This window comes from Nocardiopsis sp. LDBS1602 (genome assembly GCF_035818715.1).
Classification (GTDB): domain Bacteria; phylum Actinomycetota; class Actinomycetes; order Streptosporangiales; family Streptosporangiaceae; genus Nocardiopsis; species Nocardiopsis alba.
In genome coordinates this window covers 1-115,069 of record NZ_JAYLVW010000001.1, presented here as the reverse complement: position 1 = coordinate 115,069, position 115,069 = coordinate 1, and the positions used below count along the sequence as shown (strand labels likewise).

General features: G+C 70.9%; 101 protein-coding genes, 2 pseudogenes and 1 riboswitch (1 of these 104 cut by a window edge). Of the genes and pseudogenes, 42 read left to right on the top strand and 61 right to left on the bottom strand.

Annotated elements, in window-relative coordinates:
* Together U9J66_RS00515 and U9J66_RS00510 are read right to left on the bottom strand one after the other, a co-directional pair.
* Positions 1-596: the 5' portion of an aminopeptidase P family protein gene (locus U9J66_RS00515; protein WP_326336632.1), read on the bottom strand. It extends 895 nt beyond the left edge of the window; the window shows 596 of its 1,491 coding nt (coding positions 1-596); it begins with the start codon at positions 594-596; its stop codon lies beyond the left edge, outside the window.
* A 166-nt stretch (positions 597-762) separates the two neighbouring features.
* Positions 763-1,299 carry a GNAT family N-acetyltransferase gene (locus U9J66_RS00510; RefSeq protein WP_326336631.1) on the bottom strand — a complete coding sequence of 179 codons (537 nt, stop codon included), beginning with the start codon at positions 1,297-1,299 and terminating at the stop codon, positions 763-765.
* 150 nt (positions 1,300-1,449) lie between these two features.
* Here U9J66_RS00510 and U9J66_RS00505 point away from each other — a divergent pair, with 150 nt between their 5' ends.
* A complete protein-coding gene (locus tag U9J66_RS00505; RefSeq protein WP_017535239.1) occupies positions 1,450-2,547 on the top strand; it encodes a pyridoxal-phosphate-dependent aminotransferase family protein in 1,098 nt (365 codons plus the stop codon).
* A gap of 21 nt (positions 2,548-2,568) precedes the next feature.
* Here U9J66_RS00505 and U9J66_RS00500 read toward each other — a convergent pair whose 3' ends face one another.
* Both U9J66_RS00500 and U9J66_RS00495 read right to left on the bottom strand, forming a co-directional pair.
* Positions 2,569-2,790, bottom strand: coding sequence for a DUF3099 domain-containing protein (locus U9J66_RS00500; protein ID WP_014910199.1), 222 nt, complete (start codon positions 2,788-2,790; stop codon positions 2,569-2,571).
* A gap of 44 nt (positions 2,791-2,834) precedes the next feature.
* A complete protein-coding gene (locus U9J66_RS00495; RefSeq protein ID WP_014908204.1) occupies positions 2,835-3,788 on the bottom strand; it encodes an oxygenase MpaB family protein in 954 nt (317 codons plus the stop codon).
* Positions 3,789-4,105: 317 nt separating this feature from the next.
* Between U9J66_RS00495 and U9J66_RS00490 the strand changes: the two genes are divergently transcribed.
* The gene (locus U9J66_RS00490) at positions 4,106-4,819 is read left to right on the top strand and encodes a nuclear transport factor 2 family protein (RefSeq protein WP_326336630.1); all 714 of its coding nucleotides are present in this window, start codon (positions 4,106-4,108) and stop codon (positions 4,817-4,819) included.
* A gap of 16 nt (positions 4,820-4,835) precedes the next feature.
* On the opposite strand, the gene U9J66_RS00485 is transcribed toward U9J66_RS00490, so the two are convergent.
* Together U9J66_RS00485 and U9J66_RS00480 are read right to left on the bottom strand one after the other, a co-directional pair.
* Positions 4,836-5,495 carry a response regulator gene (locus U9J66_RS00485; protein WP_017535236.1) on the bottom strand — a complete coding sequence of 220 codons (660 nt, stop codon included), beginning with the start codon at positions 5,493-5,495 and terminating at the stop codon, positions 4,836-4,838.
* Positions 5,492-6,865: a sensor histidine kinase gene (locus U9J66_RS00480; RefSeq protein WP_326336629.1), complete on the bottom strand. Its 1,374-nt coding sequence runs from the start codon at positions 6,863-6,865 to the stop codon at positions 5,492-5,494. Before U9J66_RS00480 ends, U9J66_RS00485 begins: the two co-directional genes overlap by 4 nt.
* A 133-nt stretch (positions 6,866-6,998) precedes the next feature.
* On the opposite strand from U9J66_RS00480, the gene purB reads away from it, so the two are divergent.
* The 5 genes from purB to U9J66_RS00455 all read left to right on the top strand — a co-directional run bounded on the left by purB (position 6,999) and on the right by U9J66_RS00455 (position 11,206).
* A complete protein-coding gene (purB, locus tag U9J66_RS00475) occupies positions 6,999-8,429 on the top strand; it encodes an adenylosuccinate lyase (RefSeq protein WP_014912533.1) in 1,431 nt (476 codons plus the stop codon).
* A 161-nt stretch (positions 8,430-8,590) separates the two neighbouring features.
* Positions 8,591-8,761 (top strand): hypothetical protein, encoded by a 171-nt coding sequence (locus U9J66_RS00470; RefSeq protein WP_014910766.1) that lies wholly within the window; start codon positions 8,591-8,593, stop codon positions 8,759-8,761.
* Positions 8,762-8,974: 213 nt separating this feature from the next.
* The gene (locus U9J66_RS00465) at positions 8,975-9,238 is read left to right on the top strand and encodes a hypothetical protein (protein ID WP_161112261.1); all 264 of its coding nucleotides are present in this window, start codon (positions 8,975-8,977) and stop codon (positions 9,236-9,238) included.
* A 66-nt stretch (positions 9,239-9,304) separates the two neighbouring features.
* Positions 9,305-10,120, top strand: coding sequence for an ABC transporter ATP-binding protein (locus tag U9J66_RS00460; RefSeq protein WP_017535231.1), 816 nt, complete (start codon positions 9,305-9,307; stop codon positions 10,118-10,120).
* A 162-nt stretch (positions 10,121-10,282) separates the two neighbouring features.
* Complete coding sequence (locus tag U9J66_RS00455) at positions 10,283-11,206, top strand: serine/threonine kinase (protein ID WP_326336628.1); 924 nt, start codon at positions 10,283-10,285, stop codon at positions 11,204-11,206.
* A gap of 33 nt (positions 11,207-11,239) precedes the next feature.
* On the opposite strand, the gene U9J66_RS00450 is transcribed toward U9J66_RS00455, so the two are convergent.
* Complete coding sequence (locus U9J66_RS00450; RefSeq protein ID WP_014908409.1) at positions 11,240-11,641, bottom strand: four-helix bundle copper-binding protein; 402 nt, start codon at positions 11,639-11,641, stop codon at positions 11,240-11,242.
* Positions 11,638-12,981, bottom strand: a complete 1,344-nt coding sequence (locus U9J66_RS00445; protein WP_326336627.1) for an ATP-grasp domain-containing protein — start codon at positions 12,979-12,981, stop codon at positions 11,638-11,640. Before U9J66_RS00445 ends, U9J66_RS00450 begins: the two co-directional genes overlap by 4 nt.
* Before the next feature lie 262 nt (positions 12,982-13,243).
* Here U9J66_RS00445 and U9J66_RS00440 point away from each other — a divergent pair, with 262 nt between their 5' ends.
* The 6 genes from U9J66_RS00440 to nrfD all read left to right on the top strand — a co-directional run bounded on the left by U9J66_RS00440 (position 13,244) and on the right by nrfD (position 21,267).
* On the top strand, positions 13,244-14,209 hold the full coding sequence (locus U9J66_RS00440) for a TIGR03557 family F420-dependent LLM class oxidoreductase (RefSeq protein ID WP_161112262.1): 966 nt from the start codon (positions 13,244-13,246) through the stop codon (positions 14,207-14,209).
* A gap of 252 nt (positions 14,210-14,461) precedes the next feature.
* Positions 14,462-15,331 (top strand): sigma-70 family RNA polymerase sigma factor, encoded by an 870-nt coding sequence (locus U9J66_RS00435; RefSeq protein WP_202421906.1) that lies wholly within the window; start codon positions 14,462-14,464, stop codon positions 15,329-15,331.
* A 278-nt stretch (positions 15,332-15,609) separates the two neighbouring features.
* Positions 15,610-15,873, top strand: a complete 264-nt coding sequence (locus tag U9J66_RS00430) for a PLDc N-terminal domain-containing protein (RefSeq protein ID WP_014911446.1) — start codon at positions 15,610-15,612, stop codon at positions 15,871-15,873.
* A gap of 193 nt (positions 15,874-16,066) precedes the next feature.
* The gene (gene fdh / locus U9J66_RS00425; protein WP_161112264.1) at positions 16,067-19,315 is read left to right on the top strand and encodes a formate dehydrogenase; all 3,249 of its coding nucleotides are present in this window, start codon (positions 16,067-16,069) and stop codon (positions 19,313-19,315) included.
* 3 nt (positions 19,316-19,318) lie between these two features.
* Positions 19,319-20,203 carry a 4Fe-4S dicluster domain-containing protein gene (locus tag U9J66_RS00420; RefSeq protein ID WP_326336626.1) on the top strand — a complete coding sequence of 295 codons (885 nt, stop codon included), beginning with the start codon at positions 19,319-19,321 and terminating at the stop codon, positions 20,201-20,203.
* On the top strand, positions 20,200-21,267 hold the full coding sequence (gene nrfD, locus U9J66_RS00415; RefSeq protein ID WP_161112265.1) for an NrfD/PsrC family molybdoenzyme membrane anchor subunit: 1,068 nt from the start codon (positions 20,200-20,202) through the stop codon (positions 21,265-21,267). The genes U9J66_RS00420 and nrfD overlap by 4 nt, the downstream gene beginning before the upstream one ends.
* Positions 21,268-21,322: 55 nt before the next feature.
* On the opposite strand, the pseudogene U9J66_RS00410 reads toward nrfD, so the two are convergent.
* The 3 genes and pseudogenes from U9J66_RS00410 to U9J66_RS00400 form a co-directional block, all read right to left on the bottom strand.
* Positions 21,323-23,132 (bottom strand): annotated as a pseudogene (locus U9J66_RS00410) (thiamine pyrophosphate-requiring protein).
* A gap of 39 nt (positions 23,133-23,171) precedes the next feature.
* Complete coding sequence (locus U9J66_RS00405; RefSeq protein ID WP_161112267.1) at positions 23,172-24,356, bottom strand: alcohol dehydrogenase catalytic domain-containing protein; 1,185 nt, start codon at positions 24,354-24,356, stop codon at positions 23,172-23,174.
* Between the two features lie 137 nt (positions 24,357-24,493).
* The gene (locus U9J66_RS00400) at positions 24,494-26,584 is read right to left on the bottom strand and encodes a catalase (protein WP_161112268.1); all 2,091 of its coding nucleotides are present in this window, start codon (positions 26,582-26,584) and stop codon (positions 24,494-24,496) included.
* A gap of 366 nt (positions 26,585-26,950) precedes the next feature.
* Here U9J66_RS00400 and U9J66_RS00395 point away from each other — a divergent pair, with 366 nt between their 5' ends.
* Positions 26,951-27,781 (top strand): sigma-70 family RNA polymerase sigma factor, encoded by an 831-nt coding sequence (locus tag U9J66_RS00395; RefSeq protein WP_042285707.1) that lies wholly within the window; start codon positions 26,951-26,953, stop codon positions 27,779-27,781.
* A 56-nt stretch (positions 27,782-27,837) separates the two neighbouring features.
* On the opposite strand, the gene U9J66_RS00390 is transcribed toward U9J66_RS00395, so the two are convergent.
* On the bottom strand, positions 27,838-28,800 hold the full coding sequence (locus U9J66_RS00390; RefSeq protein WP_326336625.1) for a threonine ammonia-lyase: 963 nt from the start codon (positions 28,798-28,800) through the stop codon (positions 27,838-27,840).
* A 50-nt stretch (positions 28,801-28,850) separates the two neighbouring features.
* Between U9J66_RS00390 and U9J66_RS00385 the strand changes: the two genes are divergently transcribed.
* The 4 genes from U9J66_RS00385 to U9J66_RS00370 all read left to right on the top strand — a co-directional run bounded on the left by U9J66_RS00385 (position 28,851) and on the right by U9J66_RS00370 (position 32,957).
* The gene (locus U9J66_RS00385) at positions 28,851-29,444 is read left to right on the top strand and encodes a flavin reductase family protein (RefSeq protein WP_017535217.1); all 594 of its coding nucleotides are present in this window, start codon (positions 28,851-28,853) and stop codon (positions 29,442-29,444) included.
* A gap of 98 nt (positions 29,445-29,542) precedes the next feature.
* A riboswitch (cobalamin riboswitch) is annotated at positions 29,543-29,723 on the top strand.
* A 25-nt stretch (positions 29,724-29,748) separates the two neighbouring features.
* On the top strand, positions 29,749-30,795 hold the full coding sequence (locus tag U9J66_RS00380; protein WP_326336624.1) for an ABC transporter substrate-binding protein: 1,047 nt from the start codon (positions 29,749-29,751) through the stop codon (positions 30,793-30,795).
* Positions 30,796-30,801: 6 nt separating this feature from the next.
* Complete coding sequence (locus U9J66_RS00375; protein WP_014911660.1) at positions 30,802-31,899, top strand: FecCD family ABC transporter permease; 1,098 nt, start codon at positions 30,802-30,804, stop codon at positions 31,897-31,899.
* Positions 31,896-32,957, top strand: a complete 1,062-nt coding sequence (locus U9J66_RS00370; protein ID WP_326336623.1) for a FecCD family ABC transporter permease — start codon at positions 31,896-31,898, stop codon at positions 32,955-32,957. The genes U9J66_RS00375 and U9J66_RS00370 overlap by 4 nt, the downstream gene beginning before the upstream one ends.
* Before the next feature lie 55 nt (positions 32,958-33,012).
* On the opposite strand, the gene U9J66_RS00365 is transcribed toward U9J66_RS00370, so the two are convergent.
* From U9J66_RS00365 to U9J66_RS00320, 10 genes and pseudogenes are all read right to left on the bottom strand, one after another.
* Positions 33,013-33,681, bottom strand: a complete 669-nt coding sequence (locus tag U9J66_RS00365; RefSeq protein ID WP_041562037.1) for a maleylpyruvate isomerase family mycothiol-dependent enzyme — start codon at positions 33,679-33,681, stop codon at positions 33,013-33,015.
* Positions 33,682-33,757: 76 nt separating this feature from the next.
* Positions 33,758-34,417 (bottom strand): annotated as a pseudogene (locus U9J66_RS00360) (lytic polysaccharide monooxygenase auxiliary activity family 9 protein); the annotation flags it as partial.
* 87 nt (positions 34,418-34,504) lie between these two features.
* Positions 34,505-35,506 carry a glycoside hydrolase family 5 protein gene (locus tag U9J66_RS00355; protein WP_326336622.1) on the bottom strand — a complete coding sequence of 334 codons (1,002 nt, stop codon included), beginning with the start codon at positions 35,504-35,506 and terminating at the stop codon, positions 34,505-34,507.
* A 79-nt stretch (positions 35,507-35,585) separates the two neighbouring features.
* Positions 35,586-36,968, bottom strand: a complete 1,383-nt coding sequence (locus U9J66_RS00350) for a glycoside hydrolase family 6 protein (protein ID WP_161112272.1) — start codon at positions 36,966-36,968, stop codon at positions 35,586-35,588.
* A 340-nt stretch (positions 36,969-37,308) separates the two neighbouring features.
* The gene (locus U9J66_RS00345) at positions 37,309-38,121 is read right to left on the bottom strand and encodes an IclR family transcriptional regulator (protein ID WP_017535210.1); all 813 of its coding nucleotides are present in this window, start codon (positions 38,119-38,121) and stop codon (positions 37,309-37,311) included.
* Between the two features lie 5 nt (positions 38,122-38,126).
* Positions 38,127-38,966: a carbohydrate ABC transporter permease gene (locus U9J66_RS00340; protein WP_017535209.1), complete on the bottom strand. Its 840-nt coding sequence runs from the start codon at positions 38,964-38,966 to the stop codon at positions 38,127-38,129.
* Positions 38,963-39,832 carry a carbohydrate ABC transporter permease gene (locus U9J66_RS00335; protein ID WP_014910452.1) on the bottom strand — a complete coding sequence of 290 codons (870 nt, stop codon included), beginning with the start codon at positions 39,830-39,832 and terminating at the stop codon, positions 38,963-38,965. Before U9J66_RS00335 ends, U9J66_RS00340 begins: the two co-directional genes overlap by 4 nt.
* A gap of 104 nt (positions 39,833-39,936) precedes the next feature.
* Positions 39,937-41,235, bottom strand: a complete 1,299-nt coding sequence (locus U9J66_RS00330) for an extracellular solute-binding protein (protein WP_161112274.1) — start codon at positions 41,233-41,235, stop codon at positions 39,937-39,939.
* Positions 41,236-41,397: 162 nt separating this feature from the next.
* Positions 41,398-42,015 carry an FMN reductase gene (locus U9J66_RS00325; RefSeq protein ID WP_014911478.1) on the bottom strand — a complete coding sequence of 206 codons (618 nt, stop codon included), beginning with the start codon at positions 42,013-42,015 and terminating at the stop codon, positions 41,398-41,400.
* Entirely contained in the window at positions 42,012-43,115 is a 1,104-nt protein-coding gene (locus tag U9J66_RS00320; protein WP_014911891.1) for an LLM class flavin-dependent oxidoreductase, read from the bottom strand. Before U9J66_RS00320 ends, U9J66_RS00325 begins: the two co-directional genes overlap by 4 nt.
* Positions 43,116-43,376: 261 nt before the next feature.
* On the opposite strand from U9J66_RS00320, the gene U9J66_RS00315 reads away from it, so the two are divergent.
* Positions 43,377-43,592 (top strand): hypothetical protein, encoded by a 216-nt coding sequence (locus tag U9J66_RS00315; protein ID WP_014909645.1) that lies wholly within the window; start codon positions 43,377-43,379, stop codon positions 43,590-43,592.
* Between the two features lie 99 nt (positions 43,593-43,691).
* On the opposite strand, the gene U9J66_RS00310 is transcribed toward U9J66_RS00315, so the two are convergent.
* Together U9J66_RS00310 and U9J66_RS00305 are read right to left on the bottom strand one after the other, a co-directional pair.
* Positions 43,692-44,123 carry an ADP-ribosylation/crystallin J1 gene (locus U9J66_RS00310; protein ID WP_326336621.1) on the bottom strand — a complete coding sequence of 144 codons (432 nt, stop codon included), beginning with the start codon at positions 44,121-44,123 and terminating at the stop codon, positions 43,692-43,694.
* A gap of 730 nt (positions 44,124-44,853) precedes the next feature.
* Complete coding sequence (locus tag U9J66_RS00305; RefSeq protein ID WP_326336620.1) at positions 44,854-47,199, bottom strand: serine/threonine protein kinase; 2,346 nt, start codon at positions 47,197-47,199, stop codon at positions 44,854-44,856.
* Between the two features lie 147 nt (positions 47,200-47,346).
* Between U9J66_RS00305 and U9J66_RS00300 the strand changes: the two genes are divergently transcribed.
* Both U9J66_RS00300 and U9J66_RS00295 read left to right on the top strand, forming a co-directional pair.
* Positions 47,347-48,378, top strand: a complete 1,032-nt coding sequence (locus U9J66_RS00300; RefSeq protein WP_042285637.1) for a LacI family DNA-binding transcriptional regulator — start codon at positions 47,347-47,349, stop codon at positions 48,376-48,378.
* Positions 48,379-48,645: 267 nt separating this feature from the next.
* On the top strand, positions 48,646-49,833 hold the full coding sequence (locus U9J66_RS00295; protein ID WP_017535202.1) for an MFS transporter: 1,188 nt from the start codon (positions 48,646-48,648) through the stop codon (positions 49,831-49,833).
* A 69-nt stretch (positions 49,834-49,902) separates the two neighbouring features.
* Here U9J66_RS00295 and paaI read toward each other — a convergent pair whose 3' ends face one another.
* The 10 genes from paaI to U9J66_RS00245 form a co-directional block, all read right to left on the bottom strand.
* Positions 49,903-50,322 carry a hydroxyphenylacetyl-CoA thioesterase PaaI gene (paaI, locus tag U9J66_RS00290; RefSeq protein ID WP_042285643.1) on the bottom strand — a complete coding sequence of 140 codons (420 nt, stop codon included), beginning with the start codon at positions 50,320-50,322 and terminating at the stop codon, positions 49,903-49,905.
* Positions 50,319-51,422, bottom strand: a complete 1,104-nt coding sequence (gene paaE, locus U9J66_RS00285; RefSeq protein WP_017535200.1) for a 1,2-phenylacetyl-CoA epoxidase subunit PaaE — start codon at positions 51,420-51,422, stop codon at positions 50,319-50,321. Before paaE ends, paaI begins: the two co-directional genes overlap by 4 nt.
* Before the next feature lie 2 nt (positions 51,423-51,424).
* Positions 51,425-51,946: a 1,2-phenylacetyl-CoA epoxidase subunit PaaD gene (gene paaD / locus U9J66_RS00280; RefSeq protein ID WP_161112276.1), complete on the bottom strand. Its 522-nt coding sequence runs from the start codon at positions 51,944-51,946 to the stop codon at positions 51,425-51,427.
* Positions 51,940-52,818, bottom strand: a complete 879-nt coding sequence (paaC, locus tag U9J66_RS00275) for a 1,2-phenylacetyl-CoA epoxidase subunit PaaC (RefSeq protein WP_042285649.1) — start codon at positions 52,816-52,818, stop codon at positions 51,940-51,942. The genes paaD and paaC overlap by 7 nt, the downstream gene beginning before the upstream one ends.
* 23 nt (positions 52,819-52,841) lie before the next feature.
* A complete protein-coding gene (paaB, locus tag U9J66_RS00270) occupies positions 52,842-53,150 on the bottom strand; it encodes a 1,2-phenylacetyl-CoA epoxidase subunit PaaB (RefSeq protein ID WP_014909376.1) in 309 nt (102 codons plus the stop codon).
* On the bottom strand, positions 53,147-54,121 hold the full coding sequence (gene paaA / locus U9J66_RS00265) for a 1,2-phenylacetyl-CoA epoxidase subunit PaaA (RefSeq protein ID WP_014913347.1): 975 nt from the start codon (positions 54,119-54,121) through the stop codon (positions 53,147-53,149). The genes paaB and paaA overlap by 4 nt, the downstream gene beginning before the upstream one ends.
* A 165-nt stretch (positions 54,122-54,286) precedes the next feature.
* Positions 54,287-55,075, bottom strand: a complete 789-nt coding sequence (locus U9J66_RS00260; protein WP_017535196.1) for an enoyl-CoA hydratase/isomerase family protein — start codon at positions 55,073-55,075, stop codon at positions 54,287-54,289.
* On the bottom strand, positions 55,072-55,959 hold the full coding sequence (locus U9J66_RS00255; RefSeq protein ID WP_017535195.1) for a 3-hydroxyacyl-CoA dehydrogenase family protein: 888 nt from the start codon (positions 55,957-55,959) through the stop codon (positions 55,072-55,074). The genes U9J66_RS00260 and U9J66_RS00255 overlap by 4 nt, the downstream gene beginning before the upstream one ends.
* Positions 55,956-56,699 carry an enoyl-CoA hydratase/isomerase family protein gene (locus tag U9J66_RS00250; RefSeq protein WP_014912975.1) on the bottom strand — a complete coding sequence of 248 codons (744 nt, stop codon included), beginning with the start codon at positions 56,697-56,699 and terminating at the stop codon, positions 55,956-55,958. Before U9J66_RS00250 ends, U9J66_RS00255 begins: the two co-directional genes overlap by 4 nt.
* 26 nt (positions 56,700-56,725) lie before the next feature.
* Positions 56,726-57,961, bottom strand: coding sequence for a thiolase family protein (locus tag U9J66_RS00245; protein ID WP_326336619.1), 1,236 nt, complete (start codon positions 57,959-57,961; stop codon positions 56,726-56,728).
* Positions 57,962-58,204: 243 nt separating this feature from the next.
* Here U9J66_RS00245 and paaK point away from each other — a divergent pair, with 243 nt between their 5' ends.
* A complete protein-coding gene (gene paaK / locus U9J66_RS00240) occupies positions 58,205-59,563 on the top strand; it encodes a phenylacetate--CoA ligase PaaK (protein WP_161112278.1) in 1,359 nt (452 codons plus the stop codon).
* A 57-nt stretch (positions 59,564-59,620) separates the two neighbouring features.
* Here the strand turns inward: paaK and U9J66_RS00235 are convergent, their stop codons facing one another.
* Positions 59,621-60,400, bottom strand: a complete 780-nt coding sequence (locus U9J66_RS00235; RefSeq protein ID WP_042285652.1) for an AraC family transcriptional regulator — start codon at positions 60,398-60,400, stop codon at positions 59,621-59,623.
* 92 nt (positions 60,401-60,492) lie between these two features.
* On the opposite strand from U9J66_RS00235, the gene U9J66_RS00230 reads away from it, so the two are divergent.
* Complete coding sequence (locus U9J66_RS00230) at positions 60,493-61,299, top strand: sulfite exporter TauE/SafE family protein (RefSeq protein WP_326336618.1); 807 nt, start codon at positions 60,493-60,495, stop codon at positions 61,297-61,299.
* Here U9J66_RS00230 and U9J66_RS00225 read toward each other — a convergent pair.
* On the bottom strand, positions 61,251-62,723 hold the full coding sequence (locus tag U9J66_RS00225; RefSeq protein ID WP_326336617.1) for a serine hydrolase domain-containing protein: 1,473 nt from the start codon (positions 62,721-62,723) through the stop codon (positions 61,251-61,253). The genes U9J66_RS00230 and U9J66_RS00225 overlap by 49 nt on opposite strands.
* A gap of 238 nt (positions 62,724-62,961) precedes the next feature.
* Between U9J66_RS00225 and U9J66_RS00220 the strand changes: the two genes are divergently transcribed.
* Positions 62,962-64,614 (top strand): amidohydrolase, encoded by a 1,653-nt coding sequence (locus U9J66_RS00220; protein WP_017535190.1) that lies wholly within the window; start codon positions 62,962-62,964, stop codon positions 64,612-64,614.
* Between the two features lie 68 nt (positions 64,615-64,682).
* On the top strand, positions 64,683-66,014 hold the full coding sequence (locus U9J66_RS00215; protein ID WP_161109975.1) for an MFS transporter: 1,332 nt from the start codon (positions 64,683-64,685) through the stop codon (positions 66,012-66,014).
* Positions 66,015-66,089: 75 nt separating this feature from the next.
* Here the strand turns inward: U9J66_RS00215 and U9J66_RS00210 are convergent, their stop codons facing one another.
* Positions 66,090-67,397 (bottom strand): M20 family metallo-hydrolase, encoded by a 1,308-nt coding sequence (locus tag U9J66_RS00210; protein WP_161109976.1) that lies wholly within the window; start codon positions 67,395-67,397, stop codon positions 66,090-66,092.
* A 233-nt stretch (positions 67,398-67,630) separates the two neighbouring features.
* Between U9J66_RS00210 and U9J66_RS00205 the strand changes: the two genes are divergently transcribed.
* The 3 genes from U9J66_RS00205 to U9J66_RS00195 all read left to right on the top strand — a co-directional run bounded on the left by U9J66_RS00205 (position 67,631) and on the right by U9J66_RS00195 (position 70,875).
* Complete coding sequence (locus U9J66_RS00205) at positions 67,631-68,782, top strand: helix-turn-helix domain-containing protein (RefSeq protein WP_014909578.1); 1,152 nt, start codon at positions 67,631-67,633, stop codon at positions 68,780-68,782.
* 95 nt (positions 68,783-68,877) lie between these two features.
* Positions 68,878-69,651: a nucleotidyltransferase domain-containing protein gene (locus U9J66_RS00200; RefSeq protein ID WP_014911295.1), complete on the top strand. Its 774-nt coding sequence runs from the start codon at positions 68,878-68,880 to the stop codon at positions 69,649-69,651.
* A gap of 996 nt (positions 69,652-70,647) precedes the next feature.
* A complete protein-coding gene (locus U9J66_RS00195; RefSeq protein ID WP_014910801.1) occupies positions 70,648-70,875 on the top strand; it encodes a hypothetical protein in 228 nt (75 codons plus the stop codon).
* A 7-nt stretch (positions 70,876-70,882) separates the two neighbouring features.
* Here the strand turns inward: U9J66_RS00195 and U9J66_RS00190 are convergent, their stop codons facing one another.
* Positions 70,883-71,449 (bottom strand): TetR/AcrR family transcriptional regulator, encoded by a 567-nt coding sequence (locus U9J66_RS00190; protein ID WP_042285660.1) that lies wholly within the window; start codon positions 71,447-71,449, stop codon positions 70,883-70,885.
* Positions 71,450-71,811: 362 nt separating this feature from the next.
* On the opposite strand from U9J66_RS00190, the gene U9J66_RS00185 reads away from it, so the two are divergent.
* The gene (locus U9J66_RS00185; RefSeq protein WP_326336616.1) at positions 71,812-73,362 is read left to right on the top strand and encodes a hypothetical protein; all 1,551 of its coding nucleotides are present in this window, start codon (positions 71,812-71,814) and stop codon (positions 73,360-73,362) included.
* Between the two features lie 6 nt (positions 73,363-73,368).
* On the opposite strand, the gene U9J66_RS00180 is transcribed toward U9J66_RS00185, so the two are convergent.
* The 4 genes from U9J66_RS00180 to U9J66_RS00165 form a co-directional block, all read right to left on the bottom strand.
* Complete coding sequence (locus U9J66_RS00180) at positions 73,369-74,454, bottom strand: magnesium and cobalt transport protein CorA (protein WP_326336615.1); 1,086 nt, start codon at positions 74,452-74,454, stop codon at positions 73,369-73,371.
* Positions 74,455-74,525: 71 nt separating this feature from the next.
* Complete coding sequence (locus U9J66_RS00175) at positions 74,526-75,173, bottom strand: alpha-ketoglutarate-dependent dioxygenase AlkB family protein (protein ID WP_326336614.1); 648 nt, start codon at positions 75,171-75,173, stop codon at positions 74,526-74,528.
* Positions 75,174-75,221: 48 nt separating this feature from the next.
* A complete protein-coding gene (locus U9J66_RS00170) occupies positions 75,222-77,018 on the bottom strand; it encodes a hypothetical protein (protein ID WP_326336613.1) in 1,797 nt (598 codons plus the stop codon).
* Between the two features lie 135 nt (positions 77,019-77,153).
* Positions 77,154-78,164, bottom strand: coding sequence for an EamA family transporter (locus tag U9J66_RS00165; RefSeq protein ID WP_017535182.1), 1,011 nt, complete (start codon positions 78,162-78,164; stop codon positions 77,154-77,156).
* 71 nt (positions 78,165-78,235) lie between these two features.
* On the opposite strand from U9J66_RS00165, the gene U9J66_RS00160 reads away from it, so the two are divergent.
* Positions 78,236-79,156, top strand: coding sequence for a LysR family transcriptional regulator (locus U9J66_RS00160; protein WP_017535181.1), 921 nt, complete (start codon positions 78,236-78,238; stop codon positions 79,154-79,156).
* A gap of 7 nt (positions 79,157-79,163) precedes the next feature.
* Here the strand turns inward: U9J66_RS00160 and U9J66_RS00155 are convergent, their stop codons facing one another.
* On the bottom strand, positions 79,164-80,093 hold the full coding sequence (locus U9J66_RS00155; protein ID WP_014911988.1) for a LysR family transcriptional regulator: 930 nt from the start codon (positions 80,091-80,093) through the stop codon (positions 79,164-79,166).
* Positions 80,094-80,408: 315 nt separating this feature from the next.
* Here U9J66_RS00155 and U9J66_RS00150 point away from each other — a divergent pair, with 315 nt between their 5' ends.
* The 3 genes from U9J66_RS00150 (at position 80,409) to U9J66_RS00140 (ending at position 84,468) form a co-directional block, all read left to right on the top strand.
* Positions 80,409-80,951, top strand: a complete 543-nt coding sequence (locus U9J66_RS00150) for a GNAT family N-acetyltransferase (RefSeq protein WP_161109985.1) — start codon at positions 80,409-80,411, stop codon at positions 80,949-80,951.
* A gap of 134 nt (positions 80,952-81,085) precedes the next feature.
* A complete protein-coding gene (locus tag U9J66_RS00145; protein WP_017535180.1) occupies positions 81,086-82,294 on the top strand; it encodes a hypothetical protein in 1,209 nt (402 codons plus the stop codon).
* Between the two features lie 95 nt (positions 82,295-82,389).
* Positions 82,390-84,468, top strand: a complete 2,079-nt coding sequence (locus U9J66_RS00140; protein WP_081536584.1) for an FUSC family protein — start codon at positions 82,390-82,392, stop codon at positions 84,466-84,468.
* Between the two features lie 519 nt (positions 84,469-84,987).
* Here the strand turns inward: U9J66_RS00140 and U9J66_RS00135 are convergent.
* Complete coding sequence (locus tag U9J66_RS00135; RefSeq protein WP_014909514.1) at positions 84,988-85,641, bottom strand: cyclase family protein; 654 nt, start codon at positions 85,639-85,641, stop codon at positions 84,988-84,990.
* A 234-nt stretch (positions 85,642-85,875) separates the two neighbouring features.
* Here U9J66_RS00135 and U9J66_RS00130 point away from each other — a divergent pair, with 234 nt between their 5' ends.
* From U9J66_RS00130 to U9J66_RS00120, 3 genes are all read left to right on the top strand, one after another.
* A complete protein-coding gene (locus U9J66_RS00130) occupies positions 85,876-86,559 on the top strand; it encodes a lysophospholipid acyltransferase family protein (protein WP_014911110.1) in 684 nt (227 codons plus the stop codon).
* A 282-nt stretch (positions 86,560-86,841) separates the two neighbouring features.
* Positions 86,842-88,188, top strand: a complete 1,347-nt coding sequence (locus U9J66_RS00125) for an FAD-dependent oxidoreductase (RefSeq protein ID WP_017535178.1) — start codon at positions 86,842-86,844, stop codon at positions 88,186-88,188.
* A gap of 385 nt (positions 88,189-88,573) precedes the next feature.
* Positions 88,574-91,633: a penicillin-binding transpeptidase domain-containing protein gene (locus U9J66_RS00120; RefSeq protein ID WP_326336612.1), complete on the top strand. Its 3,060-nt coding sequence runs from the start codon at positions 88,574-88,576 to the stop codon at positions 91,631-91,633.
* Between the two features lie 128 nt (positions 91,634-91,761).
* Here U9J66_RS00120 and U9J66_RS00115 read toward each other — a convergent pair whose 3' ends face one another.
* From U9J66_RS00115 to U9J66_RS00090, 6 genes are all read right to left on the bottom strand, one after another.
* Positions 91,762-92,106, bottom strand: coding sequence for a DUF3040 domain-containing protein (locus tag U9J66_RS00115; RefSeq protein WP_326337396.1), 345 nt, complete (start codon positions 92,104-92,106; stop codon positions 91,762-91,764).
* 185 nt (positions 92,107-92,291) lie between these two features.
* Positions 92,292-93,392 (bottom strand): ABC transporter ATP-binding protein, encoded by a 1,101-nt coding sequence (locus tag U9J66_RS00110; protein WP_326336611.1) that lies wholly within the window; start codon positions 93,390-93,392, stop codon positions 92,292-92,294.
* A complete protein-coding gene (locus U9J66_RS00105; RefSeq protein WP_326336610.1) occupies positions 93,392-94,216 on the bottom strand; it encodes an ABC transporter permease in 825 nt (274 codons plus the stop codon). The genes U9J66_RS00110 and U9J66_RS00105 overlap by 1 nt, the downstream gene beginning before the upstream one ends.
* Positions 94,213-95,034 (bottom strand): molybdate ABC transporter substrate-binding protein, encoded by an 822-nt coding sequence (gene modA, locus U9J66_RS00100; RefSeq protein WP_161109994.1) that lies wholly within the window; start codon positions 95,032-95,034, stop codon positions 94,213-94,215. Before modA ends, U9J66_RS00105 begins: the two co-directional genes overlap by 4 nt.
* Complete coding sequence (locus U9J66_RS00095) at positions 95,027-95,428, bottom strand: TOBE domain-containing protein (protein ID WP_014908847.1); 402 nt, start codon at positions 95,426-95,428, stop codon at positions 95,027-95,029. The genes modA and U9J66_RS00095 overlap by 8 nt, the downstream gene beginning before the upstream one ends.
* Positions 95,429-95,587: 159 nt before the next feature.
* Complete coding sequence (locus tag U9J66_RS00090) at positions 95,588-97,219, bottom strand: glycoside hydrolase family 10 protein (RefSeq protein ID WP_026125115.1); 1,632 nt, start codon at positions 97,217-97,219, stop codon at positions 95,588-95,590.
* Between the two features lie 292 nt (positions 97,220-97,511).
* Here U9J66_RS00090 and U9J66_RS00085 point away from each other — a divergent pair, with 292 nt between their 5' ends.
* Positions 97,512-98,795 carry an isochorismate synthase gene (locus tag U9J66_RS00085; RefSeq protein WP_326336609.1) on the top strand — a complete coding sequence of 428 codons (1,284 nt, stop codon included), beginning with the start codon at positions 97,512-97,514 and terminating at the stop codon, positions 98,793-98,795.
* A 59-nt stretch (positions 98,796-98,854) separates the two neighbouring features.
* Positions 98,855-99,304, top strand: a complete 450-nt coding sequence (locus tag U9J66_RS00080; protein WP_161109998.1) for a GNAT family N-acetyltransferase — start codon at positions 98,855-98,857, stop codon at positions 99,302-99,304.
* 83 nt (positions 99,305-99,387) lie between these two features.
* Here U9J66_RS00080 and U9J66_RS00075 read toward each other — a convergent pair whose 3' ends face one another.
* The 6 genes from U9J66_RS00075 to menB form a co-directional block, all read right to left on the bottom strand.
* Positions 99,388-101,412: a PhoX family protein gene (locus U9J66_RS00075; RefSeq protein ID WP_326336608.1), complete on the bottom strand. Its 2,025-nt coding sequence runs from the start codon at positions 101,410-101,412 to the stop codon at positions 99,388-99,390.
* 364 nt (positions 101,413-101,776) lie between these two features.
* Complete coding sequence (locus U9J66_RS00070; protein ID WP_161110001.1) at positions 101,777-102,250, bottom strand: NUDIX hydrolase; 474 nt, start codon at positions 102,248-102,250, stop codon at positions 101,777-101,779.
* A complete protein-coding gene (locus tag U9J66_RS00065; protein WP_237449896.1) occupies positions 102,247-103,026 on the bottom strand; it encodes a CPBP family intramembrane glutamic endopeptidase in 780 nt (259 codons plus the stop codon). Before U9J66_RS00065 ends, U9J66_RS00070 begins: the two co-directional genes overlap by 4 nt.
* A 149-nt stretch (positions 103,027-103,175) precedes the next feature.
* Complete coding sequence (gene menD / locus U9J66_RS00060; protein WP_326336607.1) at positions 103,176-104,897, bottom strand: 2-succinyl-5-enolpyruvyl-6-hydroxy-3-cyclohexene-1-carboxylic-acid synthase; 1,722 nt, start codon at positions 104,895-104,897, stop codon at positions 103,176-103,178.
* 248 nt (positions 104,898-105,145) lie between these two features.
* Positions 105,146-106,117, bottom strand: coding sequence for an o-succinylbenzoate synthase (locus tag U9J66_RS00055; protein WP_326336606.1), 972 nt, complete (start codon positions 106,115-106,117; stop codon positions 105,146-105,148).
* Positions 106,114-106,953 (bottom strand): 1,4-dihydroxy-2-naphthoyl-CoA synthase, encoded by an 840-nt coding sequence (gene menB / locus U9J66_RS00050; protein WP_017535168.1) that lies wholly within the window; start codon positions 106,951-106,953, stop codon positions 106,114-106,116. The genes U9J66_RS00055 and menB overlap by 4 nt, the downstream gene beginning before the upstream one ends.
* A gap of 231 nt (positions 106,954-107,184) precedes the next feature.
* Here menB and U9J66_RS00045 point away from each other — a divergent pair, with 231 nt between their 5' ends.
* The 3 genes from U9J66_RS00045 (at position 107,185) to U9J66_RS00035 (ending at position 110,965) form a co-directional block, all read left to right on the top strand.
* On the top strand, positions 107,185-108,438 hold the full coding sequence (locus U9J66_RS00045) for an AMP-binding protein (protein WP_017535167.1): 1,254 nt from the start codon (positions 107,185-107,187) through the stop codon (positions 108,436-108,438).
* A gap of 603 nt (positions 108,439-109,041) precedes the next feature.
* Positions 109,042-110,454 (top strand): RNA polymerase sigma factor, encoded by a 1,413-nt coding sequence (locus tag U9J66_RS00040; RefSeq protein WP_014908454.1) that lies wholly within the window; start codon positions 109,042-109,044, stop codon positions 110,452-110,454.
* Positions 110,455-110,614: 160 nt separating this feature from the next.
* Positions 110,615-110,965 carry a hypothetical protein gene (locus tag U9J66_RS00035; protein ID WP_161110007.1) on the top strand — a complete coding sequence of 117 codons (351 nt, stop codon included), beginning with the start codon at positions 110,615-110,617 and terminating at the stop codon, positions 110,963-110,965.
* 74 nt (positions 110,966-111,039) lie between these two features.
* On the opposite strand, the gene U9J66_RS00030 is transcribed toward U9J66_RS00035, so the two are convergent.
* From U9J66_RS00030 to U9J66_RS00015, 4 genes are all read right to left on the bottom strand, one after another.
* Positions 111,040-111,456: a hypothetical protein gene (locus U9J66_RS00030; protein WP_017535165.1), complete on the bottom strand. Its 417-nt coding sequence runs from the start codon at positions 111,454-111,456 to the stop codon at positions 111,040-111,042.
* An 87-nt stretch (positions 111,457-111,543) separates the two neighbouring features.
* The gene (locus tag U9J66_RS00025) at positions 111,544-111,987 is read right to left on the bottom strand and encodes a hypothetical protein (RefSeq protein ID WP_081616091.1); all 444 of its coding nucleotides are present in this window, start codon (positions 111,985-111,987) and stop codon (positions 111,544-111,546) included.
* Positions 111,988-112,179: 192 nt separating this feature from the next.
* Entirely contained in the window at positions 112,180-112,542 is a 363-nt protein-coding gene (locus U9J66_RS00020; RefSeq protein WP_014913277.1) for a GntR family transcriptional regulator, read from the bottom strand.
* Positions 112,543-112,693: 151 nt separating this feature from the next.
* Complete coding sequence (locus U9J66_RS00015; protein ID WP_014912269.1) at positions 112,694-113,080, bottom strand: hypothetical protein; 387 nt, start codon at positions 113,078-113,080, stop codon at positions 112,694-112,696.
* Between the two features lie 191 nt (positions 113,081-113,271).
* Between U9J66_RS00015 and U9J66_RS00010 the strand changes: the two genes are divergently transcribed.
* Positions 113,272-113,901, top strand: a complete 630-nt coding sequence (locus U9J66_RS00010) for a TetR/AcrR family transcriptional regulator (RefSeq protein ID WP_326336605.1) — start codon at positions 113,272-113,274, stop codon at positions 113,899-113,901.
* 9 nt (positions 113,902-113,910) lie between these two features.
* Here U9J66_RS00010 and U9J66_RS00005 read toward each other — a convergent pair.
* Positions 113,911-115,069: ABC transporter ATP-binding protein (locus tag U9J66_RS00005; protein WP_326336604.1), on the bottom strand; the 1,159-nt coding region annotated here is incomplete at its 5' end.

The following is a 115,069-nucleotide window of genomic DNA, read 5'->3' as shown; positions in this document are numbered from 1 at the left end:
GCGCGCAGCTCGTCGACGATGGCGTCGACCTCGGCGTCGTGGCCGCGCACGACGCGGGTGGTGACGCCGTCGGCGCGCAGGGCGCCGGGCAGGGTGCGCACGTCGGCGGTGGCCACGCCCAAGAGGGCGGAGGCCTCTTCGAGGCTGTTGCGGCGCCCCGTCCACAGCTCGCCGTAGCCACCGAGCCAGAACTCGCCATTGTCACGGTCGGAACGGCCCTTGAGGTAGAGGACCGCGTCGTGGCCGCCGCCGTCCCGAGGGGTGAGCACCAGGCAGTTGCCGTCGGTGGTGTCACCGGTCAGGTAGGCGTAGTTCGTGGCGGCGCGGAAGGGGTACTCGGTGTCGTTGGACCGGGTCAGGAGCTGCCCGGAGGGGATCACCAGGCGCTCGCCCGGGAAGGCCTCGCTGAGGGCGGCACGCCGGCGGGCGGTGTGCTCGGCCTGCTCGATCGGCTCCAGGTCGCGCATCTCGGTGTCGGCCCAGCCGGTCCGCATCCACGCGGCGAGCTCGTCGGAGACCGACTGCGCCTGGCCGTTCTTGCGTGGACTGAACACGAAGGCGTCCGTCTCGGCCTCCGGGCGCTGCTGCTCGCTCACTCGTGCACTCTCCTCGTCGAGTTCGTCGAAAGGGTGGAAGCGGGTACGGGCCGCTGGTGGCGGCCCATGATCCATCGTAGGGGGCGGTACACCCGCCTCACCGCCCCCGGGACATAGCGTTGCCCATAACAACGCCCGGTGAGGGCCGGGCATGCCCGAGGGCTGGTCAGGCGCGCAGGTCGTGCGCGAAGGGGATCGCCTTGGGGTAGGGCAGGTCCTCGATGGTGGTCGGGTCGACCCACCGGTAGCCGATCCGTTCGTAGAGGGCCACCGCCTCCGGCTGGGAGGGGCCGGTGAAGAGCACGACCGCCTCGTAGCCCAGGTCGCGCGCGGTCTCCTCCAGCGCCGACATGATGAGCCGGCCCAGGCCTCGACGGCGGTGACGGGCCGAGGTCCAGATCCGTTTGAACTCGACCGTCCTCGGTCCGTCCTCCGTCGCGCCGGGGTAGGGGCGCAGCGCGCCGCCCGCGACGATCTCGCCGTCCAGTTCGGCCAGGACCAGGCGCCCGTGAGGGGCGGCGAACTCGGTGATCGGGTAGCGGCCGAGTTCGGCGGCGGCCCCCTCGGCGCCATAGCGTTCGCTGTACTCCTCCAGGAGCCCGTCCAACAGCCCCTGGACCCTCGGGTCGTCGTGCTCCACCCGCAGGATCCGCGCCGTCTCGGCGTCGGTCCCGGGTCCGTCGCTCCGGACCGCTCCGGTCATGAGATTCTCCCCTCGCCTACCGTTCCCACCGCCCGGTTCTCCACCCCGGACACACGGGTGTCCGTTTCGTCCGCCGAAATCCTACGGCTCCGGAGGCCGCGACCGGACCCCGATTTCTCCCTGGTCGGAGAGGTCTCCTAGGGTGTGCCCATGTCAGTCACCGAACGCATCCTTCTGGGACCGGGGCCGAGCAATCCCTACCCCGAGGCGACCCTGGGCCTGGCCGCCCCGTTGCTGGGCCACCTGGACCCGGAGTTCCTCGCTCTGCTGGAACGCACCTGCGATCGCCTCCGTTCCCTGTGGGGGACCGAGAACCCGCTCACACTGCCCCTGTCGGGAACCGGTTCCCTGGGGATGGAGACCGCCTTCGCCAACACCGTGCGCGACGGCGACGTGGTGGTCGTCGCGGTCAACGGCCTGTTCGGTGAGCGCATGTGCGAGGTCGCCGGTCGCTATGGGGCCCACGTGATCCGGGTGGACCACGAATGGGGTCGCCCCGTCGACGTGGAGCGCGTACTGGCCGCCCACCCCTCCCCCGCGATCGTGGCCGCGGTGCACGCCGAGACCTCCACCGGCGTGGTCAGCGACATCGGCGCGCTGGGCCGGGCCCTGCGCGAGCGTTCCGACGACACCCTGCTGCTCGTGGACTGCGTGACCTCCCTGGGCGGCATGCCCATGGAGCTGGACGCCTGGCGGGTCGACATCGCCTACTCGGGCACCCAGAAGTGCCTGGGCGTGGCCCCGGGTCTGGCCCCCTTCACCTTCTCCGAGCGCGCCTGGGAGCGCCGGGTGCAGTCCCCGCCGGTCTGGTACGTGGACCTGGGGCTGCTGGGCGCCTACGTGCGCGGCGGTCCCGGTGGTCGCGCCTACCACCACACCGCCCCGACCGCGATGGTCGCCTCCCTCGACGCGGCCCTGGGCCGGATCGAGGAGGAGGGCCCCGAGGCGGTGGCGGCCCGTCACGAGGAGGCCGGCGCGCGGCTGCGCGAGGGGCTGACGGAGATGGGCCTGGAGCTGTTCGCGGAGGAGGGCCACCGTCTCTCCCAGTTGACGTCGGTGCGCGTCCCCGAGGACGTCGACTCGGCCAAGGTCCGTGAGCGGCTGCTGCGCGAGTTCGGTCTGGAGATCGGCGCGGGCGTGGGCCCCTACGCGGCGTCGATCTGGCGGATCGGTCTGATGGGGCACAACGCGCGCCTGGACCGGGCCGAGCTGGTGCTGGCCGCCCTGCGCCGCGTCCTGGAGCGCTGAACCGGCTACGGGCCCGACCGCCTACTCGGCGTTGGGCCCGTACCTGTTGTCGTGGTCGCGCGGATCGTCCGGGTCGGAGATGTTGCCCAGGGTCACCGCGATCGGCGGCAGGAACATCGCGATCACGCACATCGCCACCGCCCACCCCGTGCCGAACAGGTAGTACACGGGGGCGGATCCGGCGAACAGCACCAGGCACAGCCCCATGACGAGGGCGTACTGGACCTTCCTGCGTTTGACCATGTCACCTCCGGTCTCCCGTTGGTGTGGTCGTCCCTTCTCCCAGGCTATCCCGCCGGTTCGGGGACGGTCGAGCGCGTTCGGGGCGCCGCGGCGACGGTCGGAGGGCGTGTCCTCGAGCGGGCGAACGAACGCAGAGCCCTGGCCGTGTCCCTCTTCCGGTAGCCGGCCTCCAGCAGACGGCGCTCGGCGTCCTTGGCGCTGCGCACGGTGGCCTCGTCCAAGAGCAGGTTGTAGTAGCGCTCGGGCACCCGGTCCAGCCCCGAACGCAGCATCCGCAGCCCCGCCGTGGCCGCCGCGCGGGCCCCGGGGGTCTCGGGCAGCACCCCGTAGGCACGGCGCGCCCAGTCCGGCAGGGTCGTGTACGCCATCGCGCCCACCGGGAACCACAGCGGTTTGAGCGGGGCCGCCCAGGCCAGCCGTTCGGGAAGATCGGGCCACAGCAGGAAACGGACCACCTTCCGGGCCTCGGGGGTGACCCTCAGGGTGGGACGCACCATGGCCAGATAACGGCGCATCCCGGCCAGGTCGCGGGGCACGTCGTCACGGGACAGACCCACGTAGCCGGCGGTCCGGGACTGCTCGTCCAGGTAGCGGTCCATGTCCTCCTCGCTCAACCGCAGCCCGGCCCGCCGGGTGGTCTCCAGATAGGAACAGACCTCCGCGCAGTGCACCCACACCAGGAGATCGCGCTGATCGGCCCGGTGACGACGCCCGGTCCCGGGATCGGTGAAGGTCAGGGCCCGGTGGACGCGACGGATACGCGCGCCCAACGCGTCGGCCTCGTCGGGGCTCCCATAGGTGGTGACCGCGACGAAGTGCGCGGTGCGCAGGAGACGACCGGTGGGATCGGAACGAAAGTCCGAACGCTGCCACACCCCCTGCATCGCGATCGGGTGCAGGGCCTGGAGCATGAGCGCCCGCACCCCCGCCACCCACATGGAGCGATCGAGGTGGATACGCCAGGTGACGCTTTCGGGGGGTGCGACCGTCGGCTGCATCCTGCTCTCTCCTCCGGGTTCAGGCGGGGGGTGCTCCGGAGTCGGGCCGACGGTCGGGGCGCGCCCGGCACGGCGGCGCCTTCCGAAGGCGTCCGACGGAAGGGGATTTTTCCCATGACGGGGACACTTCGAACGTCACGACCGAGTCCGGTTCGATCTTCGGCCTCGTAGGCCCCGCCGCTCCCCCTTCACCGGCCGGGCAAACCCTGACATGACCGGAGATTGATCGAAACGGGGGCAGGGTCGGGAGGACGCTGGAAGGAGAGGCACCCACAAGTGGAGCGTGCCTACCGTTCCTCCGGAAGGGGGTCTTCCCCATGGCGGACACGACCAGCGGCACCCGATTCGACATCGAGGCGTTCCGTCGGGCCGTGGAGGAGGGCGACGTACGAGCCCTCGTCAGCAGGTTCGCCGACGACGCGGACATGGAGACCGTGGACCGCCGCACCCCGCCCAGCGCCCCCACCGTCATCCAGGGGCGCGACTCCATCGAGGACTTCATCCGCGAGGTCTACTCGATGGACCTGGACCACGAGGTCCTGGACTACGTGACGGACGGCGACCACGCCGCCTACACCGAGCGCTGCACCTACCCGGACGGCCTCACCGTCAAGAGCATCTCCATGCTGGACCTGTCCGACGGCGAGATCGTCCACCAGTCCATGGTGCAGGCCTGGGACGAGGAGTCCCCCGAATCCGTGCGCATCGGCGACTTCGACGCCTCCGACGAGCGCATGGAGTTCGATCACGGGCACTCCGAGGTGGTGCACCTGGGCGGCCAGAACATCAACCGTCTCACCCTGGAACCGGGGTGGCGCTGGAGCGAGCACCTGCGTCCCGACATCGGGACCGACCTGTGCATGCTCACCCACTCGCTCACGCTCATGCGGGGCACCATGAGGTTCCGTACCTCCGACGGTGTCGAGCGTGAGCTGAAGGCCGGCCAGGTGGCGTTCGTCCCGCCCGGGCACGACGCCTGGGTCGTGGGCGACGAGACCGTGGTCGTCCTGGACCGCTCCATGGACGGCTGAGCGTCCACGTCCGGGTTCAGCCGGCCTGGCCCCGCAGATAGGCCAGGACCGCCTGGACCCGGCGGTGCACACCGTCGTCGGGCGGCAGGTCGAGCTTGGCCAGGATGTTGCCGACGTGCTTGCCCACGGCCGCGTCCCCGACCACCAGCCTGCGGGCGATGGCGCTGTTGGAATGTCCCTCGGCCATGAGTTCGAGCACCTGCCGCTCCCGGGCGGTGAGCCTCTGGAGCGGGTCCGCGCTGCGGCGCAGCAGCTGACGGACCACCTCGGGGTCGACGAAGGTCGCCCCCTCGACGACGTTGCGCAGCACCGAGGCGAACTCCCGTACGTCCCCCACCCGCTGCTTGAGCAGATAGCCCACGCCCTTGCCGTCCCCGGAGTCCAGCAGGTCGGTGGCGTAGCTCAGCTCCACGTACTGGCTGAGGGCCACCACCGCCAGATCCGGATGTTCACGGCGCAGCCGCACGGCAGCCCGCAACCCCTCGTCGCTGAAGTCCGGCGGCATCCTGATGTCGGTCACCACGAGCCCCGGCCGGTGCTCGGCCACCGCCTCGACCAGCTCCTCGGCGTCGCCGACCGCGGCCACCACCGGGAAGCCGAAGCGCTCCAGCACCCCTACCAGCCCCTCGCGGAGCAGCACCCCGTCCTCGGCGAGCACGGTCGGAACGGGGGTCACTTCGCCGCCTCGGGGCGATCGTTCGTACACGGCAGCTCCACTCGGATCCGGGTCGGCCCACCCACGGGACTCGACAGATCCATTGTGCCGCCCATGACCGCGACCCGGTCCGCCATCCCCGTGAGGCCGCTGCCCCGCGCGGGGTCGGCGCCCCCGGGCCCCTGATCGGTCACCTCCACCACGAGCGTCTCCCCTCGGGGGTCCCCGCGCAGTTCGGCGTGGACGGTGACGGCCTCTCCCCCGGCGTGCTTGTAGACGTTGGTGAGCGCCTCGGCGACGACGAAGTAGGCGGTGCCCTCCACGTGTGCGGGCGGACGTCGGGGCAGGTCGGTCGCGAGGGAGACCGGGACCGGGGTGTGATCGGCCAACTCGGCCAAGGCGGCGGGAAGACCCCGGTCGGACAGGACCCGCGGATGGATCCCGCGTACCAGCTCGCGCAGCTCGTCGATGAGGTCGTCCACCTTGACCTGGGCCGCCACCACGCGCAGATCGGCGGGCGAACCCTCCTCCAGATCGACCCGGGCCATGCCCAGGTCCATGCTCAGCGCCACCAGACGCTGCTGGGCCCCGTCGTGCAGATCGCGTTCGATCCGGCGACGCTCGTACTCGAAGGCGTTGGCCAGACGCGCCCGCGACTCGGTGACCTGGTCCAGTTCGGCGTAGAGCTCCTCCTTGGGCGGGCCCACCAGGAGTGCGCGGGCCACCACGCCGTGCCCGTAGGAGAGCGCTCCACAGCAGTACACGAGCAGGATCAGCACCACGGGAGAGAGCAGGGCGTAGGGGACGGCCTCGGCCGGACTGGTCAGCACCGTCCATCCCATGCTGACGTACTCCTCCCCGTCGGAGGCGAGGATGAGCGGGCTCGCCGCCAGGACCAGGGTCAGGGTGGTCAGGGAGCCGACCAGGACCAGGGCCAGACCGAACCCGACCGCCATCACCCCCGCGTAGGCGACCTCCCGCCACGTGGACGCCTCGGTGTAGCGGGTACGGACCCACCCCCACAGGCCGGGCGGCGGGGTCCGATGGCCGCTGCCGGCGGGGCCGGGCAGGACCAGCCGGAGGCGGCGCCGTTCCAGGGCCCCCAACGGGATCGCGACCAGCGGGGCGAAGAAGAGGACCATCGCCACCCCCGCCACGAAGGTGAAGACCATGTAGCCGGCGACGGAGGTGTCGCGGCCGATCATCGAGACGAAGATCGCCCACGGCGCGTAGATCGGCGCGGCGACCAGCAACAGGACACCGCCCACCATCAGGGTGGTGAAGGTGTAGGCCAGGGCCCGCCAGGCCCATCCCGTGACCAGGTAGCGCGGGCCGGTCATCGCCCGCAGCAGGGTGTCCGGCCGGGCGCCGGAGCCGATACGCGTGTTCATGACCTCCAAGCTAGGGCTCGGGCCCCGCCCGGGGACATCCGTCGGTCCCACCGATCCGGGGTGGGGAGCGCCCTACCCCGAGTGGACGGGTGGGGCACCGGACCCGCAGTTCAGAACGGTAGGGTGAGCTGACGTGAGCGCGAAACCCGTCATCCCCGATGTCCTGGCCGCCCGCTACGCTTCCGCGGAGCTGACCCGGCTGTGGTCCCCCGAGTACAAGGTGGTCGCCGAACGGCGCCTGTGGCTGGCCGTACTGCGCGCCCAGGCGCGTCTGGGCGTGGAGGTCCCGGCCGGTGTGGTCGAGGACTACGAGAAGGTCCTGGAGCAGGTCGACCCGGCCTCCATCGCCGAACGTGAGCGGATCACCCGCCACGACGTCAAGGCGCGCATCGAGGAGTTCAACGCCCTCGCCGGGCACGAGCACGTGCACAAGGGCATGACCTCGCGCGACCTGACCGAGAACGTCGAACAGCTCCAGGTCCGCGACAGCCTCCTTCTGGCGCGCGACCGCGTCGTGGCGCTGCTGGCCCGACTGGGCCGGCTGTCCGCCGAGTACGGCGAGACCGTGATGGCGGGCCGCTCCCACAACGTGGCCGCGCAGGCCACCACGCTGGGCAAGCGGTTCGCGTCGATCGCCGACGAGGTGCTGGTCGCCTACGGACGGCTGGAGGAGCTGATCGCCCGCTACCCGCTGCGCGGAATCAAGGGTCCGGTCGGCACCGCCCAGGACATGCTGGACCTGCTCGGCGGCGACCGCGAGGCGCTGACCACCCTGGAGAACGAGGTCGCCGCCCACCTGGGCTTCGAGCGGCGGTTCACCAGCGTGGGCCAGGTCTACCCGCGCTCGCTGGACTTCGAGGTGCTCACGACGCTGGTGCAGCTCGCCGCAGGCCCCTCCTCGCTGGCCAAGACGATCCGCCTGATGGCCGGACACGAGCTGGTCACCGAGGGCTTCGCCGAGGGCCAGGTGGGCTCCTCGGCCATGCCGCACAAGATGAACACGCGCTCCTGTGAGCGGGTCAACGGTCTCACCGTGATCCTGCGCGGCTACGCCTCCATGGCCGGCGAGCTGGCGGGCGACCAGTGGAACGAGGGCGACGTGTCGTGCTCGGTGGTGCGCCGGGTCGCGCTGCCGGACGCCTTCTTCGCCTTCGACGGTCTGATCGAGACCATGCTGACCGTCCTGGACGAGTTCGGCGCCTTCCCCGCGGTGATCTCCGCCGAGCTGGACCGCTACCTGCCGTTCCTGGCCACCACCAAGATGCTGATGGCGGCCGTGCGCGCCGGCGTGGGCCGCGAGACCGCGCACGAGCTCATCAAGGAGCACGCCGTGGCCTCCGCCCTGGCCATGCGACAGGAGGGCGCGGACAACCTCCTGCTGGACCGGCTGGCCGCCGACGAGCGCTTCCCCTTGGACCGCGCCGCCCTGGACGCCCTGCTCGCCGACCGGATCACCTTCACCGGTGCCGCCGCCGACCAGGTCGCCGAGGTCGTGGCCCGCGTGGACGCCGTCGTGGCCGCCCACCCCGAGGCCGCCGCCTACAAGCCGGGCTCCATCCTGTAGCACCGCGTTTCACGAGGGGCCCGTGGTCGAACACGACCACGGGCCCCTTCGTATGTACGGCCCCGTCCGTGTATGAGCCGGCTCACGGGGGTTAACACTAGGTTTGAAAGTTAACACCTATTACGATCGGGGTGCCGGACCGTCTTCCGACAGGAGCCCCCATGATCGACCCCTCCTCCTTCGACACCGCCCTCACCGCCCTCGGCGTGATCACGGCGATGGTCTTCGCCTTCGGAGTGGCCGCCCTGTCCGACATGGCCATGCGCCGCCGCGAGGACCGCGCCGCCCGCTCGGACCGGACCCCTTCCCCCGACGGCTCGCGCCCCTCCTGACCCCCTCCGACGAACAGCCCTCATAGGGCGGGCTCGGGAAGGTGGCGGGGGCGGGGGGTCGGTTGTAGGCTGGTCGGGACCGCCGTCGGGCGGTCGGAAAGGCGGGCACGAGGATCACGGCAACGACGCTCATCGCCATGAACCCTCTTACCGGGGTCTCCATCCGCGACCGAGCCTGCCCGGAACCTCCTCGCCTCGATCGACCCACCGCTCGTGTTCGGGTTCCTCGCGGCCATCGCCGCGGGGCTGTTCCTGTGCCGGGTCGCGCTGGGGATCGCTGACCTCCTCGTCCGGATCCTGGCCCACAAGGCCGACCGACGATGGCCGGGGCTCCACGCCCGGAACGTCTCGCCACGGGCGCCCATGAGCGTCGTGAACGAGATCCACGGAGACGGGCGCGGCACCATCGTCCAGGTCGGACGGATCGACCGGCTCCACCTCCACACCGCCTCCCCGGCGGACCCCGACCCGCCCTGAGCGCCGGGGTCCGCCGGCCGTGACCGGTCGCCCGACATCGCCGACCCACAGCCGAAGGAGAGCCGTATGCCCACCCCCGTCCTCGAACTCCGGGGCGTGACGTTCCGCCGGGAGGGTCGAGAGATCCTCCACGGCGTCGACATGACCGTCCACGCCGGTGAGCGCTGGGCGCTCCTGGGCCCCAACGGCGCGGGCAAGAGCACGATCCTCGGGTTCTGCGGGGCGCGGACCCACCCCACCTCCGGCACCGTCCACGTGCTGGGGCACCGTCTGGGCCGTGTCGACGTCCAGGAGTTGCGGCGCGAGATCGGCCATGTGAACCCGAGGCATCCGCTCGAATCGGCGCTCACGGTGCTGGAGCTGGTGCTCACCGGGATCACCGGCACCATCGAGACGCCGCCCCGGTGGAGCCCCGCCCCCGAACAACGGGAGAGGGCGGAGGAGCTGATCCGCGAGGTGGGTCTGTCCGAGCGTCTCCTCGCGCGGTGGCCGACGCTGTCCCAGGGTGAGCGGGGCCGGGCCCTGATCGCGCGCGCCCTCATCGCCGAGCCGCGTCTGCTGCTCCTCGATGAACCGACGACCGGTCTGGACCTGGCCGCCCGCGAGCGGCTCCTGGAGACCCTCGACGATCTTTCGGTCGGTCCCGCGGAGACGACGTCGGTCCTGGTCACCCACCATCTGGAGGAGCTTCCCGAGACGACGACCCACGCTCTGCTCGTCTCCGGCGGCGCGGTGGTGGCCTCCGGTCCTGTCGAGGAGTCGGTGACGACCGAGACGATCACGCGGGCCTTCGGGTATCCGATCGGCGTCGAGCGCGTGGGAGGCCGGTGGAACGCCCGTTCGCTGCGCGGTCGCCGTCTGGAGGGTGCGGGCGCGGCCTGAGCCGAGGGGCACCGCGTCTCGGGCCGGTTCAGGTGGACTTTTTCCGTTCCGGCCCGTTATGCCCTTTGTGTCGGCTAGCCTCGAGGAGATCGCCCTGTTCAGGGCGGTCTCTTACCCCTGGCGCCCGCTCCGCCTCCGTACGCTCGTGAAAGACGGAGCCCCATGTCCATCCCCCGACACCCCCCGCATACGCCCGGAGCGCCCGCACGGAAGATGTCCACGGCCGCCAAGGTCGGCGTGGGCTGCGGCGGCTGCGCCGTCCTGGCCCTGATCGGCCTCGTCGGGCTGATCCTGCTCGGCATGCTCGTCTCCACCCCGGAGGGATCGGCGGCCGAACCCTCCCCCGTGGAGGAGGTCGTGCCCGAGCTGGTCGGGCTGTCCCTGCCGGAGGCCGAGGAGCTTCTGGAGGAGGCCGACCTCGACCTGGGCGAGCCGGAGCTCGTCGCCTCCGCTGACGAGGTCGAGTGGACCCGTTCCGCCATGGTCGTCTGCGCGCAAGACGTCGCCGACGACACCGCCGTCCTGGGTCTGGCCCCGGAGGGGGTCGACTGCCCCGAGGAGGACACCGACCCTCAGGAGTGGCCCGCCCTCCCCTCCTCCGAGGGGCAGGATCTCTCCGATGCCCGTGAACGGTTCGAGTCCCTGGGCCTGACCGTCGTGGTCGAGAGCGCCTTCGGCGACGTCGACGCACCGGCGACCGACGCCGCCGATCTCTCCGTGTGCGCGCAACGTCCGGACGAGGGCGAGGAGAACGCCCCGTTCGACGACGGGCTCGAAGTGGAACTGTTCGTGGTCTCCTCCGGGCAGGAGTGCCCGGCGCGGGTCGGCGACCCGAGTCCCGAGCCGGAACCGGAGCCCGAGCCCACCCCCGAGTCCGTGCCCGAGCCCGCGCCGGCCCCCGAGAGCGCCCCCGCTCCGGCGCCCGCGCCGGATCCGGAACCCGCGCCCGAGCCCGCCCCGGTGGAGGGCGTCCACCCCGGGTCCTTCTGCTCGCAGCACTGGCAGTTCGGCCGGACGAACAACGGGACGCTCATGCAGTGCACCACCACCGCCGAGGACTCCCGGTTCCGCTGGCGTTCCGCCTGACCCGAGAGCCCTCGGGGCCGGCCCGGAGCAGCCTCACAGGACGGCGAGCAGTTCCCGGCAGGCCGTGGCGCACCGGCGGCACGCCTCCGCGCAGAGACGACAGTGCTCGTGCGCGGCGGCGTGCCGTTCGCATTCGTCGGCGCACCGGTCACAGGCCTGGGCGCAGGCCTCCAGGACCGCCGAGACGAAGCCGTCCTCCTCCGCGGTACGCCGGACCAGGATCCGTGTGGTGGCCTCGCACAGGTCGGCGCAGTCCAGATCGGATCGGGCGCAGGAGATCAGGTCGGCCGCGTCCTCCTCGCGCATGCAGGCGTCGGCGCACACCACGCAGACATGGGCGCAGTCGTCGGCGGCCTCCACCGCGGCGCTCACCTTCCCTCCCACGCCCTCGGGGTCGTCCGGGTGGGCGTACAGCATCCTTCCGATGACGCTCATGGGGCGATACCTCCTGTACGACGTCTCGTGAACGCGTGCGGTCGTGAGAAGCGCAGGGGGAGTGGTCGCGGGAGACGGTTCCCTCGGGCCGTCTCGTCCTCGAACTCGAAGCGGAGGGCCTTGACGCAGTGTTCGTACTTGGCCTGCATGTCCAGTTCGTCCTCGCCGCCGGTGACGATCCTGGCCAGTTCGTAGCCGGGGGCGTCCTGGGCGAACATCTCGGAGAGGCGTCGGCCCGTCTCCGGCACGATCCGGATCCGTACACCGGGCAGGGTCCTCTCCAACGCCCGCACCTCCCCCGTGGTGGGGACCCGGGCGACCACCCCGTCCCGGAACCGGCGGTGGTACCACTCGGCGGCCACCGGGTACCCCTTCTCCCCGACTTCGGAGAGGTCGGGGTCCTCCCCCAGCGCCAGGCGGAGCACGCGTTCGTGGTCGGCCACCCCGTCCACGAGTTCGAACAGGGCGGTGTGGCTCTGGAAGGGTCGAGGGTCGATCTCCACGATGTCGATCCGGTCCTCGATCGGGTCGTAGGAGAACTCGACGACGAACGTCGTGGAGTCCAGGCCGTGATGTTCGACGACCCGTTCGGCGATGTCGGCGAGGCGCCGTCGTATCTCCCCCGGCATCGCCGAGGGGTACTGATGCCGGAGGAATACGGGGGTTCCGGGGAAGTCGACGGAGTCCAGCACCGCGTACACGGTGGCCCTTCCCCGGTACACGTATCCCTCAACGGCGATCCGGACCCCGTGCGGCGCGCCCTCGGCCAGACAGTGGTGTCGATCGGCCTCGGCGACCTTCTCGGGTGGATCCATCCGCTCCATGACGCTCTCGAAGGGGCGGGAGCGCCGGTCGGCCCCCTCCCTCAGGAGTTCGACCGCTCGGGCCAGGCCCCGATCGTCCTCCACGCGGAAGGCCGGTTCGTGGGAGACCGAATCGATGGGTCTCATCCACAACGGATACTCCACGTCCGGTCGGGGGTCGTCGAGATCCAGGTCGACCAGGGCGAAGGGCGGGTGGGCGTCGGTCACCTCCGCCTGGAGGAGCCTGCTCCAGTATCTGTGCCCGCAACGGACGACCGCCTCCGGTCCCGGTCCGGGCAGACCGCGTTCCGCGCACAGGATCGCCACGAGCAGAGTGCCGCTGAGGTCGCGATGGCCGATGACGGCGTCCACCGACCCGTCGAAGTCGTCGAGCACCCTTCGAGCGGCGTCGAGGGACCGTTCGACGTCGATCTCGCCGCTCGGCAGACGATGGAATCGACAGTCCCGCCCGGTCGGGGTCCTTCTCCACAGGTCGTGGTCGCGTTCGTCCATGCCCATGACGAACACGTTCCTCATGGCCTCGCACCACCCTTCGCACGTGGTCGTGAACGTTCGGAAGGGGTCTGTCAACGCGACTACCCGGGTCACACGCGTCTCATACGTACCGACCACACCAATTCCGTCGGACCTCGTCACCTCTCCGACCGGCCGTTTCCACGACGTGGACGTCGGGTAGCCGTACTCCCACATCCACCGTCCGCCCACCCGACCGAACGGAGACGGCGATGCGCGGTCCGGCGACCTTGAACATCGACCACCCCTGAACCGGGAGGACGACATGACACGTTTCGGATACTTCCTCGCGAGCGAGGAGCACGGCCCGAAGGAGCTGGTCCGGCAGGCGCGGGCCGCCGAGGAGGCCGGGTTCGACGCGCTGTGGATCTCCGATCACTATCATCCCTGGCTGGACTCGCAGGGGCAGAGTTCGTTCGTGTGGTCGGTGGTCGGCGCGATCGGACAGGTCACCTCACTGCCGGTGACCACCGCCGTCACCTGCCCGACGACCCGGATCCACCCGGCCGTCGTGGCCCAGGCCGCGGCCACGGCCGCCGCCATGACGGACGCCGGCTTCGTTCTGGGCGTCGGTACGGGCGAGGCGCTCAACGAGCACATCCTCGGCGATCCCTGGCCGCACGCGGCCCGGCGGCTCGCCATGTTGGAGGAGTCCATCGAGGTGATGCGCCGTCTCTGGGAGGGCGGCACGGTCAGCCATCGGGGCGAGTTCTACACCGTGGACACCGCGCGCCTGTACACGCTCCCCGAGGAGCCGCCGAAGGTGTACATGTCCGCGTTCGGTCCCAAGGCCACCGCTCTGGCGGCCCGGGTCGCGGACGGCCTGGTGCAGGTGTCCCCGGCCCCGGACACGATCGCGGACTTTCGAGAGCGGGGCGGCAGGGGCCCGGTCCAGGGCGGGCTCAAGGTGTGCTGGGCCGCGGACGAGGGGGAGGCGGTGCGCACCGCGTACGAGCGCTGGCCCACCGAGGCCCTGGTCGGGGAGGCCTCACAACTGCTGCCCTCGCCCCGCCACTTCGAACAGCTCACCTCGGGCCTGGTCACCCCGGAGATGGTGGCCGAACAGGTTCCCTGCGGTCCCGATCCGGAAGAGCACGTCGCCGCGTTCGAGCCCTACCTGGAGGCGGGCGCGGACGAGGTCTACGTCTGCCAGGTGGGCGACGACCAGGACGGTTTCTTCGACTTCTACGCGAGGGAGGTCCTGCCCCGACTCCGCGCCTCCGGTTCCTAGAGAGCCGCGCCCCCTTACCGACGGGTGCCCACGTGCGACCCGCGACGGGGCCAATGTCGCAGCAAGAGTCACTCAAAACCGGACATCGGTGTTTTCCCGCCCCTGGAACCCGGGCATCGTCGCTCTCGACGCCTCCGTGCCGTCCTCATCCCCCGCCATCACCGGACGGCGGCGGGGGCGTACGGCCGGCGACGTCACGTCGCCCGACCCGTCGAGAGTCGACTCGTACACCGATGGACCGGGAGGCTCCAGATGCACTCGTCCGTGAGCACCACCGCACCCACGAGGGAAGAGCACGCCTCCGGTGGCGAAGCGCCCCGCGAACCCTCCTCGGAGGCCTCCGCCGAGGAACTCCTCTCGGTGTTGACGGAGCTGGATCAGGAGGATCCGCTGGCCGTGCGCCTGCGTGAACGCGTCATGGCGCACTACGGGCCGCTACTGAATCGCATCGCCCACCGTTATCGGGGCCGCGGCGAAGACGTCGAGGACCTGCGACAGACCGCCCATCTGGGGCTGGCCAAGGCCATTCGCGGCTACGTTCCCGGGCGGGGCGGGGCCTTCATCTCCTACCTTCTGCCCACGGTCACCGGGGAGATCAAACGCCACTTCCGCGACCACACGTGGGCGGTCCACACCCCCCGGGACCCCCAATCCCGCCGACCCCGTATGAGACGTGCGCGCGGAGAACTGGAACAGCGGCTGGCCCGCACCCCGTCCAACGCCGAGATCGCCCGGGAGATGGGGCTGGAGGTCGAGGACGTCGAAGAGATCCTCCTGGTCTCGGAGGCCTACAACACGCTCTCTCTGGACGGCCCCGAACCCCACGGGCAGGACACCTCCATCTCCTGGCACCGGTATCTGGGTGTAGAGGACCACGAACTCGGCCTCGTGGTCGATCGTGTGTCGGCGTGCTCCGCCCTCCGGAGACTCCCCTCTCGAGAACGGCACATCCTGAAGCGCCGTTTCTTCGACGAGTGGAAACAGGACCGTATCGCCGAGGAGGTGGGCTGTTCCCAGATGCACGTCTCCCGGCTCCTCTCGGGCGCGCTGAGCAGACTCCGTCGAGAGTTGACCGAGGAGGGCCCTCCGCCCGCCGGCCGTCCCGGGCGACCCCGCGTATGACCCCCTCCTCCATTCGGCCCAGGGGGTCGTCCATTCGGACGACCCGGCCCCACCTCCCGCGACCTGGAGCGTTCTCCCAGCTCAGCCGGAGGGCATCGACGAAAGTCGGCCCCTCCCCTCGACCATGGAGACGCACCCGGCCGTCCGGCCGCCTTCGAAGGAGTGCGCGCATGGGGTCCCGCAGGCGGATGTGGCGAAGGGTGACGCGAACCTAACGTGGTCCACGTACCCGGCGGCCGAGATACGGACCGCCGATCGAACGGAGAAGGACCCCGAACATGACGACGGTCGTGAACATGCTGAGCGGCGCCACCGACGAGACCCTGATCGCCATCGTGCTGGGCGCTCTGGTGGTCCTGGGCTTCCTCGCGGTGGTCGGACTGGTCGTCGCCGCGGTCTTCAGCATCCTCTTCTCTCAGCTGGACGGGGGCATGAAGATCGTCTGGCTGATCCTGGTCATCCTCGCACCGGTGATCGGCGCGCTCCTGTGGTTCCTCATCGGCCGCAGTCGGAGCCGCAGCCGCCCCGCCTACTACCGCTGACCTCCCCCTCCCCTGAGCGGGGGCACGGCACGCCGAACGAGCGGCGGTCGGGACGATCCACGAGGATCGGCCGACCGCCGCTCGGCGTTTTCCCGTGCAAACCTCCCCTTTCTGACGCACGGTGGAGATCCGTGCCCTGATCCGATCGGGGCGCGAACACATCGAGGGCCCGCGCGGGTCCGGGGGGTGTTCCATGAGCGTGTGGACGTGGCTCGCTTCGTGGCCGGTGTTGCGTCAGGCCACCGGTGAGGACAGAACGGGCCGGGGCGCGGCCGTCAGGTCGGAGGAGACCGAACGAAAACGCCCTCGTATCGCGGACGCCGACCGGGTGGTGAAGTCGGTCTGTCCCTACTGCGCGGTGGGCTGCGGGCAGAACGTCTACGTCCGCGACGAGAAGGTGATCCAGATCGAGGGGGACCCCGACTCCCCCATCAGTCGGGGTCGGCTGTGCCCCAAGGGGTCGGCGAGCCTCCAGCTGACCACGGGCCCGGCCCGCCGGGACCGGGTCCTGTACCGCCCGCCCCACGGCACCGACTGGGAGGAACTGGACCTGGAGACCGCCATGGACATGGTGGCCGACCGGGTCCTGCGCACCCGCGAGGAGACCTGGGAGGAGGAGTACGCCGGTCGGCGTGTGGCCCGCACCCTCGGGCTGGCCTCCCTGGGCGGCGCGACCCTCGACAACGAGGAGAACTACCTCATCAAGAAGCTCCTCACCGCTCTGGGCGTGGTCCAGGTGGAGAACCAGGCGCGGGTGTGCCACAGCTCCACGGTGGCGGGCCTGGGGACCTCCTTCGGTCGGGGCGGGGCGACCATGTTCCTCCAGGACCTCCAGAACTCCGACTGCATCGTAATCGAGGGCTCCAACTTCGCCGAGGCGCACCCGGTGGGGTTCCAGTGGGTGATGGAGGCCAAGGCGCGCGGGGCGGTGGTCATCCACGTCGACCCGCGCTTCAGCCGTACCAGCGCCCTGGCCGACCTGCACGTGCCCATCCGGGCCGGTACCGACATCGCCTTCCTCGGCGCGATCATCAACCACGTCCTCACCGAGGAGAGGTACTTCCACGACTACGTGCTGGAGTACACCAACGCGGCGACCATCATCGAGGAGGACTTCCGGGACACCGAGGACCTGGACGGGGTCTTCTCCGGATTCTCCGAGAAGGACCGCTCCTACGACGTCTCCTCCTGGGGGTACGAGAACGTGCGGGTGGCGGCCGCGGCCGGCGACCGCTCCCATCACGTCTGGGAGGGGGACGAGCCCGCCGTCGGTCACGCGGGCCGTCCCGAACAGCACGGATCCGGCGGGGCCGTCCTGCACGAGGGGGCCCGTCAGGACCGCACCCTCACCGACCCGCGCTGCGTCTTCCAGATCCTCAAACGCCACTACTCCCGCTACACCCCGGAGATGGTGGAGGAGGTGTGCGGCATCCCCCGGGAGGTGTTCCTGCGGGTGTGCGAGCACCTCACGGAGAACTCCGGCCCCGACCGCACCAGCGCCTTCTGCTACGCGGTGGGCTGGACCCAGCACACCGTCGGCTCCCAGTACATCCGCACCGCCTCCATCCTCCAACTGCTGCTGGGCAACATCGGCAGGCCCGGAGGCGGGATCCAGGCCCTGCGCGGCCACGCCAGCATCCAGGGCTCCAGCGACGTGCCGACCCTGTTCGACCTGCTGCCCGGCTATCTGCCCATGCCGCACGCCTACGAGGAGGAGACCCTCGACGACTACATCCGCGCGGCCGGCTACCCGCACAAGGGTTTCTGGGCGGGCATGAAGTCCTACACCGTCAGTCTGCTCAAGGCCTGGTGGGGCGAGCACGCCACCGCCGAGAACGACTTCTGTTTCGGCCATCTGCCCCGGCTGACCGGTTCCCACAGCACCTACGACACCGTCATGGCGCAGATCGAGGGCGCCTGCAAGGGGTACTTCCTCATGGGGGAGAACCCCGCCGTGGGTTCGGCCAACAGTCGGGCCCAGCGCTTCGGGATGGCCAACCTGGACTGGCTGGTGGTGCGCGACTTCTCCCTCATCGAGAGCGCCACCTGGTGGAAGGACGGCCCGGAGATCGAGTCCGGGGAGATGCGCACCGAGGACATCGGCACGGAGGTGTTCTTCTTCCCGGCCGCCGCGCACACCGAGAAGTCCGGCACCTTCACCAACACCAACCGCACGCTCCAGTGGCACGACCGCGCGGTGCTCCCCTCCGGGGACCGGCGCAGCGATCTGTGGTTCATGTACCACCTGGGGCTGCTGATCCGTGGCCGGCTGGCCGACTCCGAGGACCCCAAGGACCGGCCTGTCCTCGATCTGACCTGGGACTATCCCTTGGAGGAGGGCGACGAGCCCAGCGCCGAGGCGATCCTGCGCGAGATCAACGGCCACGACGCCGACGGGCGCCCGCTGAGCGGCTACACCCGGCTGAAGGACGACGGCTCCACGAGCTGCGGCTGCTGGATCTACTGCGGGGTCTTCCGGGACGGGGTCAACCAGGCCGCGCGCAAGAGACCCGGGAACGAACAGGACTGGATCGCCGCCGAGTGGGCCTGGTCCTGGCCGGACAACCGCCGGATCCTGTACAACCGGGCCTCCGCCGATCCCGAGGGACGACCCTGGAGCGACCGCAAGGCCCTGATCTGGTGGGACGAGGACAGCGGACGCTGGACCGGCTACGACGTGGCCGACTTCGAACCGGACAAGGCGCCCGGCCACCGGCCCTCCGAGGAGGCCCGGGGCGTGGAGGCGCTCAGCGGGGTGGACCCGTTCATCATGCAGGCCGACGGCAAGGGGTGGCTGTTCGCCCCGGCCGGGCTCAACGACGGTCCGATGCCCACGCACTACGAGCCGCAGGACACCCCGTTCGACAACCCGCTGTACGGGCGCAGGAGCAACCCCACCCGGCTGCTCTACCCGCACGAACTCAACCGCTACCACCCTGCGCCGAACACGCCCGGGGCGCTGGTGTACCCGTACGTGGTGACCACCTACCGGTTGACCGAGCACTTCACCGCGGGCGGTATGAGCCGTTGGACCCCGTACCTGGCCGAGCTCCAACCGGAGTTCTTCTGCGAGGTCGGCCCGGAGCTGGCGAAGGAGCGGGAGTTGGAGCACGGAGGGTGGGCCACCATCGTCACGGCGCGCAACGCCATCGAGGCCCGGGTCCTGGTGACCGACCGCATGCGGCCGCTGCGCGTCCAGGGCAGGACCGTGCACCAGATCGGCATGCCCTACCACTGGGGGCCCAACGGCTACTCGACCGGTGACGCCGCCAACGAGCTGATGTCCATCGCGCTGGACCCGAACGTGCACATCCAGGAGGTCAAGGCGCTGACCGCCGACATCCGGCCCGGACGACGGCCGAGGGGCCCGGATCGGGTCGCTCTGGTCGAGGAGTACCGGCGCAGGGCCGGGGTCACCGAGCGGACCGGAACGGAGGGCTGAGCGATGACGACGGACGAACGGCCGCCGCGCAAGGGGTTCTTCACCGACACCAGCGTGTGCATCGGCTGCAAGGCCTGCGAGGTGGCCTGCAAGGAGTGGAACTCCGTGCCCGAGGACGGGCTCGACTTCCTGGCCTCCTCCTTCGACAACAGTGGACGCCTGAGCGCCGACACCTGGCGCCACGTGGCCTTCATCGAGCAGCGCGCCCCGTTGGGACACCAGGACTCCGGGGTGGGGCGGCCCGAGGGCACGGCCGGCCCGGTGGACCTGGGCATGCCGGCCTTCGAGCCGCCGGGGGCGGGCGAGGGCGGCGGGCAGGGCGACTTCCGCTGGTTGATGTCCTCGGACGTGTGCAAGCACTGCACGCACGCCGCCTGTCTGGACGTGTGCCCCACCGGCGCGCTCTTTCGGACCGAGTTCGACACCGTGGTGGTGCAGGACGACATCTGCAACGGATGCGGCTACTGCGTTCCGGCCTGCCCCTACGGGGTGATCGACCGCCGCGAGGTCGACGGGCGGGCCTGGAAGTGCACCCTGTGCTACGACCGGATCGGCGACGGCCTCGAACCGGCCTGCGCCAAGGCCTGCCCCACCGACTCCATCCAGTTCGGCGACGTGGACGAGTTGCGCGAGCGGGCGAAGCGCCGTGTGGAGGACCTCCACGAGGCGGGAGTGTCCTCGGCCCGGCTGTACGGGGAGGATCCCGAGGACGGCGTGGGCGGCGCGGGGGCGTTCTTCCTGCTCCTGGACGAGCCCGAGGCGTACGGTCTGCCGCCGGACCCGGTGGTGACCACGAGGGACCTGCCGTCGATGTGGCGGCACGCCGGCGCGGCCGCGGCGGTGCTGTTGGCGGGCGCGGCCGTCGCGTTCGCGGGGAGGCGTTCATGAGCAATCCGGACCGTACCGGCGAGGGCCCGGGCGAGGCGGGACACGAGGCGATCACCGGATCCATCGACGCGCTCCCCGAAGGACGGCGCGGCGGCCGTCGGGGGCGACGGCGTCGGGGCGAGGAGACCCGCGTACCCGACGCGGAGTTCCGCTCCTATCACGGCCGTCCGGTGCTCAACCAGATCGTGTGGGAGGCCCGCGACATCGGCGGCTACCTGTTCCTGGGCGGTCTGGCCGGGGCCTCGTCCGTGCTGGCGGCGGGGGCGCAGCTCACGGGCCGTCCGGCCCTGGCGCGGCCGCTCAAGTACACCGCGCTGGTCGCGATCTCCGGGTCGACGGCGGCGCTCATCCACGACCTGGGGCGTCCCGAACGGTTCCTCAACATGCTGCGGGTGTTCAAACCGACCTCGCCGATGAGCATGGGCACGTGGATCCTGATGTGCTACGGCCCCCTGGCCGGGGCGGCGGCGGTGACCGAGGCCACCGGGTGGTTCCCCCGGCTGGGGCGGGCCGCCACGATCGGCGCCGGTCTGACCGGACCTCTGGTGGCCACCTACACGGCGCCGCTCATCTGCGACACCGCGGTGCCCGCCTGGCACGAGGGGTACCGGCAGATGCCCTTCGTGTTCGCCTCCTCGGCGGCGGCCGCCGCCGGCGGTATGGGGCTGGTGGCCGCCCCGATCGAACAGAGCGGCCCCGCCCGTCGGGCCGCGGTCTGCGGAGCCTTGGGCGAGGTCGCGACGTCCACGTACATGGAGCGCCGTATGGGGCTGGTGGGCGAACCCTACGAGCGCGGCCGCGCCGGGGCGCTGACCCGGGCCGCCAAGGCGCTCTCCCTGGCGGGGGCGGTCGGCGCGGTCCTGGGGCGTCGGAGCCGCGCGGTGTCGGCCCTGAGCGGTGCCGCGCTGGTGGCGGGCTCGGCCCTGACCAGGGCGGGGATCTTCCAGGCGGGGGTGCAGTCGGCGGCCGATCCCAAGTACACCGTGGTCCCGCAGCGGCTCCGGTCGGAGGAGCGAGCGGCCGAGGAGGCCCGCGAACCGGCCGGAGCGGGCGCCTCCGGATGAGGCCCGCCCCCGCGCCCCTTCGAGAAGGGCGCGGGGGCGGTGTCCGTTCGAGCCCCTAACGACCGTGGGGGAGGAACTCCTGGAGCTTGGTGGCCAGCCCGCGGGCGGCCACTCCCCTGGCCTCGGGGTCGCCCGACAGGAGCGCCCTCACGGTGTCGGAGACCTGTTCCCATTCGGCCTGGGGCGGGATCGGCGGCACGTTCCCGTCACAGTGCACGTCGATGACCACCGGCCCCTGTGCCTCCAACGCCCGATCCCAGGCGGGGCCGACCTCGTCGGGCCGCTCCACCGTGATCCCCACCAGCCCCACGGACTCGGCGAAGGCCGCGTACGACATGTCGGGCAGGTCCTGCGAGTAGGGCGTCTTGGGAGAGCCGCCCATCGCGCGCAACTCCCAGGTGACCTGGTTGAGGTCGTTGTTGTGCAGCACGCACACCACCAGCCTCGGGTCGTCCCACAGCTCCTGGTAGCGGCGGGCGGTCAACAGTTCCATGAGCCCGTTCATCTGCATCGCGCCGTCGCCCACGAGCGCGATCACCGGGCGGGTGGGCGCCGCGAACTTGGCGCCGATCGCGTACGGCACCGCGCACCCCATCGTGGCCAGGGTGCCCGAGAGCGAGCCCCGGTTGTCCTCCCCCATGTCCAGGAAGCGGGCGTACCAGTTGGTGACCGAACCCGAGTCCGCGGTGACCACGGCGTCCTCGGGCAACCGCCGTGAGAGCTCGCGGACGGCGAGCATCGGGTTGACGGGGTCGGCCGAGACCTCCGCCTGGGCGTCCAGGACCGATCTCCATCGCCGCACGTTCCGTTCGATCGTGGAACGCCACCGCTCCCGACGGCCGTGCCGGTCATCGGGCGGGTCCAGCCGTTCCAGGAGCGCGCGCAACGTGCTCTTGGCGTCTCCCACCAGGTTGACCTCGGTGGGATAGCGCATGCCGATGAGACGCGGATCGATGTCGATCTCCACCGCCCGACGCCCGAACGGAGGCAGGAACTGGGTGTAGGGCATGTTGGAGCCCACGATGAGGAGCGTGTCGCAGTCGCGCATGAGCTCCCACGAGGGCCGGGTCCCCAACAGGCCGACCGCGCCGGTCACCTGGGGCAGGGTGTCGGGGAGCACGTCCTTGCCCAGGAGCGCCTTGGCGATACCGGCCCCGGTGGCGTCCGCCAGGGCCAGCACCTCGGGGGCCGCGCCTCGGGCCCCCTGCCCCACCAGGATCGCCACCCGCTCCCCCGCGTCGATCACCACGGCCGCGCGGTCGAGCTCGCTCTCGGGCGGCAGCACGCTTCCGGGGCCGACCACCCGGTCCGGGGCGCTGGAGGGCACGTGCTTGAAGGCGTGCTCGGGCGGCTCGTAATCGAGTTCCTGCACGTCGGCGGGGATGATCACGGTGGCCGGCGCCCGTTCGGACAGGGCCGCGCGCATGGCTCGGTCCAGCACGTTGGGCAGCTGCTGCGGCACGTTGACCGTCTCCAGGAACGCCGACGAGACGTCCTTGAAGAGACTGTGCAGGTCGATCTCCTGCTGGTAGGCGCCGCCGACGGCGCTTCGGGAGGCCTGGCCGATGATCGCCACCACCGGCACGTGGTCGAGCTTGGCGTCGTAGAGGCCGTTGAGCAGATGGACCGCGCCCGGACCTCCGGTGGCCATGCACACCCCGGGCCGGTCGCCGAACACGGCCCTGCCGACCGCTTCGAAGGCGGCCATCTCCTCGTGCCTGCTCTGGACGAACCTCGGCCCGTCCTCGATCTCGGCCAGTTGAGCGACCAGCCCGTTGACGCTGTCCCCGGGGGTAGCCGAAGATCTCGGTGACGCCCCATCGGGACAGTCGGCGCAGTAGATGGTCGGCGACGTTCCGCGTCATGTTCCGTTCCTTCCGTATCGGCTCCTCCCGCCCGGTCGCTCAGGGCCGGAAGAGCACCTTGAAGGTCCCGTCCCGCTTCTCCTGGAAGTTCCGGTAGGCCTCCGGGGCCTCCTCCAGGGACAGGTGGTGGGTGGCGAAGTCCTCCACCCCCAGCACGTCCTGTTCGTCCAGTAGCGGAAGGATGTCCGGGGCCCAGTGCCGAACGTTGGCCTGCCCCATCCGCAACCGGATCTGTTTGTCGAAGAGCGTGAGCATGGGGAGCGGATCGGTCATGCCCCCGTAGACGCCGGACAGGGAGATGGTCCCGCCCCGACGGACCAGGTCGATGGCGATCTGGAAGGCCGCCAGACGGTCCACGCCGGCCGTCTCCATCAGCTTGGCCGCCGCTCCCTTGGGCATCCAGGAGACCGCGCGCTGGGCCAGCCGCGCCGTTCCGTGCCCCTGGGCCTCCATACCGACGGCGTCGATGACCGAGTCCGGACCCCGGCCGTCGGTGCGCTCCCGGATCTGCTCGACGAGCTCGTCGGTATCGCTCGGCAGGTCGAACACCTCGACGCCGCGCGCCGCCGCGCGCGCACGCCGTTCCGGGACCGGATCGACCCCGAAGACGCGATCCGCCCCACGGTGCAGCGCCACCCGGCACGCCATCTCCCCGATCGGCCCCAGCCCCAGGACCGCCACGGTGCCCCCGTCGGGGATCTCCGCGTACTCGACCCCCTGCCAGGCTGTGGGAAGTACATCCGACAGGTACACATAGCGGTCGTCCGGCCCCTGTGAGGGGACCGGGATCACGTTGTCCTTCGCTCGCGGCACCCGCAGGTACTCCGCCTGCGCCCCGGGCACCGAGCCGTAGAGGGCGCTGTAGCCGTAGATGCTCGCCCCCATGCCCCGGCTCTCCACCCGCGTGTTGTCGCACTGGGTCTGGAACCCGGTCTCGCACATCGGACAGTGGCCGCAGGAGATCTGGAAGGGGACGACGACCCGCTGTCCGGGCGCCAGGCCCGTGGCGTCGGGCCCCACCTCCTCGACCACGCCCATGGGCTCGTGTCCGAGGACGTCCCCGGCGTTCATGAACGGCCCGAGCACCTCGTACAGGTGCAGGTCGGAGCCGCACAGCCCGGAGGAGGTGACCCGGATGACGGCGTCGTCGGGCCGCTCGATCCGAGGGTCGGGGACCGTCTCGGTCCTGACGTCGCGTGTACCGTTCCACACCACCGCGCGCATGCTTCCCCCTGGTCTCGAAGGTCCCTGAACGAGGGGCGCCCCGCCCGGCCCCCGAACCGGGCGGAGCCCTCTCTCCCTCTTCCTCGATGGTCCGTGGGCGACGGCCCCCTCGCGTGAGAGACCGTCGCCGTGACGTGTCAGGCCGAGACGGCGCCCGTGGGCCGCTCCCAGTGACGGTGCAGCCCGATGAGTCGCGCGAACTCCTCGATGAACTCCGTGTCCACCGCGGGCGAGCGCACCACCCCTTCGTGGGTCACCGTCTCCAGCGGCGGGGTGGCCAGCTGACCGGACACCCCCGTGCCCGTGAGCAGCGCCGTCCCCTGGCCGAGGGCCGCGATCGTCTTGTTGTGCTTATAGGCCTCCAGGACGAAGTGCCGGGCCTCCCCGTCCTCCTCCAAGGCGTCGACCGAGTCCGCGCCGCCGGGGATCGCCACCGCGTCGTACAGGACCGAGGAGACGGTCGTGTAGGAACGGTCCAGCGCCAGGTCTCCTCCGTCCCGGGTCCGCACGGATCCGTCGGCGCGCGCGAGGAGTTCGACCACCGCGCCCTTCGCCACGAGGGCGTCCCTGATCGCCTCGACGGCGTCGCCGTCCACCCCGTCGCTCAAGAGCACCGCCACCTGGCGGCCGGTCAGGTCGCCGAAGGCCGTGTTCGCCTGGCTGAGCGCGGGCGAGGAGCTCTCGTGCCCTCGCGTCCCTGGGTCCTCGGGCGGTTCCACCCCGATCCCCTCGGCGACGGCGACGGCGAGCCCGTGGTCCACCTCCACCAGGTTGGCCACCACCCGCTGCCGGATCGAGAGCTCCTCGCACTTGCCCAGTTCGAAGCGGAAGGCCGCCACCAGGTGCTCCCTCTCCCAGTCGGCGAGGCTGTTGAGGAACAGCCGGGCCTGGGAGTAGTGGTCCTTGAAGCTCTCCGCCCGGCGGCGGATCTTGTTCCCCTCGACCTTCTCCGTGTAGTGGCGGTACACGTTCTCGTCGGCCAGGGCCGGGCAGCCGCCGCCCAGCGAGTTCGGGTAGTAGGAGGTCCCGCCCCGGTGCACGCGGTGCTGGGCGAAGCCGTCGCGCTGATTGTTGTCGACCCGGGCCACCGGTCGGTTGACGGGGATCTGCTGGAAGTTGGAGCCGCCCAGCCGCAGCAGCTGCGTGTCCAGGTAGGAGAAGTTGCGGGCCTGGAGCAGGGGATCGTTGGTGAAGTCGATCCCCGGGACCACGTTGGCGGTGTGGAAGGCGATCTGCTCGGTCTCGGCGAAGAAGTTGTCCGGGTTGCGGTTCAGGACCATCCGGCCGATGGGCCGTACGGGCACCTGCTCCTCGGGGATGATCTTCGTGGCGTCCAGCAGGTCGAACGAGAAGTCGTGCTCGTTCTCCTCGGGCACCAGCTGCACCCCCAGTTCCCATTCGGGGTACTGGCCGCGTTCGATGGCCTCCCACAGGTCGCGGCGGTTGTAGTCGGGGTCCTTGCCCTGGATGCGCTGGGCCTCGTCCCACACCAGAGAGTGGGTCCCCAGGATCGGCCTCCAGTGGAACTTGACGAAGGTGCCCCGCCCCCGCTCGTCGACGAATCGGAAGGTGTGCACGCCGAAGCCCTGCATGGTGCGGTAGCTGCGCGGGATCGCCCGGTCCGACATCAGCCACATGATCATGTGGGTGGTCTCCGGTTGCAGCCCCACGAAGTCCCACAGGGTGTCGTGGGCCGATTGCGCCTGGGGGATCTCGTTGTGCGGTTCGGGTTTGACCGCGTGCACGAAGTCGGGGAACTTGATCCCGTCCTGGATGAAGAAGACCGGCATGTTGTTGCCGACCAGGTCGTAGTTGCCCTCTTCGGTGTAGAACTTGACCGCGAAACCGCGTACGTCGCGCACCGTGTCGGCCGAGCCGCGTGAACCGGCCACCGTGGAGAAGCGGACGAAGACCGGGGTGGTGACGTCGGGGCCGCTCAGGAAGTGCGCGGCGGTGAGGTCGGACAGGTCCTCGTAGGGCGTGAAGTGTCCGTAGGCGCCCGCTCCCCTGGCGTGGACCACCCTCTCGGGGATGCGTTCGTGGTCGAAGTGGGTGATCTTCTCCCGGGCGTGGAAGTCCTCCAGCAGCGTCGGTCCGCGCTCGCCGACGCTCAGGGAGTTGTCGGTGTCCTCGACCCTGACCCCGGTCTCGGTGGTCAGCGGTCCTCGCGACTCCGTGCGCTCCGCGTCGAGCTGCCGGTCCTTGGCGTCACGTTCGGCGTCTGCCATGGTCGAACCCTCCTGTCGGACGATGCTCGGGACGATGGGGGCCTCATGGTCCGCCCTGACCGGAGGGAGCGATCCGCAAACGTCCCGGGCGGCGACTCCTCGCCCTCCGTCCACTTCTCCCCCATGGGGCGCCAATACCTGACAGACCGGGGTCAAGGTCGTGTTCCCGTGTTTTCCCAGCGTGCGGCCCTGGGCATCCCCAGGGGGATACCCGCGGGCGCGGAACCGCTCGACGCCCGCCGTTCCCGCCCCGTCCGGGGGCCACCTTCCGTCCGGGCCCACCCGGCCTCGGACCTCTCCACATCGAAGAACGCCCGTGTTCGCGGCGCTCCGACGTGACCGCGTCCCATGGACAGGAGGTTCACCATGCCGACTTCCCCCGCGACCACCACCCCCGTCGGGCGGGTGCCCGGCCCCCGTCGCGAGCCTCCGGAGGACACCTCCACCGAGGACCTGATCTCACTACTGAAGTCGCTGGAGCCGGAGGACCCTCTGGTCGGACGGCTGCGCGAGCGCATCACACGGCACTACCTGCCGCTCCTGAATCGCATCGCCCACCGTTACCGGGGGCGCGGCGAGCGGGTGGAGGACCTGCGACAGACCGCCCACGTCGGGCTGGCCAAGGCGATCCGCGGCTACTCGCCCGAACGCGGCCGGGAATTCGTCCGCTATCTCACGCCGACCGTGATCGGGGAGATCAAACGCCACTTCCGAGACCACACCTGGGCGGTGCACACCCCCAGGGACCCCCGCACCCGGCGGACCGAGATGAACCGGGTCCGTCGCGAGATGGAGCAGCGTCTGTCCCGTACCCCCACCCTCACCGAGGTCGCCCGCGAGATGGGGCTGACCGAGCGGGAGTTGGAAGAGGCCAGGCTGGTGTCGGAGGCCTACAACACCGTCTCGTTGAACGCCTCCGACCCCAGGGAGGAGGGGCCGACCACCGCGTTCGATCGGTACCTCGGGGTGGAGGATCCCGAACTCGACCTGGTCGTGGACCGCGCCGCCGTCCGTCCGGCGCTGCGGAGCCTGCCCCACCGGGAGCGGCTGATCCTCAAACGTCGGTACTTCGACGAGTGGACCCAGGCGCAGATCGCCGAGGAGATCGGCTGCTCCCAGATGCAGGTCTCCCGCCTGCTCGCGGGCGCCCTGCGCACACTTCGCGCGAGGCTGGGCGTGGGCCGCCGACCCGACTAGCGCCCGTGCCGGTGGGGGATCGCCCCCACCGGCACGACCGTTGACCGGGCTCCGGGTCAGTCCGGTTCCACCAGGCGGACGAACAGGTCCGGGTCGATGTTGCCGCCGGAGAGCACCGCGACCGTCGCCTCGGGCCGTCCCGGTATCGTCTCGACCTTCCCCGACAGCAGGGCGGCCGTCGACAGCGCGCCGCTGGGTTCGGCCACCAGCCGGGATCCGTGCGCCAGGGCCCGCACCCCCTCGGCGATCTCCTCCTCGGTCACGGTGACGATCGCGTCCAGCCGGTCCCGCAGATGGGCGAAGGTCAGGTCGGACAGGCACACGCGCACGCCGTCGGCCATGGTCCGGTAGGTGCGTTCGGGCTCCCAGGGGATCCGGCGCCCCTCCCGCAGGCTCTCGGCCGCGTCGGCGGCCAGCTCCGGTTCCACCCCCACGACACGGACCCGGCGCGGATGCACCGTCCACGCGGCCGTGACGACCCCCGAGGCCAGCCCGCCACCGCCGACCGGGACCACGATCGTGGTGACGTCGGGGGACTGTTCCAGGATCTCCAGTCCCACGGTCCCCTGCCCGGCGATCACCTGACGGTCGTCGAAGGGCGAGACGAAGGTCGCCCCCTCCTTCGCGACCAGATCCTCCACCGCCGATTCCCGCTCTGCCGGAGGCACCACGACCACGCGGGCGCCCAGGGCACGGATCCGGTACACCTTGGTCTCGGGCGCCCCCTCCGGGACCACCACGGTGCAGGCCACCCCCTCGCGTACCGCCGCCAGGGTGAGCGCCAGCCCATGATTGCCCGAAGAGTGGGTGACGACCCCGCGTTCACGTCGATCCCCGTCGAGCAGGGCCAACGCGTTGGTGGCGCCGCGCAGTTTGAACGCCCCGGTCGGTTGCAGACTCTCGGGTTTGACCAGGAAGGGGCGGTCGGTGTCGGGGCCGACCGTCAGGGGGGTGCGCACCACGTGCCCTTGGATCCTGGTGGCGGCGTCGTGTACATCCTGTGCTGTGACCGGTTCCATCCGGCGAGTATGCCCATGGCGGACCTCGGCACACGGGATAATCGGACCCGATGCGTACCGAATGGACACCCGCCGACCTCCCCGGCCGGGAATTCTACAAACTGCTGACGTCCGTGGTGGTCCCGCGCCCGATCGCGTGGGTCTCCACCACCTCCGAGGAGGGTGTGGACAACCTGGCTCCGCACTCCTTCTTCACGATCTCCTGTATCGAACCGCCGATCGTGCAGTTCACCTCGGTGGGCCGCAAGGACTCCCTGACCAACGTCGAGGCGACCCGCGAGTTCGTGGTCAACCTCGCCCCCGAACCCCTCCAGGACCGGGTGAACGCCACCGGCACCCGCTACCCGGCGGACGTGAGCGAGTTCGACGCGCTGGACATCGCCCGCGAACCGAGCGTCGAGGTCCGGCCTCCCCGGGTGGCCTCCTCCCCCGTGGCCCTGGAGTGCGCGCTGCACTCGACCCTGACCCTGGGCGACTCCACCGTGGTGTTCGGCCGTATCGTGCGGGCCGCCGTGGACAAGGGGTACCTCGACGGCGACCACCCCGACGTCGAACTGCTCCGGCCGCTGGCCCGACTGGGACGCAACGAATGGTCCACCCTGGGCGAGGTGCGTCGGATCGACCGCATCCCCTACACGCCCTGAGGGACCGAGGACATCGAACGCCCCCTCCTTCGCGACGGATCCGGAGGGAGTGGGGCGAACGGCATGTACTACGGTGTTCGCTGAATATCGACACAAGTTCATGTCGTCGACGTCGTAGTGCACGGGAAGCCGGTGAGATTCCGGCGCGGTCCTCGCCACTGTGACCGGAGGGCGCCTCCCATACGCCACTGGGCCGAACACGGCCCGGGAAGGGCGGAGAGCGCTGGACGAGAGTCCGACTCCGGGAGCCAGGAGACCGGCTGCGACCGTCCGCGTCATCAAACCACGAAGGATGGTTTGTTCGATGAAGCCCAGTGACGCGCGGGCTCTCCGCCGCCGTGTCCGTTCCGGTCTCGCCCTCGTTCTGGTGGCCACGCTCACCGCCTGCGGTGGGGCGATCTCCCCCGACGCCGAGGAGGCCGCCGGGGAGACCCTCCGCAACTGCGACGTCGACGTCCCCGCCGACGCTCCGCCGGAGCGGGTCTTCGCCGCCTACCAACCCGCCATCGAGATGGCGCACGCGCTCGGTATCGGCGACCGCCTGGTGGGCACGGCCTTCCTGGACGCCGTGGTCCTGGACGACTACGTCGAGGCCCAGGCCGAGCAGAAGTACTATCCGAACCTGCCGAGCCGTGAGGAGCTGCTCGACGCCAGGCCCGACTTCGTGCTGTCCGGCTTCACCGACGTGTTCACCGACGAGAGTCTGGGCACCCGGGCCTCCCTGCGCGAACTGGGCGTGGAGAGCTGGATCTTCTCGCCCCTGTGTCCCAGCGAGGACGGGCGCAGCGACGAGAGCATCGACCCGGCCGACGTGACCATGGACAACGTCTACGCCGACCTGCGGGACCTGGGGACGCTGTTCGACGTGAGCGAGCGCGCCGACGAGGTCATCGCCGAGATGCGGGCCACCGTCGACGGGGTCACCGAGACCCTGGAGGGTCGGGTCGACGAGGACGAGCGCCCCACGGTGATGATCGGCCGCCCCGGCGACCAGGGGTTCCACGTGGCGGGCGGCCCCGACTTCTCCACCGAGCTCATCGACCTGGCGGGAGGGGTCAACGCCTTCGCCGACCTCGACGGACGCCGTAACCACCAGGTCTCCGTCGAGGACGTCATCGAACGCGATCCGGACCACATCCTGATCGACGTGTGCTGCGACGCCGAGATGACCGCCGCCGACTCCGCCCCCGACATCGAGCGGATCATGGGCAACCCGGCCCTGGCCAACCTGACCGCGGTCACCGAGGACCAGGTGTGGGAGTTCACCTTCGCCGACCGTTCCGCCGGGGTGCGCAGCGCGCCCGCCGTGGCGACGATCGCGGAGATCCTCCACCCCGACCTGTTCGGGTAGGGCCCGGTGGCCGAACGTACGGCCGACGCGTCCCCCTCCCCCACCCGGGTCCTCCCGGTCCGGGGCCCTCGGAGCGACCCCGGCGGCCCCGGCCTGCTCCGGAGTCCCCGGGCCCGGGCCGTCGGGCTGGTGGTGGCCGTGGGGGCGCTCGCCGTGACCCTGCTGGCGTCGGTGCTGGTCGGTTACCGGTACCTGTCGCCGACCGAGGTGTACTCCGCCTACTGGAACTTCACCGGCAGCGACACCGACCTGGTCGTACTGCATCTCCGGGTGCCGCGCGCTCTCGCCGGGGTGGCCGTGGGCGCCGCCCTGGGCGTGTCCGGGGTACTGGTCCAGGGGATCACCCGCAACCCTCTGGGCGACCCGGGCATCCTCGGCATCAACTCGGGCGCCTCCCTGGCCACGGTCGTCGCCATCGGGGTGCTCGGGATCTCCGCCCTGCCGGTGTACGTCCTCTTCGCCTTCGGCGGCGCCGCCCTGGCCGCCGTCATGGTCCACCTGGTGGGTTCCCTGGGCTCCGGCGGGGCCGACCCGATCAAGCTGACCCTCGCCGGGGCGGCGCTCTCGGCGCTCCTGGGCTCGGTCACCTCGGCCCTGGTGCTGAGCGACCGGGCGAGCCTGGAGGAGTACCGCTTCTGGGTGGTGGGCTCGCTCTCCGGTTCGGAGGGCATGGGCGCCGTCCTGGGGCAGGCCGCTCCGTTCCTGCTCCTGGGGATGCTCCTGGCCTTCGGTTCGACCCGCGCCCTGAACGCGGTGGCGCTCGGCGACGACCTGGCCCGTTCCCTGGGCACCCGGGTGTGGGCGGTGCGCGCGGTGAGCGCCCTGGCTGTGGTGCTCCTCGCCGGGACGGCGACGGCGGTGGCCGGACCGATCGGGTTCGTCGGGATCGCGGTGCCGCACATCGCGCGTCTGCTCGTGGGCCCCGACCACCGGTGGGTCCTGCCCTGGTCGGCGGTGCTGGCGCCGATCCTGCTGTTGACCGCGGACATGGTCGGTCGGGTGGTGGCCCGACCGGAGGAGCTCCAGGTCGGCATCGTCACCGCGCTCATCGGCGCCCCCTTCTTCATCGTTCTGGTGCGTCGGCGAAGGGTGGCGGGCCTGTGAACGGATCACTCCTCTCGCGCGGCCCCTCCTCGGGGGTACTGCGCCGCGGTTCCCTGTCGGTACGTGTGTCCTGGCCGTCGATCCTGCTCGGCGGGGCCCTGACCGGCCTCGCCGCGGCGGTCACGGTGCTCTCGCTGACCGTCGGAGACTTCACCGTGGGCGCCGGGGAGGTCGTCGAGGCGCTCACCGGCCGGGCCGGGACGATGGTGACGCACGTGGTGGTGGAGATGCGCCTGCCCCGGGTGCTCACGGCCACGGGTGTGGGAGCGGCGTTGGCGCTCTCGGGTTCGCTACTGCAACGGCTCGCCCGCAACCCCTTGGTCAGCCCGGACATCATCGGGGTCAGCGCCGGGGCCACGACCGCGGCGGTCCTGGCCATCGTGGTCTTCGGCGGCACCACCCTGACGGTGACCGTCGGCTCCCTGGTCGGCGCGGTCTGCGCCGTGTCGCTGCTGTACCTGCTCTCCTACCGACGCGGGGTCGTCGGCAACCGGATGATCCTGGTGGGGATCGCGCTCTCGGCGATGGCGGGCTCGGTGACGTCGTACCTGTTGACCAGGACCGAGCTCTCCTCGGCCCAGCGCGCCATGGTCTGGATCACCGGCAGTCTGGCCAACCGGGAATGGCCGCACGCGATCACGATCTGGGCGGCCCTGGCTCTACTGGCCCCCGTCGCCTTCATGCTGTCCCGGTCGCTGGCCCTGCTCCAGCTCGGCGACGACATGGCGACCGCGTTGGGCTCCCGTGTCCAGGTCGCCCGCGCCGCCCTGGTGTTCACCTCCGCCGCGCTCGCGGCGATGGCCGCGTCCGTGGCCGGTCCGGTCTCGTTCGTCGCCCTGGTGGCGCCGCAGATCGTCCGTCGCCTGCTCGGCGCGGGTCCGGCGGGGCTCTTCCCCACCATGGTCTGCGGGGCCGTGCTGGTGGCCTGCTCGGACCTGATCGCGCGGACCGCCTTCGGCGGGGCCGAACTGCCCGTGGGGGTGATCACCGGGATCCTGGGCGCGCCCTACCTGCTGTACCTGCTGACCCGGAGGAACCGGGCCGGGCGGGGCGGGTGAACGTCGCCGGAGAGGGGCACGGTCCCCTCTCCGGCACGTCGTCCCCGGGTACCGGTCAGACCTCCAGGTCGATCTCGGGGGCGGGCAGGGAGGGCAGACGGCCCACCACGGCGGAGGGGTCGCCGCTCCAGTCCATCGCCCCGATCTGGGCGAGCGAACGTCGGCCGGTCACCGCGCGGGCCAGTTCGAAGACGGTCGCCTCCAGAGTGAGGTCGGCGCCCTCCCCCAGCGACCACGTGCGGTCCGTGTCGGTGGCCCGGACCCGCACCGAGGGCAGATCGGACGACCAGGCCAGGGCGAGGCCGCCCAGGACGAAGTCGGCGAGCTGATCGGCGTCCTCGGTCCGGGGCCCCATCCCCAGGGCGCCCCGGATGTCGTTCTCGTGGTGCCACACGTCCAGGGCCGGCAGGGCGTAGCGCCTCCGGCTCTGGGAACCGACCAGTTCGAGCAGGGCCGGGGTGTTCTCGGTCCACTCGGCGGCGATCTCGTCGAGACTCATGCCCGCTCGATCGGCGACCTGGCGGGCGGTCTCCTCGTCCCGGGTCGGAGGGGTCACGAGCCCCTGGACCACCTCGACGCAGAGCCCCGCCATGTGGGCGTAGGTCTGACGCACGTCCCAGGCCGGGCAGGCCGGGACGAGGGTGGTCCGCGCGCTCTCGTCGAGGGTTGCGGCCAGGGCGGCGAGGCGCTCCTGCCCGTTCCGATAGATGCGAAGGGTGTCCATCACATCAATTTACCTAACAGCGTTAGGGGAGGGGAGGCCGCCCCGTGGCTCGGATCGGCCTCCCCGGTCGTCACTCGAAGACGACGTCGGAGCAGTTGTAGAAGGCCTCGGGGCTGTCGGAGCGTTCCCAGACCGAGTAGACGACGTGGCGTCCCTCCCGGTCGGGGAGGTCCACGTCCCAGTAGTACTCGGCGCCCGCCACTCCCCCGCTGCGCAGCGGGGGGTCGACGACCTCGTCGATCAGCTCCAGGTCGTCCCAGTTCAACGGGGCGTTCGGGTCCCAGTCGTCCACCGTGACGTAGGTGTAGAAGGTCCCCGGGTGGGGCGCCCACGCGTTGTGGTGGAACTCCACCGTCGTGTTCGGCCGCAACGGGGTGGAGGGCCAGTCGGTACGGGCCGCGTTGAAGGCCGAGAACTGTTCGGTGGGACCGCACAGCTCTCCGTCGGCCACGAACTCCCGGTGCCGTCCGTCGGAATCGCCGATCAGGTTGCCGAACCAGTTCCAGAAGGCGTACTCGCCGCCCTCGTCGAGGGCGTCGGCGCAGGCGTCGTTGATGGGCTGGAGGGCGCCCCCGGACCCGCCCGCGATGGCGTCCTCATAGCAGGCGTAGGTCCGGGAGGCGGGGTAGGTGAAGGCCCCGTGGGCCTCGGCGGGGCTGGGCGCGGCGACGACGGCGTAGCCGACGACCAGGCCTCCGAGCGCCATGGTGGCGGTAAGGGTCTGACGTGATCGCACAGGTCTCTCCTCCTGTGTTCGTGGGGGGTGTGCCCGGCAGCGCACGGTACGCGGCCGGGGTTCTTACGTACGCGCGCGTGATCCGGGTCACCGCTCCGCGCCGTACACGGGGGCCCGCACCGAGGTCTCCACGATGCCGTCGGGCCCGTGGATGATCCGGTCGCCCCAGGGGGTCGGAGAGTCGACGTCGAAGTTCTCGACCATGTCCAGGTAGGCGACCTCGGCGCCGTTCCCGCTCCAGGACCAGCCGATGTACCCGAGACCGAGTCGTTCGGCGTGGCGCATGATGGCGTCCTCGTCCGGATCGCCGTCACTGTGGTCGAACCCGAACTCACCGATGACGAGGGGCAGACCGCGGTCGGTGAAGGACTCCAGGTAGTCGACGATCACCGACTCCTGTTCGTAGACGCCGTACATATGGATGGAGAACACGGTGTTGGCATGGGGGTCGGAGTCGAAGACCTCCTGGGCACCGTCGCGCATGGTGTGCGTCCAGTCCTGGCCCCAGTTCGGGGCGTCGACGACCAGGGTGTGGTCGAAACCGGCCGCGCGCAGGCGCCGGATCGCCTCCGAGGTCTCGGAGGCCCAGGAGGCGTTGGTCGCCTCGTCGTTGCCGAAGGGCTCGTTGGCGATGTTGACCAGGACGTGCTCCTCCTCTCCCTCGATCGCGTCCTGGATCCGCAGCCAGTGGTCGACGGCCTGCTCCAGCGTCGCGGCCTCGGGATCCTCCCCATAGCCGGTGGTGTCGTGCACCTCCAACATGCAGATGAGCAGGTTCTCCCTGCAGTCGGCGACGATCGCGGCGACCTCTTCGGCGCCGTTCTCCTGCCAGCGGTCGCCGCTGCTGAGGACCACTCGGACGGTGTTGGCTCCCAGAGAACCGATGTCGGCCAGGGCCCCGGTCTCGTGGGGGAACCAGGTGTGCGGGTGGCTGACCCCGCGGATGACGAAATCGTTCCCCGCCGCGTCGACGAGGCGCCCGTCGTCGACCCGGAACCCGCTGTCGGCGTGGGCGGGGACCGCGTGTGCGAACGGAGCGGTCGCGAGTGCGAGGGCCATGGCGAGGGCGGGTATCGGGCGTTGCTTCACGAGGGCTCCCTTCGGAAGGGGCGGCCCTGCCGGGCGCCCGCCGCCGGGGGACGGCGGGCGCCCGATCCGGGAGGGCCTCCTACTGGACGGGCGGGTGCGCGTTGGCCAGCAGCTCCTGGAACTGTGCGGAGAACCAGTGGCCGGAGACGGGCGCGTCGGGCAGGGCGCCGCTCATGTTGTGGTTGTTGCGGGGGTTCCCCTCATAGGTGGGGTCGCACATACGGTCGAACCCCTTGCCCTCGTCGTTGGGGATCTCGGTGCTGGAGCCGTCGGACTCGCCCGGGGGCTTCATCCACACGTAGGCGTCGATCCCCGGTTCGGGTGCGGTGGTCGGCCGCTCGCCGAGTCCGGCGCCGGCCTGGTTGCACCAGTTCCCGTACTGGATGCGGCGGTCGAAGCGGCCACCGTCGACGTAGGCGTCGACATCGGTGGTCGGTCCGGCCGAGACGGGCCTGTCGGGGCCGCCCCAACCGTTGCGGGAGGTGTCGATGAGCATTCCGATCCCCGGGTCGAACCCCTGGGAGACCAGCTCGACGCGCAGGGCCTGGGCGAAGGAGAGCTCGTCGACGTAGTTGTTCCAGTCCACCCAGGAGGACTGGCGCACCGGCGTTCCGTTGATGGTCTCGCCGATCGCGAAGTGCTCCTCCTTCAGGGCCGAGTAGTTGGCGGTGTTGGAGATGAACCCGTGCACGTCGTCGGGGGTGGCCCCGTTGGCGTTGGCGGCCTCGTGGAACAGCGCCGCGGAGGCGGCGAAGTTGTCCTCCCAGCCGATCCAGCCGTGGTGGCCGGCGTCCACGTAGTTGTAGACGTTGTCGATCGCGCCGAGCCGGGACAGCGCGTAGCCGACGCCGTTGACGTAGTTGCCGTTGGCCAGCATGACGTCGCACTCGGGGGTGGCGGTGTTGCGGGGGGACACATTGGTAATCAGATTGGGCAGCGAGTCGAGCTCGATCGTGGTGACGATCCGCAGGGAGGTGTCCTCGTAGTCGCTCAGGATGTCCGCGATCGGGTCGATGTACTCCGACTCGTAGCGGTCGATCTCCTCGGGGCCGAGCTCGCCGTTGGAGGCCAGAGCGGCGCAGTCGCGCCCCGGCAGGTTGTAGACGACCAGCTGGAAGACCAGCGGCTCTCCGGCGGCCTGGACGACCGCCTCGTCGAGGTGGTCGCGCAGACCCATGTCACCGGTGGTGGGGCTGTCGTTGCCCTCGATGGCGCTGATCCGGTCCAGCCAGACGCCGGTGGGCTGGTCCGCGACGGCCTCGCCACCGGGTTCGGCCGCGGCGTTGGCGGACCAGATCGGGTTCACGTAGACGTCGGCGCCCACGTACGGGTTGTCCACCCGCTCGTCGGCGGCGGTCGCCGGGGCGGAGGCGGTGAGTGCGGTGGTCACGCCCAGCAGGAGGGCGGAGGCCACGGCGAGCGCGCGCCGCGGCCGGGTCGGGTGTGCGTTGGTTCTGCTCATCTTCGTTTCCTCGCGTAGGGGGGTGCCAAGGAGGGTGAGCTTGCGAAGGGCGTCGCACGGGTCCTCGAGGGACCGGAAGGGGCGACGCGGTGTGCGGACTCGGCGGGGTGGGGACTCTCGCCGGTCCGTCGTGCACCGGTCGGTCGAGGTGCGGTCCGGTCTGCGAACCGGAGGGCGACCCACATTCGGGAGCGCTCCCATATTCGCTTCCCAGAAAGTTAACACCATTGAAATCCCGCTGCAACGGGTGATGAGAGGAAAACTCCACGAAGTCTCCGCCCGGCCCGGGGAGGCCCCTGCCCCCGTCACGTGACCGGGTACGATCGCCGCGCCGGACGGCCTACCGGGCCCCGCGTCCTCCGTCCGTGGGACCCGGTGCCCGCCCGCCCAACTCGGCCGACACCCGCGCCGCCACGGCCGCGACCTCCGGCCCGAGACGGCGCACCCTGGCCACCGGCAACCTGCCGGCCAGGGAGGAGACGCTGATCGCCGCCACGGGGTCACGGTTGTGGTCGAAGATCGGGGCGGCCACGCACCGTACCTCGGGCTCGTTCTCCCGGTCGTCGATGGCGTAGCCCCGCTCCCGCACCCGCCGCAGCTCCTCGGCGAGGACCCGGGGGTCGGTCACCGTCCTGGAGGTGACGGCCGGCAGACCGGCCGCCACCACGTCGGCCACCAGGTCCTCCGGACCGAACGCGAGGATCGCCCTCCCCACCGCCGTACGGTAGGCGGGCATCCGGGCCCCGATCCGCGAGGACATGCGCACGGTGGCGGTGTTCTCCACCTTGTCGATGTAGACGACGTCGTGACCGTCCAGCAGCACCAGATGGCAGGTGTGGCCGGTCGCGCGCATCAGACCCCGCAGATGCTCAGAGGCCACCGAACGCAGATCCAGATGGTCCAGGTAGGACTGCCACAACAACAGGGCCGCCGTCCCCACCCGGAACCGCCCGGTGCGCGGATCACGGGTGAGCAGGCCGTACTCCACCAGCGGCACGGAAAGACGCAGAACGGTGCTCTTGTGCACCCCCAGTTCCTCCGCCAGCTCGGTCAGACCGACACCGCCGCGTTCGGGCGGCGCGGAGCGGACCCGCTCCACCACGGCCAGCGCCCGGCGCAGCGACGCCGAGGAGTTGCGTCGGGGTTCGGGCACCGGGCTCACCCCTTGACCGCCCCGCCCAGGCCGTTGGCGAGCCTGCGCTGCACGAACAGGAAGAACACCAGGACGGGAAGGGTCATCAGGACCGAGCCCGCCATGATCCCGCCCCAGTCGTTCTCGTCCGGCTTGAACAGGGAGAGCAGGGCGATGGGCAGGGTCTGGTTCTCCTGCGCGGAGATGATGAAGGTGCGGGCGAACAGGAAGTCGTTCCACGTCATGATGAACGAGAAGATACTGCACGCCACCACGCCGGGGGCGACCAGTGGGAACAGCACCCTGGTGACGAAGGTGAGACTGCCGGCGCCGTCCAGCCAGGCCGCCTCCTCCAGCTCCTTGGGCACCGCCGCGACGAAGCTGCGCAGCATCCAGACCGCCAGGGGGATGGCGAACGCCGTGTGCACGAGCATGAGCGAGCCCAGCTGGTTGAGGCCGATCCCCGGAAGTCCGTACCCCAGGGTGCGCATGAGGAAGAACAGCGGGATGGTCAGCGCCTCGACCGGCACCATCTGCGCGGTCAGGATCATGATCAGCAGGGTCGTCCGCAGCCGGAACCGGTAGCGCGTGAGCGCCACCGCCGCCAGGAAGGCGCACAGGGTGGAGACGGTGACGACCACGACCGCCACCAGCAGACTGTTGAACAGGTACTGCCCGAATCCGTCGAGGAGCAGCACCCGACGGAACGACTCCAGGGTCGGTTCCAGGGTGTAGGGGGTGGGGTCTCCGGCCTCCAGGGCCGCGCGCGGTTTGAGCGCCGAGAGCACCATCCAGTAGAGCGGCAGGGCGACGACCAGGGCCACCAGCAGCCCGGCGGCGTCGCTCCCGAGCCTGCGGAGCGTCACAGTTCCTCCCCTTGACGGCGCAGAGCGCGCAGGTAGACGAGAGTGATCAGCAACAGGAGCAGGGTGGTGATCACTCCGATCGCCGAGCCCAGGCCGTACTGCCCGGAGGCGAACGCCTTCTGATACGCGTACACGTTGAGGACCAGGTTCTGGCCGGCGATACCGCCGCCCCCGGTCATGATGTAGATCTGGGTGAAGATCTTGAAGTCCCAGATGATGGACTGGATGGTGACGATGGCGACCGCCGGACGCAGCATCGGCAGCATCACCGACCAGGCGATCCGGGACGTGGAGGCGCCGTCCAGCCGGGCGGCCTCCAGCACCTCTTCGGGGATGGCCTTGATCCCCGCGTAGAGCGTGACCATCACGAACGGGAACGAGCACCACACCACCTGGGCCCCGACCAGCGCGAACGCCGACCACTTGTCGTAGGTCCAGGAATGTCCGGAGAAGTCGCCGAGGCCCAGCCAGGTCAGGGCCTGGTTCACCGGCCCCAGGGTGGGGTCGAACAGGTGCAGCCACACGGCGCTGCCGGTGACGGCGGGGGTCGCCCAGGCCCCCAGCGCGGCCAGGAAGAGCAGGGTGCGCACCCAGGGGGTGAGCCGGGTGGCCAGGACCGCCAGCGTGCCGCCCACGGCCAGGGTGCCGAGCACACAGGCCGCGGCGAAGCCGATCGTGTTGAGCAGCACCTCCCAGAACTGCGCGTCGGCCATCAGGGCGCGGTAGTTCGCCCAACCGACGAACTCCAGCGGCTCGGCGCCGGTGACCTGGGGCTGCCGGTAGTCGAAGAACGAGACCAGGATCAGCTGGTAGAGCGGATAGACCAGCATGACGCCCAGGACCAGCGCGGCCGGTACCAGGTACATCCAGGGTTCGATCCGGCGGCCGCGAGAACCCGGGGGCCGGCCGGTGGGGCGTCGTGTCGCTGGGGACGTGGGGGCGGGGGCGGGGGGTCTGACGTCCACGGGCCTCACCCTCTCCCGAACGCGTCGTCGAGGGCCCGGGCGGCCTCCTCGGCGGCCTGGTCGACCGTCGCGTTCCCGGCCGCCACCCGCTGCACCATGGTGGGCAGGACGCCCTCGGCGTCCACCGTCGCCCAGGCGCCGGTGACCGGCACGAAGCGGGTCCCGGCGTCGATGGTCTCGACGAACGGGGCGATCTCCTCGTCGGAGGCGGCCAGCTCCTCACGGACGTCGGTGTAGGCGGGGAGGTTCCCCATGGCCTCGTACATCTTCAGCTGGTACTCCTTGCCCGCCAGCAGTTTCACGAACTCCACCGCGAGGGTGCGGCGTTCGGTCCCGGCCAGGACACCGAGGTTGTTGCCTCCGGCGAAGGCCGGGGCGACGGTGCCGGGCTCGGTCCCTGGAAGGGGGACGACGGCGGCGTCCTCGGCGACGTCGCTGTCGTGCAGCGCGTTGAGGTTGAAGTTGCCGCCGATGGTCATGGCCGCGTTGCCCGCGAGGAAGTTCTGCACGGAGGCGTCCCCGGTCATCTGCGAACAGGTCTGTGGCGGACAGACGTCGTCGGAGAGGATGCTCCCGTACAGTTCCAGCCCCCGACGGGACTCGGCGGAGTCGATGGTGGCGGTGTAGGAGCCCTCGTGGAGCTCGGCGATGTCGCCGCCGTGCGCCCATACGAACGGCATCATCGCGTAGGTGTAGGCGCCGCCGGTGGAGATCCCGAGCATGGCCGGGTCGTGCTCGCGCACCGCGCGCGCGGTCTCCACGACCTCCTCCAGGGTCCCGGGCACCTCCAGGTCGAGCTCCTCCAGAACGTCGGTGCGGTAGAAGAGGGCGCGGGCCCCGAGGAACCAGGGCACCCCGTAGTCGACCCCTTCGACCCGGGCCGTTGCCGCGACGTCCTCGGAGACGTCCTCGTAGGGCTCCCAGCCGGCCAGGTCGTCGGTGATGTCCGCGAACCCCGCGGACTCGACGTAGCCGGCCAGGTCGGTGTTGCCGTACTCGGCGACGTCGGGGGCGGAGGCGGGGTCGAGGAAGGCGCCTTGGAAGCGCTCGGCCCGTGTCTCCACCGGGATGTACTGGACCTGGACGTCGACACCGTCGTGCGCGGCCTCGAACTCCGCGACGGCCTCGTCGACGACCCGTTCCTTCGGGGCCTGGTCGACCTCGGAGAACAACCAGACGCGGAGCGTTCCCTCCTTCTCGTCCACGCCGGAGGCGGCGCCGGGGGTCTGTAGTGGTGCGCAGGCGGTGATCAGGGCCGCGAGTCCGAGGAGCGCGCAGGCGCGCGCGGGGGCTGTGAGTCGCATCGGGACTCCCCAGGTCGGAGGCGGGCAGAGCGGTAACCGACTCATCGGTGGGATGACTCTAGGGAGACGCCCGAACGGGACATAAGGGAGTGCGCGCAAAGTTGTGCCCCGCACAACGCGGGGTGCGCAGTGCAGGGCACGGGGATACGGATCGGGGCCGGGTCAGGTCCCCAGACCGGACATCAGATCGGCGAAGGGCGTGGGCTCCTCGTAGGGGTCCTCGGTCTTCGCGGAGTGCTCGGTGGCCAGCAGCGCCAGCTGGCGGGCCGCCCGGGCGATGCGCTCGGACAGCTCACGACCGCCGCTCTCTCCCGCGCCCCAGTCCTCCGACGCGGCGTAGACGCCCGTGGGCACCACGACCGCGCGGCTGTAGGAGAACATGGGCCGCAGGGCGTGCTCCAGCACCAGGGAGTGGCGCGGGCTGCCGCCGGTGGCGGCGGCCAGGACCGGGGTGCCGTCCAAGGTCCCCGGCTCGACCACGTCGAAGAACGACTTGAACAGACCGCTGTAGGAGGCGTTGAAGACCGGGGTCACCGCGATGACCGCGTCGGCCTCGTCCATGTCCTTCAGGATCCCGGACAGGTCGCCGGTGGGCACCCGCGTGGTCATGGCGTTCATGATGTCGTGGGCGACCTCGCGCAGTTCCACGACACGGACGTCCACCGTCTCGCCCCGTTCGGCCAGGGCCTCCTCGGTGGCGTTGGTCAGTCGGTCGGCGAGCAGCCGGGTCGAGGAAGGGTTGCTCAGGCCGGCGGTGACGGTCACCAGCTTCCGGGTCATCGGTCGTCCTCCGTGTTCGTGGCGGCCCGCTCCTTGGCGGCCAGGAGCGAGGCGTGGGTGGGCGCGTCGGGAACGTGGTCGGGCTTCTTGGCGGCGAACTCCCGACGCAGGACCGGAACGACCTCCTCGCCCAGGATGTCGAGCTGCTCCAGCACGGTCTTGAGCGGCAGGCCCGCGTGGTCCATCAGGAAGAGCTGACGCTGGTAGTCGCCGAACGTCTCCCGGAAGCCCAGGGTACGGTCGATGACCTCCTGGGGGCTGCCCACGGTCAGCGGGGTCTCGCGGGTGAACTCCTCCAGGGAGGGGCCGCCGCCGTAGACCGGCGCGTTGTCGAAGTAGGGACGGAACTCCTTCACCGCGTCCTGGGAGTTCTTGCGCATGAACACCTGACCGCCCAGACCCACGATGGCCTGGTCCGCCCGACCGTGGCCGTAGTGCTCGAAACGGCGACGGTACAGGGAGATGAGCTTCCTGGTGTGGGTGGAGGGCCAGAAGATGTTGTTGTGGAAGAAGCCGTCACCGTAGTAGGCGGCCTGCTCCGCGATCTCCGGGCTGCGGATCGAACCGTGCCACACGAACGGGGGCACGTCGTCCATCGGGCGAGGCGTGGAGGTGAAGCCCTGCAACGGGGTACGGAACTTGCCCTCCCAGTCGACCACGTCCTCGCGCCAGAGCCGGTGCAGGAGGTTGTAGTTCTCCAGCGCCAGAGGGATGCCCTGACGGATGTCCTGACCGAACCAGGGGTAGACCGGGCCGGTGTTGCCGCGGCCCATCATCAGGTCCACCCGGCCGTCGGCCAGGTGCTGGAGCATCGCGTATTCCTCAGCCAAACGAACAGGGTCGTTGGTGGTGATCAGCGTGGTGGACGTGGACAGGATCAGCTTCTCGGTCCGGGCGGCGATGTAACCGAGCATGGTCGTGGGCGAGGAGGCCACGAACGGCGGGTTGTGGTGCTCGCCGGTGGCGAAGACGTCCAGGCCCACCTCCTCGGCCTTCAGCGCGATGGCGACCATCGCCTTGATGCGCTCACGCTCGGTGGGCGTACGCCCCGTGGTGGGGTCGGTCGTGACGTCACTGACCGTGAAGATTCCGAACTGCATGGCCGTTCCCCGATCGAAGTAGCTTCCCAGGAAAATGTTTTCTCCGAAACTATCATGCGGAACCCAGGACGCAAGCCGGTTATTCCTCCGCGCCCCGGAGAGCCCGTGTTCATCCACAGGCACGCTCCGTATCCACCGAATGTCACTCTGACGTGTTATCTCTGGTAGGGCAGGCACCGACACCGTCACGTGGGCCGGCAGAGGCCGAACGAGCGAGGAAAAGGAGGAGGGCGCGGCGTCCAGAGCCCGCCCGACACCCCCATGGCCACAACCCTCGAACCCCGACGGAAGCCCCACCACCCCACCCCTCACCCGCGCGAGGCCGAGCCGAGGCCGCTGATCCCGGCCCCGCGTCCCCCGACGAGCGCCGACCGCGCCCGCGAGGCCGCACGGCGCGAACCGGTCGTGCTCGCCGACGCGCTGGGAGAGGTCCTGGACACCCTTCTGGAACGTTCCCCGGAACCCGACAGACCATGACCCGCCGGTAGTCGAAGAGAGCACGGAAAGGGGCCGGTGTGCCTCGCGCACGCCGACCCCTCGACCGACCATGTCCCTCACGAGCGCGGACCGAGGCGGTCAGACCGATCGACGTCCCTTGTTCACCCCTTCACCCCGCGCGTACGCGCGCGAGGGCGGAGACGAACGACCCTCCGATCGGTCCCCGGGCAGGAAGGAGCGCACCGACTCGATCGGACCGCGCAGATGGGCGTTGAACTCCGGTGGTTCCTCCGCGGGCACCCACAACTCCAGGATGGTCCTTCCGCCCGCCCGCCTGACCGGATAACGGGAGACGAAGGAGGAGTCCACGTGGAAGCGGGTGACATGCCCCTCCCCGTCACGTGGCAGGTTCCACTCCCGCGCGATCCGAACGGCGCGGTCCCCGTTCAGGACGGGATAGAAGATCGGCTGCTCCGGAAGACGCGGCGGCCAGGCCCGCCGACCGGAATCCCCGACCAGCGCGAGTTCCTCGGGCCCGGTGGGGCGCCAGAGGGTGGTCGTGTCGGACATGGTCTCCTCCCGTCCTCATGGGTCGACCCATGAGCATGGGCGGCGCATGCCCCGTTCCACACCCGGTTTTTACCGGTGGACACGTGAATTCGTTCCAACGCGCGGGAACACCTGTCCCATACGAAGCGTTCTCACAGGTGAAGCACCCCGGACCGACCCCGACCCCGACCCACCCACCAAGGTCTGTGAGAGGCTTCGAACATCATCTTCGAGACCATGCGCGGGCGCGAGCGTTCGTGTCGGCAATGGGGGTTTCCGACACGATATCTTCGCCGCGCCCGCCTTCCCAGCGGCCAGACCGCACTCAGTGCGCAGGCCGCGCGGTCGGGTCCTACGTTGGGGGACGTGGGACCCGGCCAGACCTGGCGAATACGAGTGTCCGTGTCGTAAATGGGGGTTTCCGACACGGAGCCATCACCGTATTCGCTTCCCAGCGGCCCCACCGCACTCGGTGCGCGGGCCGCGTGGCCGGTTCCACGTTGGGGGACGTGGAATCCGGCCGGACCCGGCGGGGGTGCGCCTCAGGGCGCGCCCCCGCTTCGTCTTTCCCCGTCCCGAACCCTCTCCGCCCGGCGGTCCGAGGCCGCACGAGGTAGGCCGAAGAGCCCCCGATCGACCGCGCCCCGCCCGGACCGTTCACCGGCCGTGCGCGCACCGCTCCGATACCGGCCCTTCTCCGACCGTCACCACGGCGGAGAGAGGGACCTTCCCGGCCTTCGTACCGTCACGGTCAGGCCCGTTGGTGGAAGTCGATCAGGGTCACCGGACCGAACTCGACCTCGGACACCGTGTAGAACTCGCTCAGGTCCTCCCGGGACAGCACCTCGGACTCCTGGCAGGGGCCGTACGCGTAGGAGGGGATGGAGAAGCCGTCGTCATCGATCACCGATTCCCAGAAAAGGCCGCATGCCACCCTGCCGTCGTACTGCGTGATGCCGCCCATACCGCCTCTGGCCCCGTGCAGTCCTTCGAATCGTTCCGGGTCCCGGCTCGAGTCCTCCCTCAACGCCGCCACCTCCATCGCGTAATCGCAGTCCACGTCCCAACCGCTGGCCTGGACCTCCCACACCTTCTCCGCGTCCCGGTCCGCCGCCCAGCCCGGCAGACGCACGGTTCCACAGATCGGAGCCCGCACCACGGCCCAACCGAACCCGTCGTTCTCGGCCGCCCACACTTGAGGGTCCTCCAGCACCACCCCGCCACCGATCTCTTCGAAGTCGACCCGTGTCTCCCATCCGTCGCTCATGTACTCGGCCCAGATCGGTGCGCCTTCCTCGTCGAGCCCGACACGTCCGGTCGCCTCCCGCTCCACGAGTTCACCCGCCTCCAGAAGCTCCAGCACCGTGGAGCCCTCGTAGACCCTCTCCCGCCCTTCCACGGCCTCGACCTCCCCCGATCCGGCGAGAGTCCGCAGCGGCCCGGTGACCAGGGCGGGAGAAAGGATCTCCGCGCTCATCTCGACGTCGGATCCCAGGGGCCGGGACGAATTCCGCCACAGTCCGTGGTCCCCCTCCTCACCGAAGTCGAGGGAGATGGACTCACCATCCGTCCACAACTCCTGAGGCGAGTCCTGCCACAGTCCGAGGTCCTCCTCGTGTGACGCGTACACGTACAGTTCGCCCTGATGGGAGGCCACGGCCGTGGTGCCCGGGCCCATGGCCGCCCCCCGGATCAGGAAACTCTCCCCGTCCGCCGAGTACAGGTACTCCTCGGTCACCGTCTCGCCACCGTCCACCGGGGTGCGCTCCACCGTGGCGGTGAATCCGGCGCTCTCCTCCACCATCGTGGCGGCCGAGGCCACCAGGTCCGCGGGAGAGTCGCTCACCAGGTCGTAGACCACGAAACCGCCCGCCGCCACACCGGCCGCGGCGAGCGCGCCGGCACCGATCATCGCCGCCTTGGAGCCGGCCAGGCCGCCCAGGACACCGCCGGAGGAGGATCCCCCACCGAAAGCCCCGGCAGCGGCCCCCGACGACGCACCGGAGGCGACCGTGCCCCCGCTCCCGGCGGCCGTCGCGCCGGCGGCGGAGCCCGCGGCCCCTCCAGCCGTCGCGCCACCGGCCCCCACGACACCGCCCAGCGTTCCCACGGCCCCCAACCCGACGGCGGAGGCCCCGCCGAGCCAGGCCGCCCAGCGGGCCGGGTCGTGTCCGGCCGCGTCCACCCCGCGCCAGTAGTCGCGGAGCATGCGACGCAGGGTGTCGGCGGTCGACACCGGGCCCATGCCCCCCTCGTCGGATTCGGGCAGCAGAGCCTCGACCAGCTCCGCCGACGTCGGCCTCGACCCCGGATCCACCGACAACGAGGCCTCGACCAGTGCCCTCAGCTCTTCGGGCACCCCGGTGACGTCGTACTCCCCCGTGCTCACGCGGCGCGCCAGTTCATCGGCGTCGCCGGTGCCGAACGGAGCCCTCCGCGTGGCGGCCAACGTGACCAGCCCGCCCCAGGCGAACACGTCGGCGGCCGGATCGGCGGCGGCACCGGTGTAGCGTTCGGGCGCGGTCCACCCCGGCGTTCCATAGGAGGCCGAGGCATCCTCGGAACGTTCGGTGCCGATCTCGACCGCGATACCGAAGTCCACGAGTTTCGGCCCGTCCGGCGCCAGGATCACGTTGCCCGGTTTGACGTCGCGGTGGGCCACCCCCGCCGTGTGCAGGGCCGAGAGCCCCTCCGCCATACCCAGGGCGAACACGCGCAGCATCTCGCCCTCCAACGGACCGAACTCGCGCACATGGGCACGCAGGTCCCGACCGGGCACGTGGTCGAAGGCCAACCACGGCACCTCCGCCTCGGTGTCATGGGCGTGCAAACGAGCGGTACCGACCCCGTCGACCCGGGCCAACATCGCGACCTCGTGCGCGAAGGCCTCACGGAACTCGGGCCGTCGGGCGAAGCGGGCGTGCACGGTCTTGACCGCCACGCACCGGCCATAGGTGTCCAGGGCGCCGTAGACGGCGCCCATACCTCCGGCGCCGATCCTCCCCACCAATCGGTAGGGACCGATGTCGGTCGGGTCGTCCTCCTTCAACGGTGACAGCCCGACGGGCGGTTGGGCGAGCATAGGGGATGTGGACATCGGGGCCCTTCGAGGAGATGGGATGCGCGCGGTGAACGTCCGCTCGGAGCTTCTGACGCCCCGAGGGATCCGAAGGTTCTCGGGTCGGTCCACCGGCGGGGCGGGCGTCCGCGACGATACGATGCGCCTGCGTGAGAGGGGGCCACGATGACGAGCGACGGCGGGGACGGTGGGGCGTCCGGGGGGCGGCCGACGATGGCCGACGTGGCGGCGCGCCTGGGGGTCTCCCGCCAGTTGGTCTCCCTGGTCCTGGGCGACCGGCCCGGTCCGAGCGCGGCCACCCGCGAACGTGTACTGCGCGCCGCCGAGGAGCTCGGCTACCGCGCCGACACCGCCGCCCAGTTGCTGCGCCGTGCCCGTAGTCGTCAGGTGGGGGTGCTCTTCACCATGGAGCATCCGATGGACGCCGATCTGGTCGAGGCCCTGTATCCGGCGGCGGCGCGGCTCGGCTACGGCCTGGCCCTGAGCGCGATGCTCGCCAACCGCACCGAACGTCAGGCGATCGACGAGCTCGTGGGGTTGCGCTGCGAGGCGCTGGTGCTGATCGGGATGTCGGCCCAGGCCCCGGAGGATCTGGCCGAGGTGGCGCGTCGGGTGCCGGTGGTGGAGATCGGTCAGCGCACCGACTCGGCCGGAACCGACAGCGTCCGCACCGACGCCGTGTCCGGGGTCCGGCTGGCCGTCGACCACCTGGTCTCCTTGGGCCACCGGAGCATCGCCCACGTGGACGGTGGCGGGCTGCCCAGCGCGCCCGAGCGCCGGGCCGGATATCTGGAGGGCATGCGCGAGCACGGGCTGGACGCGTACGTGGACCTGGTCCCGGGCGCCTACACCGAGGAGGCCGGGGCCCGGGCCGCGCGCGTGTTCCTGGATCGGGACGTCCTGCCCACGGCCGTGGTGTGCTGCAACGACCAGTCCGCGCGGGGTCTTCTGGAGACGCTGGTCCGCGCGGGCCGTTCCGTGCCCGGCGAGGTCTCCGTGGTGGGGTACGACGACAGTCGCGCCGCCCGGCTCTCGTTTCTGAGTCTGACCTCGGTCCGTCAGGACGTGGAGCGGATCGCCGAGGCGACCCTCGAAGCGGTCGCGGAGCGTCTGGAGCGGGGAAGGATCGAGAGCACTCACGTGTTGCTACCGACCACGCTCACCGTGCGGGAGAGCACCGCTCCCCCGCGCACCTGAGTCGAGCGGGGCCTTCCGTGCCGCCGGCGCGGGGTGGTGGGGGCGACGCGAGCCAGATCACGCGGCCGATCGTTGGAAAACCTCGGGCACGGGTGTCATCCTTGATTTAGCACGTGCTAAATCACCCTGCCCGGATCCCGTACACGACGGCCGGCACGGTCCTCTCGGCACCACCGGACCTCCGGTGCCGCTCACACCTCCCCACCACCTCGAAGCACACCTCGCCTTCTCCTGCCGCCGTCCACCTCCTGGAAAGGGGCAATCGCCATGCCCTTGGCCCTCCTCGCCCTGGCCCTCGGGGCCTTCGCCATCGGGACCACGGAATTCGTGATCATGGGGCTGCTCCCCGAGGTCGCCGCCGACCTCGGGATCCCCATCCCCACCGCGGGGCATCTGATCTCCGCCTACGCCCTGGGCGTGGTGGTGGGCGCTCCCCTGCTCACCGCGCTGAGCACACGGCTGCCCCGCAAGACCGCCCTGCTGTTGTTCATGGGCGTCTTCCTGCTGGGCAACCTGCTCACCGTGATCGCCCCCTCGCACACCCTCGTCCTGGCCTCCCGCTTCCTGGCCGGGTTGCCGCACGGCGCCTACCTCGGGGTGGCCGCCCTGGTCGCCGCCCATCTGGCCGGCCCCGCCCGCCGGGCCACCGCCGTGGCGCGGGTGATGTTGGGCCTGACCATCGCCAACATCGTGGGGGTGCCCGCCGGAACCCTGCTGGGCCAGCTCACCGGTTGGCGCACCGCGTTCCTGGTGGTGGCCGGGATCGCGGCGCTGACCCTGCTCGGCGTGGCCCGTTGGGTACCGCACGTATCGATCGCCACCAGCGGCGGGCTGCGCGGGGAGTTCTCCGCCCTGGCCCGCTCCCAGGTCGTGCTGGGCCTGCTCACCGCGGTGTTCGGGTTCGCGGGGGTCTTCGCCGTCTACAGCTACATCTCGCCGATGATGACCGAACTGGCGGGCATGCCCACCACCGCCGTACCCGTGGTGCTGGCGCTGTTCGGGGTGGGGATGACCCTGGGGTCGCTCGTGGTGGGCCCGTTGGCCGACCGGTGGCTGCGACCCACCATCTACGGTTCGTTGGCGGCCCTGGCCGCCGTGCTGGCCCTGTTCACCCTCGCCGTGCACAACCCCTGGACGGCGGCGATCGGCGTGGTGGTGCTGGGCGCCGTCGGGTTCGGCGTGACGGCCCCGCTCCAGGTGCTGGTGATGAGCCGTGCGGGCGCGGCGCCGAGTCTGGCCTCGGCCTCCAACCACTCGGCCTTCAACCTGGCCAACGCCGGAGGCGCCTGGGTGGGCGGCGTGGGCATCGCGATGGGGCTGGGCTACGCCTCCCCCGCCGCGATCGGCGCGGTCCTGGCCGTGGTCGGTCTGGGGATCGCGGTGACGGCCGGTCTCATCGACCGCTCCCCCACGTCGGACGGCGCCCCGGCCGAGGAGCCCACCCGCGTGGGCTGAGTACGGCGACGCCGCGTTCGACGGAACGAGGGGCCGGGGCATGCCGCCCCGGCCCCTCTCACCTCCGCCTCATCGGGAGAGGGTACGGCTGCGTCCCCGGAACTCGGCGACGACCTCCTCGCCCCTCCTGACGGTGACGTCGTAGACGCCGCTGCGGCCGTACACGACCCGTTCCACGGCGGTGGCCACCAGGACGTCGCCCTCGCGGGCGGAGGTCACGAAGGTGATGTCGCCCCCCGCCGCGACGGTCACCCCGCCGCCCTCCACGTTGCAGGCGCAGGCGAAGGCGGTGTCGGCGAGGGTGAACACGAACCCTCCGTGGGCGATGGCGTGGCCGTTGACCATGAGCGGCCCCACGGTCATCTCCACGACGGCGGTGCCCTCTCCGGCCTCGAGCAGCCGCATGCCCAGGTTCCGGGAGGCCTTGTCGGCCTCGAACATCCGCCAGGCGGTCTCGTTGCGCGCCTCGGGCGCCCGTTCGTCGCTCATGAGTCGAAGTCCACGGTCAGGGTGTCGGTCTCGGGCAGGGACTGGCAGGCCAACGCGTACCCGGCCTCGACCTCGGCGGGGGTGAGCGCGTAGTTGCGGCGCATCGCGACCTCGCCGTCGCACACCTTCACCCGACAGGTACCGCAGACGCCGCCCTTGCAGGCGAAGGGCAGGTCGGGGCGGTAACGCTGGGCGGCGTCCAGGACCGGCACCCCCCGGGGCAGGGTCAGGGTGGTGGTGCGGCCGTCCAGGACGACGGTGACCTCGCTGGAGGGGCCCTCGACCTCGGGGTCCTCGTGCCGGGCCTGGGGCGGCGGCTCGGCGCCCTCCACGAAGAACAGCTCCTGGTGGACCCGTGCGCCGTCCACCCCGTGTTCGGCCAGGACCCTCCGCGCGTCGGTGACCATTCCATAGGGGCCGCACAGCCACCAGTGGTCGACCGCGTCGGGGGCCACGATGGTGGACAGCAGAGCCGCCAGCTTCTCGGCGTCCAACCGTCCGGTGAGCAGTTCGGACTCGCGCGGCTCCCGGGACAGGACGTGGACCAGCTCCAGGCGCGGCCCGAAGACGTCCTTGAGATCGGCCAGCTCGTCGGCGAACATCACGGTGTCGCTGCGGCGGTTGCCGTAGAGCAGGGTGACGTGGGATTCGGTTCGGCGCAGCAGCGAGGCGGCCATGGACAGCATCGGAGTGATGCCGGAGCCGGCGGCCACCAGCACGTGGCGCGCGGCCACGGTCAGGTCGGGGCTGAAGCGGCCGGTGGGCACGCCCACCTCGATCTCGTCGCCGGGGCGGACCTCGCGGACCAGCCAGGTGGAGAAGAGGCCGTCGGCGACCAGGCGGACCCCGACGCGGGGCGCCTCTCCGACCGGGGCGCAGATGGAGTAGCTGCGGCGCTCCTCCACCCCGTCGACCTCGCGGCGCAGGGTCAGGGACTGTCCCGGCGCGAAGTCGAACACCTCGGCCAGGTGATCGGGGACGTCGAAGGCGACCGCGACGGCGTCCTCGCACAGGCGCTCGACGGAGGCCACGCGCAGCCGGTGGAACGCGGCCCGGCCGCGCGCGGCGGCGGGGGCGGTCTCGGTGACGGGTGTGGTCACGGTCAGATCTCCTTGACGTGCTCGAACGGTTCGAGGCAGGACCGGCAGCGGTGCAGCGACTTGCAGGAGGTCGAACCGAAGCGGGACAGTTCCTCGGTGTCGGCCGTTCCGCAGCGCGGGCAGCGCGGCACGGTCCGGGTGGGCAGCAGGGTCAGGGGCACCGGCCCGGAAGGGCGGGCGGGGGCGCGGCCGGGCGCCGAGATCCCGTGTTCGGTGAGCTTGCGCCGACCCTCCTCGGTGATCCAGTCGGTGGTCCAGGCGGGCGAGAGGGCGGTGCGCACCTCGACGTCGTCGAACCCGGCCGCGCGCAGGGCGCGGTCCACGTCCACGCGCATCTCGGCCAACGCGGGACAGCCCGAGTAGGTGGGGGTGATCCACACCGCCACGGTGCCCTCCTCCGAGACCTCGACCTCGCGCAGGATGCCCAGGTCGGCGAGGGTGAGCATGGGCAGTTCGGGGTCGGTGACCGCGGCGGCCGCCTCCCAGGCCCGTCGCCGCGTCTCGTTCGGCGTGGTGGTCACCATGTCGCCTCCGGGTGTTCGCGCGCCACCCGCTGGAGTTCCTCCACCAGGGGCGCCAGCTCGTCGGTGTGCCGCCCCTCGCGTCCGGAGACCTCCCCGTCGGGGAAGGCTCCGGGGGCGTCCAGGGTGGCGGCGGTCAGGACCTGGTCGAGCACCTCGCGGACCTCCTCACGGACCGAGGCCGGGTCCACGCCCGCCCCGAGTCCGGCCAGGGAGGTCTCCACCGGGTGAGCGGCGAAGAGCTCGCCGGTCAGCGGCCACACGTCGGCGACCGCCGCGCGCATGCGCTCGTGGGAGTAGGGGGTGCCGTCGCCCAGGCGCAGCGCCCAGGAGACGGCGTACTCGCGGTGGTAGGCCAGTTCGTTGACGCCCTTGGCGGCGATGGCGGCCAGAACCGGGTCCACGCTGTGCGCCAGTCGGGTGAACAGGGCCAGACGCCAGGAGGAGAGCACGAGAAGCGTGACGATACAGCGGGCGAAGTCGCCGCGCGGGGCCTCGGTCAGGCGCACGTTGCGGAACTCCGAGGCGTCCCGACGGTAGGCGAAGGCGTCCTCGTCCCGTCCGGTGCCGTCGGCCTGACCGGCGCGGGCCAGCAGCAGGCGGGCCTGGCCCAACAGGTCGAGGGCGATGTTGGCCAGGGCCACCTCCTCCTCCAGTTCGGGGGCGTCGGTCACCCAGTGGACGAGCCGTTGCGCCTGGACGAGGGCGTCGTCGCCGAGCATCTGGCAGTACTCCGCCAGGGCCGGGCCGTCCACGCCCTCGGGCAGGGTGGTGTCCACACCCGCGAGCGCCTCGGTGAAGCCGGTGCCGAAGGCCCAGCGGGCGTCGCCGTCGTGCTCCTCGACCAGGCCGGTGAAGATGTTGTCGCCGCTCATGTGCTTCCTTTGCAGCCTTACCGCTAGATGTGCGGGACGTCCTCGGGGATGGGATAGAAGGTCGGGTGCCGGTAGACCTTGTCGCCGCTGGGCTCGAAGTAGGGGTCCTTCTCGTCCGGGCTGGAGGCGGTGACGGCGTCGGCCGGCACGACCCAGATGCTCACGCCCTCGTTGCGACGGGTGTAGAGGTTGCGGGCGTTGTGCAGGGCCATCTCGTCGTCCGGGGCGTGCAGGGAGCCCACGTGCACGTGGTTCAGGCCGCGCTTGCCGCGCACGAAGACCTCGTAGAGGGGCCATTCGGGGCGGGCCGGGCCCGTGGTCCGATCGCTCATACCGTGACCTCCTCGGTGTTACGTCGTTTGGCCGCGTAGGCGGTGGCGGCCTCGCGTACCCAGGCGCCCTTCTCGTGGGCGGCCCGGCGGCGCGCGACGCGTTCGGCGTTCTTGGGACCGTCTCCGGAGATGACCCGCTTGAGCTCGTCCCAGTCGGGGGTGCCGAAGTCGTAGTGTCCGCGTTCGTCGTTCCAGGACAGTTCGGGGTCGGGCAGGGTGACGCCCAGCTTCTCCGCCTGGGGGACGGTCATGTCGACGAACTTCTGCCGGAGCTCGTCGTTGGTGTCGATCTTGATGCCCCAGTCCATGGAGCGTCGGGTGTTGGGCGAGTCGGCGTCGGGCGGGCCGAACATCATCAGGGACGGCCACCACCAGCGGTCGACGGCGTCCTGGACCATGGCCCGCTGCCCCTCGGTGCCCTCCATCATGCGCATGAGCAGCTCGTAGCCCTGCCGCTGGTGGAAGGACTCCTCCTTGCAGATGCGCACCATGGCGCGGGCGTAGGGGCCGTAGGAGGTGCGGCAGAGCGGGACCTGGTTGCAGATCGCGGCGCCGTCGACCAGCCAGCCGATCACGCCGACGTCGGCGTAGCCGAGCGAGGGGTAGTTGAAGATCGAGGAGTACTTCTGGCGTCCCTCGATCAGCCTCTCGGTGAGGTCGGCGCGGTCCACGCCGAGGGTCTCGGCCGCCGCGTACAGGTACAGGCCGTGTCCGGCCTCGTCCTGCACCTTGGCCAGCAGGATCGCCTTGCGCCGCAGGCTGGGCGCGGACGCGATCCAGTCCCCTTCGGGCTGCATGCCGATGATCTCGGAGTGGGCGTGCTGGGAGACCTGGCGAACGAGGGTCCTGCGGTAGGCCTCGGGCATCCAGTCACGCGGTTCGATCCGCTGGTTGGCCGCGATCCTGGCGTCGAAGTGCGCTTGGAGAGCCTCGTCGGCGCCGGGTGGCGCCTCCTGGGCCGTGGTCGACATTGATCATTCCCCATTCATAACCGAACGTTCGGTCAGTAATTAGTATCTCCGGATCCGCCCGCCCGACGCAAGCCCCTTCCCCGGCGGTTTCACCCGTCACCCCCGGTGAGGACCTCCTCGGGCGGAGGCGGTGCGCGCCGTCCGTGCGGCGCGCACCGCGTGTTCCTACCGGCCGGTGAAGGTCGGCTTCTCCTTGTTCAGGAAGGAGCGCACCGCGCCGACGTGGTCCTCGGTGACGCCGAGCCGGTTCTGGAGGTCGGCCTCCTCCTCCAGGAGCTCGGGCAGGTCGCTCTGGCCCTCGGCCGCCGCCCGCACCTCGTGCTTGGCCGCGACGAACGCCGCCGTGGGGCCCGAGGCCAGACCGACCGCGACCTCACGGGCGCGTGTCTCCCAGTCCGCGTCGTCCACCACCTCGGTGACCAGACCCAGCTCCAAGGCGCGGTCCGCCGTGAGCATGGTGCCCAGCAGCATCAGCTCCATGGCGCGCGCCTGACCGAGCGCGCGCACCAGACGCAGCGCCAGCCCCGAGTCCGAGGCCAGGCCGATCCCGGTGAAGGCGGTCCCCAGCTTGGCCCTGCGCGCGGCCACCCGGACGTCACCGGCCAGGGCCAGCCCCAGCCCGGCGCCCACGCAGGCCCCGCCGATCCCGACCACGACCGGGACCTGGACGCTCTCCAGACCCAGCACGACCGGGTTGTAGTGCTCGCGCACCGTGGACAGCGCCTGTTCGGGGGTCTCCTCCAGGATCCGGGCGTGCTCGACCAGGTCCTGGCCCACGCAGAACGCCTTGTCCGACCCCAGGAACAGCACCGCCCGCGCGGTGGTGGACTCCGCGGCGCTTCGCACCGCGACCAGCAACTCCTCCTTGACCCGCCGGGTCAGAGCCGGCCGGTTCAGCCGGATCGTGGCCACCCCGTCGGCCTCGGTGAACTCCACCGCCTGCGCGTCACTCACGCCTTGTCTCCCTTGTCCCAGGTATGAAAGCCCTCGCCGCTCTTGCGGCCGAGCCTGCCCTCGGCGACCTTACGACGCAGGAGGTCCGGCGGCGAGAACCGGTCCCCCAGTTCGGCGGCCAGATGCTCGGCGATGGCCAGGCGTACGTCGAGTCCGACCAGGTCGGTGAGCTTGAGCGGCCCCATCGGGTGGCGGTAGCCCAACTCCATGGCGGTGTCGATGTCGGCGGGGGAGGCGACCCCCTCCTCCACCATGCGGATGGCCTCCAGGCCCAGCATGACGCCCAGCCGGCTGGTGGCGAAGCCCGGGGAGTCGCGCACCACGATCTCGGTCTTGCCCAGGGCCGTCACCCAACCGCGCACCGTCTCCAGGACCTCCGGATCGGTCTCGGGCGCGGTGACCAGCTCCACCAGCCGGGAGGCCGGGACCGGGTTGAAGAAGTGGGTGCCCAGGAAGCGGCCGGGTCGGCTCAGCGCGGCGGCCAGGTCGGTGACCGACAGCGAGCTGGTGTTGGAGGCCAGGACGGTGTCCGGCCCCACGGCCGCCTCGGCCGCGACCAGCACCGCGATCTTGAGGTCGGGCCGCTCGGGAACGGCCTCGACGACGAGTCCGACGTCGGAGGGCAGGTCGGCCACATCGGTGACGGTGTCCAGCCGGGCCAGGTAGGAGGCGGGTTCGGCGTCGATCCTGCCGCGCTCACGCGCCCGTTCCAACCCGGCCACGACACGTCCGCGTCCGGCCTCGGCCGCCTCGGCGGTGACCTCGGCCAACACCACCCGGGAACCGGTGGTGAGGAACTGCTGGACGATACCGGCGCCCATCGTGCCGCCGCCGACGACGGCCACGACCTCGGGCACGCCCTGAGGGGAGATCTCGGAGGTCAACGCTTCTTCCTCTCCAGGAAACGGGTCATCCGCTCGTGCTTGTCGGCGCTCTCGAAGAGCACCGCCTGTGTCAGGTCGTCGGCCAACGGGTGGGGACCGTCGGCGTCCAGGACCATCTTGGTCATCCGCAGGGCCGTCGCGGAGGAGGCGGCCATCCGGTCCAACAGGGCGTGGGCGCTCTCGCGCAGTTCCTCCGAGGGCACGATCCGGGCGACCAGGCCATGACGCAGCGCGGCCTCGGCGTCCAAACGCATGCCGCCCAACAGCACCTGTTTGGCCACCGAGACGCCCACCAACTCCTTGAGCCGCCAGCAGGCGCCGGCCCCCGCGATGATCCCCAGCCCCGGCTCGGGCTGGGCGAAGACCGCCTCGGGGGTGGCGATCCGGATGTCGCAGGCGTAGGAGAGCTCGGCCCCGCCGCCCAGCGCCCACCCGTCGATCGCGGCCACCGTGGGCGCGCGCAGACGGTGCAGGCGTTCGAACAGGCGGCTGTTGATCCCGGCCAGGGCCTCGTCACGGCCGCGTTCGCGCAGTTCCGCGATGTCGGCTCCCCCTGCGAAGACCGTTCCGTGCCCGGTCAGCAACAGCGGCCGGGGGGCCTCCTCCAGTTCGGCGCACACCCGGTGCAGCTCGGCGATCATCCGCGCGTTGATGGCGTTGCGGGCCTCGGGGCGGTACAGCTCGACCACCGTCCGGTCCTCGCGCCGCTCGACCCGGAGGGTCTCGAAGTCCTCGTCCACGCCGGCTCCGTTCTCCCTAGCGCCGTTCACACGCGCTCCACCGTCAGCGCCACGCCCTGGCCCACGCCCACGCACAGGGTGGCCAGACCACGACGGGCGTCCTCGCGCTCCATGCGGTTGATCAGGGTGACCAGGACACGGGAGCCCGAGGACCCCAGCGGGTGGCCCAGGGCGATGGCGCCGCCGTCGGCGTTGACCCGCTCCTCCTTCAGCCCCAGGCGACGCATCACCCCCAGGGACTGGGCGGCGAAGGCCTCGTTGAGCTCCACCGCGCCGATCTCGTCCAACGTCCAACCGGAGCGGTCCAGGACCTTCTCGACGGCGGGGACCGGGCCCAGCCCCATGATCTGGGGGGCGACCCCGGCCGAGGCCGAGGCGACCACCCGTGCCCGAGGGGTGAGACCGTACCGGCGTACGGCCTCGGCGCCGGCCAACAGCAGGGCCGAGGCTCCGTCGGAGAGCGAGGAGGAGTTGCCCGCGGTGACGATCCCGCCCTGGCGGAAGACCGGCCGCAGGCGGGCCAGCCCCTCCATGGTGGAGCCGGCTCGCGGCCCCTCGTCGGCGGTGACCTCGTGGGTGGCGCCCTTGCGTCCGTGCACGGTGACCGGGACGATCTCGCCGTCGAAGCGACCGGCCGCGGCGGCGGCCAGGGCCCTTTCGTGGCTGCGCAGGGCGAAGGCGTCGCACTCCTCGCGGGTCAGCCCCTCAAGGGTCGCGACCTCCTCCGCCGTCTCCCCCATCGACAGGGTGTAGCGCAGGTCCTCGGGGGAGGCGTCGTCCGGAATGCGGGCGTCGGCCTCGGCGAAGCGGGGGTTGGTGAAACGCCAGCCCAGGGAGGTGTCGGCGACCTCGCCGGGCTTGGCCCAGGGGGTTCCGGGCTTAGCCATGACCCAGGGGGCCCGGGTCATCGACTCCACACCGCCGGCGACCACGATGTCGGCGTCACCGGCGCGGACGGCCTGGGCGGCGGAGGCGACGGCGGTCAGGCCGCTGGCGCACAGACGGTTGACGGTGTAGCCGGGCACCGAGGGGTCGAGTCCACCGAGCAGGGCCGCCATGCGCGCCACGTTGCGGTTGTCCTCCCCCGCCTGGTTGGCGGCGCCGAGGATCACCTCGTCGACGGCCTCGCCCGGCACGCCGGTCCGGCGGACCACCTCGGAGACGACCCGGGCGGCGAGATCGTCGGGGCGGACGGACGCCAGGGCGCCCCCGTAACGGCCCTGAGGGGTGCGGACCCCGTCGACCACGTAGACGTCGCTCACGTACGGCCTCCTGTTTCGAGGGCGGTGGCGTGGGCCACCGCGGGGTGTGAACTCATCGACACTTCTCCTTGACACCGCGGGTCGGAGACTGAGTAAATGCATTAGTAACCGAACGTTCGGTCAGTAAGCAAGTCGACCCTCCCTCTCGAAGGCCGACCACGATCCGCCATCGCGCGACGACGCCGAAGACCCGCCCCCGCGCCCGGCCCGGCGACACACCGCGCACCGTACCCGGAGAGGCCCATGGCAAGCCAGGACACCACCACTCATTCGGCCGGTACCGAACTCCGGAGGCGTCTGGGGCCGACGCCCGAGCCCGGGACCCTGGACCCGGCCGAACGCATGAGCGTCGACGAACTCCGCGCCCTCCAGTTCGACCGTCTGCGTCGGACGTTGGAGCACGCCTACACCAACGTGCCCCTGTACCGGCGCAGGTTCGACGAGGCGGGTGTCCGCCCCGAGGACCTCCGGACGCTGGAGGACCTGGCCCTCTTCCCCCACACCACCAAGGACGATCTGCGGGACAACTACCCCTTCGGGATGTTCGCCGTCCCCCAGGAACGGGTCAGCCGGATCCACGCCTCCAGCGGCACCACCGGCAAGCCCACCGTGGTCGGCTACACCAAGGAGGACATCGACGTCTGGGCCGACGTCGTCGCCCGTTCCATCCGCGCCGCGGGCGGCCGGCCCGGGGACAAGGTCCACGTCTCCTACGGTTACGGCCTGTTCACCGGAGGCCTGGGCGCCCACTACGGCGCGGAGCGGCTCGGCTGCACGGTCATCCCCGCCTCCGGCGGCCAGACCGCCAAGCAGGTGCAGCTCATCCAGGACTTCCGTCCCGAGATCATCATGGTCACGCCCAGCTACATGCTGACGCTGCTGGACGAGTTCGAACGCCAGGGCATCGACCCGCGGAGCACCTCCCTGAGAATCGGGATCTTCGGCGCCGAACCGTGGACCGAGCGGATGCGTCTGGAGATCGAGGAGCGCTTCGACATCAACGCCGTGGACATCTACGGGTTGTCCGAGGTCATGGGCCCCGGCGTGGCCAACGAGTGCGTGGAGACCAAGGACGGACTGCACATCTGGGAGGACCACTTCTATCCCGAGGTGCTGGACCCGATCACCCGGGAGACGCTGCCGGACGGCGAGAACGGCGAGCTGGTCTTCACCTCCCTGACCAAGCAGGCCATGCCGGTCATCCGCTACCGCACCCGTGATCTGACCACCCTGCGTCCGGGCACCGCCCGCCCCATGCGCCGCATGGACAAGGTCACCGGCCGCAGCGACGACATGATCATCCTGCGCGGCGTGAACGTCTTCCCCACCCAGATCGAGGAGATCGTGCTCGGCCTGGACGGGCTCGCCCCCCACTTCCAACTGGTCCTGACCAAGGAGGGCCGTCTGGACCGGATGGAGGTACGCGTGGAGGCCGCCCCGGACTGCACGGCCGACCGGCGCGTGGCCCTGTGCCGGGAGATCACCGCGACCGTCAAGGACCGGGTCGGGGTCAGCGTGACCGTGGAGGTCGTCGACCCCGAACGGATCGAACGCTCCGTCGGCAAGTTCCGCCGCGTCATCGACCGACGCCCCCGCGACTGACCGGCCCCGTCGTCCGTTCCCGCGCCGCCCCGGCCATGGGCGCGGGAACGGACGGCCTCACCCCGCTCCCGAGGCCGCGGCGCGATACCCCCTGGGCGAGGTGCCCATCATCCGGGAGAAGGCCGCCGAGAAGGCGGCGGGACTGTCGTACCCCAGATCGGCCGCCACGCGGGTGACCCTCTCCCCTCGGGCCAGGGGCGGCAGGGAACGCAGAACGCAGGCCCGACGCCGCCACTGCGCGAACCCCATCCCGACCTCGGCCCGGAAGAGACGGTTCACCGTGCGCTCGCCGACGTGGAGCGCCCGCGCCCACCGCGCGAGCGGATCGTGCACGTCGGGCGCCTCCAGGAACTCCTCGCACAGCGCGCGCAACCCCTCGTGGCGCGGCAACGGCAGATCCAGCGGCAGGGGCACCAACCCCCTCAGCTCGTGCAGGACCAGCTCCATGAGGGTCGCGTCCCTGCCGTGCCGTTCGTGGCGCGGATCGACGTCGACCGCGGCCGAGACCAGGGCCCGCAGCAGCGGCGAGACCTCCACCACCCGGCAGTGTTCGGGGAACCAGGGGACCGCGGCCGGTTCGAGGTACAGGCTGCGGGTGCTCACACCCTCCATCGTGACCTGGTGGTCCACCCCCGCCGGGATCAGCACCGCGCGCTGCGGAGGGACCGTCCACGCGCCGTCCTCGGCGACCACCCGCATCACGCCGGTGACCCCGTACAGGAACTGGGCCCGCCGGTGTCGGTGGCGGGCCAGCACGAAACCGGGCGGGTAGTCGGTGCCGATCGCCAGGACCGGCCGGTCGATGTCGTCCACCTCGTCGACGTGGATGTTGCGCACGGGCAACGACGCTACCCGAGATGTCCGCTGCGCGATCGTTCCTGTCGTCCACCCGAATGCGCGCCGGCCCTGGCGCTCCTAGCGTGGTGCGGGTGCTCTCCTCGACCCTGACGCTCCTGGCCCTGGGCTGTCTGACCGGCGTCACCACGATCTTGTTCGGTTTCGGCGGCGGTTTCGTGACCGTGCCGGTCGTCTACGCCTTCACCCTGGCCCGCGCCGAACCCGGTGTGGACGCCATGGCCGTGGCCGTGGCCACCTCCACCGCCGTGATGGTGGTCAACTCCCTGAGCGCCACCCTGGCCCAGTACCGGGCCGGTCGGCTGCGCCGCGACCTCCTGTGGCCCTTGGGCGCCTACATCGGTCTGGGCACGGCCGGGGGCGCCCTGATCGCCACCGTGGTCGGCGGCGCCGTCCAGCACGTACTGTTCGTCGTCTACCTGGCCGCCACCATCGTCGACAGCCTGCTCCGCAAGGGGTTCCTCACCCGTTCCGCGGACGTGGACCCCACCCCCTTGAGACGGGGACCGACCCGGGTGATCGGGGTCGGGATCGGCGCGGTCACCGGTTTCCTGGGCGTGGGCGGCAGCGTCATGACCGTCCCCCTGCTCCGACGCCGCGGCCTGTCCATGGCCGAGGCCACGGCGGCCGCCAACCCGCTCACCGTGCCGGTGGCCCTGGTGGGGACCCTGGTCTACGCCCTGTGGGGCACCGCCGGGGCCGGGGCCGGTCAGGGCCATCTGGGCTCGGTCGACCTGGTGACCGGGGCGCTGCTGTTGGCCGGTTCCCTGCCCACCATCGCCCTGACCCGACGCCACCTGAGGCGTATCCCCGACCGGGCCCATGCGGTGGCCTACGTGGCTCTGCTGGGCGTCGTTCTGGTCGCGGTGCTGCTGATCTGATCCGTGCCCTCCCCGTCGACCTCGGGCACCGCGCGCCCGCCGAGGTGGAGGTGGCGCTCCCCCGTGGCCAGGGTGTGGAAGGTGACCGGGGTCCAGGTCCGCCGGTCCTTCGCCCGGAACACGTAGAGCCCGTCGTCGATCGGGGCCAGCGGGTGTTCCTCGACCGGGTCGGGGTCCACCCCGCCCAACGCTCCCAGGTCGATCACGCGCAGTCCCCGTCGAGCGCCGTCGCGCCCCAGGACCTCCAGACGCTGGGAGGTGTTCTCGTACACCTCGGAGACGGAGGCGCGATCCTCTTCGCTCAGGTCCTCGGGATCGTGGTCGGGGGCGGGCGGCGCCGGAACCCGCGTCCCGGCCACCCTCTCGAACACCTCTCCGTACAGCTCCTGGTACAGGTCCCTGGCCCGACCGCCGTTGGTCAGCAGGGCCACCGCGATCCCGGCGTCGGGCAACAGCCGCAGGAAGGCCGACTGGCCGATGGTGTTGCCGTCGTGCCCCACCAGACGCCGCCCGTCCCACCCGTAGCGGATCCAGCCCAGCCCCCAGGAGTCCCCCAGGGTGTAGGGGTCGGGCAGCGTCACCCGCGACCGGGTCATCATCTCGACCGTCTCCTCCGACAGGATCCGCTCCCCGGAGTCGGTACGGCCCCCGCGCAGGTGCGCCTCGGCGAAACGCAGGAGGTCTCCGGCGTTGGCGGTGACGCCGCCCGCCGGCCCCATGGACCGGGGCAGCCCCCACACCGGAGCGCGCTCCGGGTCGGGGTACCCGCGCACGTGCCCCATGGCCGCCCCGTGCGGGATCGCCTCCTCGGGAAGGGTGCCCGCGCGAGTCAGCCCCAGAGGGGCGAACAGCCGCTCCCGCATCGCCTCGTCCCAGGTCAGCCCGGTCGCCTTCTCGATGATCCGTCCCAGCAGGACGAACCCCGAGTTGCAGTAGGAGAACCCGACCCCCGGCGGGTGGATCGTGGCCGCCTCGGCCAGCGTGCCCACGTACCGTTCCAGGGCGTCGTCGCCCCTTCCCGTGTCGGTGAACAGGTCGCCGTCGATCCCGCTCGTGTGGTCGAGCAGTCTTCCCACGGTGATCGGGGCGGCGCGCCCGGGGTCTTCGGGGAAGGCCTCGGGGACCGCCTCGGCGACGGAGGTGTCGAGCGACAGCAGCCCCTCCTCCACCAGACCCATGACCACCGTGGCGGTCCAGACCTTGGTGATCGAACCGATCTGGAACACCGATCCGGTGTCGACCGCGTGACCGGTCGCGACGTCGAGCACCCCATGGGCCGCCTCCGCCCTCGCGGCCGGCCGATCCGGACCGGGGGTCCGCACGATCCCCAGCTGGGCCCCGGGAACCCCGTGCCGTCCCGCGAGAACGGCCAACCGCTCGCGCCAGTGCTCGATGTCGATGGGTGTGCTCGAACCGTCGGACAAGACGTCTCCCCTCGTTCGGACCCGGTCAGGGGCTCTCCTCGACCCCCTGACACGGGTTCCCACGATCCCACCCCGGCCCGGGTTCCGCACCCCCGTCCCCTTCGCCCTGTGGACACCGGTTGTGCATCTGCCCACCTCAAAGGCGTCAACTCGCGTTAAATCGTCATTGAGTCGGGGCTCACACCGGCTGCAACCTGGAAAGGTACGGAAAGACACACCCGCCCAGGAGCCCTGCCGCATGCTCGACCTCAAACTGACCCGTGCGCGCGTACGCACCCTCGACGACGACCGCCCCCACGCCACCACCGTGGGCATCGTCGGAGGCCGGATCCTCGGCTTCGACGACGACGTCGCCGACCTGCCCGCGCGCACCGTGGTCGACTGCCAGGGCGCCGCGGTCGTCCCCGGCTTCGGGGACGCGCACAACCACATGGCCTGGTTCGGTCAGTCCCTCTCCGAGCTGCCCTTGGAGGACGTCACCACCCTGGAGGGGATCTACGACGCGGTCGCCGCCAAGGCCCGCACCCTTCCCGAGGACGCCTGGATCGTCGGCTCCGGCTACGACGACACGGTCATGGGGGCCCACCCCGACCGGAACGGCCTCGACCGGGCGGGCGGCGGCCGCCCCGTCTGGCTCAAGCACCGTTCCGGACACATGTGCGCCGTCAGCGGCGCCGTCCTCCGTCTCTCCGGCGCAGAGAACGCCCCCGACCCCGAGGGCGGGGTCATCGTCCGCGACAGCCACGGGGACGCCACCGGCCTGCTCCAGGAACGCGCCCAAGAGCTGGTCACCGCCCTGGTCATGCCCTACCCCGTCGCCGAGCTCGCCGACGCCCTGGGCCGCGCCTCGCGCGTCTACGCCTCCGAGGGGCTCACCCATGTGGTCGAGGCCGGCATCGGTCACGGCCTGGTCGGCCGCTCCCCCGTGGAGGTCGCCGCCTACCAGCTCGCCCGCGACCGGGGAGAGCTCCTGCCCCGTGTGGAGCTCATGGTGGCCGCCGACAACATGCACCCCCTGGACGCCCACGCCGACGACGGCATCACCACCGGCATCGACCTGGGGCTGCGGTCCGGCTTCGGCGACGACCGCCTGCGTCTGGGCCCGATGAAGATCTGGCTGGACGGCTCCCTCATCGGCCGGACCGCCGCCGTCACCGAACCCCTCTGCGGACACGGGCACGGCGTCTACCAGAACCCGCCCGAGCAGATGCGCGCCCTGGTCGTGGCCGCCCACCGCGCCGGGTGGCGCGTGGCGGCCCACGCCATCGGCGACGACGCGATCGACCTGGCCCTGGACGCCATCGAAGAGGCCCAGCGCGCCCACCCCCGGCCCGACATGCGCCACCGCATCGAACACGCCGGGGTCGTGCGGCCCGATCAGCTTCCCCGCATCGCCGCGCTCGGGGCCGTCCCGGTCCCCCAGCCCCGTTTCCTGTACACCGTCGGCGACGCCATGGCCGCCTCCCTGGGCCCGGACCGGGTCCCGTGGCTCTACCGACACCGTTCCTTCCTCGACCACGGCATCCGCGTCCCGGGCAGTTCCGACCGCCCGGTCGCGCCCGGGGCACCGCTCCAGGGCATGGAGTCGATGGTCGAGCGCACCAGCTCCGGGGGCGCCGTCCTCGCCCCCGGCGAACGCGTCACAGCCGAACAGGCCCTGCGGGCCTACACCATCGACACCGCATGGGTCGGCCATGACGAACACCGGCGCGGCAGCCTCACACCGGGCAAGCTCGCCGACATCGTGGTCCTGGACCGCGACCCGGTGGACACCGCGGAGCAGGGCATCGGCTCGATCCGGGTCCTGGCGACCCTGGTCGGCGGTGTCCCCGTGCACGGCGCCGACACCCTCGGCATCGCGGACACGAGCACCGCGCTTCACCACACCTGACGGGCGCCCCCGTCAGCATCCCCACCCGCGCCCCAGGGCGCGGATCCCGGATTGGAGAAACCCGACCCATGCGTGACCTCGATTCAGGGGACGCCCAGGAGCAGCCGAACACGTCTGCGGTGGTCAAGGAACGTGAGGCCGGCAAGATCGCCTTCGCCGCCTTCGTCGGCACCGCGCTGGAGTGGTACGACTACTTCCTCTTCGGCACCGCCGCGGCCCTGGTGTTCAACCGGCTCTACTTCACGACGCTGAGCGCGACCGCCGCCACCCTGGCCGCCTTCGCGACCTTCGGTGTCGGCTTCGTCGCCCGCCCGGTGGGCGCCGTCCTGTTCGGCTGGATGGGCGACAGGATGGGCAGACGACCCGCTCTGCTGCTCACCGTCGTCTGTATCGGCGTGGCCACCGGCCTCATCGGTCTGCTGCCCGACTACGCCGCCATCGGGGTGGCCGCTCCGCTGCTGTTGGCGCTGCTGCGACTGCTCCAGGGCGTCGCCGTCGGCGGCGAGTGGGGCGGCGCGGTGACCATCGCCGTCGAGCACGCCCCGCCCGAGAAGCGCGGTCGTTACGCGGCGCTGCCGCAGATCGGTTCCCCGGTGGGCACCCTGCTCTCCTCCGGAGCCTTCTCCCTGGTCCTTCTTCTGCCTCCGGACCAGTTCGACTCCTGGGGATGGCGCCTGCCGTTCCTGGCCGCGTTCCCGCTGCTGCTGGTGGCGGTCTACATCCGCCGCAAGGTGGAGGAGTCCCCCGTCTTCGAGGAGATGGAGAAGCAGGAGAAGCGTTCCAAGGTCCCGGCCCTGGACGTGTTCCGCAAGGCCTGGGGACGTCTGCTCGTGGCCATCGCCTCGGCCCTGCTCGGCGTGGGCGGCTTCTACGTCATGACCACCTTCGCCATCAGCTACGGCACCGGAACCCTGGGGCTGTCGCGTGGGCTCATGGTCAACTCGACCCTGGTCGCGGCCGTGGCGCAGATCGCCGTCATCATCGTCTTCGGCCGGCTGGCCGAGCGTCTGGGCCCGGGCCGGGTCACCATGTGGGGCGGTCTGGCCACCGCGGTGATCGCCTTCCCGGTGTTCTGGCTGATCGACACCCGTTCGCCGATCCTGGTGGTCCTGGCCATCACCGCCGGTGTGGCCGTCCTGTCCACCGCCTACGCGGTCTCCGGAGCGCTGCTCGCCGAGCTGTTCCCGGCCGACCTCCGCTACAGCGGTGTGGCGCTGGCCTACAACCTCGCCGGCGCGCTCAGCGGCTTCCTGCCCTTCGTGGCGACCGCTCTGCTGGACAGCACGGGCGGCGGTTCGTGGGTGGCCTCGCTGCTGTTCATGGGCATCGCCCTGATCACCGCCGTCGGTGGTCTGTACGGTGAACGGCTGCGCGTGCGCGACGAGGTCGTCGTGCGCTGACCCGGCCCCGTCACACGAGCGGGCCCCGTAGGGAGACGTTCCCTACGGGGCCCGCACTCGTACGTGCCCTCGGGCTCAGCCCTGAGCGGCCGGGTCGTAGACGCCGGTGGAGGGGAGCTCCCCCGCGCCCAACCGGCGGACCACCTCGGTGAGCATCGCCAGTCCGGCCAGCATGTCGCCGTCCTCGGTGTACTCGCCCTCGTTGTGGGAGATCCCCTCCACCGAGGGGACGAAGAGCATCACCGTGGGCACGTGGCCCTTCATGTTGACCGAGTCGTGTCCGGCCACGGTCCTGATCCTCTGATGGCTCAGGCCCAGACGCTCGGCCCCGGACCTGGCCAGGCTCACCCCCTCGGGCTGATAGGGGTCGATCCCCCAGGCGTGGGAGAGGTGCAGGTCCACCGACACCTTCGCGGTCTCCTCGACCCGGATGACCTGTTCCCGCAGGATCCGGTCGGCCTCGGCCAGCACCTCCTCGTCGTCGGCCCGCAGGTCCAGCAGGAGCTCGACCTTGGAGGCCACCACGACGGGGGAGTTGGGGTAGACGTCCATGCTGCCCACGGCGGTGTGCAGCACGCCGGGGAAACGGTCGGCCAGCTCGCGCGCGGCGACCACGAGGAGGGAGGCTCCCAGCAGGGCGTCACGCCGGTCCTCCATCACCGTCGCCCCCGAGTGCGCCTGTTCGCCGTTGACGACGACCCGGTACTTGCGGGCCGCCCAGCAGGCCTCGACCAGACCGATCGTGGTACCGGAGCGCTCCAGGACGCGTCCCTGCTCGATGTGGATCTCCGCGCAGAAGGCGGCCTCGGGTCCGTCGGTCTCGCCCAGGAAGCCGGTGGGGGCCAACGCCTCGCCCACCGACACCCCGGCCCGGTCCCGTACGGCCAGGGCCGTCTCCAGCGGGAGCTTTCCGGTGTAGACGGCGCTGCCCATCATGGACGGGGCGAAGCGCGACCCCTCCTCGTTGAACCAGTTGACGACCGCGAGGTTGTACGCGGAGGAGGCCCCCTCGGCCTCGTCGCTCCGGGCGGCGCGATCCACCGCGTGGGCCGCGGCCAGCACACCGTAGGCACCGTCGAAGCGACCCGCCGTGGGCTGGGAGTCCATGTGGGAGCCGACCACCACGTACGGGGCGCCGGGGACCCGCTCCACCAGCCCGAACTGGTTGCCGATGCGGTCGTAGACCACCCGCATCCCCTTCTCCTCCAGCAGCTCCGCCAACCAGCGGCGCTGGGCGATGTCGGGTTCGGTGGCCGCCTGGCGGTCGACCCCTCCCGAAGGGGTGGCGCCGAAGGCGCTCATGGACCGGAAGTCCTCCAGGAAACGGGTGTCGGCGTCCGAACCTTCGGTCGACGACGGCACTTCCCGCGCGGACGAGGTCATGGGTATTCCTCTCAGAAGGGAACGGTGGTGTCCGGTGGTCGGCGACCGCCGGACGGGCCCGGGGCCTCTTTCCATGGTCTGCTCGTCCACCCGTACCGCTCAATCGACATCCACACACGTTTTCCAGCGGCCGCTGTGCACATGACCAGGTCCGGGGCCCGGGCCTTCCGGAACATGACACCATCGGAGGTGAAGGCCGGTCCGGCCCGCGTGGAAGACCGAGGAGGTGCGTCGTGACCGACCCCGGACAGGAGGGGCCGCGTTCCTGGCCCGGCATGCTCGAACTGCTGGCCCGTGACCGCGACGGACTGGTGGAGGACTTCCTGGAGCGGCTCCGCTCCATGGGCCGTTACGACGACGGCGTCATCCCCGCCGACGACCTGCGCCAGACCGCCGTCGACACGTTCGACCTGCTCACCCACCGGATCGCCGGTCTGCCCGTGCCCGAACGGCTGCGCGATCTGTCGACCCGGCTCGGGGTACGTCGGGCCCGCCAGGGCGTGGCCCGCGAGGATCTGCTGGAGGCGGTGCGGCTGGACTTCCGGGTCCTGTGGGCCGGCCTGGTACGCGCCGGCGGCGCCGACTCGGCCCCCACCCTCGTCCTGCACGTGGAGGAGGTCCTGGAGACGGTCGAGCAGTACATCAGCGACGTCCAGGCCGCCTTCCTCGAAGAACGCGCCTCCTTGGAGCACGACTCCCGGGCCGCGGCCACCCGGGCCTTCGCCCGTCTGCTCAGCGCCGGGGAGCGCGCGCCGCAGGTCGCGGTCGAGGTCGCCCCGGTGCTGGGGCTGCCCCTGGACGGGGTCTTCGAGGTGTCCTTCGTCCGGTTGCCGCCGGAGCGCGTCCATCGCACCGACGCCCTCGACCTCTCCCGCAACGGGTGCCTGGCCTGGGAGTTCGACGACGGGGTGGCCCTGGTCCTGGAACCGGGCCGTGTACGCCGTCCCGTCCTGCCGGCCGACACCACCGGAGCGACGATCACCGGTACGCGGGGGCTCGCCGAGGTTCCGGCGGCGGTCGAGGCGACGCGGATCATGGCCCGCTACGCCCGTCGGAACGAGGGGATGGTCCGGCAGGAGGACGTGTGGACCGCCCTGGCCCGCGATCAGGTGGGCGCCCTGCTGCCCGGGTTCGGGCGGGAGCCGGTCGAACGGATGGCGGCCCTCGAACCCGACGCGCGCGCACGGTTGTTGGAGACCCTCGCCCACTACACGGCCACGGGGTCGGTCAAGGCCGCCGCGGCCTCCCTGTACTGCCACCGCAACACCGTGGTCAACCGGCTCCAGACCTTCCGCGAGGTCACCGGGCTGGATCTGACCGTTCCGTCGCAGGCCGCGCGGGCCCTGGTCCTGTTCGCCGACCGCCGGGCCGCCCCGGAACGGTGACCCCGGGCGGGCGCCCCACGACCGAAAACCGGTCGTCTCCGGCGTCCCGACCCCGGTAGGTTGCGAGCACCGTGACACGCCCGTGGAGGAGGCCCATGAGACATTCGAGCGAGGAGTTCGCCCGTATCGCCGCCCAGGGGACCGTCCTGCGCTGTCAGGTCGGTTCGGCCGCCCACGGCCTGAACCTCGACGGGGTCTCGGACCGTGACGAGATGGGCATCTGCGTGGAACCGCCCGAGTACGTCATCGGTCTGCGCTCCTTCGAGCAGTACATCCACCACAGCCGTCCCGAGCACACCCGGTCCGGCGAGGGCGACCTGGACCTGACCGTCTACTCGCTGCGCAAGTGGACCCGTCTGGCGTTGGAGGGCAACCCGACCGTCCTGCTGCCGCTGTTCGTTCCCGAGGACGAGATCGTCACCATCACCTCCGTGGGGCGCGAACTGCGGGCCGAGGGCCACCGGCTGCTGTCCCGCAGGGCCGGGGAACGGTTCCTGGGCTACCTGCGGGCCCAGAGGGAACGCATGGAGGGGGTGCGGGGCGGCAGGCACACCAACCGTCCCGAACTCGTCGAGGTCCACGGGTTCGACACCAAGTACGCGTACCACATGGTGCGTCTCGGGCTCCAGGGCGTCGAGTTGATGGAGACCGGCTCCATCACCCTGCCCATGCCCGAGCCCGAGCGTTCCTGGTTGTTGGAGCTGCGACGCGGTGAGCGCACCCGTACCGAGGCCTTGGAGCGCACACGAGAGCTGGAGGAGCGTCTGGTCGACCTGTGCCGCACCTCCGACCTGCCCGCCTCGCCCGACACCGACCGTGTCGATCGTTGGCTCTGCGACACCTACCGGCGGTTCTGGGACGAGACCTGAACCACGCTGGTCAGGGCGGTACCCGACATGGTGTCCCGGTGACGGCGAGATAGGGTGAACCACCGAAGAGGTAACGCCGCGCCCGAGACCCCGGGTGGCCCGGTGTGCCGGGCGCCGTGGAACGGCCCACGGCGCGCGGGGACGACAAGTGAAGGAAACACCATGATCGGAACCATCGGGTTCGTGCTCATGATCATCAGCCTTTCGATGATGATCATCTCCGGCCTCATCGCGACCGTCGTCAAGACCCGCTAGACGACGCCGAGGGCCGTCGGCGGGTGCCGGCCCAGAACGCGCCCGCCGACGTCCCGCCCCGTTCCTCCGGGCGGTGCCGCGCGCCGCCCCGCCGTCCCCCACGGCCTCTCCCCGGTCCGACCACGTCGTGTCCCTCCGACGGTCCTCACCGGGCCCTCCCCCGCTCACGCGGATCCCCGCTCCCCCGTTCCGTACGCCCTCGCCCGTCTTCGGGCCGGGCTCTCCCATGCCCGGGCGTCGGGCCGGTGCGGGGCACCCGTCCACCGCGTCCCGCACCGGCGTTCGCGCGGATCCGCGCGGGGACCACCCTACGGAACTCCACGCCCTCGAAGCGTCGACTCCGGGGAATCCCAGACGTTTTCACCCCTCCTGCATGGTCTTTTCAAAGAAAGGGCGACCATGCGAAGTTACGCGTCTTTTGTGGTGTAGATTCCCTTCTTGTGACGTCCCGGTCGCCCCGTTCCCCGGGCCGAGCCGTCCACCCGGGAAGCCGGGCCGAATCGGGCCTGTATGGCCGGATCCGGCCATACACACATGAACATGCACGTGCAACTGCACCGCCGGTGATATCACTGGAAAACGCGGTCGCCACCTCGAATCCGGGTACGACGGACGAAGACGAAGCGGGAATTCCAGGTCGGGTTCGCTTTGTCATGGAACCGCCGACCGTTCACACCTCGTCCGGCCTCCCGACAAGGTCGGCTCCGCCTTCGGCCCCCACACCGTAGTTAGGGTGAACGTATGTCGATATGGGCGCGGGGAGACCGTACCGGGCGGGTCGGTGAGGCCCTCCTCATGCTGGAGGGCCAGGGCATCATCGACGGCCTGGAGATCCTTCCCCAGGAGGACAAGCCCTACCGGGTCCGGGTGCCCGCCGGCATCGTCCACATGGACGAGGAGGAGGCCTCCATGTTCGCCCTCGGCGCGGTGGTCGGCGCCTTCGGAGAGGTGGCCCGCACCCGCGGCTGAGCGACCCTCACCTACGACCCATGGTCCGCAGGATCGCGTCCAGGAGAAGGTCCCGGACCATCACTCGGCGCTCGTCGGTGTGCTCCACGGCCAGCTCGTTGTTGAAGGTCGACAGGCACAGGCCCACCGTCATCTCCGCCAGAGGCTCGGCCGGACGCCCGTCCTTGGGCAGCTCCTCCACGAAACGGGCGACCTCGATCGCCTCCCGGACCGCTTCGATCCACGGCCCGATCCGTTCACGCCACCAGTCGCGCTGGGGTCCGGGCTCGACCCCGAGCCCGGAGGCCGCGGCCAGCAGACCCCCCGAGTCCTCCCACAACGCGATCCAGGAGTCCACCAGACGCCCCATGTAGCCGTCGATCGATTCCATCCGCCCGAAGGTCAGGTCCACCTGGGAGGCGAAGGCCGTCAGACGTACGTCCACCGCGGCCCGCAACACCTGGTTCTTGTGGTTGTAGTAGCGGTAGACGGTGGAACGGTCGATGTCGACGCCCTCGGTGATCTCCTTGTAGGTGATCTGACCGAAGGGCTTGGTCCGCAGTAGCTCCACCAGACTGTTCTGCAACTGGAGCATCCTCTGCGTGGCACGCAGACTCCCGCTGGTTCCCGCGTTCGAACCGCCAGGCGCCGCCATACCCGTTCCGTCCGTCATGAGCCCTCACAGCCCTTGTGTGTCCGACTCCCCCAGCTTGCCGCAGAACGGCATGTATGCCAACACGACGTTGGCGTCGGAAGCAGACCTGTGGAGGCCGAAAGACCCTTTCGGCCCGCCCTCGAGGGCGCAAGGGCCCCGCCACCGGCCCGTTCTCCCCCACCACCGCCATGATCACGACTGGACGACGACCACGCCACCGGAGAACCTTCCCGACCCTCCCGTACGTCACAGTCACCGGCGCGCCCCCTCCCTCAGGCGCGCGAAGAAAGGCGATACCGGGCATGAGTTGGATCGATTACTCGCAGAACGTGCGGATCAGGGACCTGGAGGAGAGTCTGGGTTCCGCGTATTCGCAGATGACCCAGGACCGCAAACGCATGCGGTCGGAACTGAGTCATCTCAAGGGCGATCTGGGACAACGGCTGGACCGGGTCTCGGCCACCCTGGACGCCTTCATCGAACTCAGCGACCTGCGCGTCACCCTCTCCCTGTTCGACGGTATGGCCATCACCCGCCATCGCACCCTCCAGATGCTCGACGGCGCCTTCCTCGGAGAACTGCGTCTGGACGACGTCCCGGGCTACTGGCTGGTCCCGGCCGCCCGCGGGCTGCACCACCTGCTCAACGGCGACCTGCCCCGGGCACGGGCGCGTTTCGCCGAGGCCGCCGAGATCGACCGGGAACGGGCCCTGGGTTTCACCGCCCTGGCCACCGCGCTCACCAGTTCGGAGAACGCCCACCTGCTCGGTTCGGGCGCCGCGACCGAACTCCTGCCCCACCTGCCCCTCCCCGAGGTGCGCCCCACCCGGGTTCAGCGGGCCCTGTGGCTGTTGAGCGCGGACGGCTCCTTCGGTGACGACGCCCGCGAACACCTCCTGTTGTCGACCCTGCGCCACTGGTCCGCCGAGGACGCGCGGGTCGCGACCGTCGAGGCCTGGTCCGCCACCGCACCCTCCACCTCCGGGGGCCGGGGACGCACCCCCTCCAAGGACCCCTTCGCCGTACGTTCCCGTACGGCGAAGGCCCTGGGCCGGCTACGGGAACAGGTCTCCCACGTCACCGGACCGAACGGCGAGGACGAACCCGATCGGGTGCTCGCCCCCGATCAGGCCAGCGTCGACTTCCTCAAGGAGACCCTGCGGCTGCTGGTGGAGGAGGGCGGACCGGAGGAGGCCCCTCTGCTGGCCGAGGCACGCGCGCTCCGGGCCACCATCGAGAACGGCGGCGAGAAGGTGGAACCGCCCCATTGGAACGAGGGGACCCACGACGTCGCCACCCTGATCCAGCGCGACCTCACCTCGACGGACACGCCGCTGCGCCGCCGCACCTTCGCCCTGGTCGTCCAGCGGACCACGGTGTTGGAGGACGCCGAACGTCTGGCGGCCGACCTGAACGCCCCTCTCCCCGAGACGACGACGGTGTCCACGCAGGGCGTCGACGTCACCATCGACGCCGCCGGAGCCGACCAGGGGCAGATCGAGCGGGTGCGCGGGCTCATCTCCGAACGCCACACCGCGGGAGGCGACGCGCGGAGCATGGTGTGGGTGACCCTGGGCATCGCCGCCGTGCTGGGACTCCTGGCGCTGTTCACGATGAACGGGTTCCTGTGGTTCCTGACCCTGGTCTCGCTCGGCGGATCCGTCCTGGCCCACCACTCCTCGACCAAGGGACGGGGCGAGGGAGAGGCCGCGATCGCGGAGGCGCGCCGCAGGACGGACGAGCGGATCGCCGGCGCCGTCGAGGAGTGGCGGCGCCGACGTCTCCAGGCCGAGGAGGAGACCGACGCCGCCCGACGGGACCTTCGAGAGATCCGGCGGATGCTCTCCGTCTGATCCGGCTCAGAGCCAGTCGTTGCGCTTGAAGACCAGATACAGCGTGAGACTGGCCAACGCCATGCCCGCCAGGGTGAGCGGCCAACTGAACATCCAGTGGAAGCCGCTCTGGGGGGCGATGTTCATGCCGTAGATCGAGGAGATGAGGGTCGGTACCACCAGGATGCCTCCCCAGGAGGAGACCTTCTTCATCGCCTCGTTCTGCGCCCTGTCGACGAGGCTGCTCTCCACCGACATGATGTTCTGCAACAACTGGCGGAAGCCGTCCACGTGCTCACGGGCGACCGTCACGTGGTCGGCCACGTCGCGCAGGTGCTCGCGCAGCTCGTCGCGCATCCCGGCGTGCGGCCCCCGGATCACGGGAGCACCGTGTCCGGTCCGGTCCAGAGGGACCATGAGCTCGTCCAGGACCCGGCCGAGCGGATCGACCGCGCGTTGCAGGAGGATGAGCTCGCGGGCCAACCGGTACGTGCGCCGGGAGGCCCCCTTCTCCCCCGCGAAGACCTGGCTCTCCACCTCGTCGACGTCGTCCTGAAGCCCCGCGATGGTGGGGGCGTAGTCGTCCACCACCCGGTCCAGGACCGCGTAGACCACCCCGAGGACCCCGTGTCCGGCCATCCGGGGGTCGTCGCGCAGGCGGGTCCGGATCCCCTCGAAGTCGGTCCGGGTGTCGTGTCGGATGGTGATGACGAGGTCGTGGGTGGCGAAGACGTGGATCTCGCCGATCCGCACCGATTCCCGGTCCTCGTCGTACTCGGCCGGACGCAGGACCAGGAACAGCACCTCCCCGTAGGTCTCCGCCTTGGGCCGCTGGTGGGCGACGATCGCGTCCTCCACCGCCAGGAGCGGCAGGTCGAACAGCCGGGAGGCCTCCAACAGCTGGGACCGGTCGGGCTCGGTCATCTCGATCCAGACCATCGGACGGTCGTCGCCGTCCAGCGCCGCGCGGGCCTCGGCGAGGGTGGAGGCGCTCCGCACCGTCTCGCCCTCCCGGTAGAGCCCGATCCGGCACTCTCCGGGCGGAGCGTCCACGGGCAGGGCCGCCCCGTCACGGCCCAGGGCCATGGTGCGCTCGGGCGCGGACTCGTCCACGGTCGTCCTCCCTGCTCTCCCCTGCCCACGATCCTGGCCCGGACCGTGCCCGGGGGCGAGCGGACACGCCCTCAGCGGGAGAGTCCGGAGGCCCGGATCGTGATGTTGAGCCGCCCCTTGAGCCCCAGGGCGGGGTCGGCCGTGCCCGGACGGACACGGGGGACCCCGTGGTAGGCCGGCCGCGAGGGGCCGCCGAAGACGAACACGTCGCCGTCGCGCAGTTCGACGTCGGTGTAGGGACGACCCCGGTGCTCGGTGCCTCCGAAACGGAAGACGCAGGTGTCACCGAGACTGATGGAGACCACCGGGGCCGGGGAGCGTTCGTCCCGGTCCTGGTGCATGCCCATACGGGCGTCGGCGTCGTAGAAGTTGACCAGGGCGACGTCATGGGCGTCGCCCTCGTAGGGCTCACCGTAGGCGGCCTCCACGGAACGAACCGCCAACGCGCCGAGCAGGTCGGGGAAGGGCCGGACCGGGGTGCCGTCGGGCAGGGTCCGGCTATAGGCGTAGGGGCGCCAATGCCATCCGAGGGCGACCATGTCGACGCTCATGACCCCGCCGCTCGGCATGGTGTGCCTGCGCATCCCGGCGGGCCCGCGTGCCCATTCACGGCAGCGTCGCACCAGGTCGATCCGGGTCTCCAACGGCAGCCTGCCGGGCAGGTGGACCGCTCCCGGGGCCACGGTGACCGGTGGCGCGTCGAACAGGGCGTCGTCCATGTCCCCATTGTGCCCCGGAGCGACGACGCTCCGGGGCGAGAGGGAACCTCAGCGGCGCATCAGGTCGCGGATGTTGACCACCAGCAGCACCACGACGATGAGCACGATCGGCACCGTGACGGCGATACGCCAGTCCGCGATGAAGGCGACCACCACCCCCACGATCAACCCGATGGCCACCGCGGCGATCGCCAGTCCCGTGAGGTACTGGAGGAAACGGCGACGGGCCACGGAGTCGATCGCGGCGAACAGCAGGACCACACCGAGCATCGCCCACAGCGTCATCTGACCGCTGAGCAGGAACAGGGTGAGCGCGAGGGAGAGCAGGAGCAGGGGCGTGCTCAGCGCCACCCACAGGTGCAGGAACCGGGTGCTGCGCTGCTCGCCCGAGGCGTAGGGCATGTGCGGCGCCTTGAGGTGCCCGGTCGGCGAGGGCACCAGCGGAACGTCGCTGTCGAGGGCCCGCAGGTGGGCGTCGCGCTCATCGGCGGTCAACGCCCGCCTCTCGTAGATCTCGGCGAGCTCCCCCTCCAGGTTCTCGATCTCCTCGGAGTACTCGCGGGCGCGGGGCCGGGAGGAGGCCTCACGGGCCAGCACCAGGCGCGCGGACTCCAGCCTTCGGATCCGGTCCCGTCGCTCGACGATCTCGGATTCGTACTCGCCGATCCGTTCGTCGAGGGCCCCCACGTGGGAGCGCAGCTCGGCCCGCGCCGCGGCCTCGGTCGGCGCGACCTTCTGGAGACCGACCCAGGCCAGCGGGTCGGCCCAGGAACGACGGATGGTGCCGTCCCGCTCGTAGCGGGGGCCGCTGGGCGCGCGTTCGCCGTCGAAGAAGTCACGGGTGTCGCGCCCCCACAGTCCGCGGAAACCGTGGACCCAGGGGGTGTCGTCGTCGATGAGGACGGCGTTCCACTCCCGGTCGCCGCCCGGCCCCAGCCGTTCCCCGTCACCGCGCGCGTAGTCCACGAAGGGGACGCCGATACCGTGCATGGCGCTGTCCGCGCGGAAGAGCCGCCGGCCGAGGTTGCGCCAGGCGCTGACCAGGCCCCGCAGGAAGGAGGGGTCGACCTGGATGAGGTAGTCGCCGGGGAGCATCTGGTGGGAGTGCGAGCCCGCGCCGACGTAGATCATCGGGTGCTCGCCGTCCCGGTGCAGGTCCGGGTCCTCCCAGGAGCGGCGCAGGTCGTCGCCGTGGTATTCGTGCGAGGAGGCCCCCACCCAGACCGGCCGGGTGGTGCCGTCGGGGTTCTCCACCACGTAGACGGTGACGCGTTCCCAGTCGGCCTCGTGGTCGTTGACCCCGCCGTAGATGGTGCGCCAGTCGTTCATCGCGTAGAAGAACCAGTACTGGAGGACGATGTAGCCGCCCTCGCGGGTGACCCGCCCGTAGTAGGTGGCCCCGCCGTTGTCGACCCGCTCGCGGTAGCGGGTGACCGCCGCGAAGGTGACCCCGCCCGGAACCGCCCCTCGGACGAGCAGCGAGATCTTCATCAGGATGTCGAGGACACGGCCGAGGACGCCGACGGCGGCCAGACGGCCGCTCTTGGGGATGACCGAACGCGCCATGCCCTTGAAGCGACGGGCCTCCTCGCGCAGGGTCTCCTCCTGCACGAACCTCAGGTGCTTGTGACGGTGGGGCCACTCCTCCTCGGCCCGCGCCAGACGGTCCAGGGTGAGCTCCCCCGCGGGGACGATGACACTCTCACCTCCGCCGGGCTCCTCGATCCAGAGACTGCAATTGCGTACGTAGGCGTCCACGTCGGTGGGGAAGAAGAGCTCTCCCTTGGTGCACATGAGCACCGGCTCGTGGGCGCGCAGAAGTTCGAGGTTGGTTTTCGCCGCCATGATTGGCACCAAGCTAGTACATACACGGGCCCGAACGCGTTGCGCGGGGGTGTGTCCGGGGCGTGGGCCGGCTCATGTCCACGTGTTCTCCGCCCCTCGTCCCTTCCGCTCCACGGACCCTTCACGAGGGACGGGTCAGGCCGCCTCCACGGTCGGTTCCCGGAGCGTCCCCGGAGGGGGAACGGGGTCGGAGGCGCCGTCCTTCGCCCCCGAACCCGTTCCGGTGCGGTATTCGCGCACCACCTTCCTCTCTGGGACGGCGGGGCCGCGGGCCTGGTCCCCTCGGGCCGCGCCGATCCCGGCGACCACCACCAGCCCCATGCCCACGAGCTGGACCGCGACCGGGGCCTGGCCGATCACGATCATGCCCATCACCAGGGCGACCGCCGGTTCCAGACTGGAGAAGGTGCTGTAGGCGGTACGGCTCATCCGCTGGAGGGCGATCATCTCCAGCAGGAACGGCACCATCGGGAAGAGCAGCGCGATGAGCAGTGTGAAACCGATCAGACCGAGGTCGGGGTCGACCAGCGCCCCCGGAGCCCCCAGCGGCGCGGTCACCACCGCGCCCACGGTCATGGCCAGGGCCAGCCCGTGCACGGCGCCGAACCCGGCCCCCACCCGCTGGGTGAGGACGATGTAGCCGATCACGCAGACCGCTCCGGCCAGCGCGAACCCCAGACCCACCAGGTCCAGGTCGCCCTGCCAGGGACGGGTCAGGCAGATCACGCCCACGACGGCGGCGACGATCCACACCAGTTCCCTACGGCGGCGCATCGCGGCCACGGCGACCACGAGGGTGCCGAGGAATTCGATGGAGGTGGCGGTGCCGAGTTCGATCCGCGCCGTCGCCTCGGAGTAGAACAGCATCATCCCCGCGCTCGCTGTGCCCAGGATCACCACGGCGCCCAGCTCACGGCGGCTCGCGGCGCGTACGGCACGCCACAGGGAGCGGCCTCCGAAGGCCGTCAGGAGCAGCGCGGCCCACGTCAGACGCAGCCAGGTGACGGTGGCGGGGCTCGCGTGTTCGAAGGCGGTGACCGCCAGAGAGCTGCCCGTGTGCAGCGTGAACATGCCGATGAGCAGCATCATCGGCGCCGGGATCTGGAATCGGGCACGGCCGAGGGAGGGGAGGTATGAGCGGATCACCCGACCATTGGATTGCAGTCCTCCGTTTCTGTCCACGAACCGATGGTGGATGAACCGTGTAGTTTCGGTTGATGGACTTCACTCGGCTGCGTCTACTCGTGGAACTGGAACGACTCGGCACCATGGCGGCCGTGTCCGAGGTCACAGGCATGAGCACCTCGGCGGTCTCCAAACACTTCTCCGTCCTGGAGAAGGAGGCCGGGGTGCCCCTCCTGGCGCCCGACGGCCGCCGCGTCCGGCTCACCCCGGCGGGGCGGAGGCTGGCCGAGCACGCCGTGGACATCCTGGCCCGGGTGGAGGCGGCCCAGGCCGAGTTCGAGGGGGAGGGAGCCCCTGTCGGCCGCGTCGACCTGGTCATGTACACCTCGGCCGCGCCGATCGTTCTGCCCGCCCTGCGCCGTTTGAGGAACGACCACCCCGGGATCGACATCCATCTGACCGAGTACGAATCGGAACAGGCGCTGGATCTGTTGCAGGACGGGGAGGCCGATCTGGGGGTGGTGTACCAGTACAGTCTTCTCCCCCGACGTTTCCCGGGAATACTGACGGTATATCCGATGGGCACGGAGAGTCTCCTGCTCTCCCAGCCCTCACGAGGGGCGGACAGCCGCATCCTCACCCGGCGCCGCCTGCGCGAACTGTCCGACGCGGCGTGGATCGCCAGCCCCTTCCGAGGGGACGAGGAGGCATTGGTGCACCGGATGTGCGCCGACGCCGGCTTCACCCCGCGCATCGTGCACCGGATCGACACCCTGGAGCTGTTCGAGGAACTGGTGGCCACCGGCATGGGGGTGGGGGTGGTACCGAGGCTTTCCACCACCACCCGGCGCGGGATCGCCCACGCCCCGGTGGGGGAACTGGGCGGGGTCCGACAGGTGTACCTGGCCGGGCGCACCGGCGGCTGGGCCTGGCGTCCGATCCGGGTGGTGGCCTCCTACCTTCGAAGGGCGGCCGAGGACGTGCTCGACGACGTGCCTCCGCTGCCGTTCTGAGGCGCGGTCAGCCCGCTATCGCGAAGGGTCCCACCGAGGGGACCGGCACCTTGCTGGCGGCCTCTCGGACCGCGGTGAGCAGGGGTTCGGGCGTGGCGCCCGCGCGGGAGAGCACGAGGATGTGGCGTCGGGCGGTCTCGCGTACCCCGCGCACCACGATCTGGGGAAGGTTGAGCCCGGTCCAGGCCAACCGGGGCATCAGGGCCACGCCCAGCCCCGATTGGACCATCGCGAAGACGGCGCTGAAGTCGTCGACGGTGTGCACGACGCGCGGCTGGAAGCCGGCCTGGTTGGCCGCGGCGGTCACACAGGCGTTCCACGCGGTGCCCGGAGCGGACATGATCCAGTCCTCGTCCGCGAGGTCGTCGGCCAGGTGCAGGCTGGTCCGGGTCGCCAGGGGGTGCTGGTAGGGCAGGATCGCGTCGAAGAGCTCGACCATGACCGGGTCGCTGCGAAAATCCGGATCCCCGGCCGGGGGCAGGTGGCTGGTGGACATGGTGACGGCCACGTCCAGACGGCCCGAGCGCACCATCTCGGCGCTCTCCTCGGGCTCGGCCTGGACGACCTCGAAGCTCCAACCCGGGTGGCTGTCGCGCAGTCGGGCCAGGGCGGGTGCCACCAGGTCGCTGATGCCGGTGGAGAAGGAGCCCACCCGCACCACGCCCCGGTCGCCGTCGGCGTACTCGGCCAGGTCGGCGGTGGCGCGTTCCATCTCCGCGAAGATCACGTGGGCGCGTTTGAGCAGCACGCGCGCGGCACCGGTCAGCAGGAAGCGGCGTCCCTGGCGCTCGACGAGGGGGACGCCGGCCTCCTTGGCCAGGGCGGCGAGCTGTTGGGAGACCGCCGACGGCGTGACATTGAGCGCCTCCGCGGTGGCGGCCACCGTGCGATGGTGGTCGAGGGCCTGAAGAAGCTGCAAGCGCCGAACGTCGATCATGTGTCCCAATTTATGACAGAACGCCTGAATATCGACGTGGTTTCGGTCCGATGACGACTTCTTTGCGGGTGATTCCCTGCACATCGTCCGACCACCCCCGCCACCACGGGCCTTGGGGACACCAGGAAGAAAGATTGCACTTTCTTCTCCTTTAGTGATCACATGCCGGGTTTTCTCCGTGTCATGGCCCCCAGCGCCTTCCCCGACACGTACAGTCGGACGCACAGCTCAACCACGGATCCGCTTCGAGCGGCATCCTGGGAGACCAGTGCCCAAGTCGGTGGAACGGGTGAGAAGAACATGCAAAATTCGCTGATGACCAAACCTCGACCTGGCAGCGTCGACGTTCTCGGTTTCCGCTACCTCGGTGCTCACGAGGTGGAGGAGCTCGCCGACCTGTGGGGTGCCCTCCACCAGCAGCACACGATGACCAACCCCCACCTCGAGGACATCATCAGCTCCGTCGGCCTGGACGAGTCCTGGCGACGACGCCGCGCCCAGTACAAGGCGTGGCTGGCCGACCCCGAGACCATGGCGATCCTCGCCGAGCACGACGGCGACCTCGCCGGCTACGCGATGGTCACCATTCGAGAGAGCTCCCAGGGCAGCTGGGACCGGGGCGAACGCATCGCGGTGGTGCAGACCTTCGCGATCGACCCCGAGTACACCGGCACCGGGGTGGGCTCCAAGCTCCTGGAGGAGATCCGTAGGCAGCTCGCCTCCATGGGCGTCCGGGACATCGAGTTCTCCGCCCTGGCCACCGCCTCCGAGGACATCGACTTCCTGGAGCGGGAGGGCTTCCGTCCCTTCGTCACCACCATGGTCTGCCGCGTGGACGGTTTCGGCGCCCACGACTGACCCTCTCGGCACAGGCCCACAGAACCGGCCCCCGCGCGGTCTCACCCACGTCCCGCGCGGGGGCTTTCCCATGCCCCGGCGGCGCCCCGCGACACACCCCGGCACGTCGAGGCCGAAAACGCTACGCTCGCCCCGTGGCCTCCTCCGACTCCAGCACCTGTGTCTTTCCCGGCTGTACCCGACCGGTCCCCCGCGGTTCCTCCCCCGGGCGCCCGCCGCAATACTGCGACCTGCCAGAACACACGCGTTGGCGGGCCTGGAAGGAACGCCAGCGGCTCGCCCAAGAGGCCGAGAGCGCCGAGAACGACGCCCGCGCCGAACGCGAGGAGCGCTCCCCGGTCGCCGCGCCCCGCGACGCCGAACCGGTCACCACGGCACGTCTGCGCGCCGACGACCTGCTCACCCGCTTCGCCGTCCAGACCGAACAGCTGGAGACGACCCTGAAGGCCGCCACCGAGGCCTTCGCCACGATGTCCGACCCGGCCGCCGCCGAGGCACAGGTGGAGGCGGCCCGTCTGGAGGCCTCCCGCCGGATCTCGGAGGCCGACTCGGCCCGTCTGGAGGCGGAGAACCGCCGCCGCGAGGCCGAATCGGCCCGCAGATCGGCGGAGGAGGCCACCGAAGCGGCCGTCGCCGCCACCCAGGACGCCGAACGCATGACCGAGGAGGCCCTGCTCCGCCGGGACGCCGCCGAGGCCGAACGCGACCGTCACGAGGAGGCCGCCCGAACCGCGCTCCTGGAACGGGACGCCGCGACGGCCGAGGCCAACGCCGGTCTGGCCGCCGCCGAACGCCGGATCTCCGAGACCGTCGAACGGGCAAGGGCCGAGGCCGAACGCGAACGCGCCGAGGCCGCGCGGACCCTGGACCGGGCCCGGAAGGAGGCCGAGGTCCTGCGCGAGGAGCTCGCCGAACGGTCCCGCCTGCTCGACCGGGCCGAACGGTCCGCCCGTGACGCCCTGGCCCGCGCCGAACGGGCCGAGGATCTGGCCCACCGGGCCGCCCGGGAGCTGGAGACCGAACGCGAACGTCTGGGCGCCGAACTGGACCGGGCCCGACGGAGTCTCGAATCGGACCGCGCCGCCGCCGAGGCCGAACGCGAACGCCTCACCGCCGAACTGGACCGCTCCGCCGCGGACCGGGAACGGCTGTCCTCCGAACTGGAGGGGCAACGCCGCCAGGCCGAGATCACCCTGGCCGAGGCCCGAGAGGCGGGGGCCGCGCGGCTCTCCACCGCCGAGGAGGCCCGTGACCTGGCCTTGGAGCGGGCGGAACGGGCCGAGGCCGAACTCCGGGCCCTACGTGAGAAGGAGCACGAAGAGGCCGCTCCCCGGTCCGGCTGACCCGGCCTCCCACCCGAGAAGTCCCGTTCGTACCGATATCTCGGCTTAGGATGGGGGCCGTGCGAGATCTGGGAACCACTGGTGAGACCGGCCCGATGCCTCTGGGCGAGGGCGGGTCCGACCGGGGACCCGAACGCGCGACCGTGGGGGAACGCCCCCGCCCGCGCGTGGACCTCAAGGCGCTCTTCGGGCTGGAGACCGGCCACTGGGCCTGGACCACCGCCGTCCAGGCCGCCATCGCGATGACCGTCTCCTTCGCCCTGGCCTCGCTCCTCTTCGGAGCCCAGGTCGGCACCCTGGCCGCGCTGGGCTCCATGACCGTCCTGTACGAGAAGAAGACGCCCTACGCCTACCGCGCCGCCGCCCTGGCCCTGGTCGGGCTCGGCTTCGTCGCCGCGGTGGCCGTCAACTCCCTGGCCGCCTCGCTGTCGCCCTGGGCCGCCGTGGCCTCCATCGGCCTGACCGCCGGACTCGCCACCTGGGTGTGCGCCGCCTGGCGGGTCGACAAGCCCGGCCCGATGTTCTTCGTCCTGGTCGCCACCATCTCCACCATCGCGCCCAGCGGCGTCGCCGACGTGCCCCTGCACGCGCTGATCGCCGCCCTGGGCGCCGCGGTCGGCTGGACGGTGTCGATGTCCGGCGCCCCCTTCCGCGCCCGCCACCCCGAGTACCAGGCGGTCGCCGGGGCCTACCGGGCGCTGGCCACCCTGCTCCGCGCCGTGGGCACCCCCGAACTCGACCACGCCCAACACCAGGCGTCGGTGGCCGTGGCCGACTCCTGGCGGATCGTGCTGCTGGGCCAGACCCGCGGCTACCGCACCACCGCCGAGGCGGCCCGACTCCGCGCCCTGCTGCGCTGGGTCTCCGACATCCACCTGTCCGCCACCCAGGTGTGCATGGCCCGCCCCACGCCCCTTCCCGACCAGGCCGCCGAGTTCGCCGACCGGATGGCCGTCGCCGTCGCCGACCCCTCCCGCGCCCCCGACCCGGAGTCCCTGGACGAACTGCGCCGCGGCATGCGCCCCCGATCCCTGGAGGCGCGTCTGTACAACCTGCTCTCCCGCGCCGCCCAAGCGGCCCGGCGCAGCGCCCAGGAGGAGGACGAACGCCGCACCGCCACCCTGCACGACGAGCGCTACCCGGCCCTGTGGTCGGCACTGCGCTCCAGCCTGAGCCGCGACTCCCTCATCCGCCCCACCGCCATGCGCATGTGGCTGACCGTCACCGCCGCGGGGGCGTTCGGCCTGTGGCTCGGCCTGGACCACTACTACTGGGTCGCGCTGACCACCACGTCGGTGCTCCAGGCCGGAAACGTGGTCCTCACCCTGAACCGGTCCGTGCAACGCTCGCTCGGCACCCTGCTGGGGGTCCTCGCCGGAGCCGCGCTGATCATGTCGCACCCGCCGCTGTTCGTGGTGATCGTGCTGGCCGGACTGTTGCAGGGAGCCACCCAGCTGGTGGTCGCCCGCAACTTCTTCTACGCCTCCGTGCTGCTGACCCCGATGGCGCTGATGCTGTCCTACACCGCCAACCCCTACCCGGTGAGCGACCTCGTGGTGTCCAGGATCATCGACACCCTCGTCGGGTCCGCCTTCGGTCTGGCCGGGTCACTGCTCCTGTGGCGCAAGGCCTCCGCGACCCGGCTCCCCCAGGCCATCGCGAACGTCCTGGAGAAGACCCGCCAGTGCATGCAGGCGGTACTGGACCCGGACGTGGAGATCACCGAGGAGCGTCGCTACCGGCTGCGCCGCGACATGCGGGCCGCCGCCGTCAGCCTCCGCGGAGTGTACGAGAGCGCCATCGGCGACGCCCCCAAGGCCGCCTCCACCCGCCCCCTGTGGCCCGTGGTGGTGGCCACCCAGCGCATCGGCTACCTGGCACTGGCCGCGCTCTCCCAGGACCGCAACCCCGAACCTGCGGGCGCCATCACCCTCCAACGGGTGGACCTGGCCTTCCAGGAACTCATCGTGGCCATGGAGGAACGCCGGACCCCGCGTCTGGGCGCCCTCCCCCGCCTGCCCGCCTACCCCAGGATCAACATGGAGCTGCGGGCGCTGGCCAACTCGATGACCAGCGCCGTCGCCCAGGACGAGCGCGCCGCCCAACAAGAGGCCGAACGTCGCGCCCGCCGCGAACGCCGCCGCGCCCAGGACGACACCGACGCCGACCTGTAGACGGGGTGTGACGGGCCGCCCGGTCTTCTACCCCGCCACGGGGGGGTGGGACCGGTAGCCGGTCTCTCACACCAACCCCCAGGGGTGCGACCGGTACGTGCCCTCCTATATCAACCCCGGGGGGTTGCCCGTTCGGGCGCCGGCGGGGTTCTGGAGGTGCCGCAGGTGGGGTCGCGAGGAACGAGTGACCACACCGGAGGTGCCGAAGGTTCCCGCCTCCCCTGGCGCCCGAACACGGCCCGAAGCGCCAGCGGAGGGCCAAAGCAAACACTTTCGGGCCTCAACCCCGGCAGGGTGTAACCGGTACGCGATCTCCTACCTCAGACACGGGGGGTGCGAGCGGTACGTGTCCTCCTACACCAACTCCAGGGAGTGCCCGAAGCGCCGGCGGAGGCGCAAAGCAAACACTCTCGGACCCCAACCCCAGCAGGGTGTAAGGGTCACACGACCTCCCACCTCACCCCCTGGGGTGAAGGCAGGAGACCGCGTGCACCGGCCCCGGGTGGTGAGCCCCCTCCCCTACTCCACGAGGGCGAAGGCCCGGACGGGGAAGGCGGCCATGCCGCGGACCTTGGCGGGGACCGCGTAGAAGGTGAACCCTTCGGCGGGCAGCCGGTCGAGGAGGCACAGGTGGGTGACCACGGGGATCCCGCCCGCGAGGAGGACCGCCTGGACGGGGCGTGAGCCCTCGGTGATCGGCGAGGTGTCGTCGACGCTGGTGGAGTCGATGCCGACCAGGGTGACACCGGCCTCGACGAGGGCCTTGGCGGCGGTCTCGGTCAGGTGGGGGTGCTCGTAGGTCCCGTAGGTCTCGGTGCGCCAGTGTCGGTCCCAGCCGGTGCGGAACAGGACGGCGCGGCCTTCGAGGTCGCGTCCGGCGAAGGCCTCCGGGCCGATCTGTCGACCGTCGGTGGCGTCGACCACGATGCCGGGCAGGTCGGCGACGCGTTCCAGGTCCAGGTCGGCCGGGTCGGCGGCGTCCCGGTAGGGGTGGGCGGGGATCTGGATGTGGGTGCCGGTGGCTCCGGGCAGGGTGACGTGGCCGCCACCGTCTCCGTGGCCGGGGGTCTGGCCCGCGAAGGCCGAGCTCTCGCGGATCTCCGGTCGGGGGATGCCGGGGACCGTGACCATTCCGTCGGTGATCTGGTGGCTGACGTCGACCGGTTTCGGCATGGCTGTGTTTCCTCACTCGCATCAGGAAGAGGCCCTCTGACCCTGGCCAGAGGTCTAGACCATCAGCCTAGCGCGGGTGGCCTGGATCACGACAGTGCCACGAGGCGGTCTTCGACCACCACGTTCCCGCTCCGACCACCGCTAAGCTCGATGGAGTCGTCGCGGGCCACCGCTCCTCCCGGCCCCGCCACCTCCACAGCACACCCTCACCCACCGAGAAGGGGCGACTCCATCGTGTCACTTTACGGAGCGGCCAAGGCCGTCGTCACACCCGCCACGCGCGTGATGTGGCCTCAGCGTGTGGAGGGGCGTGAACACATCCCCGCGAGCGGACCGGTGATCCTGGCCGCCAACCACCTCTCGGTGATCGATCCTCTCTTCATCGGTGTGGCCTGCCCCCGCCAGGTGCGCTTCATCGCCAAGCGCGAACTGTTCGACGAGAGCACCTGGGCGAAGAGGCTTCTGGCTCGGGGCCTGCGCGCCCTGGGCCCCCTGTCCGTGGACCGGCGCCCCGGCCAGAGCGCCCAGGAGGCCATGGACAACAGCCTGGGCGTCCTGGAGAGCGGTGAGGTGTTCGGCATCTTCCCCGAGGGCACCCGCTCCCCCGACGGCCGCCTCTACCGGGGCCAGACCGGGCTGGCCTGGCTGGCCTTGACCACCGGCGCCCCGGTGGTCCCGGTCGCGCTGGCGGGGACCGGGCGCATCCTGCCGCCCGGGCGCAAGATGCCCTCGTTCAATCGGGTGGGCGTGCGCTTCGGCGAGCCGGTGGACCTGTCCCCCTGGAAGGGCCAGGCGGGTCGGGCCCGTCCGCGCCGCGAGGCGACCGACGCCATCATGGACGCGATCGCCAAGCTGTCCGGGCAGGAGCGGGTGCCCAGGTTCGCCGCCTCGGTCAAGGCGGAACTGGAGCAGCGGTGACTTTCCCCACACCGAGCTCGGGGCTCATTCGCCCTTGAAGGAACGTTGACCACAGACCGAAGGGCCTTTAACCCGGCCCCCATCCGGCCTCTGGCCTGCGATCCCGCCCCGGGAGAGCACACGGGGCGTCACCGACGCCCCCGTGGGAGTGAGCAGAATTCCCCACCTTTATAGTGGGGTATGCCGGTGAAGGCACCGGATAGATTAGGCAAGCCTTACCTTGAGATGGCGTCCGACCCTGGCGCGAAGACTTGGAGTTGTGCGATGACGCGACCACTGCGAGTGGGAATCGTGGGTGCGGGCCCGGCGGGAATCTACGCCGCGGACCTGCTCACCAAGGACGAGTCCCTATCCGCGAGCGGCACGTCCGTCAGCATCGACATCCTCGACAAGCTGCCCTCCCCCTACGGACTGGTCCGCTACGGCGTGGCCCCCGACCACCCCCGGATCAAACAGATCCAGGGAGCCCTGCACAAGATCCTCGACAAGCCGGAGATCACCTTCTACGGCAACGTCGAGTACGGCGTCGACCTCAAACTGGAGGATCTGCGCCACCACTACGACGCCGTCGTCTTCGCCACCGGCAGCGACCGGGACCGTCCTCTGGACATCCCCGGCGTCGACCTGCCCGGTAGCCACGGCGCCGCCGACTTCGTCTTCTGGTACGACTCCCACCCCGACGTCGACCCGTCCTGGCACGTCGACGGCACGAGCGTCGCCGTGATCGGCGCCGGCAACGTCGCCGTGGACGTCGCCCGCATCCTGGCCAAGGACGCCGACGACCTGCTGTCGACCGACATCACCGACAACGTCTACGAGGGCCTGCGCGCCAAGAAGATCACCGACGTGCACGTGTTCGCCCGTCGCGGTATCGCCCAGTGCAAGGCCACCCCGATGGAGCTGCGCGAGCTGGACAAGCAGCCCGGCGTCGAGGTCCTGGTCTACGCCGAGGACTTCGACATGGACGAGGGCAGCCTCGCCGCCTGCGAGGAGTCCAACCAGGTCAAGACCAACGTCAAGGTCCTCCAGAACTGGGCCATCCGAGACCCGCGCGGGGCCGAGCGCCGCCTGCACCTGCACTTCCTGCACTCCCCGGTCGAGATCCTGGGCGAGGACAAGGTCACCGGCCTGCGCACCGAGCGCATGGAACTGGCCGGCGACGGAAGCGTCAAGGGCACCGGCGAGTACGTCGACACCGAGGTCCAGGCCGTCTATCGCGCCATCGGCTACCTGGGCTCGCCCCTGGTGGACCTGCCCTTCGACGAGGACCGCGGTGTGGTCCCCAACGACGGCGGCCGGGTCCTGGACCTGGACGAGAAGCCCGTCGACGGGGTCTACGCCACCGGCTGGATCAAGCGCGGTCCCGTGGGCCTCATCGGCCACACCAAGGGCGACGCCCTGGAGACCGTCACCAACCTGGTCTCCGACCGCGACTCCTTCACCCCCGCGGTGGAGCCCGACCCGGCGGCCTTCCGGGCCCTGCTGACCGAACGCGGCGTCGAATACACCACCTGGGAAGGGTGGCAGCGTATCGAGGCCCGTGAGGAGGAGCTGGGCGCCGAGCGCGGGCGCAAGCGCCTGAAGCTGCTCACCCGTGAGGAACAGACCAACGTCGCACGTCAGGCCTAGCCACGTGTGAGTTCCCGGCCGGCCCCGCGCCCCTCTGCGGGGCCGGCCCTCTTCTTCCCACCCGTTCCGCGTCCGCCCGGCACCGTGAGATAGCGCATGCGTCTCTCCCGAAGTTCGTGGAACAAGACCCCGCGTCGATGGGTTAGAGTCACTGTTGGTCGGTGTGGTAGCAAGTGTCCCCCGGGCCTCAACTATTGCCTTCGCGGAATACCGCGTTCGGCTCCCGCCCTTCGGGGCGGGCCGACCGAACGGCCAGGAGCCCCGTTGTGCCCCGCGCCGAGAGGCGACCGCCATGCCGACCATCAACCTCGTGCCCCGCTCCCACCGAGGTGGGAGTGGGGCATCGTGTTGTCTCCAGGAAACGTAACGAAGGACGGTCACAGGCGTGGACGAACGGTCCCCCCGGCAGCCGGATTCCTCCGGACCACCCGACTACACGGGTGGTTCCGAAGCAGGTCGGCCGCGCCCGGAGAACCCTTACCGCATCCCCCAGCGGCCACCGGGGGCTCGCCCCACGGACACCGGCGACTTCGGCCTCGAGCATCCGCGTCCCGCGGACCCCGTCGTCCCGCCCTCGTCCGAGCCGAGCCTCCCCGCCGCCGAGTCGTGGGACCCCCGCCCCGGTCGACACGACCCCATCACCGAGCCCTGGGAGCTGCCCAGGGAACCGGACGGCCCCGACCAGCGCCCCGAGCGGATCGATCTGGACGACGTCGCGCCCGAGCGCGAGGAGCGTCGTTGGGACCCTCCGCTTCCACCGGAGCCCGCCCGCTGGGAGCCGCCCTCGTTCCAGGGCGAGTCCTCGATGGGCGAACGGCCCGCGCCGGCCGGGGGCGACGGCCCCTCCGAGCCTCCTCTCTGGGAGGCGTCCTCTCACCGGGACGCTGTCTCGACCGACGCGCGGCCCACGTCCACCGAGGAGAGCGCCTCCTCCGAGACCACCGGATGGGAACCGGACCCCTACCGGAGCGAGGCCCCGACCGGCGAATGGGGCACCACCCCGACCGAGGAGAACGCCTCCTCCGAGCCCTCTCTCTGGGAGACACCCTCCTACCGGAGCGAGCCCTCGACCGGCGAATGGGACACCACCCCGACCGAGGAGAGCCACTCCCCGGAGCCCCTCCGTTGGGAGACACCCTCGTTCCAGAGCGAGCCCCCGACCGGTGAACGGCCCGCGCAGGCCGAGGAGCCCACCGGATGGGAACCGGACCCCTACCGGAGCGAGCCCTCGACCGGCGAATGGGGCACCGCCCCGACCGAGGAGAACGCCTCCTCCCCGTCCGCCTTCGACGACCGTCCCTACCCGGACGCGGTGTCCAACGAGCATCAGGCCGCTCACGAGACGGCGTACTCCCCTTCGGCCTCCCACTACTCCGAGCCCGGGGAGCCCTCCTTCTATGAGGAGCGTTCCGACGGGCACGACCCGGTGCCCGTACCGGTCCCGGTCGGCCACGGAGAGACGCCCTACGGCGGACAGCCCGCCTACAACGGCGACACCCCCTATCCCGGATCGGTCCCTCCACCCGCCGAGGACGACGGGGCCGCCGCGGCCGAGCCGCCGCGGAGAGAGGGCTATGAGTTCCTCTACAGCGGCCAGGGGCCGGGCGGGGCGCAGGGCCCCGGCCCGGGAGGTCCCCAGGGGCACGACGGGCCTCAGGGGCCGTACGGACCGCAGGGCCCCGGCGGCCCCCAGGGTCCGGGCGGCCCCGGAGGACCGTACGGGCCGGACGAGGACCCCTACGACGGTGACGCCTACGACCCGGGGCCGCCTCCGGCGAAGAGGAAGTCCCGCCGTGGCCTGCTCATCGGCGTGATCTCGGCCGTGGTCGTGCTGGCGCTGATCGGCGGCGGCGTGTCCTGGTACATCTACACCATGCCGCAGCCCGAGGAGGCGGTCGCCGCCTACGAGTCCGCCTGGGAGGAACGCGACTACGCGGCCCTGGCCCAGGTGACCACCGGCGCCGACGCCGAGGAGATCCTCGGCGGGATCGACGCCGGTCTCGGTGTGGACGGCGTCGACGTGGAGATCGGCTCCCCGGTCGTCGACGGTGGCGCCGGTACCGCCTCCTACGAGGTGACCCTCTCGCTCACCAACGCCGACGACTGGGGTTGGGAGGGCGAGCTGCCGCTCGTGCGCGAGGACGGCGAGTGGCTGATCGACTTCTCGCCCGAGGTCGCCTATCCGGGGCTGGGCGAGGACCAGGTGCTGGTCCGCACCACGGTGTGGGGCGAGCGCGGTCAGATCCTGGCCGCCGACGGCACCCGTCTGGACGCCCCCGACGTGTCCGGTTCGCTCCAGATGATCGCGGGTTCGGTCGGCGAGGCCGACGAGGACGACGTGGAGCGTCTGGGCCCGGCCTACAGCGTGGGCGACATCGTGGGCAAGAGCGGGCTCCAGCGCACCTACGAGGAGCGGCTGGCCGGCGAGGCGGCGACCACCATCCTGATGGTCGGTTCCGCCGAGGCCGAGGACCCCGACTCGTTGGAGGCGACCGAGGACAACACCGTGGCGACGCTGGACGGCTCCGACGGCGAGTCCATCACCACCAGCATCGACATGGGGGTCCAGAGCGCGGCCGCGAGCGCCATCATCGGTGCCGACGATCCGGCCGGTCTGGTGGCGGTGCGTCCGTCGACCGGGGAGATCCTGGCCGCGGTGAACGTCCCCGGCGGGTTCAACCGGGCGTTCGAGGGTCAGTACCCGCCCGGTTCCTCGTTCAAGATCATCACCTACAGCGCGCTGTTGGAGAACGGTCTGTCCATGGACACGACCATGGACTGTCCCGAGGAGTACGACCTGGGCGGCTGGCCGTTCCGTAACGCGGGCGGCGCCGAATACGGCGACCAGACGGTGACGGAGGCGTTCGCGACCTCCTGCAACACCTCCCTCGTTCAGGAGGTGGAGCGCTACCTGTCGTCCGACTCGTTGCAGGCGGCCGCCGAGCGGTTCGGGATGAACGCCCCGTTGGACATCGGCGTGCCCGTCCAGGAGCCGAGCTTCCCGCCCGTGGACAGCGCCACCATGCTGGGCGCGCAGAGCATCGGCCAGGGCCAGATCCTCACCTCGCCGCTGCACATGGCCACGGTGCCTGCGGCGATCGCGGACGGTTCCTGGCGGCACCCGGTGCTGGTCACCGAACCGGCCCGGGAGGACCTGCCGGAGCCGAACGCCATCGGTAACGCGGAAACGCTGCGTCCGATGATGCGCGCGGTGATCACCGAGGGAAGCGCCAAGAGCGTCGACTTCCAGGGTGAGGTGTACGGCAAGACCGGTACCGCCGAGTTCGGTACCGCCGACGACGCCGACGAGGACGACGAGCTGCCCAGCCACGCGTGGATGGTGGGTTACAAGGGCGACGTCGCCTTCGCCCTGGTGGTCGAGGGCGGCGGTGGCGGTTCGGCCGTGGCCGGCCCGCTGGCCGCCAAGTTCACCAACGCGCTGTAGTCGAGCGCGCGATGGGCCCCGGCGATCTCCGGATCGTCGGGGCCTTCGTCATCCCCGGTGGGCGGCCGCGAGGGCGCGCGCGGCCGCCCGACGCCCGGAAGGGGCTTCGGTGTTCGTGCCCCGTCCGGTCAGTCGGCCGGGTGGACCGGCGCGGAGGAGCCGCCGGTGGCGACGGCCTCCGCGGCGAGATCCCCGCCCGTATCGGTGCTCTCCGTGGCGTTCCCCGCCCGCGGGGTGTCCGGTCCGGGAACACTCGGTGTGAGGACGAACAGAGCGATCAGGAGCCCCACGGTGACCGCCGCGATCAGACCGCAGGCCACCCAGGGCTTCCAACTCCGCAGCCCGGGATCGACCGGGGCGTCGGGATCATCGCTCCCGAAGGACGACAACCGGTCGGCGAGCCTGGGAGCCTCCTCACTGAGCTGTCGCTCGATCTCGGCGAGAATTCTCCGCTCGTGCTCTCTCAGGGACATGGCACCCTCCTCGGCCGCCGGGGGAAGGACTGTCGTCACCGGGTGTCCTACAGTCTCCCCCGAGTGAGATCCGCTTATCCGAACACCCCCAGGTTCTGCATGCCCGTTTTCAGCGCTCTGACCTCGTATGAGATGTATTTTCGCAATTCGAGAGGTTTGTATCGCCCAGCGAGAGGAAGGGCTCCTCAGTCCGGGTAGCACTCGACCTCGGAGGCCTTCACCACGGCCCACACCTCGCTCCCCCTGGTCGGCGCCAACTCGGCCAGGGCCGCCGGGGTGATGTCGGCGGCCAGGGAGAGCCCGCCCTCCAGAAGCACCCGGACCTGATCCCCGAAGCGTTCGACCCCGGTCACCGTCAGCCGCCACGCGTTGCGCGGGCTTCCCCCCGGACTCTCCCGGTACAGGGCCACCGCCCGGGGTGGGAAGGCGACCAGGGCCGGCCCCCGGTGTCCGTCACCCGCCTCGACGCGCACGGGCCCCCTCCCGTCCTCGCCCTCCAGGGTCACGGTGGTCCCGGAGGCCTCGCCCCGGAAGAGGTTGAGCCCCACCAGCCTGGCGACGTAGGAGGTACGGGGGCGGCGGGCGACCTCCGCGGGGTTCCCCTCCTGCACCAGACGACCGTCCTCGATGACGGCGATCCGGTCGGCCATCACCATGGCGTCGAGAGGGTCGTGGGTCACCAGGACGGTCGCCCCCTCGAACCCCTCCACCAGATGTCGCAGCCGTGAACGCACCGTCGCCCGGGTGCCGATGTCCAGGGCGGCCATGGGTTCGTCCAGCAACAGCAGCCCGGGACGGACCGCCAGGGCACGGGCCAGGGCCACCCGCTGCGCCTGCCCTCCGGAGAGACGTCGAGGTCTGGCCGACGCGTACTCGGCCAACCCCATCTGCTCCAGGAGCTCCATCGCCAGCCTTCGCGCCTCGGTCCTCCCCGCCCCCTGGCAGCGAGGACCGAAGGCGACGTTGTCCAACGCGCTCAGGTGCGGCAGGAGCAGGTAGTCCTGGAAGACGACGCCGACGGGGCGATGCTCGACGGCGGTGGTGGTCAGATCCTCCCCGGCCAGGAACACGTGCCCGTCGGAGAGCGGGGTCAGCCCCGCCAGGGCCCGCAGGACCGAGGTCTTACCGGCCCCGTTGGGCCCGAGCAGGGCCAGGACCTCCCCCGGCGGACAGGTGAGACGGACATCGAGGGTGAACGTCCCCCTGCTCAGCCTGAGGTCGGCGTCGAGTCCTCCGACGGACGTCGGGGCGGGGTCGAGTGGGGTTCGGGGTTCCCGTGCGGCCATCAGACGCTCATCCACCTCTCTCGCAGGGTGGCCAGGACGGCCAGGGAGACCAGGAGCAGGACCAGGCTGAGGACGATGGCGGCCTCGGGGTCGCGCTGCATGGCCATGTAGACCGCCAGCGGCATGGTCTGTGTGGTGCCGGGAAAGTTCCCGGCGAAGGTGATGGTGGCGCCGAACTCGCCCAGGGCCCGGGCCCAGCACAGCACCGCCCCCGCGCCGATCCCCGGCAGGATCATGGGCAGGGTGACGCGGGTGAAGACGGTGACGCGCCCCGCCCCCAGGGTGGCGGCGGCCTCCTCGTAACGGCGGTCGGCGCCGCGCAGGGCCCCCTCGACACCGATCACCAGGAAGGGCATGGCCACGAACACCTGGGCCACGACGACGGCCACGGGGGTGAAGGGCAGGGTGAGCCCGAACCAGGAGTACAGGTACTGGCCGACGATGCCGTTGCGCCCCAGCACCAGCAGCAGCGCCACGCCGCCCACCACCGGCGGGATCACCAAGGGGACGGTGACCAGGGCCCGGACCAGTCGGCGTCCGGGGAACTCCGTGCGGGCCAGCGACCAGGCCAGGGGCACCCCCAGGACCAGGGAGACGAGGGTGGCCGCGGTGGAGGTGGACAGCGACAGCCACAGTGCGGTCAGCACGTCGGGGTCGACGATCCTGCGCCCCATGGTGGCCCAGGGCGCGCGGACCAGCAGGCCGACGAGGGGCAGGAGCAGGAAGAGGAGCCCTATCAGGGCGGGCAGGACGAGGACCCAGGGGACCCGTGCGGTCCCGTTGCCGGAGGGGCCGCGACCGACTCGGGACGTTGGAGCGGTCACGGTGTGCCGAACCCCGCTTCCCGCATGATCGGAGCCCCCTGTCCGGTGACGAAGTCGACCCAGGCCGCGGCCCGCTCGGGCGCCTCGGAGTTCGCGAGCACGCCGATGGGGTACTCGTTGACGGCCTCCTCCGCCTCGGGGAACCCGATCCCCTCGACCCGGTCCCCGGCGGAGATGACGTCGGTCTCGTAGACGAGTCCGGCGTCGACCTCGCCGAGTTCGACCTTGGTCAGGACCGCGCGCACGTCCTCCTCCAGGGTGACGGGGGCGACCTCCAGCCCGGCGGCCTCCAGAGCGATCCCGGTGGCGGTCCCACAGGGCACCTCGTCGGCGCAGAAGGCCGTCGAGACGTCCTCGGACGTCAGATCGTGGAGGGAGGAGACCCCGGCCGGGTTGCCCGGCGGCACGGCGATCATGAGGGTGTTGGTGGCGAACACCAGCCCCTCCTCTCCGTGTTCGGCGGCCCAGTCCGCGTCCAGGTCGCCGGCCTCGACGACCCTTTCCATCGTGGTGGTGTCGGCCGAGGCGAAGACGTCGGCGGGGGCTCCGGAGGCGATCTGCTGGGCCAGTTCACCGCTGCCCGCGAAGTTGAGGACGACCGTCACCTCGGGGTGCTCCTCCTCGAAGGACTCCGCGATCTCGGTGAAGACGTCGGTGAGGGAGGCGGCGGCCATGACGGTGAGCTCGACGTTCTCCGTCCTCTCCCCGCCTCCGTCGCCGGAGCAGGCGGTGAGTCCCAGGGCCAGGGCGGCCGCGACGGCGCACGCCCGATACACGCCCGTTCCGGCGCGGCGGGTTCTCGGGGGGATCTCAGGCATGCCGTCCTCCGGTGGACTCGACGATGACGTTGGTGGACTTGACGACCGCGGTGGCCGCGGCCCCGACCTCCAGTCCGAGTTCGTCGGCGGCCTCGCGGCTCATCAGCGAGACCACCCGGTGCGGCCCGGCCTGGATCTCGACCGAGGCCATCACCCGGTCCCGGACGATGCCGGTGACCAGACCCTTGAAACGGTTGCGGGCGGAGGAGACCCGGAGCGCGGGGTCCTCGTCGGTTCCGGAGCGCATGAAGTCGGCGAGTACGGCGCCGTCGAGGGTGCGGCGCCCGGAGGCGTCGCGCTCGGCGGCCAGTCGACCGGAGTCGACCCAACGGCGCACCGTGTCGGCGCTGACGCCGAGCAGTTCGGCGGCCTCACTGATCTGGAAGGTCGGCATGGAGGAGACCCTACTAGTCGCAGATGCAAGGATTTCAGGGATTTTCCCCTAGCGGATCCTAGCTTTCAGCGCCGATATCTGTCGCTTATGCCAAGAGGGAACATGACAGGAGGGCCCGCCCCCCCTTGGGAACGGGCCCTCCTGTTCTCGCTCGTGGTCTCAGCCGCGAACGTCGACGATCTCGCCGACCGGCCCCTCCGCCCGGAAGTCGTCCAGGGCGGTGACCACGTAACCGGCCCCCTCCTCCAGGGGCTCGGTGTCGGTCAACGTGGGTTCACCGGTCATGCCGACCAGGTTCGCCGTGTCCAGGGCCGCGCAGTAGGCGTCGTCGTCGCCGTCCTCCAGCGCCCGGACCGCGTCGGCCGGCAGACGGTAGAGCGCGTAGAAGCGGGCCCCCTCGATCTCGTCCCACTCCACCTCGACGTTCCCGTCGACGAGTCGGGCGTCGACGTCGTCGACCGAGCCGACCCGGGGCCCCTCGCCCTCGGGGTCGGTCATCGTCGGAGGCAGCGCGGGGTCGGCGTAGTGGGTCTCCAGCAGGTGATCCACCGCGCCGGGGTTGTCGCGCATGCTCTTGATGGAGAAGTAGATGTCGCCGGCGACCTGGTCGAGTTCGCCCGAGTAGTCGAGCTGCGTGCTCAGCGCGTCGTCACCGGTCCATCCGCTCTCACCGAGCCGGTAGGCGCCCTGGCCGACGTAGAGGTCGACGTCGGTGCCCTCGACCTCGTTCGCCCACCAGTCGGTCAGCGCCTCGTAGTCGGCGGTGGCGAAACCTCGCTCCCAGTAGAGCTGCGGGGCCACGTAGTCGACGGTCCCCTCCTGGATCCAGGTGCGGGTGTCGGCGTACTGGGCGTCATAGGACTGTAGGCCCGAGCCGGGCGAACCGGACGGGTCGGTGGAGTCGTTGCGCCAGATGCCGAACGGGGAGACGCCGAAGCTCACCCACGGTTTGCTCTCCTGGATCCCACCGTGGACGTCGCGCATGAGCTGATCGACGTTGTCGCGCCGCCAGTCGCCCCGATCGTCGAAGTCGCCTCCGTACTCCTCCCAGGTGGCGTCGTCGTCGAAGGTCGCGCCCTCCTGCGGGTACGGGTAGAAGAAGTCGTCGAAGTGGATCCCGTCGACGTCGTAGCGGTCGACCACGTCCATGATCACGGAGGTCACCCACTCGCGGACCTCGGGGTTCCCGGGGTCGACGTAGGCCTCGGTGCCGAAGTCGACCAGCCAGTCGGGGTTGCGCTTGACGGGGTGGTCGTCGGAGAGGTTCTCCACGTCGGGGTCCTGAAGACCCACACGGTAGGGGTTGAACCAGGCGTGCAGTTCGAGGCCGCGCTTGTGGGCCTCCTCCACCGCGTACTCCAGCGGGTCGTAGCCGGGGTCGCCGCCCTGCTCGCCGGTGAGGTAGCGGGCCCAGGGCTCCAGCTCGGAGTCGTAGACGGCGTCGGCGGTGGGCCTGGTGTGCAGGAAGACCGCGTTCAGTCCCATATCGACGGAGTCGTCGAGCCACTCGTCGAGTTCGGCCTTCTGCTCGTCCGCGGACAGGCCGGGCTCCGAGGGCCAGTCGATGTTGCGCACGGTGGTGAGCCATGCTCCGCGCATCTGACGCTTGTCGTCGTCCGCCGGGCAGACCGCGGGGGCGGCGATGCCCTCTCCGCCCGGTGCGCGCGGGTCGTCGGAGGCCGGGTCATCGCCGGCGGAGCAGCCCGCCAGCAGTACCGTCGCCGTGGCGGCGGCCGCGGCCCACCGGCCTCCGGCGCGCGGCTTGGTCAGGGCCCGTGCCATGGAACGCATCGACCATCTCCTCAAAGGTGTTCGCGCGCCGCCGTCCCATGACGCCACGCCGCGAACCAGATTAGGACAAGATGTCAATTTTCAGACACGATTCGGCCAAGGTGTGGACAACGTCGCACCTTGGAGGGAACGGGAATGTCACCGAGGGTCAACGGGACACCCCGGTCCGGGCACGAGTCCTCGACCACGTGCCCTCACCGGTGATGCCTCGTTCCCGGCTCTCACCCCGCCCCTCCCCACCTGCGAGGAGCCGTGATCCGGACACGATGGCGACGTCCTAGACTCGATCCCTGTGAACGCCGCGTTGACCCCACCGAAACTGTTCGTCCGCACCGTCCCCCTGCGCGATCGCGCGGACGGCCTCGTCCGGCGGTTGCCGGAGGGGGCTCCCCTGGCCTGGCTGACCGGGGACGAAGGCATCGTCGGCTGGGGTGAGGCGGCGCGGTTCGACCCCGAACCCTCCCCCGAGGGGACCCCGCCCACCGACATCACCCGTTTCACCACGGCCGCGCGCCGGTTCGCCGAACTCCTCGAACACGCCGAGGTGGAGGACGAGGTCGGCCTGCCCGGCACCGGCCCGGTCGCCTTCGGCACCTTCGCCTTCGCCCCCACCTCCGGCGGCTCCGCGCTGATCGTGCCCCGCGTGATCGTGGGACGGCGCGAAGGACGGTCCTGGCTGACCACCATCACCGACGCCCCCGGGGACCATCCGCGCGAACTGCTGTGGCCGGTCACCGAGCCCCGCCCCGTCGGTCCGGTCGACTGGAGACCCGGCTCCCTGACCGACACCGCGTGGATGGACACGGTCGCCTCGACCGTCGCCCGCATCCGGTCCGGCGAACTCGACAAGGCCGTCCTGGCGCGCGACGCCCACGCCGAGGCCCACTCCCCCATCGACGTACGCGTCCTCCTGGAGCGGCTGCGCACCCGCTTCCCCGGCTGCTTCACCTTCTCCGTCGCCGGCATGGTCGGCGCCACGCCCGAACTCCTCCTGCGGCTGGAGGGGGACGAGTTCACCTCTCTGGTCCTGGCCGGGACCCGTCCCCGAGGCGTGGACGAGGAGGACGACCACCGTCTGGGGCGGGAGATGATGTCCTCCGCCAAGGACGTGGAGGAGCACGGCCTGGCCGTGGACTCCCTGCGCGCCGCCATGGAGCCCCTCACCGAGGAGCTCACCGTTCCGGCCTGGCCGCACCTGCTCAAACTCGCCAACGTCCAGCACCTGGCCACTCGGGCCCACGCGCGTATGTCCCCCGGGGTCGGAGCCCTGGAGGCGGTGGCCGCCCTGCACCCCACCGCCGCCGTGGGAGGGACCCCCACCGAGACCGCCATGCGATTGATCGCCGAGGTCGAGGGCATGGACCGGGGCGGCTACGCGGGCCCCGTCGGATGGGTCGACGGCGCGGGCAACGCCGAATGGGGCATCGCCCTGCGCGGTGCCCACGTGGAGGGCTCCCGGGCACGTCTGTACGCGGGCTGCGGGATCGTGGCCGGTTCGGACCCCGCCTCCGAGCTCGCCGAGACCGAGTCCAAGTTCCGGGTGATGCGCGAGGCCCTCACCGACCCCGAGACCTGAGACCCGCGCTCGGGCACGCGGTTCACACGCGTGAAACACGAGCACGACAGAATTCGGACATGAACGTCGAAAGCATCCCCTGGGACCATCCCGAGGCGTCCGCGCTGCGCGAAGGGCAGCGTCGGGAGATCGCCGTCCGCTACGGCACCCCCGACTCCGAAGCGGGCACCCCTCCCTCCGCCGCCGACATCGCCGTGTTCGTGGTGGTGCGGGACGAGGACGGCACCGCCGTGGGTTGCGGAGGCCTGCGCGACCTGGGCGACGGTTCGGGTGAGCTCAAACGGATGTTCGTGCTGCCGGAGCGTCGAGGGAGCGGGGCCGCCCCCGCCCTCCTGCGCGACCTGGAGGGCCGGGCCCGCGAGTTCGGCTGGAGACGGCTGCTCCTGGAGACCGGAGACCGGCAGCCGGACGCGGTGCGCTTCTACACCCGGGAGGGCTACTCTCCCGTCCCCGCCTTCGGCTCCTACGCGGACGCGCCCGGCTGCCTGTGCTTCGGGCGGGACCTCTGACACGAACCGGCCCCGGTCCTCCCCCACGACGGAGGGACCGGGGCCGGTGGTCTCGGCTCGGGAACGGATCCCGAGGCGAAGGATCAGGTGCCGACGTCGCGGCCGCCCTTGTGCCAGGCGCACACCACCGAAGGGCGCGGGAAGTCCCCGTCGGGCCAGAGGCTGGTCGGCTCCTCGGCCGTACCGTTCTCGCCCGGGTGCTGCGGCGCGAGGAAGACCGTCTTCTGGTCCTTCGTGACCAGCGGGCCGCAGGTCTCCGCCTCGACCGGGACGGTCGCGAAGGTCCGCAGCTCACCGCGGAAACGACCCTCCACCGGGACCACGTGCAGGGAGTCGTTCATCCCCAGGCTGCCCGGCTGACCGTCGGTGGAGATCCACAGGTTGCCGTGCTTGTCGAAGGTCAGGTTGTCGGGCGCCGAGATCGGCATGACCTTCGACTTGTCGAAGCCCGCGTAGTAGGTGCTGTCGTCCTCGGGGTCGCCGCACACGATCGGGACGATCCAGGAGAACGTGGTGGCCGCCGAGTCGGCGCCGTCCTCGATGATCTCCAGGATGTGGCCGTACTTGTTGGGGCCCCGCGGGTTCGGCTCGTCGGCCTGGCCCGGCTCGCGCGCGCTGTTGTTGGTCAGGGCGCAGTAGACCTTGCCGGTGACCGGGCTCGGCTCGAAGTCCTCGGGACGGTCCATCTTGGTGGCGCCGACCTTGTCGGCCGCCAGACGGGTGTGGATCAGCACCTCGGCGACGGAGAAGCCCTCGACGAAGCTCTCGGTGTCGGAGCACAGCGGCAGCCACTCGCCGGTGCCGTCGAACTCGCCGTCGGAGGGCAGGGCGCCGGTGCCGTCGATCTCCTCCGCGGGGCTGTTGCCCTCCAGGCGGGCCACGTAGAGCGTGCCGGTGTCCAGCAGCGTCATGTTGTGCTTGTGGGAGCCCTCGACGTACTTCTTGTCGCTGACGAACTTGTAGATGTAGTCGAAGCGCTCGTCATCGCCCATGTAGGCGGCCACCCGGCCGTCCTCGGTGAGGTTGACGTTGGCGCCCTCGTGCTTGAAACGGCCCAGCATCGTGCGCTTGACCGGGGTGGAGTCCGGGTCGTGCGGGTCGATCTCCACGATGTAGCCGAAGCGGTTCACCTCGTTGGGGTGTCTGGCCAGGTCGAAACGCTCGTCGACCCGATCCCAGCGGCGACCCGAGTACCCGGTGGACAGCCCGTAACGGGAGGTCGCCTCGTTGTCGGGGGCGCCCACGAAGTACTGGTGGAAGTTCTCCTCACCGCTGAGGACGGTGCCCCAGGGCGTCATACCGCCGGCGCAGTTGTTGATCGTGCCCCGGGCCAGGACGCCCTCGGGGTCGGCCTCGGTGCGCAGCAGTTCGTGGCCTGCCGCCGGGCCGGCGATCCGGAAGGGGGTGTCGGCGGTGATGCGGCGGTTGAAGGGTCGCTCGCCCTCGGTCACGAGCCTCCACTGCCCGGTGCCGTCGACGCGCTCCAACTCGACGATCGAACCGCCGTGGGCGGCCATGGCCACCCGGATCCATTCGAGGTCGGCCTCGGCGCCGCCGGAGTATCCGGCGAACATCAGCTCCTCGTTGGTGTACTCGTGGTTGACCCACAGCAGGCCGCGCTCGTCGTCGAGCGTGAAGAAGCCGACGTAGTCGCAGTTGTAGCCGAACTGCTTCGCCTGCGCCTCGGCCGTCTGGTTCTCGAAGTCGAACTCGGGGGCGTCGGGCAGGACGGGGTCGCCCCAACGGACGATGACGTGGTGGTCGTAGCCCTCGGGGACGCTCACCTCGTCCCGGTTGTTGGGCAGGACGTTCTTGAAGGTGGGGCGAGGTGAGGGGTGGGGGCGTCCGGGACCTCTGTCCGCCGCCGCCGGGCTCAGCGCCGCCAACCCCAGGGCTCCGGCACCACCGCCGACCAGGGCGCCCTTGAGGGCGCTACGGCGGGAGAGCACCCCCTGGAAGATGTCGCCGAAGTAGGCGTTGTCACTCTTGTTCGGCTCGGGGTGGAAGCAGGCGTTGCCGCAGCGGTACAGGCAGGTCTTCGCGGATCGACCACCGCCGACGCCGCCGATCAAGGGCAGCATCCGACGACGGGGCGCGGATTCGGGCACGCGTTCTCCTCGGGAATCGTGTCTGCTCCGCACCTTCCCGAGGGGGCTGCGGGGCTCCGCTCGGGGGGCACGGAGTAGTGCGGGCAGTGGGGTCCTGCCGGTCGATCTCGACCTTGGCCGAGATTCCACACGCTCGGGTGAAACCGGGGTGAACTCACCCTCAACTCCCGCGCACGACTGTGGTGATCGCACGCTGAGCGGTCACACGAACACGTACCGTCGGACCTCTTGGTGATCCTCGCCTACCCCACCGCGCACTTCCACAAGCCTCGCCCAGGTGAGGCCGGGTGTTTTCGAGGAGAGGGTCGGAGCCCCCGCGCCGTAGGGCCCCGAACGCCTCCGGAGACCGATGTCCCGAAAGACGTCACCGACCTCGCGCTCGTCCGTCACGATCTCGAGGAGGGTCGTACAGCCGCCCCAGCAGAGCCCCCTGTCCGGACTGCAACACGTGCCCGGCGGACAGGGGGATCCAGAGGCATTCGAAGCGTGTCGGCTCCCCCACCCCGTCGTGCTCCTCGAACGAGGTCCACCGCTCGGGGACCGGGCCGTCCACCTCCATGTGGAAGACGTGACGCCGCTGGACCTCGAATCGATAGGGGGTGATGTCGTACTCGACCACCCCGAGCGGGCGTACGACGCGTAGCCCGGTCAGCCCGGTCTCCTCCCGTCCCTCGCGCAGCGCTGCGGCCTCGGGTGTCTCTCCGGGACGCACGCTCCCCGCCGGAACCTGGAGCCCCACCTCCTCGGGGGAGGCGTCCACGTGCCGGAACACCAGCAGCCGTCCGTCGCGCACCACGTAGCACAACGCCTTGTCCCGTACCTCGCGCACATCGCTCATCCCGCCGTCCCGCCCTTCCGGCGCAGGAGGAGGGCCGTGGGGACGATCACCACCGCGGCGACCACCATCGCGCCGCCGAACGTCGTCAACGCCACGTGATCCCCTCCGGTGAAGGCCAACGCCAGGTTCGCGCCGGTGTGGATGATCGTGCAGATCGTCATGCGCTGCCAGAACGATCCGACCATCACGGCCGCCATGGTCAGGGTCAACGCCACGGCGCCGAGCACGAACACGAGGAACTCCAACGGAGGGAGCCCGTAGTACTGCACGTGCCAGAAACCGAACAGGAGACCGGTGACGACGGCCGAGATCGGCCACGTGGTCCAACGGTTCAGGCCGTGCAGCAGCAACCCTCGGAAGCCGATCTCCTCCCCCAGGGCGCCGAGCGCCTGCGCGAGGATCATCAACGCGACGGGGACTCCGGCGACCGCGCCGGGGATCTCGGGAGCGGCTCCACGCACGAGGGAGACCCAGAGGAAGTAGATCGCGGAGGCCGCGAGGGACAGGAGGACCGCGATGGCGAACGGCCCGCCCGACACGGCCGTCCCGAACCTCGGTACACCGCCCCGAACGAAGACCCACGCGGCCAGGGCCCCGATCGCCGGAGCGAACATCACCGGCGACAGCACCTCCATGTCGAGGCCGATCAGCGGTTGTACCGCGAGCAGACCGACCGCGCCGACCGAGGAGACGAGGAGCCAGACCACCAACGCGACGATCCCACGCCGCGACGCACCGGTGTCGGGGGTCTCCTCCGGTGCCGTACCTGCCGTCATCGCGCTTCTCCTGAGGGGGTGGGGAACGGACTTCGAGCACGAATCCGATGATGTCACCCCCCTCCGCGGCCGAAGGACGGAAGCGATGGAAGAGCCGCGGCCCGGCCACTCGGGGCGCGGGGCCGTGGGGACGGCCCCGCGGGAGAGCCTCAGGCGAGGGAGGCGACGGCCTCGTCGACGGCGTCCTGGAGGCGCCTGCGCCACGAGGCGCTGCCCGACCTGGTCGTGCGCACCTCGACGATCCGCAGGCCCTCGCCCAGGAGGGCCTTGGGCAGATCGGTGGCCCATTCCACCCGGGTGTAGGGCAGATCGGCCACGGCGGCGACCCGCTCCATCGACACCCCGTGCGGGGTGCCGAAGACGCGTTCGAAGTCCGGGTGGCCGGCCTGTTCCAGACCGGAGAAGATCCCGCCGCCGTCGTTGTTGACCACCACGATCGCCAGATCGGGTCGGGGCTCGCCCGGGCCGATGATCAGCCCGTTCTGGTCGTGCAGCATCGCCAGGTCGCCGAGCAGGGCGTAGGCGCGGCCCTCGCTCTCGCTCCGGTGGGCCATGGCCGCGCCGATCGCCGTGGAGACGGTCCCGTCGATCCCGCTCACACCCCGGTTGCCCACCAGACGCACGCCGCAGCGGGCCCGCATGGTGGCGTCCAGGTCTCGGATGGGCATGCTCGACCCGGCGAACAGCAGGGAACCGGTCGGCAGTTGAGCGGCCAGGTCCCGCGCCAGTCGCGGTTCGGAGAGCCCGTCCTCGGAGTCGAGCACCCCGTCCACGGCCCGGCGCGCCGCGGCCTCGGCGCGCTCCCAGGAGCGCGACCAGTCGGTGCGGACCGGGTTCTCCCAGTCCGCCTCCGTGGGCGGGGCCACCGCGGACACCACGTCGGTGGCGGTGCGGGCGGGGTCGGAGAAGGCGTTGGCCAGGCTCGCATCGGGGTCGCCGACGGAACCGGCCGTGACCACCACGTGGCGTTCGGCGCCGCGCAGGAAGGCCAGGATCTGCCGGGAGAGGTTAGGGCGGCCCACGCTCACCACGAGCTCGGGGACGTGCTCCTCGGCGAAGCCCGGCGCGGCCAGAAGCTGCCGGTAGGTGGAGATCGCTCCCCCGCGTCGCGCGTTGGAGGTGGGCTCGGCCAGCAGGGGCCATCCGGTCAGCTCGGACAGGGCGAGGAAGGGCGCCGGGTCGTAGTCGCCGTCACCGCAGACGATGACCCCGCGCTCCACGAGGGGAAGACGGTAGGGGGCGGGTTCGGAACGGGGTCCGGGGCGTCCGATCCACGGGCCGCCGTCGGACCGCCCGTCCAGGGGCGCCGTCCATTCGGGGCCGTCGCCGGAGGACTGGTCGGGGGTGAGGGGGTCGCGGAAGGCCACGTTGAGATGGACCGGTCCGGGGCGCCCGCCCAGCGCCGAACCCCAGGCGCGGCAGACCAGGGAGCGCCAGTAGGCGACCATCCCCGGAGCGGGGTCGGGGGTGCCGACCTCGGCGAACATGCGCACGGCCCCGCCGTAGAGACCGATCTGGTCGACGGTCTGATTGGCGCCGGTACGGCGCAGTTCCGGGGGCCGGTCCGCGGTCAGGACCAGCAGGGGCACCCCGCTCTCGTCGGCCTCCATCACGGCCGGATGGAAATTGGCGGCGGCGGTGCCGGAGGTGCACACGATCGCCACCGGGCGGCGGGAGACCCGGGCCATGCCCAGGGCGAGGAAGGAGGCGGATCGCTCGTCCACCCGCACATGGACCCGGATCCCGGGGTGTGCGACCAAGGCCAGCGCCAGGGGGGTCGAGCGCGACCCGGGCGCGATGACGGCCTCGGCCAGCCCGCAGCGGGCCAGTTCGTCGACGAGGACCCGCGCCAGGGCGGTAGACGGATTCATCCAGAGTCTTTCGTTCGTCACGGTGTTCACCAAGTATCGCCGTGCGGCCCCACCGCATCGCACGACGCCTCCTCGCTCCGGCGGCCGCGCTCCAGAACGCGCGCGAGACACCGAAGCCCCCCTCCAGTGAACCCCGTTCGGTCGTCATCGGCGACCGAACGGGGTTGTGATCTCTTGCCCATCCCGTCTCATCCCGCCACGGGCCATGATCGTCGTCACGGTTCGGGCGGGCCGCCCCGAGCGCCGTCTCAGGCGTTCGCGGCCTCCGCCGCGGCCGCGGCGCGCGCGAGCCAGGGGGCGGCGTCGATCTCGACCGCCTCCAGGGAACGCTCGTCGACCTCGACCCGTCGGACCGGCAGATATCCGTCGACCGGGGTCAGCGGTTCCGCCGCCACGTCGGCGGTCAGCATCTGCATGGTCGCGAGCCCGCAGGCGTAGGGGAGCTCCGGCAGCGCGGCGGCCAGGGCCACGCCCGCCGCCAGGCCCACGGAGCTCTCCACGGCGCTGGAGACCACGACCGGGAGTCCGCAGGCCTCGGCCACCCGGAGGGCGGCGCGTACGCCGCCCAGAGGCTGCACCTTGAGCACGACGACGTCGGCGGCCTCGGCCGCGCGCACCCTCAGCGGATCCTCGGCGCGCCGGATCGACTCGTCGGCGGCCACCGGGACGTCCACGCGTCGGCGGACCTCGCCCAGTTCCTCCAGGGTCGCGGAGGGCTGCTCGACGTACTCCAGGTCGAACCGGTCGAGTTCGCGGATCATCCGCACCGCGGTGTCCACGTCCCAGGCGCCGTTGGCGTCGACCCGGATCCGACCCTCGGGACCGATCACGGCACGCACGGCCTCGACCCGGTCGACGTCCTCACGCCAGTCCCGGCCCTTCTCGGCGACCTTGACCTTGGCCGTGGCGCATCCCCCGGAGGCCACGATCTCGGTGGCCCGTTCGGGGCCGACGGCGGGCACGGTGACGTTGACCGGGATCCGCTCGCGCAGCGGTTCCGGCCACCCCTGGTGGGCCGCCTCAAGACAGGCGGCCCACCAGCGGGAGGACTCGCGCGGACCGTACTCGGCGAAGGGCGAGAACTCGCCCCACCCGGCGGGACCGCGCACCAGCAGCCCCTCGCGCACGGTGATGCCGCGGAAGCGGTTGCGCAGGCCGATCGCGAAGGCCCGCCCCTCGGCGGACCCCCGCTCCGGGTCGAGGCGTTCCTCGGCGGTCACGGGCGACGCGGGAACTTGTCGAACTCCGGACGACGCTTCTCCTTGAAGGCGTCCCGCCCCTCCTGGGCCTCCTCGCTCATGTAGTAGAGCATGGTGGCGTCACCGGCGAACTGCTGCATGCCGGCGGCCCCGTCGCTGACGGAGTTGATCGCGCCCTTGAGCATGCGCAGCGCCAGCGGCGACTTCTCCAGGAGCTCACGCGCCCACTGGACGGTCTCCTTCTCCAGGTCGGCCAGGGGCACCACGGTGTTGATCATGCCCATGTCCAGCGCCTCCTGAGCGCTGTACTGGCGGCACAGGTACCAGATCTCGCGGGCCTTCTTCAGGCCGACGGTCTCGGCCAGCAGCCAGGAGCCGTAGCCGCCGTCGAAGGAGCCGACCTTGGGGCCGGTCTGGCCGAACTTGGCGTTGTCGGCCGCGATCGTCAGGTCGCAGCAGACCTGGAGGACGTTGCCGCCGCCGATGGACCAGCCGGCGACCATGCAGATCACGGGCTTGGGCAGGCGACGGATCTGCACCTGGAGGTCGAGGACGTTGAGGCGGCCGATGCCCTGACGGGCCACGGCGTCGTCGCCGATGTAGCCGTCGTCGCCACGGATCTTCTGGTCGCCACCGGAGCAGAACGCCTGGTCACCGGCGCCGGTGAAGATGATCACACCGACCTCGGAGTCATCGCGCGCGATGTTGAACGCCTGCTGGAGTTCGAACAGGGTCTGCGGCCGGAAGGCGTTGTGCCGCTCAGGGCGATTGATCGTGATCTTGGCGATGCCCTCCGCGGTCTCGTAGATGATGTCGGAATACTCGCCCGACCGCTGCCAGTCGATCACGCTGCTCACGGCTACTACTTCTCCTCACGCGGACTTCAGGGGACGACCCGGACACGAAACGGCCCGAAGACCTCCGCGTCCAAGTGTCGACCCTACGCATTCTGCCAGGCGGGCCGGGACCAACGGCACGCGCCCGACCCTCGGACGTCGCGCGGCCCGACCCGAAGGGTCTCGGTCACGCGCGACGCGTCGTCACGCGGCGGATCCGTCATCCTTCCACCGGGCGTACCCTGGGGCACCGTGGCAGCAGCAGCGAGTGAACACCGGTCCCCTTCCTCTTCCTCCCTCGAAGGAGCGCGTCCCCTTCAGGCGGTACGCGGTATGTCCCCGAAGGCTCTGAACCGCCTGCTCGCCGAGGCCCTGGAGGGCACGGGGCCGGCTCTGCTGCCGATCCCCGACGGCACCCCCGACGCCCGGGTCCGAGGGCTCCTGGAGGCGATGCGTCCCTCCTCCCTGCGCACTCCGGACGGTGTGGTCCCGCTCGCCGACGCCCTTCCCGTGGGCGACGACGCCGCGCTGGTCGTCACCACCTCCGGGTCCACCGGCACGCCCAAGGGGGTGGAGCTGTCGGCCGGGGCCCTCACCGCCTCGGCGCGCGCCTCCCTGGACCGGATCGGCGCGAAGGACGGGGACACCTGGTTGTGCGTCCTTCCGGCCGGTCACATCTCCGGGATCCAGGTCATGGTCCGGGCCCTGGTCGGGGGGACGGAGGCGGTGCACGCGCGTTTCGACACCGACACCTTCCCCGGCCTCGTCGAGGCCTCCCCCACCCATGTCTCCCTGGTCCCCACCCAGTTGCGCAGGCTTCTGTCCGCCGGTGTCGACCTGTCCGGTCTCGGGGCGATCCTGCTGGGCGGAGCGGCGGCCGAACCGGAGCTGTTGGAGCGGGCCCGTTCGGCGGGCGGGCGTGTGTTCACCACCTACGGCATGAGCGAGACCTGTGGTGGTTGCGTCTACGACGGCGTCCCCTTGGACGGTGTACGGATCCAGGTCGACTCCGAGACACCCGGTGAGCCCGGCCGTGTCCTGATCGGCGGCCCCACCCTGCTCACCGACTACCGCCTGCCTCCGGGCGTGGCCCCGGATCCCGGCGCTCTGAGCGACGGTTCCTCCGGTCCGCGTCTTCTGCGCACCAACGACCTGGGGCGGCTCGACGAGGAGGGGCGGCTGCGGATCCTGGGCCGGATGGACGAGGTGATCAACACCGGCGGCCACAAGGTCGTGCCGGGGCCGGTCTCCGAGATCCTGTCGGGGCATCCGAAGGTGGCCGAGGTCGTGGTCGTGGGTCGCCCCGACCCGGAGTGGGGCGAGCGGGTCAGCGCCGTCGTGGTCCCCGTGGACCCCGCCGACCCGCCGGTGTTGACCGAGCTGCGGGACATGGTGCGCGCGCACCTGCCCTCCTACGCGGCGCCGCGGGAGTTGGACCTGCGTCCGGAGCTTCCGATGCTCGCCTCCGGAAAACCGGATCTGCTCTCTCTTCGCGCCTCCTCCTGAGAGGTCCGTCCCTCCACCACCTCGTGTTCGTCCTCGGGGAAGGGCCTGCCGTCCCCCTCTCCCGGGCTCTCGATAACGGCCCGGACGAAGCGGGGTTACCGGTGTGGACCGAACCCATGGGACCCTGGCCGCGGCGGGTGTCGTTCCCGATGGCGCGAACACCCGCCGACACGGGACCGTCCGGGGGCCGAACACGCCCCCGGCCTCCTTTCGACCACGGTCGCTCCCGGACCGGTCCGAAAAGGCGGGGAACTTCCCAAAGCTCCCTGACGTCTACCCGAGTACCCGGTTCCTTCGGCCCCCGCCCAGAGGAGGTCCGCAGTTGGCGACAGTCATGGTTCCACCCGTCCACGTACGCGCGGCCTCTCGAACGCCCGGGCGGCCTCGGGTCGAACGTTCGGAACACCGGCGCGGAGTCGTCTCCTCTACCCGCACGACCCCGCTCACCGCCACTCACGGAGCAGTGATCTATGCCACCCTCTCCGATATCCAATCGAGACAGGGAACATTTGACTCGCCGACACGTTGGACATATTGGCGCGTCCAGCCGGCGGTGACCCTCCGCCACGTGCCACACGTCTTGGAAGGGAGGGAGGTGCCCCGATGACGAGCACTACCCTGGCGGCCTCCGGCCGAACGGTCGAGGCCGACGACGGAACCGCTCAGAACCCGGCCCCCGAGGCCCACGCGGCCCTGTCCGACCTGCTCGCCCAGGGACGTGCTCAGGGACATCTGTCCCTCCCCGAACTACGTACCGCTCTCACCGCGGCCGGAGTCACCTCCAGTGACGGCCGCTCCATCCTGCGTGAACTCACCGAGAACGGGGTCCGACTCGCCGACGGGGGCGAGGATTCCGCGAAGGTGGCCGACCCTGACGCCGAGGACGACGTGCTGGAAAACACTCTCATCGCGACGGTGCCCGACACCGACGAGGCACCCAAGGCCGCATCCGGCAAGGTCGCGACGCGCAAGAAAACCGCCTCCCCACGGAGGAAGGCCCGCTCCACGCGCCGCACCAAAAAGACCGAGACCACCCAGGCCACCACCGACCCGGAGACCGGTGAGGCCGACCTCGACGACCAGTCACCCGCCATGGGCGACTCGGTCCACACCTACCTCAAGGCGATCGGACGTCGCCAGCTGCTCACCGCCGAGCAGGAGGTCGACCTGGCCAAGCGTGTGGAGGCCGGACTCTACGCCGAGTACCGCCTGGGTCTGCACGGCGAGATCGACGAGTCCGTCCCCATGGCCGACGTCGAGCGCGAGGAGCTCGAGTGGGTGGCCGAGGACGGTCGCAAGGCCAAGTCCCACATGCTGGAGGCCAACCTCCGCCTGGTCGTGTCCGTGGCCAAGAAGTACAGCGACCGGGGGATGTCCCTGCTGGACGTGGTCCAGGAGGGCAACCTGGGGCTGATCCGCGCGGTCGAGAAGTTCGACTACACCAAGGGCTTCAAGTTCTCCACATACGCCATGTGGTGGATCCGTCAGGCCATCCAGCGAGGGTTCGCCGACTCCGCGCGCACCATCCGTCTCCCCGTGCACGTGCTGGAGCTGCTCAGCAAGGTGAGCAGGCTGGAGCGCGACATGCACCAGGCGCTGGGCCGTGAGCCCACGCCGGAGGAGCTGGCGCTGGAGCTGGACAAGACCCCGGCCCAGATCGAGGAGCTGCTGCGGGTCACCCGTCAGCCCATCAGCCTCGACTCGACGATCGGCGAGGACGGCGAGACCCGTATCGGCGACCTGATCGAGGACGTGGACGCCTCGGAGGCCTCCGAGGTGGTCGACCGTCAGCTCATGGCGGACCAGCTCCGTAACGCGCTGTCCGACCTGGAGCCGCGCGAGGCGACCATCATGTCGCTGCGGTTCGGACTGATGGACGGGCGTCCGCGCACCCTGGACGAGATCGGCAAGCACCTGGGGCTGACCCGCGAGCGGATCCGGCAGCTGGAGAAGCAGTCGCTGTCCAAGCTGCGTCACCCGAGCCGGGCCCAGCAGCTGCTGGACTTCGCCAGCTAGAAGAGTACGACGCGTTCGGAGCCGCTCTCCCTCGGGAGGGCGGCTCCGTCGTCTTCGGAGCGCCCTCGTGCGCCCTCCCGTATCGGGGTTCCCCCCGATCTTCCCCCGGGTTCCGCCGAAGGCCTCCCCCTTGCCCGGATTCCGGTGGAATGATGGTCCGATGACCAAAGATCCCGGTACCAACAGGGACGAGATCGCCGCCGCCCTGCGCGCGGGCCGTGAGCTGGGCCCCGAGTACGACGACGCGATCGCCGCCTCCCTCGTCGAACGTGTCGACGATTCCATCGACGAGCGCGTCCGACACCATGTGGAACGCCGTATGGGCGAGGATCGGGGCCGTCGAGGGCTGCCCTCCAACAACGTGCGGATGGTCCTGTCACTGGTGTGCCTGGGCGTCAGCATCCCCCTGACCGCCATGTCCGCCGCGATGATCGGGGTGGGCGGCGTGTTCGTCACCTGGCTGGGGCTGATCGTCTTCTACCTGGTCTCGATCACGGGGCTGCGTCGCTGAGAGCCCCTCCCCCGGCCACACGCGAGAAGGCGGGGCGGGACCGATGTCGGTCCCGCCCCGCCTTCTCGTCGTCCTCAGAAGCCGCAGGCCGCCAGGATCGTGTCGTGGGTGTCGGCGGTCCAGGTCAGGGCGTCGGCCAGACCGGCCTCGTCGCCTTGGTCCAGCTCGTCGAGGATCGCGTAGACGGCGTCCGCGCGCTCGGCGGCGTCGGCCTCCAGACTCCCCCTGGCCGCCTCCTCCAGACGTTCCACGTCCGCCAGGTGGGCCTCCAGTTCCTCGGCGTGCTGGTCCTGGTAGGGCACGCCGTCCACCAGCAGGTCCTGCTCGATGCTGGAGGCCGCCATGTCGACGGCGCTGATGTTGCTCTGGATGTCGGCGCAGGCCGCCTCGATCTCGGCCTTGTTCCCGGAACAGGCGGTCAGCAGCAGGGGAAGCGCCAGCGCGCCCGCGGTGAGGGCGAGGGCACGGGCGGGGGTTCGAGGGTGGGACACGGGTGAAGCTCGTTCCTTCTCGTGGTTCTACAGGGGGACGGCCCTGGGGCCGGAGAGGGGAAGGGGAAGAAAGATGGGGACGGGGGATCAGAGGAGGAAGAGGGCGAAGAGCCCGAACACTCCCGCGATGACGACGATCGCCGCGACGAAGACACAGCCCAGGACCGCGCCCACTCCCCCGGTGCGCGGGGAGAAGCGGGGACCGTCGTGGTAGTGATGCCGGTGTTCCTGGTGGTGGTAACGGTTCCGGCGTCCCGACGAGGACGGGGGAACGTACGAGCGCCCCGTCCCCCTCGACCTTCCGGAGGACCGCGCGGGGCGTCCGCTCCGCGAGTTGAAACCGCCACCGGGGCGGGACGCGCCGCCCCCGGAGGAGAAGCCGCCCGACCGGGAGGAACCACCACGCCCACCACCGCGCGAGGAGAAACCTCCACCCTTCCGGGAGGCGCCGCCACCCGATCGCCCGCCACCCGATCGTCCTCCGCCGGAACGTCCGCCCGACGAACGTCCTCCGCCGGATCTCCTGCTCATCGGAGCCTCCTTGGGGTTGTCGTTCGAAGCCGCCGAGGAGACGGCCCTCCGACCATAACGGGACGGATCGACCTCTCGGATCACCGGAGTCACAGCCGGCCACTTGAGGCCGACTTCGACGTGGGAGGGAACCGACGAGGCCCCTCCCGCGTCCGGGGGTCCGTCCGCGGAAGGGGCCCGTGGCCGGCGGGGTCATCCCTCCAGCGCGGCCCGCAGGATCTCGACGGCCTCCTCGTGGTCCAACCCCACCCGGTTGATGACCTCGGCGTACTCTCTGGCCGAGGCCAGGGCCTCGGCGCGTTGGTCGTCGCCCGCCGCGGCGATGAAGGTCCCCGAGCGCCCTCGGGTCTCCACCACCCCGGCCTGTTCGAGCTCACGGTAGGCGCGGGCGACGGTGTTCACCGCCACCGAGAGCCGGCCCGCCAGGGCCCGGACGGTCGGCAGCCGGTAGCCGACCGGCAGCTCGCCGTTGGCCGCCGCGATCGCGACCAGAGCCCTGATCTGTTCGTAGGGCGGTACCTTCGACGTTGGATCGATGCGGATGAACTCCGCCATGCCCTTCTTCGCTCCCTACGTGGCTCGCCTGTCTACGCTCCGGAATCGATCCGGACGCCTCACCAACCTATCGTCCGCCGTTCGCCCCTAGGGCGTGTCCACGACGGACGAGCCCCACGACCGCGGGTCGTGGGGCTCGTGTCACCGGTGATCAGGCCACGGGACGGGGCACTCCCTGGATGCCGTGCAGGCGGTGGGTCTCCCGCGCGGTCAGCAGACGCTCGGCGACACCGGTCGCCTGCTTGACCCGGGGGTGGGCCAGGCGCTTACGGCGCTGGATCCGGTCCATGTAGCCCTTCGGGCCGACCAGGACCCGCTCGTGGGCGTAGGCGGCGCGCATGGCCTCGGTGAGCAGCGTGTCCAGAGCCACCCCGAGTTCGTGGAGTTCCTCCGCCGGGGCGCCTCCGTCCCGGGCGGCGTCCAGGGCGTCCTCGGCGGCCGCCACCTCCGCGAGGAGCCCGGGAAGACGGTCGGCCGCCTCCCGGTCGTGCGCGAGCCTCTCCTCGGCCCGGGCCCTGGTCTCCTTGGCGACTCCCATCGCGTTCTCCTTCGGTCGTCACATCAGCCGTGTGGGGCCACTCTAGACATGACGGGGATCACTTTCCTCCCTCCGCCGAGATCGACACCTTAGGGAGATCCGAGCCTTGGTGGGGCGGGTCGATGGTGGTGTTCTCCGCGTGGAACTGTCACCTTACTTAGTAGATCCAGCCCCTCCCCTTGGAAGGACCCATGCGAAGCAGGAACAACGCGGGACTCAACCGTGAACGCATCATCGTGGAGGCCCTGCACATCATCGAAGGGCGTGGGCTGGGCGGCCTGTCCATGCGGCGGCTGGGCGACGCCCTGGAGGTGGAGGCCATGGCCGTCTACCACCACTTCCCGAAGGGGAAGGAGCAGCTCTTCAACGCCATCGCCGCCTATGTCACCACCGCGCGCGTGGTCAACGGCCTCTCCGAGGACGAGGGCCCCGAGGACGAGGAGCTCCCGGCCGCGGGCACCTCGGAGGAGGACGTCGAGAGGATCGAGGAACTCCCCTGGGAACAGAGGATCACCCTGTGGGCCGAGGGGTACCGCGCCCGACTGCTGACCTATTCGGGCGCGCTGTCCCTGCTCATGCACCGCGCCCCGCGCACCCTCGCCGAACGCAGGACCGTCGCCCTCCTGGACGGCGCCCTTCTCGACGCGGGCCTGACCGGAGGGGACGTGGCCGCGACCCGGGACGCGCTCTTGGGATATTGCCTGGGGTCCGTGGGACATCAGGTGCGTCACGCGGGCCGTGAGGACGCCCCGAGCGAGGACGAGGCCCTGTCCCGTTTCCGTTTCGGGCTGCGCGCGCTCCTTCGCGGGGCGACCTCCTGACGTCCCCCTTCAGCCCTCGGTCCCGGCCCGGGCCCGTTCCGCGCGCAGGCGGCGGGCCTCGTCCGGGTCCAGGACCGGGGCCGCGGTGAGGAGTCGACGGGTGTAGTCGCTCCGCGGGTTCTCGTAGATGCCGTCGCTGTCGCCCATCTCGACGACCTCGCCCTTGCGCATCACCGCGACCCGGTCGCTGACCTGGCGCACCACCGCCAGGTCGTGGGCCACGAAGATGTAGGTCAGACCGAAGTCGTCCTGCAACTCCGACAGCAGCCGCAGCACCTGGTCCTGCGTGGACACGTCCAGCGCCGAGACCGGCTCGTCGCAGATGATCAGCTTCGGCTTGAGGATCAACGCCCGGGCGATCGCGATCCGCTGCCGCTGACCACCCGAGAACGCGTGCGGGAACCGGTTGTAGTGATCGGGTTCGAGCCCGACCCGCTCCAACAGTTCCTGGACCCGGACCCGGTTGCGCCTGCCATCGCGCTCGCCCTGGACCTTCAGGGCGGTGCCGATGCTCTGGCCGATGGTCAGACGCGGGTTGAGCGAGGAGTAGGGGTTCTGGAACACCATCTGCACCTCGTTGCGCAGAGGACGCATGCGGCGGTCGGACAGGTGGGTGATGTCCTGGCCCTCGAACTCCACGGTGCCCTCGGTGGGCTCCAGCAGCCGCATGATCATGCGCGAGAGCGTGCTCTTGCCCGACCCGGACTCGCCGACCACGCCCAGGGTCTCACCCTTGTACAGATCGAAACTGACCCCCTTGACCGCCCAGAAGTCCGTCGAACGACCCCACAGACCACCCCGGACCTTGAAACTCTGCGAGACGTCGCGCACCCGCAGCAGGGGTTCCTCGTCACGGCTCCGCGAGGGCGGCGTGAACGCGTCGAACCCCTCCTCCGAACCCGCACGCGCCTCCGTCGCCGCCGTGGCCTCTCCCTTCTCCTCACGGGCCTTACGGGCACGGTCGGCGCGGTCCTGGGCGCGGCGCTGGGCCCGGGAGACCTCCACGCGCGGGACCGCGTCCAGCAGCGCCTGCGTGTAGGGGTGCTCGGGGTGGGAGAGGACTCGGCGCACGTCGCCGCGTTCGACGGCCTGGCCGTGGCGCATGACGACGACCTCGTCCACGGAACCGGCCACCACGGCCAGGTCGTGGGAGACCAGGATCAACGCC

Coding starts and splice junctions, on each gene's coding strand:
- U9J66_RS00310 (WP_326336621.1), bottom strand. CDS start 44,123: ATGTCCGACACGACCACCCTCTGGCGCCCCACCGGGCCCGAGGAACTC.
- U9J66_RS00305 (WP_326336620.1), bottom strand. CDS start 47,199: ATGTCCACATCCCCTATGCTCGCCCAACCGCCCGTCGGGCTGTCACCG.
- U9J66_RS00070 (WP_161110001.1), bottom strand. CDS start 102,250: ATGAGCGATGTGCGCGAGGTACGGGACAAGGCGTTGTGCTACGTGGTG.
- U9J66_RS00295 (WP_017535202.1), top strand. CDS start 48,646: ATGCCCTTGGCCCTCCTCGCCCTGGCCCTCGGGGCCTTCGCCATCGGG.
- U9J66_RS00495 (WP_014908204.1), bottom strand. CDS start 3,788: ATGCAGCCGACGGTCGCACCCCCCGAAAGCGTCACCTGGCGTATCCAC.
- U9J66_RS00420 (WP_326336626.1), top strand. CDS start 19,319: ATGACGACGGACGAACGGCCGCCGCGCAAGGGGTTCTTCACCGACACC.
- U9J66_RS00160 (WP_017535181.1), top strand. CDS start 78,236: ATGGACTTCACTCGGCTGCGTCTACTCGTGGAACTGGAACGACTCGGC.
- U9J66_RS00020 (WP_014913277.1), bottom strand. CDS start 112,542: ATGGCGGAGTTCATCCGCATCGATCCAACGTCGAAGGTACCGCCCTAC.
- U9J66_RS00315 (WP_014909645.1), top strand. CDS start 43,377: ATGGCCACAACCCTCGAACCCCGACGGAAGCCCCACCACCCCACCCCT.
- U9J66_RS00215 (WP_161109975.1), top strand. CDS start 64,683: ATGCGTGACCTCGATTCAGGGGACGCCCAGGAGCAGCCGAACACGTCT.
- U9J66_RS00450 (WP_014908409.1), bottom strand. CDS start 11,641: ATGAGCGTCATCGGAAGGATGCTGTACGCCCACCCGGACGACCCCGAG.
- U9J66_RS00195 (WP_014910801.1), top strand. CDS start 70,648: ATGTCGATATGGGCGCGGGGAGACCGTACCGGGCGGGTCGGTGAGGCC.
- U9J66_RS00220 (WP_017535190.1), top strand. CDS start 62,962: ATGCTCGACCTCAAACTGACCCGTGCGCGCGTACGCACCCTCGACGAC.
- U9J66_RS00510 (WP_326336631.1), bottom strand. CDS start 1,299: ATGACCGGAGCGGTCCGGAGCGACGGACCCGGGACCGACGCCGAGACG.
- U9J66_RS00080 (WP_161109998.1), top strand. CDS start 98,855: ATGAACGTCGAAAGCATCCCCTGGGACCATCCCGAGGCGTCCGCGCTG.
- U9J66_RS00390 (WP_326336625.1), bottom strand. CDS start 28,800: ATGGAACCGGTCACAGCACAGGATGTACACGACGCCGCCACCAGGATC.
- U9J66_RS00035 (WP_161110007.1), top strand. CDS start 110,615: ATGACCAAAGATCCCGGTACCAACAGGGACGAGATCGCCGCCGCCCTG.
- U9J66_RS00385 (WP_017535217.1), top strand. CDS start 28,851: ATGCGTACCGAATGGACACCCGCCGACCTCCCCGGCCGGGAATTCTAC.
- U9J66_RS00320 (WP_014911891.1), bottom strand. CDS start 43,115: ATGCAGTTCGGAATCTTCACGGTCAGTGACGTCACGACCGACCCCACC.
- U9J66_RS00185 (WP_326336616.1), top strand. CDS start 71,812: ATGAGTTGGATCGATTACTCGCAGAACGTGCGGATCAGGGACCTGGAG.
- U9J66_RS00095 (WP_014908847.1), bottom strand. CDS start 95,428: ATGCCGACCTTCCAGATCAGTGAGGCCGCCGAACTGCTCGGCGTCAGC.
- U9J66_RS00395 (WP_042285707.1), top strand. CDS start 26,951: ATGCCGACTTCCCCCGCGACCACCACCCCCGTCGGGCGGGTGCCCGGC.
- U9J66_RS00365 (WP_041562037.1), bottom strand. CDS start 33,681: ATGGACACCCTTCGCATCTATCGGAACGGGCAGGAGCGCCTCGCCGCC.
- U9J66_RS00175 (WP_326336614.1), bottom strand. CDS start 75,173: ATGGACGACGCCCTGTTCGACGCGCCACCGGTCACCGTGGCCCCGGGA.
- paaC (WP_042285649.1), bottom strand. CDS start 52,818: ATGAGCGGCGACAACATCTTCACCGGCCTGGTCGAGGAGCACGACGGC.
- menD (WP_326336607.1), bottom strand. CDS start 104,897: ATGAATCCGTCTACCGCCCTGGCGCGGGTCCTCGTCGACGAACTGGCC.
- U9J66_RS00135 (WP_014909514.1), bottom strand. CDS start 85,641: ATGCCGAAACCGGTCGACGTCAGCCACCAGATCACCGACGGAATGGTC.
- U9J66_RS00330 (WP_161112274.1), bottom strand. CDS start 41,235: ATGCGACTCACAGCCCCCGCGCGCGCCTGCGCGCTCCTCGGACTCGCG.
- U9J66_RS00325 (WP_014911478.1), bottom strand. CDS start 42,015: ATGACCCGGAAGCTGGTGACCGTCACCGCCGGCCTGAGCAACCCTTCC.
- U9J66_RS00015 (WP_014912269.1), bottom strand. CDS start 113,080: ATGGGAGTCGCCAAGGAGACCAGGGCCCGGGCCGAGGAGAGGCTCGCG.
- U9J66_RS00430 (WP_014911446.1), top strand. CDS start 15,610: ATGACGACGGTCGTGAACATGCTGAGCGGCGCCACCGACGAGACCCTG.
- U9J66_RS00170 (WP_326336613.1), bottom strand. CDS start 77,018: ATGGCGGCGAAAACCAACCTCGAACTTCTGCGCGCCCACGAGCCGGTG.
- paaA (WP_014913347.1), bottom strand. CDS start 54,121: ATGTCGACCACGGCCCAGGAGGCGCCACCCGGCGCCGACGAGGCTCTC.
- nrfD (WP_161112265.1), top strand. CDS start 20,200: ATGAGCAATCCGGACCGTACCGGCGAGGGCCCGGGCGAGGCGGGACAC.
- fdh (WP_161112264.1), top strand. CDS start 16,067: ATGAGCGTGTGGACGTGGCTCGCTTCGTGGCCGGTGTTGCGTCAGGCC.
- U9J66_RS00500 (WP_014910199.1), bottom strand. CDS start 2,790: ATGGTCAAACGCAGGAAGGTCCAGTACGCCCTCGTCATGGGGCTGTGC.
- U9J66_RS00445 (WP_326336627.1), bottom strand. CDS start 12,981: ATGAGGAACGTGTTCGTCATGGGCATGGACGAACGCGACCACGACCTG.
- U9J66_RS00025 (WP_081616091.1), bottom strand. CDS start 111,987: ATGAGCAGGAGATCCGGCGGAGGACGTTCGTCGGGCGGACGTTCCGGC.
- U9J66_RS00435 (WP_202421906.1), top strand. CDS start 14,462: ATGCACTCGTCCGTGAGCACCACCGCACCCACGAGGGAAGAGCACGCC.
- U9J66_RS00140 (WP_081536584.1), top strand. CDS start 82,390: ATGCCTCTGGGCGAGGGCGGGTCCGACCGGGGACCCGAACGCGCGACC.
- U9J66_RS00460 (WP_017535231.1), top strand. CDS start 9,305: ATGCCCACCCCCGTCCTCGAACTCCGGGGCGTGACGTTCCGCCGGGAG.
- U9J66_RS00200 (WP_014911295.1), top strand. CDS start 68,878: ATGAGACATTCGAGCGAGGAGTTCGCCCGTATCGCCGCCCAGGGGACC.
- U9J66_RS00490 (WP_326336630.1), top strand. CDS start 4,106: ATGGCGGACACGACCAGCGGCACCCGATTCGACATCGAGGCGTTCCGT.
- U9J66_RS00010 (WP_326336605.1), top strand. CDS start 113,272: ATGCGAAGCAGGAACAACGCGGGACTCAACCGTGAACGCATCATCGTG.
- U9J66_RS00115 (WP_326337396.1), bottom strand. CDS start 92,106: ATGTCCCTGAGAGAGCACGAGCGGAGAATTCTCGCCGAGATCGAGCGA.
- paaD (WP_161112276.1), bottom strand. CDS start 51,946: ATGGTGACCACCACGCCGAACGAGACGCGGCGACGGGCCTGGGAGGCG.
- U9J66_RS00300 (WP_042285637.1), top strand. CDS start 47,347: ATGACGAGCGACGGCGGGGACGGTGGGGCGTCCGGGGGGCGGCCGACG.
- U9J66_RS00400 (WP_161112268.1), bottom strand. CDS start 26,584: ATGGCAGACGCCGAACGTGACGCCAAGGACCGGCAGCTCGACGCGGAG.
- U9J66_RS00405 (WP_161112267.1), bottom strand. CDS start 24,356: ATGCGCGCGGTGGTGTGGAACGGTACACGCGACGTCAGGACCGAGACG.
- U9J66_RS00440 (WP_161112262.1), top strand. CDS start 13,244: ATGACACGTTTCGGATACTTCCTCGCGAGCGAGGAGCACGGCCCGAAG.
- U9J66_RS00155 (WP_014911988.1), bottom strand. CDS start 80,093: ATGATCGACGTTCGGCGCTTGCAGCTTCTTCAGGCCCTCGACCACCAT.
- U9J66_RS00090 (WP_026125115.1), bottom strand. CDS start 97,219: ATGCGTTCCATGGCACGGGCCCTGACCAAGCCGCGCGCCGGAGGCCGG.
- modA (WP_161109994.1), bottom strand. CDS start 95,034: ATGCCTGAGATCCCCCCGAGAACCCGCCGCGCCGGAACGGGCGTGTAT.
- U9J66_RS00470 (WP_014910766.1), top strand. CDS start 8,591: ATGATCGACCCCTCCTCCTTCGACACCGCCCTCACCGCCCTCGGCGTG.
- paaK (WP_161112278.1), top strand. CDS start 58,205: ATGGCAAGCCAGGACACCACCACTCATTCGGCCGGTACCGAACTCCGG.
- U9J66_RS00110 (WP_326336611.1), bottom strand. CDS start 93,392: ATGGCCGCACGGGAACCCCGAACCCCACTCGACCCCGCCCCGACGTCC.
- U9J66_RS00350 (WP_161112272.1), bottom strand. CDS start 36,968: ATGAGCAGAACCAACGCACACCCGACCCGGCCGCGGCGCGCGCTCGCC.
- U9J66_RS00335 (WP_014910452.1), bottom strand. CDS start 39,832: ATGTACCTGGTACCGGCCGCGCTGGTCCTGGGCGTCATGCTGGTCTAT.
- paaB (WP_014909376.1), bottom strand. CDS start 53,150: ATGAGCGATCGGACCACGGGCCCGGCCCGCCCCGAATGGCCCCTCTAC.
- U9J66_RS00505 (WP_017535239.1), top strand. CDS start 1,450: ATGTCAGTCACCGAACGCATCCTTCTGGGACCGGGGCCGAGCAATCCC.
- U9J66_RS00480 (WP_326336629.1), bottom strand. CDS start 6,865: ATGAACACGCGTATCGGCTCCGGCGCCCGGCCGGACACCCTGCTGCGG.
- paaI (WP_042285643.1), bottom strand. CDS start 50,322: ATGAGCGACGAACGGGCGCCCGAGGCGCGCAACGAGACCGCCTGGCGG.
- U9J66_RS00190 (WP_042285660.1), bottom strand. CDS start 71,449: ATGCTCCAGTTGCAGAACAGTCTGGTGGAGCTACTGCGGACCAAGCCC.
- U9J66_RS00065 (WP_237449896.1), bottom strand. CDS start 103,026: ATGACGGCAGGTACGGCACCGGAGGAGACCCCCGACACCGGTGCGTCG.
- U9J66_RS00380 (WP_326336624.1), top strand. CDS start 29,749: ATGAAGCCCAGTGACGCGCGGGCTCTCCGCCGCCGTGTCCGTTCCGGT.
- U9J66_RS00210 (WP_161109976.1), bottom strand. CDS start 67,397: ATGACCTCGTCCGCGCGGGAAGTGCCGTCGTCGACCGAAGGTTCGGAC.
- U9J66_RS00150 (WP_161109985.1), top strand. CDS start 80,409: ATGACCAAACCTCGACCTGGCAGCGTCGACGTTCTCGGTTTCCGCTAC.
- U9J66_RS00040 (WP_014908454.1), top strand. CDS start 109,042: ATGACGAGCACTACCCTGGCGGCCTCCGGCCGAACGGTCGAGGCCGAC.
- U9J66_RS00455 (WP_326336628.1), top strand. CDS start 10,283: ATGTCCATCCCCCGACACCCCCCGCATACGCCCGGAGCGCCCGCACGG.